This window comes from Gracilimonas amylolytica (assembly GCF_002911695.1).
GTDB lineage: Bacteria > Bacteroidota > Rhodothermia > Balneolales > Balneolaceae > Gracilimonas > Gracilimonas amylolytica.
The window spans coordinates 57,672-171,665 of record NZ_PQBS01000007.1 but is presented as its reverse complement, the minus strand read 5'-3'; the positions used below and the strand labels follow the sequence as shown (position 1 = coordinate 171,665).

Sequence of the window (113,994 nt, the reverse complement as noted above, 5' to 3'; positions counted from 1 at the left end):
GGGTCTTATGAAGTATAGCATGTTATAAAATCTTGTAACATATTGCTATACAATGAATAACAAGTATTATAAACGGTCACATATTTCAGAAGCTAAATTTCGGCATCTGATCAAGTGTTTTTCGTTAGATTTAACCGCAACGGAAACGGCTGAGTTAACCGGCATTTCATTGCGATCGGTTACCGTGATCTTTGACAAACTGCGCCATCACATCGCTCGATGGTCTGAGCAATCGGCTCGGATCCAAGGCATCATTGAGGTTGACGAGTCTTATTTTGGTCCACGACGAATTCCTGGTAAACGAGGACGAGGAGCTTCGGGTAAAACCATTGTCTTTGGCATTTTCAAACGTAAGGGCAAAGTCTATACCGAAATTGTCCCTGATGCAAGAAAAAAGACACTCCAGTGTATTATACGTGGAAAAGTGGCCCCGGCCAGTGTGATTCACAGTGATGGTTGGCGAGGCTATAATGGCCTAGTGGATGTGGGCTATGACAAACATTATCGTGTTCAACATGGCCAGGATGAATTCGCCAATTCCTCGAGTCACATTAATGGCATTGAATCTTTTTGGAGTTATGCCAAACGCCGGTTGGCTCAATTTAATGGGGTATCGAAATCTCATTTTTATGTGTATTTAAAAGAAACTGAATATCGCTTTAATCATCGAAATCAAAACTTATACAAGATCTTACTGAAGAAGCTTAGAGAAGAACCTCTTTGAGCTCTAAACTTCATAAGACCCTTATTTTTTGTAACAGGACGGAAAGCAAACCCTCTTGTGTTCGGAAACAAATTCTAAAACACTAAATAATTTCTAATTTTCTTTGTTGCGTTAAATCTTAACATTTGCAGCAGACGGAAATTGAAAAGTTTAACAACACAAATAAACAAACAATACACTTAGGAGATCATCATGGGTCAACAACAATTATTACTCGTAATACTCGTAACAATCATCGTAGGTATCGCAACCGTGGTAGCTATTAACACCTTCGGCTCTGCCGCAGATTCAGCTAACCTGGATGCAGTAAGACAGGATGTTGCTACTATTGCTTCCTCGGCACAAGGCTATTTTATGAAACCTGAGATGCTTGGTGGGGGAGGTCAGGATTTTGGTGGTTTAACTTTTAATAGCATGGCTTTTGCTGCTGATTCAATTTCATCTGATGGATTAACTGCAATTAATGCAAATGGTAGATATGTTATGTCAGGAGCAACTGGTACTGCTACTTCTTTTACTGTTACAGCTCATCCAGCAAGTAGAATTGATGGTGCAGTTACTCTAACATCTGATGCTGACAATACTTTGGCAGCAACTATATCTGACAGTAATGTAGAATGGACTGACAACAATTAATAATATCGAACTTTTCTTATAAAAAGCCTCTGGTAATACCAGTGGCTTTTTTTATTGGTCCCAGCCGAAAGTTAAAACACCTGTACTTTCAATGCATGGTGGTTTAGTTATATCTGTTAAAAAAGTATAATTCTGAAGACCCATTAATTGTTATATAATATTCAAAACAATTAAAACTTATTGAATCATGGGGCAGCAACAGTTACTTTTAATTATACTAGTCACCATTTTGGTTGGTATCGCAACAATAGTTGCAATTAATACCATGCAAGAGACCCGTGCTAATGCTAATTATGATGCGATTCGACAAACCATGTTAGATGCTTCTGTAAGGGCACAAGGTTTTTATATGAAGAATGAATCAATGGGTGGTGGAGGAAAATCCTTTCAAAATATTACTATGGAAAACATTGAAATTGAACCTGATAATGAACATGGTACCTTTAGTATTTCAGATGCAGGAGATGATTCCTTTACTATTACTGTTATACCCGCGGCCGGGGGAGAAAATATTGTTGGAATAGTTTATGCAGATAGAATCGAATTTGTAGATCCTGAGGAATAAGATTCATCATTCATTCCAAATTTAATGTTTTCACTGTTGAGTTTTTATCACCTAAATCCGTGTAACTTATCATCAACCTATCCTCATTTAGTGTGATCTGAGGAAATCCACTGCTTCTATCCTTAGATAATCCCGGAACTGAATATTCTTCCACCATTTTTCCATTCAGATTATATTTCCTTATCACCAGTTCAGCATCTTCATCATTTGGCCTTAGCCAGCTTACCCAAAGAGATTCATCGCTCATATTCAGATCTACACGACCAAGGGGAGCTTGATCATCTAAGAGAATGGGTACTCCATAGGTTTGGCCGTGGTCTTGTGAGAGTGCCATTTTAACCAGAGCCTCATCATTGGCTCCGGTAAACCAGGCAACGGCTACGGTATTGCCATGAGCATCTATGGCCGGACCATTGACCGGGCAGGCCGCGATCTGCCAGTTATCATTATAGATAGCTGTTGGTTCTGACCACTTATCATTGATCAGGGTTGTTGTATAAATATCCCGAATTTCATCGGATGTTCTGTTTCTGTAAGCAGCCGCGTAACCTATTACGGTTTTAACAATAGCCGTTTGGCAGCAATCGCACACGGTTTCATCAAGCCGGTAATCTTCCAGAATATCACCGGTGTTAGAAATATGAGCCGCTCTGAGGGTCATGGCTTTATTCATGTTGGCATAATCATCTACTGCACGATCCAAGGTTTGTCGGCCATCAAGCCACAGGGCCATGTAGGTAGAATCCGTTGCTGGGGTCATGCTGACGAACCCGTGTTCAGTGGGGGTGTTGTCGGTGTGGGGGGTGAAGGCATCCGTCCAACCTTCGTTGTAAGCCTTCATCCTTATGTGATAGGCATAGGTACCACCCTCAACCTTATCGAGCCAGTGCGCCGCCATGGGTTTGCCATTACGGGCAATGATGGCGGGGTAGTCGGCCCAGTTTACAAACCAGGTGGAGTCTGAGGCAATTTCAACCGGTTCACCCCAGGTTTCATTTGTGAATGTCGCGTACTTTAGTTTGGTGACGGAGTTTTCATCCTGTTCCATCCAGCTCATAATCACAGTTCCGGTGTTATCGGTAAAGAGCCGAGGATAGAAGCTGTTATCACTTGCGGGAGAGGGGTTTTCCTTTATGCGGGATTCAGGGGTTGAAGAACAGGCTGCAAATAGTAAAGAGGTTGTCAGGCAGATGAGGCCGAAATATTTCATGTAGTTTATTTGGTTTTGATCATTGCGATGAATGTACAAGATATTGAGCAAACGCACATCCCCCTGTAAATGATCAGGAGATCATTTACGGTCCCTCTTCAAAGAGGGATTTTTCTTGTTTAATAAAACAGTATAAAACTTTAGGAACTCTGTTGTTTAAAATATGAATTGAATAATCCATCATTCCGTCCGATGTGATTCTACTTAAAACGCAAATAATGTGAGGACGGGGTGATGGATGGTTTTATATCAGCATGTATGTAGTGTTAATTTTGGCACCCTTGGCTCAATCCATCACCCGGCTCTTTTTGAATCTTACAATCAATCTCTTGGCTACTGAGCCGAATGATGGATTTGTTTTTAGCTCTAATTCTCGTTCCGCAGCGGAGTGGTGGAACGAGAAGGAAAAAATTGATCAGTAGAGATTCCCTCTTTGAAGAGGGACCGGCATTGAGCTTCAGCTCAATGACAGGGGGATGTGAGTCAGGCCACGGATTCCTGCTTAGTGTACACCAGATATGCCAGATAAATCCCTGTCAAATGAAGCGTGATCACTGTTATAAAATAAAAAATCGGTTCAGTTTGATAGGAATTAGCGATCTCAATACCACGCCAAATAATCAAAATGATCCCGAATAATATCGCATAACGCTTACTGTTCGTTTTTAGAACCGTAAGAACAAGCATGGTCGCCAGCCAGGTGCTTGTGAGTACAGATGCCAGGATCACATACATCCATACATCAGCCGGTAGGTGAGAAATTCCGTAAAAATTAAACTCAACCCGATGATAAAAGGTGATGATCAGTCGGGCAAACCCCTCAAAAAAAAGGATTCCAAAAAATCCGGAAATTAGGGTGATGATGGCTTTCATTGAACGTATTTTCGGTGTGATTTGTAGTATCTTGATATAACTCTATTAGTAGATGCATTCACTTACTTTTGGCTTGATCCGCCGGTTGTCGGACAGGCACCAAAAGTAACAAAAAGTCAAGGCTGTGAAAAAAGATCTAAAGCTGACTTCATTTCGCTAAAAGAAATCAATGCCTGCCTTGCCGGCAGGCAGGCTCCATCTCTGGGCTTGCATGAAAGTTAAACACCATGCAGTATGATTTCTTTCTTAACGCTGCATTTCGTCATCTTTTTAACGCTCATTTTTCAAAGGCCGGATTATTACCTGTTCTTTTTGTTATTGTTCTGCAATAAGCTATGTATCATAATGAACTTCATTTAAACTATTAACTATTAACCAATAACCATAGTAAAATATGCCAGAAGGACCGGAAATTTGGAGAGCAGCGGATAAGATCAGTCAGGCCGTAGCAGGAGAGGAGATCATTGATCTGTTTTTTGCATTCGATGAACTTAAACCATTTGAAGAATCCTTGAAGGGACAAAAGGTCTCATCGGTAACACCACGAGGAAAGGCCATCATCACAGCTTTTGATAACGACTTGAATCTCTACTCTCATAATCAGCTGTACGGAAAGTGGCTGATCAGTAAAACGCCGGAAGAACCGGATACCAACCGATCTTTGAGAGTGGCCATCAGAACTGCAAAAGGATCTGCATTTTTATACTCGGCCTCTGAGGTTGAAATGCTGAAAGATACCGAAGTCAGTGACCATCCCTACATCAAAAAACTGGGTCCGGATGTAGTACATCCTGAAACAACATACGAGCAAGTTTTGCAACGATACAAAGACGATAATTTCAAGAATCGAAAATTAGCTACGCTTCTGCTTGATCAGGGGTTTTTGAGTGGGGTTGGTAATTACCTGCGAAGTGAAATTATGTTTTGTGCCAAAGTGGATCCGGACTATCGGCCGAAGGATTGTACTGATGAACAAATCGAGGCGCTGGCTCACTATTCCGTGGAGCTTTCACGACGTTCTTATAAAACCGGTGGTATTACAACAGAACCCGAACTGGTTGAAGCCCTGAAGCGGGAGGGAAGCTCTCGTAAGGAATATCGACACTATGCGTATGGCCGGACCGGAAATCCCTGCTACAAATGCGGAAAGGATATTGTTGAAATGAAAACCGGGGGAAGAAAGATCTACTACTGTGAAAACAGACAGAAGTCCGGTTAATAATTCCAAAAATAAGAGGATATCGGATGAGATTTACCCAAACTTATTTGTATGTTTGGGCTCCCTCAAAATCAAACATGATATCCTATGAAAACGTTATTGATCGCTGTATGTACTCTTTTTATCTCAACCGGTGTTATGGCTCAGGATGCTGAAGTCATTCGTTTATCTGAACCGGTTCAACAAACAGATGCCTATGAAGTATTCGGGGCTGAAGTTGATACGTGGGATACCGCTATAGAACTCAGTGAACTGATCAATGCTCCCGAAGATTTCACAGATAAAGTGATCACGATAGAAACTGAGATCGCCGAAGTGTGCGAGAAGAAGGGGTGCTTTTTTGTGGCCAATGCCGGCAGTGAATCTGCTCGTATTACCTTTAAGGATTATGGGTTTTTTATTCCTACCGATTCTAAAGGAAAGACGGTAAAACTGATCGGTAATTTTGAGGTCAAGGAACTGACTGAAGAAGAAGCCAAACACTATGCTGAAGATGCCGGACAGGATCCTGATAAGATCACAGGACCGCAGAAGGAATATTCTATTGTGGCTACCTCCGTTCTTGTTCCGAAGTCATAGCTTAACTATCTGAAACCAAGAGAAACTTAATTTATAAAACGATAATCTATTCATGCCAGAGAACGATTTTTTAAACGCTGAACCGACCGTACATTCAACCAAACAACTCATGGAATCGCCCGAGGTGGAAGCCATTGCCAAGAAGGTGATCGAGAAACATAAGATGGAATTTGGTCCGGCTGAGATCGGGTATTTTCTTGTGTACCCGAACTTATCCAAGCAGCGGGCAGCTAAATGCATGAAAGCAAGTCGCGAAGTGAAGCATTATTCCGGTAATGATTATCTGATCGAGATCTCAGGGGAGCTTTGGGATATGCTGGATAATGATACCAAGGAAATGATGCTGTATCATGAGCTCTTGCACGTAGATCCGACGTTCAAATCCAAAACCCAGGAATGGAAGATGACGATCCGTAAGCCTGATTTTGCTGATTTCTACACCATCAACGACAAATACGGCAACGAATGGTACAAGACCATTCAGGCCACGGCTTCATCCCTCTACGATCTGGATCCAAAACAGGAAAGTAAGGTGAAATTATAGGTGTTAGGGAGTAGGTTTTAGGTGTTAGTTTATTTCCTAAGTAAAGTGTGGTTCATTTTTTGAACTTCATCGTTGCAATTTAGCGCACTTGAAAGATGAGTTGGATCAATGATTTGATCTTGTTTTAGTAGTAGCAGTTGAGTTTCGAGTTCAAAACTAGATCCGAGGCTAATTCTTAAGAATCGTTTAAAATCTTTTCTACTCTCACGACTACTTCCTTCAGCCAGGTTTGAAGATATTGAAATTGATGAACGGACAGTTTTATCTCTGTGGTAAATTTCTCTGAATCGGGCAGCTTATTTAACATGAGTTCGACATAAATCTATCTTTTGGTTGTGACCCTTTTAGATGTTAGGTAATTCGAGGGCAAAAATGTGTTCATCAGTCCTAAACTTCCAAAACAAAGGTACCCCAACCTCAAACGTTGTCATCCCGAGTGTCTAAAAATAATCAAAAGAATAGGTACTTGAACACGAGGGATCTCAAAGTCATATTTGGAATGTCATTCGGATTTTGAGATCCATCGCGTTCACCCTAACATACCTAGTAAAAATCTTGGGGCGCTCTGGATGACAACAATCGAGTGTATTCAGGAAAACCAATCCTTAGCAAGATCTTCCCATTTAGGGTTTAAGCTTTCTATAAGCTCGATTTTCTTTTTCCGACTCCATCCTTTAATCTGCTTTTCCCGTTGGATGGCATATCCCACATCATGCGTCCAATCGTAATAGACCAAATAGTGGAGATTATATTTTTTAGTAAATCCTTCAACCAATTTATTCTTATGCTCATAGATGCGTCTTTCAAGGTCTCCCGTCATCCCGGTATAGATCATTTTAGAGGTGTTGCTTAGCATGTATACATAAAATCGCTTTTTCATACTTGTTAGAGTGATGAGAATACAAGTCCTTACAAATATTCTTTAGGTGTCTTCGAATTAACTGGCATCTAAAACCCTGAGCCTATTCAATTAGGATTAGGTATAGGTTGCATTTCGCGAAGGGTCTCAAAGGTAAAACTACTCGGTTAAATTTTACGTTGAGATCCTTCGCGTTTAGCAAATACATTAAAAGTTGCTTTTTAAACGCTCAGCCTACCTACCGGTGAGGCAGGGATGACAACTTCAGAAGAATTATTTCAAACTCAGCTTATTTACAACATTTGTTGTTTCACCAGCCAATTCCATACTTCTTTGCCAAACAATGAGTTTTTTGAAATTTTTCATTTTCTCACAATTAATTCAATTTTGGTTTTGAAGTAAGAGCGTCGAAATTCAAATTCCTTACAAAAATAATTTCAGTAAAAAGGATGGTATCAATATAATAAGGGCTAACACCTATTCCCTAACACCTAACACCTCGAAACTAATACCTATCCAACCTCATATCCCTCTTTTTCCAGGATCTTTTTGATTCTTTCTACGTGGTCGCCCTGAATTTCGATGGTTTTTCCTTTGATGGTACCGCCGGTTCCGAGCTGAGATTTTAATTTCTTTTCAAGCTTCTCAATGACCTGAGGATTATGAGTGATCCCTCTGATCACCGAAACCTGCTTTCCTCTGCGTCCGGCCGTTTCCATTTTTACTGTTACTTTCATCTGAATTTATTTTGGTTAATGTATTAACACGATTTCAGTAGATAAGGTAAGGGTAGCAGAGTGTGAATTAAAGGCAGATAAAAAGAAAGTCTGCCAGGGTATCCCGGCAGACTTTCATATCATTTATGGTGAATATGTTTTCGAAAAGTTAGTTAGCAGTTTTTCTTCTGGTACCTGAGATCTGATCGTACACGGTTTCTTCACCGGAAGGAGAGGTGACGGTAATCTTTATGGTCAGATCAGCAGGATCATTGGATTCTTCATCCGTATCCCTGATCGAGAAATTGAATTCGGTAGACCCTGGACCAGGGAATAATCGGTTTCCTAATGTAAAGTCAGTTGCACCGGTCACTTCAATTCCTTCTCCACCTTCTACACTAATTTGTGTCCCGGCCGGCATAGGGTTTCCGTTAATATCTGTTACGGTATAGGTGAAGCTGGCACCCCCATTTGGTTGAAGATCAAAAGTAGTTGGATTAGCTGATACCAATGCTTCTGATGAGGTAAACAGAATGATCACATTTTTCTCGATCTCCTGACTGTCCCCGTTAATGGTTTTGGCTGTAACGGTTGCATATCCGGGGCGTCCGTCACTTCCGGCCACGTTATCTGTTGGTCTTGGATCACCTGATATCAGATCAACGGTTACCTCACCGTCATCGTTAGTATTTCCTTGACCTGATCCCTGAATGATACCTCCGGTTGTGGAGAAATATACAGCGGTACCCGGTTTAACAGGGTTACCAAATTGATCACCTAATATAACGGTCAAGCCATTTCGGTTTCCATTTACTGACCACCCTTCAAAATTATAGGCATCTGCGGCAATACTGAAATGATCCAGATCCGGAAAACCACCGTGAATGGTAATAGCAACCGGTTTTGAGCGAATGGTCAGCCCAATATCTTCTCTCACGATCTCTGCCTGAATTTGAACCACCCCAGCAAGGTTTCCGCTGAAGAGATTTGATGTCACGGTTCCGTTGGCATTTGTTGTGGCTGTTAATGGAGTAATTCCCTCGCCACCACCAGGGCCGGAAAGGATAGAGAATTCTACTTCCTCGGCATTATTGATATCAAGGGCACGGCCGGCAGAATCCTGTACCTGAAATGTAAAGCTTGTGTTGACGATACCACCGGTTTCGGCAATATTAATGGTTTCTTCAGTAATACCGTTTAAAATGATCGCAGCGGCTCCTGCAGAAGGACCCGAAACGCCACCACCATCAGAGGGTCCGCCGCCACCGGTATCTTCAGGAGTCAGTTCAAAGTTAAAATCAGTTTCGGTATCACCGCCTGCAACCTGTACAGTTCTGCTTTGTGAGTTATAATCAGTTGCTGAAGCCGTGATGGAAATAGAGGTAAGTTCACTCACTTCAATGTCAGCTAGTGAATAGGAGCCATTATCATCACTCCGCACAAAGGTATCAGAAAGTTCCTGTGGTGAAGTGATCTGTACCGTGGCGTTAGCAATGCCATCCCCGGTCTGAGAGTCAGAAACAACGCCTTGAATAAGTACCAGGTCATCATCATCCGTTGTACAAGCAGAAGAGAAGACTAAAAATAGTGCCGAAAAAAGTAGTAGTGATATTTTACGCATAGTTTTTTCTTTAATAGAGTTGATAGCCGATACTAAGTTACAATAATATCGATATCAAGTTAGAAAAAGATAAAACCGGTACTATTTGGTTCTCTGATAAAAGCAGACTCACTTTCACTGCTTCGTTTGCTTTAACTCAGGCTCCGGAACGTGCTTCCAGACGATGTAGGCCATTACCAGGATCATGATCGTACCGATGAAGGTGTTGCTGACGTAACCACTTTCCACATAAAAGGGGCCGGCTACGGAGCCACCAACGCCATAACCCACCTGACCTATGGCTACCAGTAAACTCATCAGAGAACCCCGGTTGTCAGATTTTATCAGTTGAGTTGACAGGGCCTGAAATGGACTGATCCTCATGGCAATGAGAACCATGGTTGCAAAGAAAATGATATAGGCGATCCAGAAATCGGTTATCACATAAGTTGTGATCAGCATGATAAACGATAAACCCAGGCAAGAGATGATGATGATGCTTTTCCTGCCGATTCGGTCCGATATCCTACCTGCAATGGGGCCGGTGATCACATTCGCAATGCCTCCTACAAAAAACAAGGAGGCAATGGCGGTCCCACTTACCCCAAAGGTTTCTTCCAGCCAGGTAGGGAGGTACACCACATAAACCGATACGCTTAAGAACATGACCACGTAGGCCAGGGCTACGGCACGGACATCACTTCGTTCAAGTAATTTAAGGTATTTGTTGAAAGCTCCTTTGAAAGTGATCTTATCTGTCGAGAGCTCAACGTTAGGTTGTGGGACTTTTAGGTAGGTCAATATAAAGGTCAGTCCCATGATACCTCCAAATAAAACAAATGGAATTCGAAATCCCGATACATCAGCGAGCAGGGTTCCGAGTGGAATACCAAGAATTTGTCCCATAGCGATCCCGCTCATGATCCACCCGTTGGCCCAGCCACGTTTTTCATAGGGAAAGTAATCGCCCACGTAGGCAACAGCGGCTCCACTCAACACGCCACCTGCCATACCGGCCAGGGCTCTCACAACCATCAATCCCCAAAATGTATCCACTAATCCATGCAGAAAAAGTGATATGGTGATTCCACCGGTTCCGATCAGTAAAATTTTACGCCGTCCGATCTTATCAGATAAAGGCCCCATAATGATGGCAAATACGCCAACCATGACTGCATAGACCGTAACCAGGTTTCCAAGTATCTCAAGTGGAGTACCCAATTGTTCACTGATGCGCGGCAAAATAGGAGAGATGACCATTACCTGACTACTGGCTGCAAAAACCAGTAACCACAGTGCAAAAATGATGATGTAAGGATTGCCGTCTTGTTTTTTGGCCATAGGATATTTTTTGTGAAGATATACCGCATACTTTTAAAAAGCAGTAAATATTTTAAACTTAACTGTAACCAATCGCTCACAGTTCTGTCTTTATTACGACCGGACATAAAATATCTGATTATTTCACAATTAAAATTTTGACGAATCCATTATGGTTCTTTATCAAAAAAATGTAGTTTAGTTTATTATCTACAGACAGATACAGCGTTTTTGTTTACATGAGGAATTAATAATTTGTTCACTGAGCAAATATTTTTTTATTTCAGGTAAACTATATCGGGTCACAAACAGGCAGAACCCACAAGCAGCAGAATAAGTTACTATGGCACAATTCAGGCTAAAAGCTATTTCTTCGAAAGGCAAGATCGTCCAAACTGAGTTTGAAGCGGAAAATAAAAAGGTAGCTCAAAATAAAGTTGACCGTTTGTCCAAAACTAATGGGCTCAAGATCCAGGCGCTTGATGAGAAGAAAGTCTATATGTATAAGGCTCAACGTTCCGGTAAAGCTGTCATATCCGGTGAGCAGGAAGCATACAGTAAGGAAGAGCTTGAAAAAGCCTTGGTCAAGCTTGGATACCAGGTTAAAAGTATCAATAAAAAGCTGTTCGATTTTAAAGGCAGCGTACCGAATCAGGAAGTTGTCACTTTTATCAGTTTATCTGCCGACCTACTCAAGCAGCAGCTTCCCTATGACGAGATCCTGAACCTATTATATGAGGATACTCAGAACAAACGCATGAAAGAGGTTATCAAAACCATTCAGAAAGATCTTAAAGATGGTAAGGAAGGGGCCGAGGTTTATGGGAAACACGAAGATGTGTTTGGGAAATTCGCTTCATATATGCTGAGTGTAGCCTCCACTTCAGGTAACATGGCCCTGGTATTTGAAAGTACAGCTAAGTTTCTCGAAAGGGATGCCGAGTTCAAAAAGAATATGCGCCGCGCGTTGATGATGCCGGCGGTTACCGTATTGGCGGTAATTGGGGTGATCTTATTTTATGTAGGCTACATTTTTCCGGCAACGGCTGAACTCTTCCTGGAGTTTGATATTAAGTTGCCGCCAATGACCGCAGCCACTCTTGAACTCAGTTATTGGCTGAGTGATAACTGGGTGCTCATTGTAGCGTCATTCCTGGTTCCTATTTCTGCCTTTATTTACTATATCAAGACGCCAAAAGGGGAGCTAATGAAAGATAAGTATATCATTCATATTCCGGTGGTGGGTGACCTGCTACACAAAACCAGTATTGAGATCTTTGCACGCGTATTTTTTACTCTCTATAGTGGGTCAGGCCAGAATATTGAGGTAATTAAGGTAGCAGCTGAGGCATGCCGTAATAAATACATGGAAAAACAGATCAAGGATGTGGCTATCAAACGCATGCTTAAGGATGGTGCCGGATTGATCGAGTCGATGGAGGCAACCGGAGTATTTACCAACACAGCCTTAAGTAGGTTCAGGTTGGGGGCAGAATCGGGTGCGTTGCGCGAAAATGCCAAACAGCTGGCAGAATATTATGAAATCCAGACGACTTACAAGATGCAGTCAGTCATTGATGTGATAAATCTGTTTATAAATTTATTTATTATGGTTGCATTGATCGCTATTACGATCGTATCCTCTGAATCTGCGATCATACAACCAAACACGGGTATGTAACACAAGGCGTTATAAATGGGTAAAATAAACATCCGAAGACATATAGGTGATATCCTTGTCAATAAAGGGGTTATTACGGATGAACAGCTTCAAAGGGGCTTGCAGATTTTATCTGAGGAGCCCAAGGAGAGCAATCGTCGGTTAGGGCAAATTCTCTCTCAGGATCTTGGCCTGAACCGCCACACGATCATGAAAGAGATCGCTAACATCTATGCCTTTCGGGAAGTGCTGAAAGATGTTGAGGATATCCCTGATGAGGTCTTAGATCACATCAAGGAAAATATTGAAGAGCTTTCCAAAGAGATCGTTGATGAGTTGGTTCACCATAAGGCCGTGCCTTATCAGAAAACGCAGGATTCCATCATAATTGCTGCAGCGGATCCTTCTGATCCAAATATTCAGAACATCATAAACAAGATCAATTTCAAACAGACTGAGCTTGTTTATTGTAAGTATGAATCGGTTGAGGAAATTCTGTCTAAGGTATATGAGCAGAAAAATGAGTTCCTCGATCTTCTGGAAGAAATTGATTACGAGGAACCGGATCTTGAAAAGGATCAAGAAGAAATTGATGAAGAAGAGATTGATGCAGAGATCAATCAAAGTATGCTTAACTCCCTGGTGGAGGGTATGTTAGTAGAGTCAGTTCGGCAGGGTGTGAGTGATATGCACATTGTCCCGAGTTCGCCGACCACTACAGACATTCGGTTTCGTATCGATGGTAAATTGCAGTTATGGTATCAGCAGAAGAACGTAAAACCTGAGGCCATTTCAGCGGTTATCAAGGATAAAACCAGAAACGTTGACCGGTTTGAACGGGATGCTTCTCAGGATGGATTTATTCAGCGTCAGATAGATGGCGTTGGTATCCGGTATCGTGTATCTATTATGCCTATTGTGGGTAAACAATTCGATCGAAAATTTGAGTCGATCGTAATTCGGGTGCTTGATGACCGTAATGTGATCCGTGACCTGGATAAGCTTGGCCTACAGAAAAACGCTAAGGAAAACTTTATTAAATCGATCAAAAAACCTTCGGGTATTGTGATCATTACAGGTCCGACAGGTAGTGGTAAGTCAACGACACTTGTTGCGGCTCTATATTACGTGATCGACCCTACCAAGAATGTTCTGACCGTTGAGGAACCGGTTGAATATATCATTGAAGGGGCGAGGCAGCTGAAGATCAGTAACCATATGACTTTCGATCAATCCATCAGGGGTATTTTGCGTCATGACCCTGATATTGTATTGGTGGGTGAGATGCGTGACCTTAAAACGGCTGAGATCGCTATTAAGCTTGCGAATACCGGTCACCTTACCTTCTCAACCCTTCACACCAACGATGCACCCAGTGCCATTTCTCGTTTGTTTAAGATGGGTGTGGAACCATTCCTGATCGCAAATGCGGTGAATCTTGTTGTGGCTCAGCGACTTATACGACGTTTATGTAACAATTGTAAGGAAGAATATCAGCCACATCCTGAGATGGCTAAAGGTATCGGATTTACTGAAGAAGAGATCGAAACAACGACCTTCTATAAACCGGTTGGGTGTGATAAATGTAATGATACCGGATATAAAGGTCGTGCAGGTATTCATGAAGCCTTATATTTTTCTAAGGAAGTGAAGCAGATGATCCTTGATGCAGGTGGAGATATTGATGAGGGGGCTATCAAAGACCTCGCAATGTCACAGGGAATGCTCACTCTGAGGGGATCAGGCCGTGAAAGGATCAAAGAAGGGATCTCGACGATCGAGGAAGTAATAGCAGCAACTATTGAAGATTAATAAGAGGCAAAATTTGAAAATTAATATTAACTTTACGAAAAGCGACAAATTTTTGTCAACGGCAATGATTATAGGGGTTTACTATGAGCAGTGAAAATTCAAATTCCAGTGACGAACTAATGACTGACTACATTAAGAAATTTCTGAAGGAGCCTCCTTTACTTCTTAAGAACTTCCATTATGAGGATGTCCTGGAGTTTTTACAGCTTGGAGTTGAAGAACGCTTTTTGAATGATGAGGTCATTTTAAACGAGTCAGAATACGTTAACTCTGCTTATCTGGTAGCTGAAGGTAAGGTCAGTATCTGGAAAGATAATATTCAGATGGCGACTTTAGGGGAAGGTAATTTTTTGGGTGAAGCATTTCTCTTTAGTAAAAACAACCGTATGGCTAAAGTAACGGCAGATGGGGACTGCGTGCTGCTTAGATACGAAAGATATGAAGCCCTGAATTTCTTTCGTAAAAAGCCGGAGAAGTTGTTCAACATCTTTACGAAGAACATCATTGAAATTCAGCAAAGGAAGATCAGTAACATGAATGTTCAGTTGTTGAACCTTAAAAAAAGGTTGTTAAACGATACCAATTGGTAATAGTTGAAATTAATTGAGTCTTACATTCAATTAATAGTTGTTATATTAAATTAAATTAATTTAGTTTGTAACAAATCATCTACAAGAATATCTATTACTGTGTCATCTTAAAATGTTATTGGCTAGTGTATGGAGACGGCTAAAATCTCTGGTAAAATTTCTGAACTTGTAAAGCCAGTTATCGATCAGGTTCCGCGTTCACTGCGTGGGGTGGATCGGCATATCGCTATAGGTAAGATTATTGATTCTCTGGATGATGACCATCGGTCCAAACTAACGGAAGTTGTTGATTCTCTGTTAGTCAGAATGCTTAAGAATGAAGCTTCAGATATAGATATGGGCGGACCCGGATGCGATGGAAAGATCTGGTATCGTATTTACGGTGATAAAAGTCCTGCAAAGAATCCAACCGGACTAACATACGATCAGACTAACGTACTGCTTCACAATATCATACTGCCAACACAGCGAAAAAAATTAATAGAGGAGAAGAACCTCGATTTTTCTTACAGCATACCCATTGATGAAAACTTGAATCAGCGTTTCCGTGCTGACATGTATTTCGACCTTGAGCACCTGGCTTTGAATATGCGTAAGATCGATAACACGATCCGCCCGTTTAAAAGCCTGGGGGTACACAGTGAAGTAGCCAAGGCTCTTAGTTTAAAATACTATAAGTATGGTTTGACTCTGATCACAGGTATTACCGGTTCAGGTAAGTCATCCACATTGGATACCATTATTGATGCCAATAACCGAACGGTTGACTCGCACATTGTGATCATCGCATCACCGGTTGAATTGATACATACCCCGGTTAAATCCGTGGTGAGGCACCGTGAGGTGGGTCGGGACGTTGAATCGTTTAAGGAAGGAGCGATACAATCGTTACGACAGGATCCGGACATTATCGTTATTGGAGAGTTGAGGGATCCTGAAACCATTATGACATCGCTTGAGATCACGGACTCCGGTCACAAAACGTTTGGAACCCTTCACACCTCATCAGCTATGGAAAGTATTGAACGTATATTGGGTGAGGTTCCGACTGAAGAACAAAATCGTGTCAGAACCCGCCTGGCAGATGTTTTGACCTGTGTGATCAGTCAGAAATTAGTGCCAAGTCTGGATGGGAAACGTGTATTGGCCAAGGAAGTACTCATTGTAAATTCATCGGTCAGAGCTGCCATTAGAAATAATAACATCAGTGAGATCTACCAGATGTTGATGGAAGGTGGTGATAAAGGGATGAATACTATGGAACAAGACCTGAAAAGGCTTTATACTCACGGTATTATTTCGAAGGAAACGGCTGTTAATCACGCTAATAACAAGACCAAGATATTGCAACTGCTCAGTGAAGTTAATTACTAACGGATAATTCATGTTCAAAAACAAGACATATACAGGTATTGTTGTAGAGGGTGATTCACTTAAAGTTGCCAGGCTAAAAGTTGAAGGAAAGAAATTAGAACTGATCAGTTTAGATAAAATAAGGCTGATCGAACCTTTAAAGACAAAGAGATCACAAATAAAAGAACAGGCTGAACCTGTTTTTGGTGATCTCGATATGGATCAGGACCTGGGGGATGATGAACTGATCTTTGGATTGGATACTGATGACGACGATGAGGGAGAGGAACTGGACCTTGGAAATCTGGATGATGACCTGAATGACCTTGATTTTGACAATCTTGAGGAAGAAGCTGACGAACAGATCATCGATACCGACATGGTGGATGAGGCCGACGCTCCGGCTTCAAATGAATTACTGCTGTATAACCTATTAAGTTCCACCAGCACCGATCGCGTTGATCTGGGTATCAGTATTCCTGCCGGGCAAACCATTTTTCAGATACTTAAGGACACCGATTTTTCTGATACCAAGAAAAAGGACCTTCAGGTTATCGTTGATGACCGACTTGAAGCCCTTCATGGAACTCCTAAAGGTGAAGAATTTTATTCCTATACAGTAAGAGATGACGGAGCCCTGCTGCTCACATCCATTGATGATGAGCCTCAATTATTAACCTTACTTAATAAGACACAGGACCTTTACAGAGGAAAGCTCTTTATTAACCAGATTCTGCCGGAAGAGATCCTCTTGCTTGGGTTGATACGAGCCAATTACGAGCTGGAAGAAAACAGTATATCGGGAGTCATACAGTTTGGTGAAGAATTTTGCAGGATCATATTTCTGCGTGGCAAACAACTTTGGATCGTATCGCCAATCATCACGGAGGGAGTCTCAAGCAAGAAATTTCTTAACACGGTATTCAGTAAGATCCTTTTTCAGCTGGATACCGGTGAGGTTCCAAATTTAGACAGATTGATCATCTGTAATAATTCATTGGGTGATTCAGCCATTGAATTCTTTGAGGAGAGATTTCAGGATGTGGATGTCTCGGAGTTTCAGTTTCAGGAAGATTTTATTGATACTGAAAATATAAATGAATCATCCATTTCGTCATTTACCACAGCCATTGGCGCTGCCTGGGCTGCTTCAGGGAACAAATCCGAAAATTTACCCAAACTATCATTCCTCCCTAAATATGTGGATGACCGGCAGAAGATCTTTAAACTGCAGTGGCACGGATTTTTACTGTTATTCCTGATCCTGATCACCCCGATCGTAGCAAACCATTTTTACACACAAAATGCTGCTGAGATAGACCGTCTTGAGGGTAATGTGAATTCACTTGAGGCACAGATACGCTCTTTGGAATCAACGGTTCAACGCTCCAACGAGATCACCAACGAGCTTAATCAGATCCAATCAAAGCTTGCCTTACTTAGTGAACTGAACCAAGGCACACTCAGGTGGTCTACTAACCTCGATCAGCTTAACAGTGGTGTTAGAGAGATCAATTCCCTGTGGATCACAGCTATGAGGCAAAATCAAAATAATTCCATTGAATTAGCCGGCATTGCGCGTCAAAGGGACCGAATACCGATGTTAGCCGATCTGTTTCATAATGCTACCTTATTGAATGTACGTTCTTCTGAAATCAGATCTGAGGAAGTATTTGAATTCAGATATGTTGTGGGAAGCTTTTTTGAGGATGAAAATATATATACTCCTGAGAATGTTCAGGGTATTCAACAAATAATAGGGGAATAGATTGTCGTACGGCGTTAGAAATACCATCATTCTATTAGTAGCCCTCCTGTTACTTGGAGGCAGTGCATTTGCCTACATTTATTTCTTTCAGGCTCCTAAACTGGAACAGCTTGAAACCACACTTCAGGAAAAACAGCAGGACTACAATAACAAAAAAGCGATAAGCGATGCCTTTCCTGAGCTAAATGCGAATTATCAGAATGCGGTTTCTATTATTGAAAATTATGATAAATCACTCTACAAGACCCCAAACCCGGATGATGTGTATGATTATCTCAATTATATCAGTAATAGTTCTGAGCAGCTGAGAGTATATTTCGATTTTAATTTTGTAGACTCAACCGCACAGGAACAATATGGTATCATACGCTCTAACCTGAATGGATATGGAAACTTTGTGAACGTTGTTAATTTTATAAACACGATCGAAAACAGTCAGTTGTTGAACAAAGTGACTGCCTTATCGATAGCTCCTCCCGGTGGTAATAATGAGGGAGAGGAGATATCTGATATCACATTTACTTTTACCCTTGAAAGTTATTACGAGCGGATCCCTATTCAGGAAAATGTATCCAGAACGAATGTTCTTACCAGAAATGAGCAAGTATCTGTGTTTAATCCTTTTTATCCGCTCATTCAGCCAACTGTTCCGCCAAACACGGATAATCTTGTTAATGTAGAGCAAAGCAGGATCATTGGTATGACGGCATCCAGAATTTTTATAGTTGATCAGGGAGGAAGTGTACAATCGCTCACAGTAGGAGATGATGTATATCTTGGCTCACTTCAATCTATTGACATCAATAATAAATCTGCTACTTTCAATTTAAATAAAGGTGGCATCACGGAATTAGTTACCTTGGAGATAGAACGATGAACACAATGAAAGCTACCCATTACACTTATTGTTTGTTATTCACATTCTTCACGGTTTTACTGTTGGGTTTAGTTCCACAGAAAGTTTCGGCTCAGATCGTTGATCCCCTGAGAGAGTACACGAATCCCGATGAAGTGGTTGCCTTCAATAAAAGCACCACATACAATGAAGCCATTGAGATCATTGATACCTTCGCTCAGGAATATGAGAATAAATTCATTGTTGACAATTCAGGTTACAGCGGTGCCATAGGTGTTAATTTACCTGCTATGCACTGGAAAGATGCCCTACAGTACATCATGCGGTTTCAGAACCTTGAGCTCAATGAATTTGAAGAATATTACGAGATCGTTGTACCGCAGCAAAAAACAACTACAACTACTACACAACAAGCAGGTGGTGCAACCAGAACCGGTCAGGGTGGAGGGGATATCATTTTACCGACTACCGAGACCCGGGAAGTTCGAATCAATGCTACTTTCTTTGAAGGTAACAAAAGAGCCCTGCAGGAAATCGGGGTTGACTGGTCTACATTGACCAGTGATGCACCTGAAGAATTGAATGATTATGTAGCAGGAGAAGGTAATGAGTCACTCCCGAATACTGAATTCACGGATCAATTTGTGGCTATTAATTCCTTTAATGCTCAGAATGTTTCGCAAAATGCATTCAATGCTATTTTTAATACGGGTGATCTTGGAACAGGTATTAGCGTTCAGGCTTTATTCAGCGCATTTGAAGCAGATAACCTGGGTAAAGTATTGGCTACTCCCTCTATTAAAGTGGTGGATGGGGAAGAAGGTAATATTCAGGTTGGGCAGGATTTCTCGATCAAACAGAGGGATATTGCCGGTAACGTAACGGATAACTTTGTGAGTACCGGTACTATTTTGACAGTTACACCTCAGATCATTACTCAGGAAGACACTTCATTTATTTATCTGAACCTGGAAGTTGAACGATCAACTGCACAGCCTGATGTGGTAAGTACGATCATTAATAAACAGGAGGCTACAACCTCGGCTATCCTTTTAAATGGAGAATCTACCTATGTAGCGGGATTATACAGAACTGAAGAAACTACGGTACGCCGTGGTATCCCTCTACTAAAAGATGTGCCGCTGCTGAAATATATCTTTGGGTTTAATTCCAAGGATTATCTAGAAAACGAGTTGATCATCATTGTTCAGGCAGAGCTTGTTGAACCGGTCAGAACCCGATTTGATAACATCAGGAAATCTAAACGGGATGTACTGAATAATACAAGAGATGATATGAGAGCAGATCTAGACCGTGTATTTTCAATGGAAGAGGATCGTTTTCTTCGTCCAGATCAGATGTCTGATGAAGGGACTTTAACTGAAGAAGTTGGTGAAGATGAATCTGCTGAGACTCCGGTAGAGGATACTGTTAAGGAAGAAGAATCAGCAGAAGATGAAACTCTGACTGAGGAGCAAAAAGAAGTTTATGAAGAACTAAGCATGCCGGTTCAGAAGCCGGAACTGATGGTAGTGGTTCCTAAAGCTTTTAGCCTCGAAGAATATCTGGAGTATAAAGCTAACGGTGGCAGGGAAGAGATCATTGAAAATAATTTGAATTCAGATATTAAATATTTCATTATCGGTGGGTCATTTCTTGTACCAGGAAATGCACAGCGATTCAAGGAACTTCTTGACGAACAAGGCTATAATACCCGCATCCTTTTTAATCCGGAAACAAGGTTCAACTATGTGGCCTATGAAGGATATGCTGACTTCGAAAAAGCAGTTGACCGTACTTATGAAGTAAGAGGTTCATTCAACAGTGAAGCCTGGCTATTCACTCTACAGGATAACACCGAGGAAGTCACGAGATAAGCAGCTACTGCTATTCAACTTCTCTTAATTACAAATCCAGACCCAACTCACTTAAAGTGGTCAGGAATGTGATTTCAGATATTCGATGGAAAGCCTGTTGAAAGCATTCGGTCTTTCAACATTACAAACGTGCCCACAATTATCTATGACCTGTAAGCTCGAGTTTTTGTGTTCCCTTACAATGGATCTAACCGGAGGGAGGAACATATGATCTTCACTGCCCATCACGTAAAGCATCGGTGACTTAACTTCTCTCTCTTTAAAGTATCGCAGGAGTGGATTGACTTCATTGGTCAGCTTAAACCATCTCAAAAATTCTTTTTGATACAGTTTTTTTGCTTCACGGATAAACAAGTTACGGGATTTAGCATGCCGCTTTTTGGGCATGATGATCCATGCAAAGAACTTGTACAACCACATGTATGGGATAAAACGTTTGAAGGTGTGCCCGAGAAAAACTAGGATACGTGAACGAACATTTAATCTGGTGATAGCTCCGCAGAGAACGGCTGATTTGACCCGTTCTGGAGCGATCTCACCAATGGTTCGGATAATGATAGTACCTAATGATACACCAATAAAATGAGCTTTTTCAATTTCAAGATGATCCAGAACATCCAACACATCTTTGCTGATAAACTCAAATGAATAATTTTCTTCATAATACTTCTGCAACAAATCCTTTGATTTACCATGCCCCCGAAGATCAACCAGCAACACGTTAAAATGCTTTTTAAAATCCCTGATTTGATTAAACCAAATGGATGAGCTGCCACCGGCACCATGAACGAAGATTACCCAGTCATGGTCATCAGAGTTTTTAAATTCTTTGTAGTATAGCATACAGTTAATTGGTTTACAATGCCTTATTTAAGCAACTTTAAAATACACGTAAAATTTGAAAAATTAAGGTTAAGTAAAGTTAAAGATTTTAGCATCGAACTATGTTCTTTGTAAAATCTATTTTAGATTAAAAATCATTCCATTTAAACAGGTTTTAAACTATTTAGTTTATGCATTCTTTTAAAGCAGTCACAAAATTATTTGTATTCCTGTTAGTCACCTTAGTGCTTTATAGTTTGATTATGCTCAGTTTAGCAGGTAAATTATTTGGGTTGAATTATGAAAAGAACCGTGGCTTTCTACTGAAAATATGGGGTAAAAGTTGCTGTAAAATATTAGGCCTTCAGGTTGAAACCATAAATTCACCTCCGCCCCCCCCGTTCCTCTTGGTTTCCAATCACCTGAGTTACCTTGATGTGTTTGTATTATTTTCGCAAACCCGCAGCTTATTTGTTGCCAAAAGTGATGTTAGAAGCTGGCCATTAATTGGATTTATTATCCGGACCTGTGGAATTTTGTTTATTGACAGAGACCGTAAAAGAGATATAAAACGCGTAAATAAACTCATCTCGGAAAACATCAACGAGAATCAGGGAATTATTGTTTTTCCCGAGGGCACAACCAGTCCGGGTATGGAAATATTGCCTTTCAAACCGTCATTATTGCAATATCCGGCCATGGAAAATTTCCCGGTATCAAGAGTCACAATTACCTACATAAACGAAGTGGGGGAAACCCCGGCTTACCAATCGGCTTGCTGGTGGGATAATACTCCCTTTTTCATTCATTTCTTTCGATTTTTAAAGCAGAGAAAAATAAGGGTATTGTTGCATTTTGGTGAGGATGATGTTCAGGAAAATGACCGCAAAGTTCTTGCAAAAAAACTTGAGAACAGAATGAGAAATGAATTTACTCCGGTTATTTCTGAATTAGCTTTTTTGGCACAACATGGAGACTTTAAACCTGCAATTCCTGTTTAATTCATAGCTAATGGCGTTAAAATTGAACTTTATAAAGTCCATTATCCCCATATACTTGATGTTTGTCATGGCAACTTATGGAAGTTATGCAAACGGTATTGGGGGTAAAACAAATACTTCCTGGGAAGAGTCATCATTTTTGTGGCAGGATTCACTTACTTCAGATTCTGCCTCTAATGCTGATAGTTTTGACAGAATGCTTCCGTATTTGAATGAGGTGAAATCGGAGGCAGATTCCCAGCAAGAACTTATTTTGATATATGCGTTAGTTATTCTGCTTTCCACATGGTTTAGTGAAGATTTTGCCTGTATTGGCGCAGGTTTACTGGTTGCAAACGGATTTATTCCATTTTGGCAGGCTGCATTCGCTGCCATTCTGGGAATTTACATTGGGGACTTTGCATTCTACCTGTCGGGCAGAATTCTTGGTACGCGAGTCTTTGAAATTGCTCCCTTCAAATGGTTAATCAGTAAAGAGGCAGTGGATAAATCGGTGAAATGGTTTAACCAAAAAGGTCCTGTTTTGTTGGTTGCAAGCCGGTTTATTCCCGGAAGCCGTATTCCAATTTACCTTAGTGCCGGCATTCTTAAAACCAGTTTCTGGAAATTTCTATTGTATTTTGGCGGAACCACACTTATCTGGACGCCCATCTTTGTCTGGATTTCCAGAACCGCCGGTGATGAAATCTATAAATTCTACGAAACCTACGACGACTACGCCATTTGGTTTGTACTTCCATCCATTCTGATTTTATGGGGATTGTATAAACTTATTACACCGCTATTCACCCAAAGAGGAAGAAGAATTCTGCTGAACCGCTGGAATCGGTTATTCAAGTCATGAAGATTTTTACTACCGCAGCAAATACTCCTTCAGCTTGTTAAAATCATTTTCAAATGGAATGGATTTGCTGTCCAGGTCTTCAAATGTTAAAACAGGAGTGAGGGAGGCCTCAATTTCCGGTTCTACGCTTTCTTTGAATTTGTACGGATGGGCTGTCTCCAGAAAAATTCCGGTTCCGGAATGATTTTGCAGATACTGTTTCAATCCCAGATAACCCACGGCTCCGTGCGGATCTAATACATAATTGTTATCCGAATATACTTTTTTTATAGTATCTCTTGTTTCTTCATCAGAGTAAGAATATCCGCTAATAGATTCAGACATTTTCTGATGGGAATTCCCGAATAAATCCAGCATGCGGACAAAATTACTGGGATCTCCAACATCCATAGCATTGGAGATGGTTTGAATGCTTGAACGGGCGTTATAATCAGCGGATTCGAGGTAATCCGGAACGGTACTGTTTACGTTAGAACAGGCCAGAAAATGGTGAATGGGAAGCCCCATTCGCTGGGCGATTAATCCTGCAGTAAGATTTCCGTAGTTTCCACTGGGAACAGAAATCGTCAGTTCTTCAACTGTTTCTGTTGCAAGCTGAGAAATTGCATGGAAATAATAAATACTTTGTGGCAACATCCGAGCGATGTTGATGGAATTAGCAGAGGTGAGTTTTGCTTTCTCACTTAATTCTGTATCCAGAAAGGCTTGTTTCACCAGGCGCTGACAATCATCAAAAGTGCCATCAATTTCCAGGGCAGTGATGTTCTTTCCAAGTGTGGTCATTTGTTGTTCCTGAAACCGGCTGATTTTTCCGGAAGGATATAAAATCACGACATCTATATTGGGGACATCGTAAAAACCCTGAGCCACGGCACTTCCCGTATCGCCGGAAGTTGCAACTAAAACGGTCAGTTTTTCATGCTGTTTTTGGCTGAAATAACTCAGGCTTCTTGCAAGAAAACGAGCTCCCACATCTTTAAAAGCAAATGTAGGTCCGTGAAAGAGTTCCAGGGCAAAAATATTATCAGAAACAGAAACCAGGGGAATCTTGAAGCTCAGTGTTTCTGACAGGATATTAAAAAGTGTTTCGTCCGGAATTTCATCCCCAATAAATGGTTTCATCACGTTTAAACCAATTTCCGGAAGTGAAAGGCTGGGCAGATTTTCAAAGAAAGAATCAGGAAGTTTTGGAATATATTCCGGCATGTAAAGTCCATTGTCATCAGGTAATCCTTTAAAAACGGCCTCTTTAAACGAGGTTATAGCAGCTTTTCCGTTTGTACTGTAATATTTCATCCTAAAATTTCTACTCCTTTTGTGTTTACCGGTGAGGTGTGTACATAACTTTCGAGGCCAATACCCTCGTATAATTTTTTGAAGGATTCTGCTACTTGATGTGCGGTTTCCAAACCCTGACAAAGCGAGAATATGGATGGGCCTGAGCCCGAGATACTACAACCAAGCGCTCCGTTTTCGGCTGCAGACTGTTTTGCTTCAGCGAAAGCTGGTATGAGTATGCCCCGGGTAGGTTCGGCCACTACATCCTGCAGAGAGCGGCCAATTAAGCCATAATCACTTTTAGCAAGACCACTTACCAATCCGCCGATATTTCCCCATTGGGTGATGGCATCTTTCAGGTCAATTTGTTCACGAAGGATTTTTTTGGCATCCGAAGTCTTGATTTCAATTTGCGGATGCACCACCGTTGCAAATAAATCGTCCGGATAATCCAGCTCAACAATATCGAGCGGGTCATAGCTACGGATTAAAATAAACCCACCAAGAAGGGAAGGGGCCACATTGTCGGCGTGTGGAATTCCTGATGCTAATTCCTCACCTGCCATAGCAAATTGTACTAATTCAGTTCTGCTGAAGGGCTTTCCAAGCAATTCATTCACTGCAAAAACAGCCGCGGCAGAACTTGATGCGCTGGAACCTAAACCACTTCCGGGTTTTACTTTTTTTGTGAGTTCAAACTCAAATCCAAAATCTGGTTTTTCTTCCAGATGATTTAACAGGGCTTGTGCTGCAACCGTAACAACATTTTTATCCGCGTCTTTGGATAAATGCCTGCTTCCATGAATGGCCGTTATTTTTAATCCGGATTCCGGTTTCTTCCGGATGATGAGTTCATCTCCCAATCCTTCGAGCGCAAAACCTAACACATCGAATCCGCAAGCCACATTGGCTACAGTCGCCGGAGCAAATACTTTTAGTAGATCCATGGTTTATGAATGTTGGATGTTAGTGATAAATCAAGCCGAGGCAATTTTCATTACATCTGCAAATATTCCGGATGCGGTAACTGCGGCACCGGCTCCAGCTCCTTTAACAACCAGAGGCTGTTCGTTGTACCTGTTGGTATAAAAGAGTACGATGTTATCTTTGCCGCCCAGGTTATAAAACGGATGCTCTGCCGAAAATGCTTCAAGTCCGGTGGTTGCCTTGCCGTTTTCGTAGGTTGCTACGTATTTGAGCCGTTTATTCTCAGCTGCTGCATTTTTATATAATTTCTGAAACACTTCTTCGTGTTCATCCAAGCTGGCGTAGAAATCTTCAAGGGAATCGGTTTTCATACATTTTTCAGGAACGAATCCATTGTTGGCAATTTCGTCCAGTTCCAGCTCAAAACCACTTTCGCGGGCCAGAATGAGGATTTTACGCATCACATCCACACCGCTTAAATCAATGCGTGGATCGGGTTCAGTAAAACCGGCGTCTTTGGCGTCCTGTACAACTTCACTGAAAAGTTTAGTGCCATCGTAATTATTGAAAATGAAATTTAGCGTACCGGACAGTACTGCCTGAATCTTGTGAATTTGGTCGCCACTTTTAATTAAGTCATTCAGGGTAGAGATGACAGGAAGTCCGGCTCCAACATTTGTTTCAAACAGAAACTTAGCTTTATACTTCAGGGCTGAGTCAGTGAGTTCTTTGTAGGTTTCAAAATCCGAAGAACAGGCAATTTTATTCGGTGTAACCACAGAAATACTGTTTTCCAGCATTTCCTTATATAACTCCGCAATTTCAGCGGAAGCGGTAGAATCGATAAACACTGTATTTCGAAGGTTCATCGACTTCATCTCATCCAGAAATCCCTGCCTGTCCATTTTTATTCCTTCATTTTCAAGATTATTCTGCCAGGTATCTAAATCAATGCCTTCCGGATTGAAATACATTTTTTTTGAATTTGCTAATCCTGCGATAAATACATCCAAATGGTGCTTTTCAGCGAGATATTCCTGCTGTGCTTTTACCTGCTCAATAAAGACTTTCCCTACATTACCAACTCCAATCATAAACAGATTAAGTTTCTTACGGTCGGAGAGGAAGAAGCTTTCATGAATACTGTTCAACGATTTTCTGAGATCCTTCTGAGCAATAACAACGGAAATATTAAGCTCTGTAGAACCCTGAGCAATGGCCCTTACATTTACACCATTATGGCTGAGCGTATCAAACAATTTTGCACTAACTCCAACCTGCTTTTTCATGCGGGAGCCAACCAGGGCAATAATAGATAAACCGGTTTCAACCTCAAGAGGATTAATTTTTCGGTTTTCCATTTCGTAAGCAAATTCATCAGAAATGGCTGCTTTGGCTTTTTCTACATCTTCCAGTGCAATTCCCACCGTTATGGAATGCTCAGAGGATGCCTGAGTTATCATAATTACGTTTACTTTCTGCCGGCTAAGCGAACCAAATAAGCGTGAGGAAATATTCGGAACCGCAATCATTCCACTGCCGGTTAGGGTACACAGGGCAATTTCCTCAATGCTTGAAGTTCCTTTAACCACTTGTCCGTTTTCGGCACCAGACTTTGAAATAATCGTTCCGTTTTCATCCGGGTTGAATGTGTTTTTGATGTGAACGGGGATATCGGCATCCAGTACCGGCTGAACGGTAGGCGGGTAAATTACTTTCGCTCCAAAATGGGAAAGTTCCATGGCTTCCTCATACGATAAATGCTCAATGGGATGTGCATTGGAAACCTGACGTGGATCGGAAGTCATCATTCCGCTTACATCTGTCCAAATTTGAAGTTCTTTGACATTTAGTGCCGCAGCTATAAGTGCAGCGGTGTAATCAGATCCGCCACGTCCTAATGTAGTTATCAGGTTTTCATTTTTTGATGTAGATATGAAACCCGGACAGACAGCAATTTGTGGAGCCTTCATAAATTTCTTTTTGATTTTGGAATAGGTAATCTCGTAATCAACTGCAGCTTTACCAAACCGGTCGTTTGTTTTGATGAACGTTCTGGAATCGAAGAGTTCTGTATTAAGCCCGGTTGATTTCAGATAGTCTGAGATAATTCGTGAGGAAAGCAGTTCTCCATAACTCAGAAGATGATCGAGCGAACGAGGAGAAAGTTCTCGCAATAAATACACCCCGCGGCAAATATCTTCCAGCTCGTTAAGCAAGAGTTTGGTTTGTGTTAAAGTCTCACTTCGGTTTTTAACCGAAAGCAGTTCATTACACATTTCAAGATGCCGCTTTTCGAGCTCAACTAAAATATCTTTGTAGCTTGAATCGCCTAAAGCTGCCCGGTCGGCACATTCCTGCAGTTTGTTTGTAACACCTCCCAATGCAGAAACAACTACAGCTAATTTTTGGTTTTTAGCCTGTTTTTCAATGATTTCCTGTACTTTTTTTAGATTTTCAGAAGTGGCAACAGAGGTACCACCAAATTTCAAAACAATCATAGTTTTATTAATTCGATAAAGTTAGTGACTTGAATGAGTGGAATGGCATAATACCTGCCGGCGATATGTAGATAAGTACCCCCTAAGGGGTTGTAATAATTGTAATGGCGGTAGTGGAAATCATATAAGGCATAGCGATAACCGTCCCGTTATTATTCCGGTATATTAAAGATTTTATGCTATGTGCACCAACAATTTTCATATAACTAAGTGTATTTTATTTAAGGATGAAAGTAAACACCGTGTTTAAAAATAACTGCAAGTATTTGATTCTTAGTTATAAGTAATAGATTGGTAGCGCTTTTATTATTAATCGTGGAAGAGTAATTATTTCCAAAATTCCAAAAATTGTGAGTAAGCCAAAGTTTAAGGAATTAGGGAAGGGGACTGGAATTTTGATGAATATAAAAAGCCCGATTCCAAATGAACCGGGCTTTAAATTTTTAATGAAATCAGATTACTTAAAATGAATCAATAATCTCATTCAAGGTTTTGCTTGGGCGCATTTTCTCATACACAATATCCTGGTCGGGCCAGTAGTAACCGTTGATTTCCTGCGGTGAGCCTTGGGCTTCAATCAATTCCTGATTGATCTGATCCTCATTGGATCTAAGTTTTTCTGCGATAGTTTTGAAGGTGTCTGCCAGCTCAGGATCTTTGGACTGATTAGACAGTGCCTCAGCCCAATACATCGCTAAGTAAAAGTGACTACCACGATTGTCATGCTCATTCACTTTTCGGGAAGGAGATTTATCATTTTGCAGATACAAAGTATTTGCTTCATCCAATGTTTCAGACAAAATAAGAGCGCGGTTATTATCAAACGTATTGCCTAAATGCTCAAGTGATACGGCCAGGGCAAGGAATTCACCCAGTGAATCCCAACGTAGGTGACCTTCATCGAGGAATTGCTGAATATGCTTAGGTGCGGAACCGCCGGCTCCGGTTTCAAAAAGTCCACCGCCATTCATGAGTGGTACAATGGAGAGCATCTTTGCACTGGTTCCCAATTCAAGGATAGGGAAGAGGTCAGTCAGATAATCACGCAATACATTACCGGTGACCGAAATAGTGTCTTTTCCATCCTTGGTTCTTTCCAGGGTATAGCGCATGGCTTTAACGGGCGACATGATCTGAATATCAAGTCCATCCGTGTCAAACTCAGGTAGATACTGATTTACTTTCTTGATGAGTTCTGCATCGTGTGCTCGTTCTTCATCCAGCCAAAAAATAGCAGGAACGCCGGTTTCACGAGCTCTTCGAACCGCAAGTCCCACCCAATCCTTGATCGGAGCGTCTTTGGTTTGGCACATTCTCCATATGTCACCTTCAGATACATCATGTTCAAGCAGCGTCTCGTTGTTTTTGTTTATCACACGAACTTTGCCATTTCCAGGAATCTCAAATGTCTTATCGTGAGAGCCGTATTCTTCTGCTTTCTTAGCCATTAAACCCACGTTAGGAACGCTCCCCATGGTGGTGGGATCAAAAGCTCCATGCTCTTTACAAAAATCGATCACTTCCTGATAAATTCCGGCATAACTGCTTTCCGGAATAACAGCCTTGGTATCCTGTGTTTCATCATTTTTATTCCACATTTGGCCCGAAGTTCTGATCATAGCCGGCATAGAGGCATCAATGATGACATCACTTGGTACATGAAGATTTGTGATTCCCTTGTGAGAATTCACCATGGCAAGGTCAGGTCCATTCTCATAGCATTTCTGAATATCTGCCTTGATCTCAGCCTGCTTATCATCGTCTAATTCCTGAATTTTGGCTTCCAGATCTCCAAATCCATTATTTGGGTCAACACCTAATTCTTTGAGCGTATCTCCGTGTTTGTCAAACACATCTTTAAAATATACTCTTACGGCGTGGCCAAAAATGATCGGGTCAGAGACTTTCATCATAGTAGCTTTCATATGCAGGGAAAAAAGAACGCCTTTATCTTTGGCATCCTGAACCTGTTCTTCCAAAAACCGGATCAACGCATCCTTACTAAGATTTGCTGCGTCAATGACCTCACCTGATAAAAGAGGGGTACTTTCCTTAAGTACCTGTGTGTTACCATCTGTATCTATGAACTCGATCTTTACATCATCTTCGCCGCTAAGGGTAATTGATCGTTCGGAGTGAGCAAAGTCATTATCACTCATAGTAGACACATGGGTTTTGGAGTCTGAACTCCATTCTCCCATAGAATGAGGATTCTTTTTTGCATATTCCTTAACCGGTTTAGGAGCTCTTCGGTCAGAGTTTCCTTCCCTAAGAACCGGGTTTACAGCACTTCCTTTGACAGCATTATATCTTTGCTGAATTTTTTTCTCTTTCTCGTTCGCAGGTTCCTCAGGATAATCGGGAATCTCAAATCCTTTATTTTGAAGCTCTTTGATGGCAGCTACTAACTGAGGAACAGAGGCACTGATATTTGGAAGTTTGATGATGTTAGCCTCAGGTTTTTTTGCCAGTTCACCAAGTTCAGCCAGATCATCCGATACTTTCTGATCTTCAGTTAGATAGTCGGGAAAATTAGCCAATATACGTCCTGCAAGAGAAATATCTTTAGTTTGAACGTTAACCCCGGCGGCTTTGGTAAAAGCTTCAACGATTGGCAGAAAAGAGTGAGTGGCTAAATAAGGAGCCTCATCAGTTATGGTATAAAATATCTTGGCTTTATCAGTGCTCATTTTTTATAAATAATTATAAGTTCAAAGTTTAACTAACTGACCTTCAGCAACAAATTGAAGGATTTAACAGGGCATTGAGTTTACAAAATTTCGCGGCAAAAGAACATTTTAAGGCATATTGAATATTGATCAACGGAATAATAAAATTCGAATTTATCTCTACCTATCCAGGAATGGAAAGAGTAATAAATAATCCCGCATCCGTATTCGATATTCACCCCTTTGATTTCCTATATTAAAACACGAAAGGCTAACTGATCAGTCAGCCATTCAAAGCCAATAAAAAACAGGTGTTGTTATGATCCGTCCTATGTTCGGCTTCCGTCCAAAGCCAAAGAAATTTGATTATCAGTACCGCTACTACGATCCCGAAAAGGATGAAAGAGAAAAGCGGAAAAAACGCATTAAGTTTGAAACTCATACCCGTCGAAGGCCTGCTCAATTTACCAGAGTTCTACTTTATGCGGCCTTACTAAGCATTGTAGTCTACCTAATATCATTATAAAATTAATATTATAACCCATTGAGCGACACGCAAATCAGCGAATCTATCATTCATCAGTTACCTCCCGAGATCAGTAATAAGATCGCAGCGGGAGAAGTTATACAACGCCCAGCTTCAGTTGTAAAAGAACTTTTAGATAATGCCATCGATGCAGGAGCCGATCAGTTAAAGATCCTTATACAAAATGCCGGACGAACCCTTATCCAGGTTACGGACAATGGGTGTGGCATGAGTAAAGAGGATCTGCCTCTGTGTTTTGAACGCCACGCCACCTCCAAGATCCACTCTGTGGATGATCTGTTTAAGATCCGTACTCTCGGTTTTCGAGGAGAAGCTATGGCTTCAATCGCTTCAGTATCTCAGGTAACCGTAAAAACCAAACGAGCCGAAGACGAAAATGGATGGGAATTTGAAGTTTGGGGTGGTGAGGAAAGGGAAATAAAACCAACAGCTACAGATAATGGGACTACCATTGCGGTTAGAAATTTATTCTTTAATGTACCGGCACGGCGGCAATTTCTTAAGACGGATGTCACAGAACTGCGACATATTCTCAGAACGGTTCAATATGCTGCCTTAGCAAATACGGATGTCGCTTTTTACGTGGAAGCAGACGGGGATATTATTTATGACCTGCCTATTCAGGATCTGAACCAAAGGGTTACACAGATCTTTGGAAGTTCTTACAAAGCGAGTCTCATTGAATTTGGTGAGGAAACGAGTTACGTAAAGATCCATGGTTTTGCTTCGGACCCCAAACTGGCTAAAAAAAGTCGCGGTGAGCAGTTTTTGTTTGTGAATGGCCGTCCTTTTCAGCATCGGTATCTCACGCATGTCATACTAAGTTTGTATGATGCTTGGACACGAAATAATGAGTATCCGTTTTATGCATTGTTTTTCGATATAGACCCTTCGAAAGTTGATGTGAATGTTCATCCTTCAAAAATGGAAGTCAAGTTTGAGGATGAGCGCAGCGTGATCCAGCTTGCCCGTTCTGTGGTAAACCGAGCATTGAATAAACATTTTCAGGTTCCGGATATCCAGGATGATGAAGATATTTTTCTGAGTGGGAGTCAGTCAAAAGGGTTTGATTCGGGTTTTAGTTTTAATCCACCCAAGACGAGCAGGGGTTCTGATGGCGGGCTGCAAATTTCCTCACGTATCAATACCGGAGACAGCTCAGTAAAAGGCAGGGGAGATGAGTTTGCGGGTCGACTTTACAGCCGTAAAGAAAATGATTCCTCGAACTTCAGCTTCGGTGATGAGAATTCTCAGAAGACCGAAAGAAGTGTTTCTAAAACGGTTACACAGGATAAGGGATTCTGGCAATTGCATAACACTTATATCCTGACTCAGACAAGAACAGGAATGACGGTTATTGATCAGCATTTGGCTCATAAACGGATCATTTTTGAGAAAGCTATCAATGCCACTGAGGAAGCTCTCCCAAGCACTCAGCAGCTTTTATTTGCCCAAACTCTTGAGTTATCAGCCTCTGATTATACACTGTTGAAAGAATTACACTCCATCATACAGCGGATGGGTTTTTCAGTTCAGCTATTGAGTGGAAATACGGCTATGATCAATGGTGTGCCGGCTGATATCGAGATCGGTAATGAAGAAGAAGTGTTGGTGTCTATGCTGCATCAGTATCAGGATCTGGGGCAAAAGATCAAACTTGAAGCCCGTGAGAAACTGGCTATTGCTTTTGCTTCCAAAGCCGCGATACCCAGAGGTAAGAAATTGTCTCAGGAGGAGATGGAGTCCCTGGTAGATCAATTATTCGCCTGTGAACAACCTTACCTGGATCCGTTAAAAAAACCAACCATCAGTTATATCCCTCTTGATGAATTACAGGCACGATTCAGATAATTGAAAGGCCTATTTTAAATGGATTTGAAACAAATTCTTTAATCTGCGTAAGTTGCGGAAATGTTATGATACTCACCTTAAAACCGATCTCATGAAATTTCTAATTGTATGCTTACTTACGGTTGTCTTCTCTGCAGAGGCACAAACTCAACATGTTGAAGATCCGATTTCGGATAATGAAACAGTTCTCATCTTTACGCGCCATGCTGAAAAGCTACAATCGGATGACAACGATCCCTCTTTAAATGAAGAAGGAAAGAAACGGGCGCTTAAGCTGGTAACCTTATTGAGAAACTATGATGTAGTTGATAAGATCTATTCCACTTCATATAAAAGAACCATGGAGACGGCTCAACCCACAGCAAATTTATATGAGCTTCCGATCAGGACGTATGACGCGAAAGATCTTGATGCCTTTGCAACCCGGCTTCTGGAAAATCATATGGGTGAGACGGTTTTGATCGTTGGTCACTCAAACACTACTCCTGAATTGATCAATCATGTAATGGGTAACAACGACCTTGAGAAGTTTGATGAGGATGATTACAGCAATATGTATATCATCAGAATTGAAGAAGGAAAGGAACCGACGATCAAGCACTATGTGTACTGATAGACCATTTTTACAGCTTAAATGGTCAAGAGATCAGGGTAAAGAATAGCGTTTTCTGATGAACCATTCGGTTCCAAGAAGTAGCGTCAGTAGAATGAACCAATAGATGGTTCTGACCGGGAATATGTAGTTTTCAATATCCACGATATCTTCCGAAAGAAGGTTGGCATTGGTCAGTTCTTCCCAGAAACCGTCCATATTATCATACGAAAAGTATGTACCGCCGGAGTTAGTAGCTATGGATTGTAAAATATTATCATTCCTGTTTACCTGACTGAGCTCATTACTCGTGTTGGAAACCAGAAATTCACCTTCCTGAGCTTCTATCATTCGACCTGCGGTTCTCGCACTTGCTGTAAAGGTATAGAGACCTTCTGATAATTGTGGCAGCTCAAGCCGATATCTGCCTTCCCCAAGGTTGTTCATATTGTAGATGCCCGAAGCTGAATTTTCCCCTTCAAGCTGAATCTCGATGACTGCATCACTTTCAGCTTCGCCACGTTCATTCCTTAAAAATCCATTCAGTATGGGGTTTGAATTCGTATTGACCATTTTATTTTCAGGAATAACCCTCAATAACCGATCATCCGGGCTATTTGAATGCCATGATACCATGTTAGTAAAAAGTACCCCATAAAATTCCCGAACCGGTTCGGAAGAACTTTGCGCCAGTTTATACCAGCCCCAGGGTAGCACATGACCTCTGCGTATATTTCCGACTTCCGTCACTAAAATAGCGGGAAATTCTGTGGATACTTGGTTATAAGTCAAGGTATAAAGGGTATTGGCTCGTGGTTCATCAGAAACACTTCTTCTTGGACTGAATAAGGAGGGCAGAGACGCCAGATCTATGTCCGGAATGTCTAAAATTGAGTGTTCATTTTCACTCATTGCCTGATTTATGTGAACGTTGAACACAGAGTTCAATTCTGTATTTATTAGATCAAGATCACTCCAGGAACTCGAGTTAATGTTTGAAGGAATTTCTCTACCCAACTCAAGGAATAGGGTAGGAATGTTTGAGAGATCGTTTATAAAGGGTAGGTTAGCAGAAGGATCAGGCCGACCATGAATAATAGCCAGATCTATTTCAGAAGATTCAAGATCGGGCATGACTTCAATAAAGCGCCCATTTCCTGTCCAGGTCAAAGGGTACAAATTGTTGTTTTGATCCGACTCTATCAGAGATCTCAGGGCTTTTACATCCGGATGAATTGAGAATGCTATATGAACAATATTTATCCGGCTGTCTATGACTTCTACTGATATGTTTGATGAGTTATTATCCTCTGACCACTCACCGGGTAAAATTTGAGTAAATATTTCATATTGTTTGAGTCCGGCCTCATCCAATTGTATCTCAAAGGTCACTGTCTTGGACTGATCATTGGTCTCGAAAGTGATCTCTTTTTCGTCTACTACCGTTTCTCCGCTGCGGATTTGCACACTGGTTGCAGACCCCACATAACCTGTTTGATTGATCTCAGCTTCAATAGTGTGCAAAGTATTCGTATAGCCGGTAGTATTGGTATTGATGTTAGACACGGCTACATCTCTAACATCAGACGTATCTCCAATGCCGATGGTATAGATTGGAATAGATGAATTGAAGGCATCCACGATCGGATTTTTACCATATGTGATAATTCCATCAGAGATCAAAATAGCAGCCTTAACGTTTTCGTCCATCTCGAGAATGGATTGCACAGGAGCTGATAAGTTTGATTGATCTCCATTACCATTTAAGGAGTCTGGTGTACCGGGGAAAACATCCTCATCAAATAAATGGAATTCAAATTCAACGTTCCGGAACCGGTCAAAATCCAGATTGTTAAGAAGTTCACGGTACGTGTCGAGTCCCTCGAAATCATTTTTAGAGATCGTGGTACTTTCAGAATTATCAAGGAAAACCGAGATCTGTGGGTTGACCTCTACCTGTTGTGATGAAAAAAAATAGGGATTCAGCAAAAGCAGCAATACCAGTAAAAAGGAGGCTGCCCGTAATGAGATCAGTAACCATCTGCCGCCTTTTGAAATGCTTTTCAATTTACTGTAGGAAAACCAGGATAGAGCGATCAAACCACCAGCCAATAGTATCGTGATAAAGACCGGGAGGGTATTTTGAAAACCATGAAATTCCATGTCAATTCCTCCTCAGCTAAGAACTACGCCTGATCTAAAAGCATTTCGATCAGTTTGACGGTGGTAAAACCTTCGGCTTCAGCAGCATAATTATTTACGATACGGTGTCTCAATACCGGAATGGCAAGCTCCCGAATATCATCTTCCGTTACGTGATAGCGTCCCTGAGAAAGTGCACGTGCTTTACCACCAAGGATCAGGTATTGAGAGGCTCTGGGACCGGCTCCCCAGCTCATGTATTTGTTAATAAATTCAGGCGCTATTTCGGTGCCCGGTCTGGTTTTGGCTACGAGCTCAACGGCAAAATCAAGTACATTTTCCGGAACAGGAACTTCACGGACCAAAGCCTGAAGCTGCTGGATCTTCTTTTTGGTGAGTAAAGGTTGGATCTGAATATTTTGATAGGCCGTGGTTTTACTGACGATCTCTTTTTCCTCGTCCAAAGAAGGATAATCCACCCAGATATTGAACATAAAACGATCGAGCTGTGCTTCGGGTAAAGGGTAGGTGCCTTCCTGCTCAATGGGGTTTTGCGTTGCCAATACAAAGAAAGGCTGATCCAGATCGTAGGTTTTACCACCGGTTGTTACATGATATTCCTGCATTCCTTCAAGTAAAGCGGCCTGCGTTTTTGGTGGGGTACGGTTGATCTCATCTGCCAGTACGATATTCGCAAAAACAGGCCCCTTGATAAAGGTAAATTCCTTACGACCTGAGTCCTTGTTTTCTTCGATCACTTCTGTTCCGGTAATATCCCCAGGCATGAGATCGGGCGTGAACTGAATACGATTAAACGTTAGATTCAGTGATTGAGCCAATGTTCTGATAAGCAGTGTTTTAGCGAGACCGGGAACGCCCACCAATACACAGTGACCTTTAGAAAACAGGCTGATCAAAAGCAGTTCAATGATCTTTTCCTGCCCGATTACAGCTTTGTGAATTTCAGCTTTGATCTCATGAAAAACCTGATGAAATTCATCAGCCAGTTCTACTGAATCATTTACCTGACCATCGCTCATAGAGTTGTCTCCAGGTCTGATGTATTATCAGGTCTATCGATCTTGTATTCTATATACACATCGTTCCTAAGATCTTCTATCCATTGCTGCATAACACGGTTTTGCTTTTGCTGAAGCGCAATATTCTTGATCCTTTCATAATCCTGATCAAGGTTGGCAATATGTTCCGGGATCTGCTCATCCAGTCTTACTATGCGATAAGCTTTCTTGTTTTGGCTTTGAAGCGTGAATGATCGGGGTTCAGAAATATATCCTTCCTCATCCATCAAGAGAACGATGCGATACATTGCAGGGTCCAGGCGATTCAAAGGAATGAGCCGCTCTCCGGATTGTGGATCAAAGATCTTTCCTCCATAAGGAGCTGAGTTAGGATCTTCACTTTCCTTACGGGCTATGGATGCAAATTCAACATCATCGTTATTCATAATGCTGTCTCTGAGAGTAGTAAGTTTTTCTACCGCAAAATCTTCATCAAGTTGTTCGTTATCTATTGAAATAAGAATGTGATTGGTTTCTATCTGATCACCAACTCTTCGGTTAAGTTTGATGATGTGAAAGCCAAACTGAGTTTCAACTACCTTTGAGATACCTCCGGGCTGAAGGGCAGAGGCTGCAGCGGAATACTCTGACACCAACTCGTTCAGCGACATTAACGGCAACGCACCGCCATTAGCAGCTGAACCACGGTCATCACTATGGCGACGTGCCAGTTCTTCAATGGATTTACCGTGTGTTACAATAGAATCTCGCAGTTGTTCTGCAAATTCATAAGCGGCCTGTTTGGCGTCATCTTTAGCCGGTGGAATGACTACAATTTGGGATAGTGCAACCTGTTCCGGAATGGTGGGAAGGGAATCGACAGGAATGGCATTAAAGAATTCTTCCACCTCAGGCCTTGTAATGCTGATAGATTGAATTTTCTGTTGCTGAACACGCTGTGCGATCATCTGCTCTCGGAAATCTTCCTTGAAATCAGCCCGAAGCTGAATAATGGACTTTCCAAAGGCTTGTTCAAGGGCCCGCTCACTGCCGGCCTGGGATACAAGCTGACGGATGCGCTGATCCATTTGAAGATTAACTTCATCATCTGAAACCGTAATAGAATCGATCTCAGCCTTCTCAAGCATTACATAGTTATTTATAGCTGATTCAAGAAAGTTAAACCAGAGATCTTCACTGAATTCGATGCTTTGTCCTGAAACACGAGCTTGACGCAGATAATCAGCGACACTTTGATCAATATCAGATTTTAAAATGATGTTGTCGTTAACGTGAGCTACAATGCGATCTGCTAAGACCGGTTTTTGTTGTGCATTAAGATCTGTAAGTGATAAAAAAGTGATCAGCAGAAGTGGAAGTACAAAAAGTGTTTTCTTCATCAGTTAGTTTAATTCAGTGATACGGTATCTGCGAAAGCACTGCTGCTTTCTTCAGATTGATTGTAAATTTTAATTTCGTTGTTTGCCTGTGCCTGAAGATAAAGATTCTTAACGTATGTGTTGAATGCTCTTTTACGTTTTTCGAGCGTCAACCATTCACGGATCTGTTCGATCAACCAATCCAGGTCCGGGTGGTCGCCTTCAGGTCGCTCTTCTATTAACTGTACAAAATGATATTCATTGCCCGAGCGGTAAATTGGTGAGATCTCGGAAGGACCATTAACTCTCAAATAACGGTTCAACATGTTTACATCACCGCCTGAGATCGAAATAGGCCAGAATTTCTGTGACTCCCTGATCTTGAGATCCGCATACTTGGAGTATCTTTTTGCCACGGTTTCCCAATCGGTTCCTCTCATTAGTTCACGCTTTGCGTTCTGAGCATCCGCCATGGTTTCTGTAACTACATGCCGGTATTGGACGTATTGCTCTTCGAGAGTAAATTTCTCTTTATTCTGTTGATAATAATTTCGTGCTTCAAGCTCGCTCACGCTCATATCGTCTTCAAACTCACTGATAATGTAATCCTGAACAGCCTGTAACATGAATTCATCCTGAACACGTTTCAGGCGCTCTCTCACATCTCTTCGGTTTGCAAAGTTCAGGCGATCCGCTTCCTGCAAAATGACCTGTTTCCGAACCCAGTCGTCGGTGTATTTTTTGAGAGCTAATGAGCTGTCAGCTTGCAGGGCATTTTTAGGGATGAATGATTCCGCTTCGGATTTTGTGAGTGCCATATTACCCACTTCGGCCAGGATCACGGTCTCAGAACTGCTGTTGGTCTGACAGGCCTGCGTCATTACCAGGGCAATAAGTAAGAGTGGTAAAATTTTAATTCTCATGACTAAAGGTATAGCTTTTGTAGGCTTGCTCTAAATTAGGATAATTCTCCGCTACATTATAACGGTCTCTTAAGTCATTAATAAACCTTTGTTCCTTCTGAGGCAGGTAACTATTGAATATCTGACCAAAGGCTTCATTATAGGTCATATGACGACTTTCAAGGTGTTTATCCAGCCAAACAGTTGTAAATCTATCATTAAGAGGGATGATATCAGTAAATGTTTCAGGTTCCTTCAATTTGAGATCAAATTCAGTAATATTCGCATATACAGTGCTTGAATCCATTGATACCTCAACTCCCTGGAATTCACTTTTTACAGAAGAAGGAGGGTTGTCACTCTGAACATATGTGATCACTTGTTCAATAAGACTCAAATCATTTGCTGAAAATTGATAGTATAAGGGTCTTTCTTCTATTCTATATAGATCTTTATTGGTTTGATATATGTCTTGAACAGCAAGTGAATCTTCTTTGTTGGCAGACCAGATATGATCTTCGTTTATTTTAAAGATAACCAATCCATTGAGGTAGGATCGTGCTATTTCCTTGAATTCCGGAAAGAGGCTAATGGTTACCTCTGCTACATTATGCTCAGTAAATGTTTGATCCGGATATCTCTTGTTTGCTTGTTCCAGAATGAAATTCTTATCCTCAAAATCGTAATTTATATTTTCAAACCTGCTTCTCAAAAATTCGTTTCTATCATCAAGATGATCGAATGTCCTGATGGAATCAATTTTAAAAATATGGTATCCAAATTGTGTTTCGATGGGTTCGGTATACGGGGTGGGAGCGGGCAGTGTCATTACTTTATTCAGAAATTCTTCCGGCAGGTTTATGGTGTAATCGATCCACCCAATGTTACCCTCCCTCGAGACAGAAGCCGGATCTTCTGAGTAATTCAGGACTACTTCATCCCAGCTACGGCCGGAATCTGCCAAAGCCCGGTAGGCCTTATTTATTTTTTCGACAAAACTAGAATCGGGTTTTCGCTGTGTGTAAACATGATTCACTAAACGGGCAGGATTCTTATCACGCTTATCCAGAACTACGGCAATATGAAAGCCAAATTGGGTTCTAAAAATCTCTGATACTTCACCCACTCTTAGATCAAATACTACATCCTCAAAGGCCTTTACCGTTGTGCCGGCTGTGATCCATGGCAGGGTGCCGCCGGTTTTACGTCCCCGCATAACGCTTGAGTATCTTTTATTGACCTCATCCAAAGGAATACCATTTAGAATATCCTCCCGGGCTTTATTTAGCCTGATATCGATCGTGCTCAATTCTGTAGAGTCATTTGGTGTGATAAGAACATGAAACACCTTTAATTCCCAATCATATCGTTCACTGAATTCATCAAACAGTTTTGGTTTTACTACCCGATCCTGTAAAAAGGAATAAGCAGCCTCTGTCACGTACTGATCATATTCTTGAAGTATGGATGGATCTTCATATAAGCCTGAATCTCTGCCAAGGGCTATTTTAGCCTTATAGTTTAAAAATAGGGGAAGGAAAGACTTTAGTTCCTGCAGTTCCGGGCTTTTATGTCCGGATTTGGCAAATTCATTTAATAGCTCATCAAAAAAAACCTGGGTGTCATTTACAGTCCCTACCGGTAAGGTGGATCGTGTATCTTGAGCAGATACGTTAAAAGATAGTGAGAGATATATCAGGGTTACCGTAATCAGTATATATCGAAGTCCTGTCATATCTAATTAGACTCGCTTCAATGCAGATTAAAATAACATTCCGGCAAAGGTAGCGGTCATAAGGTTTGCCAGGGTTCCGGCAAATACGGCTTTGACGCCAAACTTTGCAAGGTCTGATTTTCTGCCCGGTGCCAAGCCTCCTATACCACCGATCTGAATTGCAATGGAAGAAAAGTTAGCAAATCCACATAGTGCAAAGGTTGCCATAGCAATAGTTTTGGGAGATATATTTGCAGCACTGACTTCCTCTGCAAGTTGTAAATATGCCACAAATTCATTTAAAACGATCTTTGTACCAAGCATGGATCCCATATTAACCGCATCCGCCCACGGAACTCCGATCAGCCAGGCAATGGGGGCGAACACCCAGCCTAAGAGCATCTCAATGGTAAGGGTGTCACCTAACAGAGAGGTAATGCCTAACAGATCACTTCCCCAACCAAGAATGCCATTGAACATTGCAAGTAATGCAATGAATGCCAATAACATGGCGCCAACATTTAATGCTAACTTTAGTCCAACACCTGCACCGGTAGCAGCAGCATCGATACCGTTCGCATCTGTTTTTTCGACATGCATGGAAACTTCACCTTTTGTAACGGGTTCACCATCTTCGGGGTAAAGGATCTTGGCTATTACCAACGCAGCCGGTGCCGCCATCAAACTTGCTCCTAACAATCGTTCAGCAAAAAGTTGCTGTGCTACGGCTATCTCAAGGCCATTGGCTTCCGCAAAGGGAGTGCCAAGCATAGCCACATAAGCCGCCATGACACCTCCTGCAATAGTGGCCATACCACCGGTCATAACCACCATGAGTTCCGATTTCGTCATTTTCTCAATAAATGGCTTGATAACCAGTGGGGCTTCCGTCTGACCAACAAATATGTTGGAAACCACGGAAAGTGTTTCAGCTCCGGATGTGCCCAATAGCTTCTGAATACCTTTTGAAACCATTTTAACCACAAACTGAAGAATTCCATAGTGATATAATATTGCCGTCAATGAAGCAAAAAATACAATGGTCGGAAGTACCTGAAAGGCAAAGAAGACCCCTAAACTTTCGGGATGTTCAGGGCCCTGACCAAGCCGGCCAAAGATAAAAGAAGCTCCTTCAGTGGTATAATTTAAAACAACCACAAAAAAGCTGGCAACTTTTTGAAAGGCGATCATAGGCCAGCCAAGTGGGGCCCAGAAACCGGCCATTACATCGGCTTTCAGTATAAAAATGGCTAAAAGGAATTGAAAGCCAACACCGATACCAACCAGTTTCCAGTTTATGTTCTTTCTGTTATTGCTGAAAGCAAGAGCAAGTCCTAATAAGGCAACAATACCAATTATACCGCGAATGACGTCCATAGGAATTATTTAAATAAGTTCATTTTGTGTTTGTTCAGAAGATCTGTTCTTAGACTCCTCTGAGTTTGCATTACGAAATGGCTTGATCGGTTTACCCCGTCTTTTATCATAGGGTGGGCGGAAACAATGTCGCGCCCTGGGTTCATAAGAATCATATTCTCCAACCAACACCTGATCTTCTTTTTCAACGACACTTTGTGAATAATGAGCCATGGTTCCGCTTTCAGCACAAATTGCATGTAATTTAGTTACGTACTCTGCAATTGCCAATAAATAGGGCATAGGGCCAAATGGCTTTCCATCGGAGTCCATATCAAGTCCTGCTACTATAACCCGCTTTCCACCATTGGCCAATGTATTTGCCACTTCAACCACGCGGTCATCAAAAAACTGGGCTTCATCTATACACACTACTTTAGCGCTACTGGTTAACAATACGATCTGGTCGGCTGTATCCACTAAAATTGAAGGGAGGGCTGTCTCGTTGTGAGAGACCACTTCTTCATCGCTGTAACGTTTATCTAACGAAGGTTTGACTATAACTACATGCTGGCCGGCTATATGGGCTCGTTTGGCACGCCTGATGAGTTCCTCAGTTTTACCGGAAAACATGCCACCACAGACCACTTCGATCCATCCAACTTCTCTTGGAACCAATGAGGGTTCGTTGATCATTAAACTTGTTTATCTGATTTTGAACTTTGTGATTTTAAAGGATGGAATATATCAGGCGACAGGGAGAAAAGGAAAGTATAAAACAGGACTTTTATTTTGTGTGATTTCTTACTGAGACTTACAGAGATAGGTCGTTTAGCAATACATAATTTTTACATATAGCAGCAGATTGCTATCTTGGAGCATGAAGAAATTTGTTCTACAGAAAGATGAGCCTCTTAAACGACCGGAAGACTATTCTATAGCTTATCATGAGTTATTAAATGAGAGACAGCTGGAAGCAGTTTTCCATGGTAATGGGCCCGCACTGGTTGTCGCCGGTGCCGGAACCGGGAAGACCAGAACCCTGGTTCATAGAGTTGCCAGACTCGTAGAAAGTGGGGTCAAACCCTCGGAGATCTTGCTGCTTACTTTTACAAGGCGTGCGGCTAAGGAAATGCTAAATCGGGCCAGTAATATTCTGGATGAGCGGTGTAAGCAGGTTCAGGGAGGGACCTTTCATTTTTATTGCAGTATGCTTTTACACCGTTACGCTGATGCTATAGGGTATCCTACAAATTTTACGATCATCGATACTTCAGATTCCCTTGAAGTGATACAGTTTGTACGCACACAACTCAATCTGCACAAAAAAAAGAAACGGTTCCCTAATAAGAATACACTGCTGAAAATTATCAGTACCGGAAAGAATAAGAACCTCGATACCAGAATCGTTCTGCAGGAGGATTATCCTCAATTTCTGGAGCAGGAAGACAAGATCCTTGAAGTGGCAGATGCCTATGAAGCATACAAGGAGAAGAATTTTGTCATGGATTTTGATGATCTCCTTATCAACACCAGAGATCTGCTTAGGAAGAACGATGATATTCGCATTAAGGTAGCTTTAGGGAATAGGCATGTAATGGTAGATGAATTTCAGGATACGAATAAACTACAGGCGGATCTCACAGAATTATTCTCCAGTGTGCATGGAAACATTATGGCGGTTGGGGATGATGCACAAAGTATTTACTCATTCAGAGGGGCTGATCATCAAAACATACTTGAATTTCCTGAGCGATTTGAAGGTACAAAGCTCATTAAGCTGGAAGAGAATTATCGTTCCACACCTCAAATACTTGAAGTTGCCAATCAGTTACTGAAACAGGCTAATTTTAAATTTGAAAAACAACTGCATTCAAATAACGAAAGAGGGGACCTGCCGGCTCTGGTTCAATCTTCAAGTGAGCACGATCAGAGCCGTTTCATCACACAATTGGTACTGCAGTTACGAGAACAGGAAACAGACCTGAACGATATAGCCGTTCTTTTCAGAAATGGCAGGGATTCATTTGACCTGGAAGTAGAATTAAACCGGAAGAATATCCCATTTGTGAAGTATGGAGGGCAAAAATTCACTGAAGCGGCTCATATAAAAGATGTACTGGCTCATGTTCGGGTATTGGTGAATCCAATGGATACCATTGCCTGGAACCGGGTTCTGATGCTTCTTGATGGAATTGGTCCTAAGACAGCTCAGGATCTATTTGAATGGATACGGTTGGCTAAAAACCCATATCAACTGGATCTGTCTGATACCACAAGTCAATCTTATATCGATCAGCTTAAAGAATTGAGCAAGTTGTTGGTCAGTATAAAAGAAAATGATCATTCTGTACCCAAAGTGATCGAGTTGATCACTGATTATTATAAAGTATTCTGCAAAAAAAGATACGATGATTATCCTAAGCGCATCAAAGACTTGGAGGCATTTGTTAACGTATCAGAGAGCTTTAGTTCCCTGTCAAAGATGCTTGAGGAGCTGGCCCTTGACCCGATCACTGCCACGGCTGTAGATACCGAGCAAAAGACCAAGGAAGAGGCGCCGTTGATCCTCAGTACTATTCATTCCGCTAAGGGATTGGAATGGAAGCATGTGTTCATTATACAATGTCTGGATGGGATCATACCGTCTGCATATTCAGTGGAGGATGAAAAGCAGCTGGATGAAGAATTGAGGCTACTTTATGTTGCGGTAACAAGGGCCGAAAAGATGCTGTATTTCAGTTATCCGGTGTTGGCTCAATCGGCCTATGGAGATTATTTCACGCAGCCTTCTCGCTTTTTAAAGGACATGAATGAGGACTTAGTGGAAGAATGGAGGTTAGTGGAAGAAAATAACCCTCAAAACTTACCTGAGGGAAATCAAAAAGCGTTAGGCGAATAACCAAAAGTTATTGTTTAATCTTCCTTCATGTATTTCCTTTGCCGATACATATCATAAACCAACCATGCAACAGGGTAAACAGGGATAAAGATAGCGAGAGCAATTTGCCAGTTATGACCTTTTTTTTGTCCTCCATCATAGGGTAAAGTGATCCCTGCCATGCCGGCCATCCAGAATATGAAGAAAATGAAAAAAAACACGGCTAAGAATAATGCGCCTAAGAAACCGAAGTTTTCGTAAAAGCTTTGAAGCATAGTATATTGTGCTTAATAATGCGTACCTTTGTTGCTTGTTTTAATCTAAGAATCTAACACTTAAAATGCTTCCAGTAGTTTCAATTGTAGGACGCCCAAACGTTGGTAAATCCACCTTTTTTAACCGATTGATCGGAAAACGAAAAGCTATCGTTCATGATGAATATGGTGTAACCCGAGACAGACATTACGGAGAAACCTTTTGGAATGGCCGGGAATTCAGCGTGATCGATACCGGAGGTTACCTTCCGGATGATATGAATGTGATGTCGGTTGGTATCAGGGAACAGGTACATATTGCCCTGGAAGAATCGGATGTCATCTTGTTTGTGGTGGATGTGGAAACCGGGGTAAATACCCTTGACAAAGCTGTGGCCTCCTTACTTAGAGAAGAGGATAAGCCGGTGATCCTGGTTGTAAACAAAGCAGATAACGAGGAGAGAAGGTTAAACGCCACTGAATTTTATGAGTTAGGCTTTGAAGACCTGTATCCGATATCATCGATCAGTGGTATGGGAACCGGTGATCTGCTTGACAAAGTAGTAGAGCATCTTCCTGAAGCAGAGCCTGAACCTGAAGTTGAAACGCCAAAATTAGCCTTTATAGGTCGCCCTAATGTAGGAAAAAGCAGCCTGTTCAACGCTTTGCTTAATGACCAAAGAGCTATTGTAACGGATATCGCCGGAACCACACGCGATTCTTTGAACAGTCACCTTCATTATAACAACAAAGATTATATCCTGGTTGACACGGCCGGACTAAGAAGGCGAACCAAGGTCAAAGAAAATATAGAGTTTTATAGTACTGTAAGGACTGATAAAGCGATCAGAGAATGTGACGTAGCCATTCTTTTGGTTGATGCCATGCAGGGTTTTGATGCTCAGGATAAAAGAGTGTTAAAAGAAGCTGAAAAATTTAATAAGGGTTTGGTCATTGTCCTGAATAAATGGGACTTAGTACCTGAAAAGGATACCAATACCGTTAAAGAATTTGAGGAATACATCTATACCTCAGTTCCACAACTTTCTTACGTGCCAATTGTTACGATCTCAGCCTTAAATAAAAAGCGGGTTCATAAAGTATTGGATATGGCACAAATGGTGATTGAAGAGAGGAAAAAGGAGATACCGACCTCTGAATTCAACGAGTTTATCGAACAAATGTTAGGAGAACGTCCTTTGCCGATGAAAAGAGGACAGCAGCTTAAGATAACATATGGCACCCAGGTAAAAAGTAATCCACCGGTGTTCAAGTTTTTTATGAATAGTCCACATGAGTTGCCCCCAAATTATCGGAAGTTTATAGAAGGGAAGATCCGCCAGCGTTTTGGATTCAAGGGGGTTCCGATCACCATGGTCTTCAGGCAAAAATAATATCAAGGAACTTATGTTTACCTTTGAAGCTATGTGTTCAAAGAAGTAATTTCTCAACTTGTCAAAATGTAACTGTATTACAGTTATGCCAACAAATAACAGTTAATAACTAAAGAAAACAGGCGGATACAGAGGTTTCATTTCGAATGGAGATAAAACAAAGCCAAATTGATTCTTTAATTGATGATGTAGCATATCTTGAACATGAGGCTGAAGCCCTGAAGTATGTGATCGATACCGTTCCATACGACAAAGCTCCGAAAGGAGGTAGATCAGTTGCAGAGATCCTGCATTTTATTGATCACGCACAGCAACAGTATTACCGTAGAGTTATAGAGGATACATTCCGAAACAATCGGCCGATCAATCTTAACTCTTATACCAAGCCTGATGAGAGTTACGAAAGAGACGAAGAGCTTATAAAGGATATTCAAAAGCTGTTGTATAAGATCTCCAAGCACCGGGTAGCGTTTCTGAACCTCGTTAAGAATCTTCAGCTAATTGATTGGGAGAGAGAGATATCAGAAGGAAGACAAACTCTGACCTTATATGAATTTGCGAATAATATGGTTCAGGAAGAGCGCAAGACCCTAAAGAAGATAGCCGAACTTGTTACGAACTTAAGAGAAACCAGTAGCCCTGAAACTGAATCTGATAATTCAAAAACCAACGCCTAATGGAACCTTTTCAGTGGGTTGATCTTGTGGTATCCGTTTCATTGTTATTTTCGTTTTATAGCCTGCTTAGGCTTTATATGGACAAGAGATCACTGGTTGACCTGTATTTTGGTCTATCTGCACTGATTCTCTTGATAGGATATGTTGGGCACATGGTAGGTATTCGTTTTAACAACCTTATCATGAATTGGAGTAAACTGGTATCAGTGACTTTCTATATAAGTGGCTTATTGGTTTTGATCCGTGAATCAAAGCCTGTTTTTGCCCGCTTTCCGTTATATCTGACAGCCTTACCATTCGTTAGTATCCTGTTTTTTCCTCTTGTAATTGATTTTACGGTTATCAAAGACCTTGTGAACGGTATTTACCAGGGAGGTGCCTTGATCGTTTCTATTTTGGTCCTAACGGTTAATAATGTCAATGAAATTGGCAGGAGATACTATATCGCCGGCCTAACACTGATCTCAATATCATTCCTTACATACTGGGTCATTTTCAACAGAGATATGCCTGATAAGATCTGGATCAGTGAAATACTATTTGCTGCGGGAATTTTATTGGTCTTATTCAGATTCATTAAATCTAACTCAGTAAGAAAAACCACTTAAATTATTTATATACATTGAAAGCAAAAGATTTTACTCTAAAAGATACAGACAATAAGGAAGTAACTTTAAGCTCATTTGAGGGTCGAAAAAATGTAGTCATATTATTTTTCCCTCTGGCATTCAGCAGTGTTTGTACTACTGAATTATGCACAACACGAGATAATATGAAATTATATGATGCTCTTGATGCTGAAGTACTGGCAATAAGTGTAGACAGTACCTTTAGCTTGAAAGCATTTAAGGATGCCAATAATTTGAATTACACACTACTTAGTGACTTCAATAAGAATGTCAGCGAAGACTACAATGTACTTTATGAAGATTTCTTTGGAATGAAGGGAGTATCAAAACGAGCTGTTTTTGTAGTAAACAAGAAAGGGGACGTGGAATATCAGGAAGTGTTGGAAAATGCCGGTGACATGCCTGACCTAAATAAAGTACAAGATGTACTGGCTCAGCTAAATTAGATCTGAGAGATAGATTAGAGTGGAGAAAGAAAGAATAGATAAATAGAGAATGTGTTGAATAAGTACTACTTTACATAATATAAATTATAAGAACATTAATACATTTAAATAATAAGGTTGCCTAAATATTTCTTATTATCGTACCACAAATGAAAAAATAAGTATTAGTTAGACGGTCGGTTAACCTAAAAGTATTACAATGAAGATAATTGTTGTCGAAGATGATAAAGTCTTATCTCTTCTGTTATCTAAAATGATTGAGAGACTTGGACATGAGATCATATCTGTAGTCACCAAAGGATCTGAAGCCATAGATCAGATCATTGATCATAGTCCGGATCTCATTTTAATGGATATTATGCTCGAAGATAATATTGATGGGATCACGGTAATGGAAAAGATCCGGGAGAATAACTTATCACACCCGGTGATCTATATTACTGGTAATTCTGATTCGGTCAATTATGATCGTGCCAAAGCCACCGGTTTTGAAGAGTATCTTATCAAGCCTGTGAGCTTTGATGACCTAAAATCGAATATTAAGGCCGTAGAACAAAAAAAGCCCTGATAACTGGATCAGGGCTCAACGTTGTTTTATCAGACAAGATCAACTCACTGACTAACTGTTTTGATCCTGAAGTGTAAAATTGATCGGCATGCTGTAACGAACTAAGACCGGTTTACCCCGCTGCATTCCAGGTTTGAATGTTACTTTTTGAACCGCTTTGATGGCTTCTTCATCGCAACCCCCGCCAATGCCTCTTATAACTTTCGGGTCACGTACTTTACCATCCTTATCTATGATAAACTCAACAATAACACGACCTTCAATTTGCGCTCTTCTCGCCATTTCAGGATAGGTTATATGCTTGTTTAAGGCGGCTAAACCACCTATTAATTCAGGCATTTGCTCTACGACTACAAAGATCTCCTCTTCTTCCTCAACCACCTCATCATCCATTTGTGGCGGTGGTGGCGGTAATTCCATAAAGGATTCATCCAAGTCCAATTCAGCATCAAGGTCAATGAAATCATCCTGTATGATCTCATCATTCGGAACCTCTACGGGAACCATGGGTCTTGGTGGTGGTGGAGCTTTGATCTCTTGTTTTGTTTGTACGATCTCTTCAACATAAACTTCTTCCTGTCGATCGATCACTAATTCTTCCTTTTCTTGCTCAATATTCAGATCAAGCTTAAAGGCTGATATCATAATAAGAAGTGCTAATATAAAGCCTATCTCAAGGCGAATCAGATAGCCTCTTTTTAAATCATTTTTGCGATCTATTATTTTTACCGGACCTCGCATCATAACCTCCTGTTTGTTTTAGAAGTTATATAATAATACTACCTGTCAATGAAGATATTATGAAGCAGATAAACCCATTTTATGAACCCACTACAACTTTTATAGCCCCTTTATTCATTCTGAATTCAAACTGATCTAACTGACCTTTTTGTTCGCCGTCCAGGTGTGTATGAAGCTTTATCGAGTTTCTGAGCTCCATAGTATCCTGAAATGACAGAATTTCAACTATTTCTGGATCAAATGACCTTCCGAAGGATAACTTTATAAATTCCCGGATCAGGTGAAGTCTTGAAACTCCTTTTACGATGATCACATCGGCAATACCGTCACTGTTATCAGAATTCGGTGAGATCTTATATCTGCCACCTTCTGTTTTACCATTAGCAACAGCCACCATCCAGATATTCTGGTATACCTTGCTTCCATTTCCATCAATGTTATAGGTGATGTCAAATCGGCCGGCCTTCAATAAAGCGGTTAACCCGCCAAAAAAGTACTTTAGAAAGCCCCTCCGGAACAAACTTTTGGAAGCATAAAAGTTAGTAAGGCCATCCAAACCTGAACCACAGGTATTAAACATGTATTCCCCATTAACCTTTATGGCATCTATCTGTTTGATCCTGTTATTTTTAAGGATCTTAAGATCATGTTCAAAATTTAAATACAACCCAATATTTTGAGCAAAATCATTACCACTACCTAATGGCAATACCCCAAGAATTGTTTCAGTTTCTACTAAGGCGTTAGCGACACTATTAACCGTTCCATCTCCCCCACAAGCCACAAAGTGGCTGTATTTGTCTAAATGAGCTTCAACAAAGTCTTTTATAGAATCACCTGAACGGATGTATAAAAGGTATGAACCCGGAAATTCACTCTTTATAACAGACTCATATTTTTTAAAGGTAATTTCAGAAGCATGTGCATTTGACGCACAATTGATGATAAAGCAATATGAATCCTTACGACTCAAGTAATCCTAATCAAAGTGTTTAACGTCCAGTGAGTAGGATCCGTCCTTATTCGGCTTCAAAGTGATCTTATCAATAAGTGCATCTTTTGTCACTTCACCCATCACTTCCACATATTTAAGACCATCAACTTTCACATGTTTGATCGGTGCTTGTATTCTAAGCGGATCTAAGACGATCAGAAGTATTTCCTCACCGGAATAGGTTTTATTGAGTACATCTTGAGCCTGGTCTCCGGTAAAGGTTTTTAGACTTCCTTCGGCTAAGAATTCCGGAGAATAGATCGTCTCTTTTTGTGAGATCTCGCGCCAGTCCGATTTTTTAAGTGCTATAAAAAGTAAGTCGATATCCAATGTATTCCTATTTATTTGTTATATGCAAAGTGAATGAGAGCATCACCCTTATTAACTACAGGGCAATTATTTAAGCCAATTACCATTCCGTCTTGCGGAGCCAAAACTCTTGAGTTAAGCTCTCCGTAAGGATCCTTTATTTGACCTAAGACCTGTCGCTTATTTTGAATTTCACCAAGTTCAGTTTTTGAAATAAATAAACCGGCATTTTTGGTCCTGATCCAGGTTGATTGATTATATATCATGGTTTTATTTGCATCCGGAGCATTTTTCACCATACCGAGATATTTCATCAGACGGCGGGCACTGTCAATGCCTTCCTCTATACCGAATTCATCATAGCGAAGTGATTCTCCCACTTCAAAGACCAAAATTTCTTTTCCTTTCTTATGAGCCGCATTCCGAAATGATTTAGAGATCAAACCGGAGTGCATCATAACCGGAGAGCCCATAGCCCGGGCATATTCTGTTGCCTTATCTATTTTAAAGGAGCACCTCACCTGAGGGTAATTAGATCGCGAAGCGCCTCCGGTATGAAAATCTATGCCACAGTCTATGACCGGAATGATCTCCGTCATTAAGGTATGAGCAAGTAATTTTGCCAGTGACCCGCCTTTTGCACCCGGAAAACTTCGATTAATATCCTTTCCATCGGGCAATCCCCTGGAATTCTGGATAAATCCATAAATGTTTACAATAGGGATAGCTATCACGGTACCCTTTTCAGGAATCACCAGGTCTCTTTCGATCATACGGCGGATGATCTCTACTCCGTTGATCTCATCTCCGTGCAGGCCACCTGTCAGCAACATCACAGGGCCATCTACGGGCGCCCGATACACCAGAACCGGCAGATCGATACTTGTGTAGGTTGGTAGCCGGGCAATGTTCAGGTTCACGATTTTCTGTTCACCCGGGCTGATCTTCTCTTTATTGATCGTGATCTGTTTAGGCATGTTTCTTTGCCTTCTTTTTACGAGCCGGGTTTTTCTTACGCTCTTCTATCGCCTTCTCAATGTATTTGATGATAAAACCGGCAATATCTTTATTCGTTGTTTTTTCGATACCCTCAAGTCCGGGGGACGAGTTTACTTCAAGAATCAAAGGACCTCGTTCTGATTGCAACATATCCACACCGGCCACTTGTAGATCCATAGCCGATGCGGCTCTGAGAGCTGCAACACGCTCTGCTTTGGAGAGCTTTATCAATTCCCCGGTTCCGCCCTGATGCAGATTTGAGCGGAACTCCCCTTCTTTGCCCTGCCTTTTCATGGCACCAACCACTTTGCCATCTACCACAAAGGCTCTGATATCAGCTCCTTTTGATTCAGAGATAAACTCCTGAACGATCACCCTGGCTTTCATGGCATGAAAGGCCTCAATAATTGATTCTGAGGCTTTTTTGGTAGGTCCTAATACTACACCGTGCCCCTGAGTGCCCTCAAGTAATTTTACAATCAGCGGAGCTCCTCCTACCGATTCAATGATCTTTTTAACTTCCTTGGAATAATTGGTGAACACTGTTTTTGGAAGGCCAACCCCGGAACTGGCTAATAACTGAAGGCTGCGAAGCTTATCCCTTGATCGTACCAAAGCCTGTGAGTGCACCACACTGAATACATCCATCATCTCAAATTGCCTGACCACAGCTGCCCCGTAAAATGTAACAGACGCTCCAATTCTGGGGATGATAGCATCCAGATAGTCGATACGCTTACTTTTAAAATAGATCTTTGGATCGTCCTGCTCTATAACAATATCACACTTAAGATGATCGATGACTTCTACTTCATGTCCGTGCTCCCTTGCAGCTTCGATCAGTCGCTGAGTTGAGTATAAAGATGCATTTCTCGATAGGATACCAATATTCATTTACTAAGACTCCGGGGTGAATTATTTTTTACTGAGATTTTCTTTTGTAACATCTACCAGAAATGGACCTTTTTGTAGAAATTTTCTCCCAATTAACAAAGGGTACTTCATGGCAGATCTGTCGGTGAGAGATAATTCTATATCATATGAGCGGTCAAAAAAATTTATCTTCGTCCTGATAAAATATCGGAGCTCTGTTTCTCCATTGGACGATTTCACCTCACGCTGATCGTGAACCGGCATAGTGATCTCTTGTTCATTATATGATACATGATCAGGATCCAGTAAATAAAAACGGATCCAATCTTCACCCTCTTCACGATACGCTTCAATATCATGACAATGCATACTTGAGGTATAAGCACCGGTATCGATCTTTGCCTCAAGATCAATGAAATTCCATTCGGGAAGATCAACCAACTCTGTACGGCCAATAATTTTCTGTTCGGATGTGTTTTCCATAGCAACCAAAAATAAAGGTTTTAAACGGGGAATAACATTCTATTTAAAAATTAATTAGCTCTTAATATGATTTCATATCTTTAAGGCTAAATTTAAATACAACCCGTCCATTTTTATGAACCGATTCATTTATCTATTCGCCCTGATCTTTATTACTTCATGTGGATCCAGCCAATCTTTAACAGATAATGATGCCCCACTGCCTGAAGATCCGTCACTTCAGGCCACGCTTTGGGTACAGAATTCTGCAGAGTATAAAGCCCTGAATGTACAGGCTTATGAAACCGCTGAAAGAATGCTATCTCTACCTTTAGAAGATTCTTTCTGGACTGCATCAGTCAATCAAAAAGATGAGTCTGTTTACAGGAAGCTCCCTCCTGCTATTATTATGGATATAGACGAAACCGTTTTGGATAACTCTCCTTTTCAGGCGCGAATGATCCTTGAGAATAAATCTTACAACTCGGACGACTGGAATGCCTGGTGTTTGGAAGCTAATGCGGAAGCTGTACCCGGAGCTGTTGAGTTTGCTCAGTATGCTAACGAACAAGGTGTGACGATCTTTTATTTGAGTAACAGAAGTTATGAAGTTGAAGAAGCAACACGAAAGAATCTAAAAGAACTTGGTTTCCCGGTTTCAACAAGCATGGATAACATTCTAACAAATGGAGAACAGCCAAACTGGACCTCTTCCAAAGTTAACCGAAGGAAAATGGTTGAGGATAGTTACCGGGTCATTATGTTATTTGGTGATGATCTCAATGATTTCTTTCCTGCAAAGGAGATCAGTCAGGCCGAGCGTGATAACAAAATTCGGGAGTACTCAGCCAATTTTGGGAGAAAATGGTTTATTCTGCCAAACCCGATCTACGGATCCTGGGACTCTGTAATGAGATCAGAAATGGAAAATGAGAATTCAAATGCCGGACTCGATCCTGCAAAGAATTGATACATTAAGATCACTCAATTAAATCATCATGTTTCCAACGCTTTATATAGATACTGACATTGTAAGCCAGAACATCAAAAAAATGGCTGATAAATGCCGACGAAATGAAATGGAATTCAGGCCTCATTTCAAAACTCATCAATCGGCTGAGATCGGTGAGATATTCAGGGATTTTGGTATTCGTGGAATCACAGTTTCATCTCCAAAGATGGCACAGTATTTTGCAAACCACGGGTGGAAAGATATCACTATAGCATTCCCAGCCAATGTCTTAGCGAATTCAGTTTACGATGATTTATCTTCAAGAATCACACTTAAAACGTTAGTGATATCTGAAGAGGTCGTTAGGTTACTTGATCAAAAAGTGTCGAACTCAATGGGTTTATACATTGAACTGGATCCTGATTATGGCAGAAGTGGTATCCCGATCAATGATCTTCCAGCCATACGTAGCGTACTTGAAACAATTGAAGAGTCAGAGCACTTTTACCCTGCCGGTTTTTACTGCCATGCCGGATATACGTATAAGGCACGATCAGAAAATGACATACTGGAACTGATCACTCCTACTATCAAGAAACTTGAAGTGATCAAAAGCACCTTTCCTGATCTTCCGATCTGTTTTGGCGATACGCCCTCCTGTAGTGTTTTATCAGATTTTGGTCCGATCGATCAGCTGAGTCCCGGTAACTTTGTGTTTTATGACTGGATGCAGGTTCAAATTGGATCCTGTTCACCCAACGAGATCGCTGTTTATATGGAGTGTCCAGTCATTGAGAAATTTAAAAGCCGGAATGAAGTTCTAATTCATGGTGGGGCCGTACATTTCTCAAAAGAATTCATTGAGATCAATGGTGTCAAAAGTTTTGGTGAACCGCGCCTGAAGCATCTGTCAGAAGAAACTTACATCAAAAGTATCTCTCAGGAGCATGGTATCATTAAATGCAGTCAAAATGTATTTGAAGAGATCAGTGTGGGAGAAACCATTCAAATTTTCCCGATCCATTCCTGCTTAACAGCTGATCTTATGCAGGAATATAAAAGCACGGAAGATGGCAGAATGATCGAACATTTATCGGGTATCAATAAATGAATCGATTCAGACTTTCACAGTATGTTCTTTGAACCTGAAACTTAAATTATCCGCATTCATTTCAGCTTCTACCCCCACTGGAATGGTAAGGTTATTGTCTTCATGACTGATCATTGCCCCGTAAAAAGCCGGAATACCCAATGGCTCAATGTGATCCTTAAAAACCTCTTCTAACTCCAGGCTATTTGGCCCGGCACTGCATTCGGTACATTTACCAAATATAAACCCATTTAGTCCGTCCAGCAGACCGGCCATTTTAAGATGAGTCAGCATTCTGTCGATTCGATACACACTTTCTCCTATATCCTCAAGAAATAGAATGGCACCCTTCATATCCGGCAAATACTCCGTACCTATCAGGGTTGTCAGCACGGATAAATTTCCTCCCAGTAACCTTCCGGTTGCCTTTCCGGGATGGATCGCGAAAGCATGCTCAAGTTCTTGTTCCGGAATTAGCTGATCGGTCAGTTTGGGCTTCATTAGGGTATTTCGAAATGCCTCTGTCGTGAGATCATTCCAAACCGATTTTCCGACAGGCCCATGAAATGTGTAAAGTCCGGCATATTTTTGAATAGCCATGTGAAGGGACGTTATATCACTGAAACCGCAAAATACCTTAGGGTTATTCCTGATCAGATCATAATCAATATCGGACAGAATTCGGTTACTCCCCCATCCCCCACGAATACACATGATCCCATCCACTTCCTCATCACTGAACATCTCCATGAGGTCTTCCAATCGTTCTCTGTCGGTTCCCGCTAAATAACCACGTTGTTTCCTCACTGACTTACCCAGTTTGAGTTTAAACCCAAGATCCTTGAGGTTCACCATCATCTCCTCAAACACACTTTCTTCGTAGATCGGACTTGCAGGTGCCACAAGGCCTAAAGTATCTCCATTTTTTAATGCCTTTGGCTTGATCATTTGATGATCCAATTTATTTCTCTCATTTATTTGATTGAGAGAAAAGCCGGAGACAGTCATTCCAGCAGCCAACACTGAATTACGCAGGAAATCTTTTCTGGAAATAGGCATGAGATTACTAAAATCAGTTATTGATACAGTTTGTGTTCCTTAATGTAACTGTAAACCCTGTCAGGAAGCAATAATTGTGGGTCATTTCCAGAATTTAACAGCTCTCGTATCTCTGTGGAAGAAGCTTCTACAGGATCATGTGGTATGAATTGAACCTTCTCCATGATCTCACTTCCTACTTCACTGTGATCGGTATCAGGGCGTTCGGCCACAAGTAATTGGCAATGTTCTAATAATTTTCTGTAGTCTTTCCAGGTATGGAATTGTGCCATACTGTCTTCGCCTATACAAAGTGAAAATTCATCCTCAGGATATTTTTGAGCAAGGTGTGTAACGGTCTGAACCATATAGGAAGGTTTGGGCAATGTTTGTTCAATTGTACTGATACTGACATGTTCTACATCCTGAAAAGCCAAACGGAGCATTTCTTTACGATGGTCATAAGAAACATGCTCCTTATTCAGTTTATGAGGCGGTACAGGTGTTAAAAGGATCCACAATTTGTCTATGTATCCCGACTTCAAGAAAGACCTTACAATGGAAATATGCCCGTTATGAACCGGATCGAAAGTTCCTCCGAACAGTCCAATCCTCATAGACATCAGTTATTATTCGATTCGCTGATCATACTACTTTGTACATCCTCAAGTTTACTTTGAGCTTCGTCGTGGATGTTTTCAACTTCACTTCTGTAGGTACTTTCAGGAAATAGTTGAAGGAATTTATCGTACGTGTCTACCGCTTTAGAGTATCGCTCTTCCTGTCGTTCAGGAACACTGTTATCAGCATAGGTCACATACGTCTTGATAAGGTCAACCAATGCTTTTTCAGCCCATTCCGATTCAGGGTACTGATCAATAGTTTCCTCAAGGTAGATCGTAGCAGCCAGGTATTGATCGGTTCTTACATAGAATTGAGCCGATTCGTAGGACTTACGGGCAAGCTTATTTCTTAACTCATCGATCTTATCGGCAGATTCAGTTACCAGTTCTGAATCCGGATACCGGTTATTGAATAGCTGAAAGCGCTCGATGGCATTTCTTGTAGCTGACTGATCCAGTTTATAACGGGGACTTTGATGGTAGTACGACATAGCGGCTTTAAATTCAGCCTCCTGTCGGCGTTCCTCGTTTGGATACAAGCTTACAAAACGATCATATTCTGAAGCTGCCAACAGATACTGTCGGTTATTGTAATAGCTTTCAGCCAGGTAATATTGGGCTTCCTGTCCATAATCTGTTCCGCGACCTAATCGTGTAACGGTATCAAAAGCATTTGCAGCCTCTGTGAAATCTTCTTCCATATAAAACGCCATGGCTTTTTGATAGGCCACTTGTAAGGTATCTCCCCTTTTGATCAATTTATCATTTTGACAGGCAGACAGTAAGAATATCAACCCGAATACTGCTAACAGTTTATTTAACATCGAATTTTTCAGTTGGTTTTTAGTGATCACGGTTTTGTAAGAAGTTAAGAAGTTTTTCAAGCTCTGTTTTGTATTCTGAGGATTCAAATTTGTTAAGCAGATTAAAGGCTTTTTGGTAATGCTCATCGGTTTCTTTGGCAACATCATCAAGAACTCCTAATTGAGCCATAATATCCAGTACCTGTTTTACAGAATCATCTGAGGGGTTGACTTCATTCAGGGTTCGGCTAATGATCTCTTTTTGTGCGTCATTTGCTCGTTCTAACGCACGGATGGTCAGATATGTTTTCTTACCCTCATAAATATCTCCGCCCGGACGTTTACCAAATTTCTCCGGGTCGGCAGTGGCATCTAAAAGATCATCCTGAATTTGGAAGGCAATACCCATTTCATAACCAAGATCTGCTAATTCAGCCCTTTTATGATGGGATGAGTGAGCCGCTACAGCCCCCATTTCAAGGGCGCCGCTCAATAAAGCGGCTGTTTTTCCTCCTATCATTTGGAGGTATTCCTTATCAGAGACATCGGTTCGGTCAACAAATTCCATATCCAGCGCCTGTCCTTCACAAACGGTAATAATGGATCTTGAAAAAATATGATGCATGGCTGCAAACTCCTGTTTGGTAAATTTATCTGATTCACCATAATAATGAAGTTGCTTGTAGGCATCGGCAAACATCACATCACCGGTCAAAATAGCGATATTACTATCCCATTTCTTATACACACTGGGTTCTCCCCTGCGGGTTTCTGCACTATCCATGATATCGTCATGAACCAACGTGAAATTATGTAGTATTTCAACAGCAAGAGCCGCAGGAATAGCCTCATCAATATCACCGCCGCAGAGTCCGCAGGATAATAAGGTTAATATTGGGCGAATTCGCTTGCCTCCAACATTTATAGCATACCTATAGGGCTGATATAAAGATATAGGTGTCTCAGGAAGGTTCAACTTCCCAAGTTCCTTTTCTATTCGCTCCAGTAAATTTTGTTGTAAACCGTTTGTGCTCAATGCTCTTTTGATGTGATGAGGCTTCAAATATAAGGAATATCTGACAGCTTATTGGTTAAGCTTTTCGTTTAAGATCACTATGGTTCAATTCATTGGTGTTGGTATGGCCCAACAATGTCAAAATGGTTTTGAGATCATTTTTCCAGGTTGTGTAAAGCTGCTGTAAGCCTTCGTAACCATCTTCTTTAATGGCTTTTATGACAGGCTGTGCAGAGGCTGTGAAGTGAGCCCCCAGGCTTAATGCTTTTGCAATGTCGAACGCATTTCGTATTCCGCCTGATGCAACGATCTCAAAACTTCGCTCCCATTCAAGTCGGCTCAACTCTAAAATACATTCAACAGTTGGAATGCCCCATTCATCAAAGCTGTGGTTGGCAGTTTTATTTGAGGTTCTGTAATTCTCAACCTTAGCCCAGCTTGTTCCCCCGGCTCCGGCTACGTCAATCACCTGAGCTCCGGCATTCAATAACCTTCTTGCTGTATGTTCAGAAATACCGGCTCCGGTCTCCTTTACAATGACCGGTAATTTTGTATCAGAAACTAATTGCTCAATTCCGTTCAGTATTCCTTTAAAATTGCGATCCCCTTCCGGCTGCATCAATTCCTGAAGTGGGTTCAGGTGTACAATAACGGCATTGGCTTCGATGGATTCCGTCAATCTCTTTAGCAATTTTTTCTTTAAACCACCGATCAATTGTGCCCCACCTATGTTAGACGCAATGAATGCATTGGGGGCTTTACTGCGCACTATGGAAAAGGTGTCTGTAAGAGATTCATCCTCAAGCATGGCACGCTGACTCCCAACTCCAAATGGAAGGTTTTCGGTTTCACAGAATTCAGCAATAATAGCATTTACAGGACCGGCATCTGCATACCCTCCTGTCATAGAAGAAATAAAGAGTGGAAAATCAAATGTACGACCTAAGAATGTAGCTGATGTACTGACCTGACCATGGTCAACTTCAGGTAAAGCATTGTGATTAAAGTAAAACTGATCGAAACCTGTTGGGGTTTGATACTGAGTTCCGTCAGTAACAGTCAGTTCCACGTGATCTTTCTTTCTATCTCTGATATCTGTCATACACCTAAATTCTTAATTACTCAGGCTAAATGCTACTTTTTTAGAAAGGGTTCCTATTTTATGTCTAGATCAGATAGGAACCGGAATTCACATGAAACGTTTGGCCGGTTGCATGAGTCAATTTACCTTCCGCAAGCAAAGTTACAATGTTTGCGATCTGTTCGGGTGGAGCAATGGTATTCAAAGCCAGATCCTTGGTCAGGTAATCCGCTCCATACACTTCAATGGAACCCTGAGCCATATCCGTATCTACAAATCCGGGGGCAATGGTATAGGCTGTGATTCCATGTTTTCCAAAGCTTCGGGCAATGCTCTTGATAAAGGCTACCATACCTCCTTTGCTGGCAGCATAGCTTGCATATTCGCCCGTATCTCCGCGATATCCTGCCCGGGATGAGATATTGATGAGTCGACCTGCGATTCCCGCTTTGGTCCATGCATTCAAAGCCCACTTCGAGATCAGGGCTGCGAATCTCAAATTAACCTGGAGGGTCTTATCCCAGTTAGCGAGCCAGTCTTCGTCTGAGATATTAAACTGTGCTTCTTCAAACATACCGGCGTTGTTGATGAGGACTTCGGGTGTTTCGTCTCCCTCAAAAACCGATTTTAGTTTTTGTACCTCTTCAGGCTTCGCTAAATCACATTTGATATGAGTGTAGTTCTGGTTATTGGGAAATGGTGTATTGGTTGAACGGGATGTGCCAATAACTTCCTGCCCCTCATCAAGTAATGATCGTGCGATTGAAAGGCCTATTCCGCGAGAGGTGCCGGTGACTAATATCTTCATTTAAGTGGTCTATATCATTTTGATTAGTTGTAGATGGGTAAAGATAAACTAATCAAGCTAATCGATGAAATGATAAGACACTACTTTCTCCATACGGGTACGTTTGAGCAAGCCTCTCCATACATTATCTTTTTAGCTGTACTCATTAATTTATTGGTAGCCAACAAATAAATGGAATCAGGTACATGAATCTTACCACACCCTTTTAACAGTACAAACTTGTCTTCATATTGGGTCCAATCATGATCATCAAGCTTCTTCTGATATAATTGATGCAGATAGGATTCTTTATTACCGAGATAAATATCCTTGGCAAATTCAGACGCATAAGAAGTGATCAGCATCCAGGCCCAGGGAGCAATAATGGCATCAGTACTGCAGTTCACGCATAAATACTTTCCCTCGTACTGCGACCAATCATGGTCTTTCAGGTGCTGACGAAACTCTTTTTCTTTCAACAACAGTTCCTGAAATAAGAACTCCTTGATATCCAGTTCTTCAATTGGTGTCGGATCATGGAACTTCTGCAAGTCTATCGTCACCAACTTGGTGTTTTGTTGAACTTTATTTTCAATTGTTTCGGGCATGGTTATTGGTTGATTGGTTAATGGTTATTCGCAAATTTACTACTAACAAATAACCATTAAACCATTAACAATTAACTAAATAGAAAAAGACTCACCACAGGAACAGGTTCTGGTGGCATTTGGGTTTTTAAAATGAAATCCCTGACCATTCAAACCATCCGTGTAATCCAATTCAGTACCTGCCAGGTATAAAAAGCTTTTCATATCCACCAGTATTTTGATGCCATTTAGATCAAATACCTTATCATTTTCACCAACCTCAATGTCAGTATCAAAATCAAGATCATAGGTTAATCCGGAACAGCCACCGCTAACTACACCGACTTTTAACATCGCTGAATCAGGGATCTGTTTTTCATCACGGATTTCCCTGATCCGCTCAACAGCTCTGTCTGTTATAGATAGTTCCATGATTTAGTTTACCTGCAGCTTATGAGATCGATCAAACGGATACGACCTGAATTTCAGGGTCAATGCGCTTGACCATGCTTTCAATGGCATATAAGGTTCCGGTCGTGGCTGTTGGACACGTTCCACAGGCTCCCTGATAGTGCACCTTTAAACGGTTGTTTTCGAGGCCTAAAACCTTCAATCCACCACCATCAGCCAGCAAATAAGGACGAACCTGTTCATCCAGCATTCTGGTTATTTCCTGTAGGCGCGGATCGTCTGAGCCCTGAACTTCTTTGCTCAGGTGTACATCCGTGTCATCCTCTTCCTCGGTGATCGGTTTAGCTTCACGGATCGGAGGAGCCAGCTTGCGTAACAATTCAGACCAAACGGCTTTTCCATCCTGTGTCACCGTGATGTATTTATCCACGTAATACACGTTGATTACGTTATCCACAGCAAATAGTGCTGATGCCAGTTCGTCATCTTCCGCTTCCTGAGCATTCTCAAAAGAACGTGTTGTTCCACTTGTTAAGGGCTCAGCCAGCACAAAGCGCATGGCATCGGGATTTGGGGTGCGTTCTATTTCTTTAATTTTAGCCATCGTTATTCTCCTTTTATATCAAAAAAATTCTTGTACATATTTAATTCCATCTGCTAAGCGATCAATGTCTTCCTTAGTGTTATAAAATGAAATGGAAGCTCTTGCCGTGCCTGGGATCTCAAATCGATCCATGATCGGCTGCGTGCAATGGTGACCGGTTCTGACCGCTATTCCTTTTTGATCCAGAATGGTACCTGCATCGGTTGGATGAATATCCTTAAGTAAAAATGAGATCACCGAGGCTTTGTTTTCTGACGTTCCCACGATCCGGAGCCCGTCTATAGCATTTAATTTACCGGTGGCATATTCCAATAATTCCTGCTCACGAGCGGCAATATTTTCCATTCCAATATCTTTAAGGAAAGAAATGGTCTCGGCAAAACCAACCCCGGCTGAGATCGGTGGCGTGCCGGCTTCAAATTTGTGGGGAAGATCATTCCAGGTGGTTTTCTCGAAAGTCACCTTATCTATCATATCCCCTCCTCCTCTGTATGGAGGCATATCATTCAGTAATTCCCTCTTTCCAAAAAGAATTCCAAAACCGGTTGGTCCACACATTTTATGAGCTGAAAATGCATAGAAATCTGCATCCAGCCTTTGCATATCCACTTTCATATGGGGAACCGCTTGTGCACCATCTACTAATACAGGTATTCCCCTGGAGTGAGCTGCTGCAATGATCTCTTCAACCGGATTGATGGTGCCTAAGGTATTTGAGACATGAACAACTGCAACCATCTTCGTTTTCTCAGAAAGAAGGCCGTGGTATTTGTCCATCAGTAATTCCCCATCATCATTCATTGGAATGACTTTAAGGATGGCTCCGGTTTGTTCTGCGATCAGTTGCCACGGCACAATGTTAGCGTGGTGCTCCATGGCAGATATCAGGATCTCATCATTCTCTTTAAAGTGCTTACGCCCATAGCTTTGAGCGACCAAGTTAATGGAGTCTGTAGTTCCTGTTGTATAAATGATCTCTTCTTCATGCCGGGCATTGATGAATGCCTGTACTCGTTTTCTCGTCAATTCAAAAGCATCGGTTGCTTTTTGACTCAACGTATGGATTCCACGATGCACATTGGCATGCTCATTTAAGTGATAAGCGTTTATCCTATCGATCACTCTTTGTGGAATCTGTGAAGAAGCCCCATTATCCAGATAAACCAATGGTTGCCCATTTACTTCTTGCCGAAGCACAGGAAACTGACTGCGGATATTGTCCCAGTCGATGTTGGTTTTGGTATCTGTTTTCAGGGTTTCTTGCATGAACTAATCTTGTTTAACAGCTACAATCGTTCCCACGCAGAGCGTAGGAACGAGGGCTACCATTTTTACCTAGCTACGATCGCTTTGTGCGTCGTAGCGTATGGTGAATTACTTCCCTACCGCAACAAATTCCTCGTCGCGAGAGGTATATTTAACTACTTCGTCCAGTAATAATTTATGAACGGATTCAACTTCCATTGTCTCGATGCTTTCAAGAGTGAAAGCGTATACCAATAACTCACGAGCTTTTTTCTTGGTCAAGCCGCGACTGTGAAGGTAAAATACCTCATCCTCATTCAGGTGACCAATAGTGGCACCGTGAGAGCACAATACATCGTCTGAGAAGATCTCAAGCTGTGGCTTGGTGTGAACCGTTCCATCCACAGAAAGCAGTAAGTTCCTGTTTTCCTGGAATGAATCGATCTTTTGAGAGTCTTCACGAACAAAGATCTTACCGTTGAAGATGGAATGCGCTTCATCATTCACCACAACTTTGTGCAGTTGGTGACTTTTCGCATGCCAGTGTCGGTGGTCGATGGCAGAGTGTGTATCCGCGATCTGATCTCCGTCTATCAATACCAGCCCATCAATAGTGAAATCTACTTCTTCGTCGTTTTGAACCACTCGTGGGTCGTTTCGGAATAATTTCGCTCCCAGACAAATGGTGTATGAATGGTATTCAGCATATTTATCAAGATGCGCGATCGGGCGTGAAATATGATTCGCCTTCTTACTGTCGCGCTGAATACGTGCATGGTGAACGTGCGCTCCTTCAAAGAGCTTGAACTCATTGACGGTCACGTTGAGGTATTCATTTTGAGTCAGAGCTACATGTTCTTCCACGATAGTCGCTTTTGAATATGCTTCCCCAACAAAAAGTACACGAGGCGTGGTATAAAAAGCTTTCTCGGCATCCGTGAATACATTAAGAACATGAATCGGCGCTTCTACTTTCGTCTCTTTAGGAACGTAGATAAACGTACCATCCTTAAAGTTGGCGTCATTCAATGCAGCAAATACATCCCGGTCATCATCGTAATTGGTGTACTTACCCAGATGCGTTTCCAGGATCTCGTGATCACTATAAGCGGCCATATTTCCAACAACCACATTCTTAGGAATGTCTGATGTTGAAGAAAGTTCAGGGTTAAATTCACCATTCACAAACACCAATCGACTATTTGTCGCTTCAGGCAGGTAATATTCACTGATATCACCTACAGGATTTGCTCCGGCCTCTGAAACAGGGACAAAGTGATTACGGCTTATGGATCTCAGGTCCGTGAATCTCCAGTCTTCGTCTTTCTTGGTTGGAAACGGAAATTCTGAAATATTTCCGGCTCCTTTCTCATTCAATCCGGCAATTGCGGGAATGTTTGAAACCGTCCCAAAATCGCCGTCCAAAAAGTTTAATATGGTTTCTTTTTCTTGTACTGCTGTACTCATTACTGAGCCTCTCCGTTTACAGAAAATTCTTTTTCCAATTGTTCGTAACCTTGATCCTCAAGTTCAAGAGCCAGTTCTTTCCCGGCAGACTTAACGATCCTACCATTCATCATCACATGCACATGATCAGGTGTGATGTAATTAAGCAGACGCTGATAGTGGGTGATAAGAACGATCGCATTCTCAGGTCCGGCAATTTTATTGATACCGTCAGAAACCACTTTAAGTGCATCAATATCAAGTCCGGAATCAGTCTCATCCATAAAGGCAAGTTTTGGATTCAATACCGCCATTTGGAACACCTCATTCTTCTTCTTCTCACCGCCTGAAAAACCGGTGTTGATACTACGCTCAAGGAATTCATCCTTCATGTCGATCACTTCCAGACGTTCTTTCAGGTAGTCATCAAATTCGAGTGGATCCAGTTCTTCGCGTCCATTCTCACGAGCGATCGTATTGTAGGATTCCCGAAGCAGGGTGCGGTTGGTAATGCCTGGAACTTCAATGGGATATTGGAATGCAAGGAATAAACCAAGATGCGCTCTTTCATCGGCATCCAATTCTGTGATGTCTTCACCTTCAAAGATGATCTCTCCCTCGGTAATCTCATATTCCGGGTGACCTGATACCACTTTGGCAAGCGTACTTTTACCGCTACCGTTTGGTCCCATGATGGCATGGATCTCACCCTTGTTGATGGTAAGATTCACACCTTTAAGAATCTGTTCGTCTTCGCCTTCTACACAGGCATGTAAGTTTTTGATCTCTAACACGTTTCTGTTCTTTTTGTCTTTTTTGTTTATTTAATTTCTTTTGTTTAGCCTCTACGCTTGTTTCATGCACTCTGGGCTGTCACCAAACGCTACGACGCTGAGCGTGCGTAGCGAGGCTAAAGATCCTTCGGCGGTAGCCTCAGGATGACTTGTTACCCAACACTACCTTCAAGCTTGACGTCAAGCAATGCATTTGCTTCCGTTGCGAATTCAAGTGGTAGCTCTTTCAGTACTTCCTTCACAAATCCGTTGATGATCATGGAAATGGCGTCTTGTTCGCTGATTCCACGCTGCATCAGGTAAAAGATCTGCTCTTCCCCTACTCGCGAAGTTGAAGCTTCATGCTCCACACTGGCCGTTGGGTTTTGAGAAGATATGTAAGGGAATGTGTGCGCTCCACACGTCTGACCGATCAACATCGAGTCACAGACGGAGTAGTTTCTGGCGCCATCAGCCCCTTTGTTAATTTTAACCTCTCCGCGATAGCTGTTATTTGAGTGCCCGGCAGAGATCCCTTTAGATATGATCGTACTCTTGGTGTTCTTACCAATGTGGATCATTTTGGTCCCTGTATCTGCTTGCTGACGCTTAGTGGTCACAGCCACAGAGTAGAATTCACCAATGGAATTATCACCTTGTAATATCACACTTGGATATTTAAGAGTAACGGCAGATCCGGTTTCAAGCTGAGTCCAGCTGATCTTGGAATTCTTACCGCGGCAGGCACCACGCTTCGTAACAAAGTTGTAAATACCGCCTTTACCTTCTTCATCACCGGAATACCAGTTCTGAATGGTTGAGTATTTGATCTCAGCATTATCAAGGGCCACCAATTCAACTACAGCTGCGTGCAACTGATGTTCGTCATACATTGGCGCCGTACACCCTTCCAGGTAACTCACGTGGGAGTTGTCCTCGGCAATAATGAGAGTTCTCTCAAACTGCCCGGAATTCATGTTGTTGATTCGGAAATAGGTGGATAGCTCCATCGGGCAGATCGTATCCTTCGGCACATAGCAAAAGGATCCGTCTGAAAACACTGCAGAATTGAGAGCTGCATAAAAATTATCGCGAACGGGAACCACAGATCCCATGTATTTCTTAACTAATTCAGGGTGATTCTTGATCGCTTCAGAAATTGAGCAAAAGATCACACCGGCTTCAGCCAGTTTCTCCTTGAACGAGGTAAAAACAGATACACTATCAAAAACTGCATCCACAGCAACACCGGCCAGGGCTTTTTGCTCTTCTAAAGGAATACCGAGTTTATCGTAGGTCTCTCTGATCTTGGGGTCAACATCATCCAGGCTATCCAGTTTTGGCTTGTTTTTAGGAGCCGAATAATACTGTAACGAATCAAATTTCGGTTTTTCGTATTCAGCATTGAACCAATCCGGTTCTTCCATTTCTGTCCATGCACGGTAGGCCTTTAAACGGAATTCAAGCATCCATTCTGGTTCCTCTTTGCGCGCAGAAAGTTCCCGGATTATATCTTCATTGATCCCTTTGGGAAAGTCTTCATATTCAACATCGGTACTGAAGCCATACTTATACTCCTCTCCGATCATTGACTCTAAGGCTTGCGTCTCGCTCATTAGCTAATTAATGGTTTAAAAGTTTGGTCTTTACGGCTCCCAAAAAAACATCCTTGTATTGCATTGCGTTCGATGTTTTTGGAGCCTATTTAGAACGAGTACAAATATACGAAAACTCCCTCTCTTAACTAAACCGAATTGATTGAGAATTTCTATGATATCAATCGGAACCAAACTATGCCCCTCAAAGCCTGTGTTAAGAAGTCAAAACTATCCTATTTTAGAGATCGATCTTCAAAATTATCACACAACATCTTTATTGACTTGAAGAAGCTTACGACCAAAGAAATACTTAAGGAAAATCTTTCCAGAACCGCTCCCGGGTACTTGAGTTCACTAAAGATCCTGATCCCAAATGTCCGAAGTTTGCATAATGTTGGATCCATTTTTCGTTCCGCTGATGCCTTTGGGATATCTGAGATCATTCTGACAGGCATTACCCCTACTCCACCCCGACCGGAGATCAACAAAACAGCAATTGGTGCAGAGGAATTTGTTGAATGGAGATATGAAGAGAATTCGTTAAAGGCCATAGATGATCTGAAAAAAGAAGGTTACTATCTGATTGGATTAGAGCAAACCAACGATAGTACCGAACTCCCAGATTTCGAAGCAGATAGGTATCCCAGGATGTGTATAGTACTGGGCAGTGAAGTGGCAGGGATCGATGAAGAATTACTCCCATATATTGATGAATTTGTTGCGATTCCGCAATTTGGAAAAAAGCATTCCTTGAATGTATCAGTAGCGGCCGGAGTTATATTATACGCCATGCTTGAAAAGTTGTGGAAATCGTAGGAATTACGATCCTTTTAGAATGAATAACTTGGTTAAAAAAATTACACGACTGTAAAAATTAAGAACATATGACCGACCCAAAAGAATTAATTGAGAAAGCAGAACGGTTCATTAAACAACAACAGGATCTGTACGGTAAATTTACTGTGTCTATCCCAGTTTCAGGTGAACCTGAGGCAGGTCAGGAAAAGAAATCTGAAATTAATACCAAGTCATCAGAACCTCAGAGTACAGATACTCAACATACAAAGACGGAAGATCAGGAAACGGTTCAAACCAAAACTGAAAAACCGTTAAGTACACAGGAGAAAATAGCTGCCTGCCAAACTTTGGATGAATTAAAAAGCCTCTGTGAACAAACTACGGATCTTCAAACCGATCTGGAAGGCACCAATCTGGTATTCGGGGTAGGAAATCCGGATGCTGACCTGATGATCGTTGGGGAGGCTCCAGGTTATAATGAGGACCAACAGGGAGAGCCTTTTGTGGGTGAAGCCGGTCAATTACTGGATAAGATCATGGATGCCATCAATTTTAAACGCAATGACATATACATTGCCAACATACTGAAACACAGACCTCCCAATAACAGGGATCCTAAACCTGAAGAACGAGAAAAAAGCTTGCCTTATTTATTGAGGCAAATTGAGCTGGTGGATCCCAAGATCATTTTATGCGTTGGCAGAATATCAGCAACCACCCTTTTAGGGGATGATACTTCACTCAGTAAATTGAGAGGCTCTACTCATCCATTCCATGGCAGAGAACTTATGGCCACCTATCACCCTGCGGCTCTGCTCAGAAATCCTAAATGGAAACGTCCTACCTGGGAAGATGTTCAAAAATTGAGAAAACGGTATGACGAGTTGGGTGGCAGGTAAAGGTTCATGATTGCTGATATAAGCCCGGTAAAAGGCTTAATAAATACCTTCAGGTTCAGGAACTTCGATTCACCAATTTTCCTTTAGACGGTAAAAAATCAGCACAACCCCGATCGAAGTGCCCAAATTACCCAAAGAATATGCATTTTTTGACCTCTCAGATTATGGCCGTATACCGGCTCGTATCATTGCTGAGTCTCTCAAATCCACCAATATCACTCCGATACACGTTACCATTTGGTTTATTATCTCCGGCTTGATCGCTATTTATTGCATGCTGATTGGGCATTATATATTTGCTGCATTATTCCTGATCCTTAAATCCATATTGGATGCTGCTGATGGTGAATTGGCTCGTGTTAAACACAAACCCTCTTATACCGGAAGATATTTCGATTCCATCTCTGATCTAATTTTGAACTTCCTCATCGTGGTAACCATATGGTTTATATCCGATACGAATATTTACGTTGCACTGATGGCATTTTTGGGGATACAGCTTCAGGGTACGCTTTACAACTACTACTATGTCATTCTCAGAACGAATGTTAAAGGAGATAATACGAGTCAGGTTTTTGAGGAAGAAGCTCCCGTTGCTTTAAAAGGAGAACAACAACGACACGTGGATATCCTGTTCAACATATACAAACTACTCTATGGCAGTTTCGATAGGATCGTTTACACCATCGACCGGGAAGCACCAAAGTCTTCAATATTTCCTAAGTGGTTTATGACCCCTTTGTCGGTTTTTGGGTTGGGGTTTCAGCTCTTGATGATCAGTATTTTTCTGGTTGCAGGACTAAAAGATATAATACTTCCCTTCTTTGCCATACTCACACTTCTGATCTTCGTTTTTGTAGGAATCAGAAAATATGCTATAACCTGATTGCTCAAGTTGTGGATAAACCTGTTTAAAATTTGTTCAAAAAGAATCCCCATTCGGTCTGATTTTATACCTATTTTTGAATCCTGAATTAGCACACGATCAACAGGTTTTCAGTAGTAAGCATGGCAAAAAAATCAGGGTCATACAATAACAAATATCAACAAAACGACACTCAGGAATTAGAGAAAGGTGGTCGCGTTCCGCCTCAGGCAGTTGAGGTTGAGGAAGCTGTTTTGGGGGCGATGCTGATCGAACATGGTGCAGCAACTATTGCCCTTCAAATGCTGAAACCAACTGATTTTTATAAAACGGCCAATCGTCACATTTTTGAGACTTTATCAAATCTGTATGAAAGGGATAATCCCCTGGATCTGCTGACGGTTGAAAATGAACTCAAGGATAATAACTTATTGGAAGTGTGCGGCGGCACAACTTATCTGTCTGACCTGACCCGATCCGTAAGTTCGTCAGCAAATATTGAGTACCATGCACAGATCATCATTGAAAAAGCCATCAAGAGGAATCTTATCCTTGCAAGTAATGATGTGATCAAGGAAGCTTATGATACTACTTCTGATGCCTACGATGTCCTGGATCACGCAGAACAAAGTATCTTTGATCTTTCCAATCAGAAAAGCCGCAGTTCAGCCGTACCGGTAGAAAAACTTTTAAAAGACACTCTTTCTTATCTTGAAGACCTGAGAGGAAAGGATTACGGTATTACCGGTGTTCCGTCCGGTTTGGCCATAGATGAAATGACAGCCGGCTGGCAAAAGGGTGATTTGGTGATCATTGCTGCCCGCCCATCGATGGGTAAAACAGCTTTTGTGCTTACGGCAGCCCGTAATGCAGCTATGCATCCTGATGAAAATCTCAGAACCCCTATTGCTCTTTTCAGTCTCGAGATGTCCAATCAGTCATTGGTTCAACGACTGTTAACCATGGAGGCAAGAGTGCGTGCGGATGAAGCCCGAAAGGGAACGTTAAAGGATGAAGATTTCAGGCGTCTGATTGATGCTGCAAGTCGCCTATTCAGTGCTGAAATTTACATTGATGACACCCCAGGAATCAGCCTTATGGAATTGCGGACCAAATGCCGTCGTCTAAAAAGTGAAAAGGATATAGGTTTGATCATCGTTGATTACCTGCAGCTGATGCAGGCCAACTCAAAGGATATTGGAAACCGAGAGCAGGAAATTGCAACCATTTCACGTGGACTGAAAGGACTCGCCAAAGAATTGGATGTTCCGGTCATTGCCCTGGCTCAGCTCTCGCGTGCAGTAGAACAACGTGGTGGAGATAAGCGCCCACAATTAAGTGACTTACGTGAATCCGGATCGATCGAACAGGATGCCGATATTGTGATGTTCCTGTACCGGGCTGAGTATTATGGTATTACCACTACCGAGGAAGGCCAATCAACCGCCGGACTTGCAGAGGTTATCATTGGAAAACAGAGAAATGGTCCGGTAGGTACCAAGACGCATATGTTCGTCAAAGAATATGCCCGGTTCGAAAACCTCACTTCTGCCAATAACAATGCCCTGGGTGCCGGAGGCAATAATGGCAGTTCAGGACCTGAATTGAGTAATGGAAGCGGTGGTCCCCCTCCTGCACCGCACAATCCGGCTCCGGATGAGGATGCTCCTTTTTAAAGCTCATGCCTGACTGATCAGATCAGTTACTTGACATTTCCTCAAAGAGCTTATCAAAATGTTTGATGCGTTTAGACCATTCCAAATGCTTATTGATGTTTTGGAGGGAGGATTTGGGTAGAGGTTTGGTCTTTTTGGTAAGCAGATCCTTTAGGTGATGAAATAACTCATCTTCATCATTATAGAGTACGGGCGCATGCAATAAAGGGTTATGAAGGCTTTTAGGAATGAGCTCAGGATAATGCAGGGTATTTGGCACCATAGGATGACAACCGCAATAAATGGCTTCCATAATGGCTACACAGAAAAATTCATAACTGGCTGTTGAAACGACAATGTCCCCCGAATGTAACAGTTTGCTGTAATTTTCCTTGTCATCCACATATCCAAAGTGAGTGATCTGTTGACCGTATCTCTGCCATGCTTTTTCAAACTCCTCCGGTTTTTCATGTTTTGTATCCCCTGCCAGTATCAGGTCGAATTTCAGATCAATATCATTCAATCGATTCAAAACCCTGAAAAACATGGCCGGATTTCGGTCGAATTGCCAGCGTTGATTCCAGACGATCACGGGGTTCTCATTTTCGGATCGGGTATCCGGCTGTGAATCAAAACTTTTAAGATCAAGGCCCGGATACATGACAACGCTCTTCTCCCGGATCTTATCAATGGTATTGTACTGTTTCCCATCCGGAAAATTATCGAGGAAAGCCGGTAGTGCTCCCAATAGATCATCAAGGTGAAACTGTGATGAGAATACAAGTTTATCGGCCACCAACATGCTTAAATAATTGATATAACAGTATGTCAGATCACGTTTTTCTCCTTCCGGAATGGGTCGGGTAAACTGATTTTCATGCATATACATGATCACCGGCGTATGTGAAAACCGGGGATTGGTAAGTGCCATAAATGCCGGCAGGTTGGTCATACTACTGGTGAGTAACAAGTCGATTTCATCTTCTACTTGGTTGGTCATTTCAGTAAGTGTGACAGAATCCCCATGCATTTTCCATTTCCAGCCTTTATAGTTCAACTTTATGGGAATAATGTTGTGGCTTGAATGTTTTTCCAGGCCTTTCAGAAATGCTTTATGCGAACCGCTGTAAAATGGCTCCACTGCAAGGATATTCATACCGGAATTTCTTATCGCTTTTTAATTGAGGCTAAGTATATGAAAATTTACGATAGGCACATATAAAATTTGGGTATCGGAACGCAAAACGAAGAACGACGATTATTCAAACACTGCAAAAATCATAAACATAAAAAAAGCCGAACATTAACTGTCCGGCTTCGGGGGTATCATGGGGATTTATACTTAATCTTTTCTGGCGAGTACAATGATCAACCCTACAATTGTGATAAAACTTAACCCAAGCAGAATTGGAATCACTAACGACACCGGTTCGGTCTCATCTCTCCAGTTGATGAGTTCGGCATCTATAGTGGAGATCTGGCTCATAGTCAGGATCTCACCTTCCTGAACATAATTACCCCACTCCTCCTTAACTTTCGAGTTCCAGAACTCATAGAATGAATTAAATTCCTCTCTGTCTGCTTCAGCTATGATCTTGTCTTCACTGTTCTCAATGGAGTTATTGATGAAATTCTCAATAGCCGAATAAAAACTCTGATTATTATCAAAAGCACCAAGGTCTACGTTGTTTTGCGCCAAGGTCTGATTGATTGAATCCCAGGTATTCTTGGAAGTACTGGCTTTCCAGTCCTTAAGCTGATCATCAATTTTATTTCTCCATTGATTGGCTTCATTACCACCATAAACCTGACTCAGGTCACTTCCTACTCTATCCCAGGTTTCAGCAAAACGCTTTTGGATAGTATGCATTTTCAGAAGATCTTGCGTACTTAGTTCAGATGATCCTGCTTTCAGTACCTGAATATTCTCCTCAATAGTTGCCTCAATGAATTCAAGAGGATTATCTCCCTGTTGTATAGCAATGGCACTTGATGTGATTTCTTTGCTTGTGCCGGCATCCAGGTCAAGTTCTCGGTACGCTACGAAAAGAGAATCCATCATATTAAGTACGAATTCATCCCTTTCTTCAACACGCTGCCTGTATTGCTTAACCAGACGGGATAAATTCTGTTCACTTTCCTCAGATTTTGCAATGAGGGTTTTAAGTGAATCCGTCTCATTATTCAGAAGCGAAATTTCCTTTTGATAGGCCTCTAATTGTTTGTTTAATGAGGTCAGCATATCACCTTGATTATCAATGATCATCAGGATCTCCTCTGTTTCATTGGCTTCAGCAAGCAAGTCTTGCATTGAATCATCAAACGTATTAGGATACAGTGCATGATCAAGCAGTGACTTATGCTCAGCAAATGATTCTCTGAGTTTAATGACCTCATTATTAAGGCTGTCTGCTTCTTCCACTGATGTTGCGTTGTCAATGGAAGCTTTTAATTCGCCGTAAGAAGTTTCAAATTCCTTCGTGATCTCGTAATCAGACGACTGAGCAAATATCGCTGTGGTCGTACAGATAATGAGTAAAATGGTGCCGGTTATTTTTAATGCTTTTTTCATGATTGTTCCTCCTCTTCAGTCTCTTCAATTCCATTTTCATTCAATTCTAACACCTCGTTCGAATCGGTCATAACGAGTTGCACTCCGGAAGACCTCAGGTTAAATGCCGGTTCATTCAGTGGTGATTCCGACACCTTGATCTTTTTCTTCATTTTTAAAGATCCTTTACCCGGTTCCATCACATACACGTTTGTGAATTGATTTGCTGTGATGAAGTAAAATCCATCCGCATTACGTATCAGGCGAATTTCCCGGATCTGTTTGGTTGAGTCTGATTCACCAAACTCTTGTTGTTTGAATGAATTAACGTTAAAAGAAATGCCATGCCTGACGTCGGTAACGTTTCCATTTTCATCAGGGACCAATACTGATTCTAATTGCTGTGAGTAGTCGACATTCTCCACTACAAAAGAATTGCAGGCAGATGCCATCGCAATTATCAGCAAGCCCAGTAAAGCGTGAGTTATTCTGTTGATTCTCATTTTGTAAAACTGTTACTGAAATTTTCTGTTCAGTAACTTGTAGTATGCAAAATGAGATATGTTCCGTTATTCGATAATTATACTTTCGACCGGTACATCTTTTTTCAGATTTTTCCTCCCCTTTAGGAATCCAAGTTCAATGATAAAAGAATAACCAACTACCTCTCCCCCTAATCGATGTATCAAATTGGTAGCGGCGGCAGCACTTCCTCCGGTTGCAATAAGATCATCATGTATCAGTACTTTAGCCCCCTCAAATATTGCGTCTTCATGGATCTCAACTTTATCTTCCCCATACTCCAGCGCATAGGTTTCTGAAATACTGTGAGAGGGTAATTTTCCAGGTTTACGAACTGGAACAAATCCGGCATTAAGATCCTGAGCCAGGTTGGTGCCAAACAAAAAGCCCCTTGATTCAAGGCCTACTACAAAATCTACATCCATGTGCCTGTATGGTTGTAAGAGCATAAAAGATGTCAATTCAAGGGCTCGTTCGTCCTGAAGCAGTGTGGTTATATCCTTAAACTGTACCCCTTTTTCCGGAAAATCAGGTATGGTACGAATGGTTTCTGAAATATATTCTTTTATACTTTCTTCTACTTTTTTCATCAATATTAGATTAAGTTCGCGCCAAGGTAATTAAAAGAAATACTGACAGACAAATTTAATGAGTTATTCTGATCTCCCTTTGATGGAAAAACACCACAGATATATGGCGCGGGCTTTTATGCTTGCAGAACAGGCCTACGAAAACGATGAAATTCCGGTTGGAGCCGTAGTGGTTTATAACGATCAGATCATTGGTAAGGGCTACAACCAGGTTGAAATGCTCAGTGATCCGACCGCTCATGCTGAAATGTTAGCTATTTCAGCAGCTTGTGAAACGATTTCAGAAAAATACTTGAGTGAATGTACCCTGTATGTTACACTCGAACCTTGCCCGATGTGTGCCGGAGCAGCTGTGTGGAGTAAACTTGGTACCCTGGTTTTTGGAGCACAAGATGCCAGATCAGGAGGTTGCGGGAGCGTGTTTAATATTGCTTCCAATGAAAAGCTTAACCATCAGATCCAGGTTATACAGGGGATCATGGAATCTGAATCTGAGTATCTTTTAAAGGAATTCTTCAAGCAAAAAAGAAAGTAGCGTTATTCAAAGTCTCTTTTAGCTGCTACGTATACGATATGCCACTTCATATTCAGGTTACCTTTATTGTCCCAATGCTCTAAAAGCAGCTTAAATTGTTTATAGTTAAGGGATTTACCCAACACTGAATAGGACTCCCCTGTTTTCTTAAGATGACGGAAAAACTCTAGCGAACTCTCAAACTCATGAAACAGATCATTCTCGTAATAATCTATTTGCAAAGGCCCCATGGATAATTTAACTACCACCTCTTCTACATCGGGCAAGGGATTGGCTGTATGAGGAAGTCCAAGTTCCAGGCAGTTTTCATACCAGGCCGGGAATGTATGATTTCCCGGAAAAGAACAAAGCAGCATCCCACCGGGTGTTAAGGCTTCTGATAAATTTTGCAGGGCCAGTGACGGATCTTTAAACCAATGCGGAGCAAAACCACTGATGACCAAACCAATATCTTTGTTTTCTGCTTTAAAGGTATCCGCATTGATGATTTTGAATGTTACCCTTGAAAGATCTTTACCGGATTCTATCAAATTATTACGGCAAGTTTCGAGCATCTTTTCGGAAATATCCGATATGATGATCTCACTTTCCGGAAATTGGTCGATCAATTGTTCCGAGACAAAGCCGGTTCCACAACCTACCTCAAGAATAGTGCCTTCTGGAACGGCTTCTTTCCAGGGAATCAGCGAGGCGATCAAACCATCGGCAACTTTTCGTTGAATATTTGCGTGCTCTCCATAGGTATCTGCTGCAGTATCAAACGCAGAGATCATTTCCTCGTGGTAACTCAATGTGATAATCTCTCTAATTCTTACTGATTAAGCTTAGCTGGTTAGGTCAACTTTTTCCGGTGTCCAGGAAGAATCGGACTCAAAGGTTCTTCCCATTGCTCTAAACTGACGTACGAACGGTAATTTCTTTCGTACACCGGGTGCAAACTGATTGTAATCGACCATAAACAAGCGGTTGGTATCAGGATCATAATAGGTGAAATTCACAAATGGGCCACCCATCAGGCCGTTAACCATATGCCAGGTCCCTCTGGTTTCATACGCCAGCAGTCTTCCCTTCTGAAATGATTCTGATTCTACCGGGCGGTTAAGGTCCGGACGGTTAAAGGTCTGCACATACATAGAATCCCTGGCTCCCTTAATGTAGATCTGTTGCAGAGAGTCACGAGTTGAAAGGATCCAGCCCTCATCAAGAAATGAAATATCATTTACATCATCCTTATACCAGATCCACATCCAGCGGTCATTTTGAGGTAATGGCCGGCGATAACTGATAAAATTCAGGGTATCTATGTTTTTAATGTAATCATGCTGGAATCGGACTTTAAAGCCACGATTTTGCCATAGTGAGTCAGAATATTCAGTAACCTCTTTTTTCTCATACACAAAATACTCCCAGCGGCGGAGTTCCTTATCCAGCATATTAGATAGAAGTGAATTTTCTGTATTTCGGACCTTTTGCGCAAGAGCTGAATCTGAAGTTGAGGTCAGGATCAACACATACTGATCTCTGTACCACTGATCTTCAACCGGAAACGCAAAGCTTTCCCCTTCACGTACACGCTGCTCAATATTGTCATCAAGTAGGCCACGAACTTGTCGCCCAACATTAGTATCCTCTTCAATAGGTGCTGCAAAAATCAGGTTCTTTTGCTTTTTCAGACGATCTAACTGATCCTGAGAAATGATCTGAGTGAATTGTAGATCATAATACGGCTCTCCATTTGGAACGGTCAACACCCATTGGCCAAATACATCCCGGATGGCCTCTGCAGTTTCACTTTCCCATTTTGTGGAATCCATCACTACAACCACTTCACGGGTATTTCCTTCTGCCAATGGACGGTAGTCAGCATCACAGGAAACAATCGTGATCCCCAAAATTACCATTATACTAGTCAATAAAAATCGATTCATGTCTAAAGATTATTTTCCAAATTTCAGTGAATGAACGAAAGACATAAGCTCTGATTGCCAGTTCTCTTTCGGGTAATGTTGTTTGATGGTATCAATTAAGGCACTTCCAACAATAAATCCATCGGCATTTAATGCGATGTTTTGTGCATCCTGATGACTTCGGATCCCAAATCCAACCATAACCGGATTCAATGTGATATTGGCACGAACCCGTTCAATAAAACGGTCCACAGACTTCGAAACTTCGTCACCATCTCGCGCTCCGGTAACTCCGGTCACGGATACGCAATATACAAATCCCTGAGAGTTTTCATCAGCCAGTTTCATGCGCTCATCGGAGGTGTTTGGTGCCACTAAATGAATGATATCCAGACCGTTCTCTTCAGCTTGTTTCTTAATAATGCCATCTTCTTCTATAGGAATATCCGGAATTATGAGCCCGTCTACTCCAACTTCAGCTGCTTTTCGGGTGAATCTATTCACCCCATACCGCAATACCGGATTCATATACCCCATCAGAATGATCGGGATCTCGGAGCTTTCACGAACCTTCTCCACCATCTCAAAGATCTTATTCATAGTGATCCCATTCTTGATGGCTACATCACTGGAATATTGAATAGTCGGACCATCAGCCAAGGGATCGCTGAATGGCATGCCTAATTCAATGATGTCTGCGCCATTTTTTTCAAATCCCAGGATGAGATCTACCGTCGATTCCAGATCAGGATATCCGGCCGTGATGAATAAGCTCATTAGCTTTTCATCGGGTTTTTTGTTGTCAAATACGTGTTGAATTCGGTTCATGTAACTTAATTAAATATCGTTATGGAACGCGGAAGACACAGATCTTGCGAATTTTCACGGATTTAATTTAATCAGTGATCATCCGTGTATTCTGCGTCATCCGGATTCTCATTCAATTGTTTTCTTCGCGAATGTATTCTGAGATCGTGCCCATATCCTTATCTCCTCTTCCTGAAAGATTGATCATCACGATCTCGTCTTCTGAAGTTTCGGGCATAAGCTTTTCCAACCACGCAAAGGCATGGGCGGTTTCCAAAGCAGGAATGATGCCTTCTGTTTCGGAAAGTAGCTTCACTGCATTCATTGCCTCTTCATCTGTAACAGCATGATATTTCACTCTGCCCAGATCTTTTAAATGGGCGTGTTCCGGTCCCACTCCCGGGTAATCAAGTCCGGCACTGATAGAATGAGCCAGTTCGATCTGCCCCTCATCGCTTTGCAGTAAATAACTTAGCGATCCATGTAAAATTCCGGGTGTTCCTTTGGTCATGGTAGCGGCTGTTTTGCCGGAATCTACACCAAATCCGGCCGCTTCAATTCCGATGATATCCACCGACTCATCATCTATAAATGGATAGAAGAAACCTATGGCATTGGAGCCTCCTCCAACACAGGCCAGCAAATAATCAGGATTGCGACTTTCTACTTTGTGAATCTGTTGTTTAGCCTCATTCCCGATCACTTCATGAAAATGCCGCACCATCATGGGATATGGATGCGGTCCAACCACAGACCCTATGATATAAAATGTGGTATCTACATTGGTTACCCAATCGCGAATAGCTTCGTTGGTAGCATCTTTCAGTGTACGAGAACCGCTGGTTACACTTCTAACCTCTGCCCCCATCAAACGCATGCGATCAACATTAAGCTTCTGACGAACCATATCTTCTTCGCCCATGTACACAATACAATCAAGGCCAAATTTAGCACAGGCCGTAGCCGTAGCAACACCATGCTGACCAGCTCCGGTTTCGGCAATGATTCGCTTCTTGCCCATCCGTCGTGCCAGCAAAACCTGTCCGATCGCATTATTGATCTTATGCGCTCCGGTGTGACACAGATCTTCCCGTTTTAGATAGATCTTCGCTTTTCCATAGTGTTCTGTGAGTCGATTGGCATAAGTGAGTTTAGTTGGTCGGCCTACATACTCATCCAATAAGCCGGCTAATTCTTCATTGAAAACCGGATCATTCTTGGCTTTATTGAATTCAGCTTCCAGTTCCTGAATGGCAGGAATCAAAATTTCAGGGACGAATTTACCACCAAACTGGCCGTAATAGCCTCTATCATCTGGATAATTATAGGTTTTAGTCTTGGTTTGTGTGCTCATAATATTATTTATCATGGAACGAGGATGACACGGATCATGCGAATGATCACAGATTAAAAATGGTCCGTGACTATCCATTCAATCCGCGTTTTTCGTGTTCTATTCGTTTGTTTCCAATGCTCTAATTTCATCCATAAAGGCTTCGATCTTACCAAAGTCTTTTAGGCCGGGTTTTTGTTCTAAACTGCTTGAAACATCTATGGCATAGGGTTGAACTGTTTCGATGGCATCTTTGATATTTTCCGCATTCAATCCACCTGATAAGAAATAAGGGACAGTTATATCAAGTTCCTGTATAATCGCCCAATCAAAACTTTTCCCGGTTCCGCCCCAAATTTCATCTATTTTAGTGTCGAACAGCAGGAAATCGGCGACTTCGGCATACTGCTCGATCTGATGCTTTAATAAATATTCTACCGTTTCTTCTTCAATGTGTATGACTTTTATGATAGGTTTCTCCACCAATTCACAATATTCAACGGATTCATCGCCATGGAGCTGAACATAATCCAGTCCCGTTTGCCTGGCGATCTGATTCACATCATCCAGTGGTTGATTGACGAAAACACCCACTTTCTCAGGACCTTCCAGCCAGTTGATAATGGCACCTGCTTCACCCGGTTCTATATAGCGTGGTGATTTTTCATAGAAGATAAAGCCCAGGTAATCCACCAATGCTCCGGCTGCAAAACGTGCATCCTCGAGGTTCGTAATGCCACAAATTTTGATCTTTGTTCTTTGTGTATTCTCAGTCATAAATTTATATTACATCTGAATGGAACGCGGATGAGGCGGATTTCGCGAATAATCGCTGATTTAAAATACTTATAAAAATATTCCGTGACTATCCGCTACATCAGCGTCATCCGTGTTCTACTCCTTCTCTAATAAACGTTCAAATTCTTCTTCAGTTTGTTCCAGCAAGTCTTTTACAGCCTGACCCGGATCTTCCTGCCGCATAAAATGCTCTCCGATCAATGCGGAATGAATGCCTTCTAATTTCAAAAGAGCCAAGTCTTTTCCGGTCGATAATCCGCTTTCTGAAACTAAAATGGTTTCTTCAGGCGCTTGCTGCAAAATAGAGATACCTCGGTGGACATCCATTTCAAAGTTCTTCAGATCGCGATTATTGACGCCCAGAATATCAGTTAAGCCAAAGTCGAGTCGGTCAAAATCTTCCTGATCGTAGCACTCAACAAGGGAGTCCAATCCAAATTCTTTGGCCGCATGTTGTAATTCTGTGAGTTGATTGCCCTCTGTGATCGCAACAATGATCAACACTGCATCGGCCCCATAGGCCCGGGCTTCTTTGATCTGATAGGGATCGATAATGAAATCCTTCCTTAACAGAGGCAGTTGAACCCGTTTTGAGATAGCTTCCAGATACTCCAGAGCTCCCTTAAAAAATGGTTCATCGGTTAACACGGAGATAGCTGACGCTCCTCCCTCCTCGTATCTCAAGGCAATATCCACCGGATCAAAATCGGGACGAATAATCCCCTTCGAAGGCGAAGCTTTTTTGACTTCTGAGATGATCGAAACCCCTAAATTTCCGGCCAAAGCCTCTTTAAAGGAGATCCTTTTCTTCTCATAACCTTCAAAAGAATTGAGATCAGCCAAGGAAACCTTTCGCTTGCGTTTCGCGAGGTCTTCCGCTGTTTTTGCTGTTATTTTTTCTAAGATGTTTTTCATCAATACTTACAAATACCTAAAAATGATTCAAGAGGACGCTTGTGTTAGTAAAGGTTTTCATTCTTCAAAATTTAAAGGTGCCCATAGCATCGTTGGTAGCGTCCACAAAGTCGTTAAATAACTTCCGGGCCTTTCCGGATCTCAGTGATTCTTCAGCCACATTTTTACCTTCTTCCAACGTGTCAACTTTACCGGAAGCCTGTATGGCAAAAGCAGCATTTAATAATGCAATGTTTTGTTTAGCCTCATCGGCTTTGTTAGCCATGATATTGATCAGGATCTCAGCATTTTCTTCTTTTCCGCCCCCCATTATATCCTTCATATCTACCTTCTGAAACCCAATGGACTGAGGATCAAAGATAATAGATGTTGAGACGACTTTGTCCTTAAGCTCAAAGATCTCTGACTGAGAAGTTAAACTCACTTCATCAAGACCGTCATGGGCATTGAATGTATAGGCAAAATCAGTTTCCAGATTGGCTAATATGTGTACCATTTTTTCAGCCACGTCTTTGTTGAAGGCTCCGATCACGTAACGCTGAACTCCGGCCGGATTAACCATCGGCCCCAGTATGTTGAAGAAAGTTCTGAAACCTATCTCACGTCTGGCAGGCATTACATATTTCATGGCCGGATGGAACATCGGTGCGAACATGAAAGCCATACCCACTTCATCAAATACCTGCTCCACCTGCTGCTTGCCTAACTCTATAGATGCACCTAAGTGCTCCAATACATCCGCACTTCCACATTGACTGGATGCACTTCGATTTCCGTGTTTTATAACCGGCACACCTGCAGCAGCTGTTATAAATGAGGCCGCAGTAGATATATTGAAGGTTCCTGACTGATCACCACCGGTTCCAACCAGATCGATAGCTCCTGTAACATCCACATCCACTTTAACGGCTTTATTGCGCATAACCTTCACAAAGGCCGTCAATTCTTCCACTGTTTCACCTTTAAGTCGCATCGCGGTTAAAAATGATGCGATCTTTGGTTCAGATATCTCTCCTGACATTATCAGATTCATCGCCAGCTCGGCTTCATCACGGGAAAGATCTTCAGAAAATGAGAGTTTATTGAGAATACTTTTAAAATCCATTATTGGTTGATCCAGTTTGAAATAATTTTTGGTCCTTCGGTTGTTAAAATACTTTCGGGATGAAATTGAATGCCCTGAATCGGAAATTCCTTGTGGCGAACGCCCTGTATCACACCGTCATCAGAATGGGCCGTTATATGCAGAACATCAGGAATGGAATCCGGGTCTAATACCAGGGAATGATATCGGGTGGCTGTAAAGTTTTCGTTAACGTCTTTAAATATAAATTCATTGTCATGTGATACTTGTGAAACTTTGCCATGCATGAGTTTAGGCGCATGAACCACTTTTGCACCGAACACTTCACCAATTGCCTGATGACCTAAACATACACCCAGAATGGGTGTCCTTTTTCCAAGTTCCCTGATAATTTCTTCAGTGATTCCGGCATCATGTGGCCTGCCGGGACCGGGTGAAATTAGGATCTTATCAGGATTCAATTCACGCACCTCATCAAGCGTCATTGCATCGTTGCGGATCACCTTATAATTATCCGTTTCAGCTGCCACCAAATGCACGAGATTGTAGGTGAATGAATCGTAGTTGTCAATTATAAGGATCAAATTGTTAATAGAATAAGGGTTATTGGTATAATGTTCTTCTGTATTGGAGTATTAGAAAATCGTTACGGTAAACGATTAACCAATAACTTTTAACCAAACTAAAAATGCCTCACAATCCCGGTTACATCACGGATGGGTTCCATGACTTCCTCGGCTCTTTTACGGGCTTTCTTACTGCCTTCGCGAAGTACATCATGCACATAATCAAGATCCGTCTCGAGTTCCTTACGGCGCTCACGGGCCTCACCAAAATAATCCTCTATCATACCTAAAAGTTCCTTTTTGGCATGGCCGTAACCATATCCACCGGCCCGATACTTCTCAGCGATCTGATCCTGTGTTTCCTTATCCGCAAACAGTTTGATGAGGGCAAACACATTGTCTGATTCAGGATCTTTTGGGTCTTCAAGTGCGGTTGAATCCGTTTGAATGGACATTACGCGTTTTTTGAGGGCCTTTCCTTCGGCAAATATATTAATGGTATTGTCGTAGCTCTTACTCATTTTTCGTCCATCAATTCCGGGGACCACAGCCACTGATTTGACAATGTGCTCTTCCGGGATCTTGAGATATTCGCCATCGTAGGTATAATTGAATTTACCGGCCAGATCACGGGTGATCTCAATATTTTGCTTTTGATCTTCCCCTACAGGTACCACATCAGAATGGTAAATAAGGATATCTGCTGCCTGTAAGATCGGATAGGTAAATAGGCCGATATTCGGATTAAGTCCTGCAGCGATCTTGTCTTTGTAGGAAACTCCCTTTTCCATCATTGATACCGGAGTAAGGGTACCAAGGATCCAGGCCAGCTCAGTTACCTGAGGGACATCCGATTGGGCAAAAAATGTGGCTTTTTGGGGATCTAATCCAAGGGCCAAATAGTCGAGTGTGACATCAATAGTATTTTGACGAAGCTGCTCACCGTCATTCAGTGAGGTAAGGGAATGATAATTAGCGATGAAATAAAAAGCCTCTCCTTCCTCCTGCATGGCAATATGCTGGCGAATGGCACCAAAGTAATTCCCGATATGCAATTTACCGGAGGGTTGAATACCTGAAAGTATCGTTTTTGGTTTTTTCATTGATCAGTTTTATCAGTTCTTAAAATTAATTCAATTTCAAAATGAGCAAACTCGCAGCGCCTGCTAAGACCTGCGAGCTTTGCGGATAAAAGCTTTTTAAATCGAAATCCGAACGCTGCAAGGACCGTTGGACGCTCGCAAGTTCTGCAACATGTTCTTCTTCAAAACTCCGTGAAACTCTATGTGCTCCGTGGATTCCAATCATTGTATATCCAAAGCTACGCTAAGTGCCTGAATGAGTGCACCTGCCTTGTTTTGTGTTTCTTCAAATTCTTTGGATGGATCACTATCAGCCACGATTCCCGCTCCCGCCTGAATATAGGCTTTGTTATCGGTGACTACCATCGTGCGGATGGCAATACAAGTATCCATATTCCCGGAAAAATCAAAATAGCCAACGGCTCCGGCATAAACACCTCGTTTACTTGGTTCAAGCTCATCAATGATCTCCATAGCGCGAATTTTTGGAGCACCACTTACTGTACCGGCCGGGAAACACTGCATCAGCGCATCCACAGAGGTTTGATCATCCTGTAATTCACCAACCACATCACTCACAATATGCATCACATGAGAATATCGCTCGATCACCTGATTTCGTTCCATCTTTACGGAACCGGGTTTACAAACTCGAGAAAGATCATTTCGTCCAAGATCCACCAGCATGATGTGTTCAGCTACCTCTTTGGGATCATTCTTGAGGTCCTCTTCCAAAGCCAGATCTTCCTCATGTGTGCTACCCCGGGGACGGGTTCCGGCAATCGGCAGCACTCGCGTTTCCCCTTCCTGAACACGTACTAACACTTCAGGAGAAGAACCTACCAACTGAAAATCCTCAAAATCCAGATAGAACAGGTATGGAGAGGGATTGACCATACGCAGTGCCCGGTATAACATAAAAGGATCACCGCTCATATCCGCCTCAAATCGCTGCGATAGCACCACCTGAAAAATATCGCCCTCATAAATATAATCTTTTCCTTTTTGGACGATCTTCTCAAAATAATCCTGATTCATGTTGCTGCTCAGGGATTCCGTATCAATGCTAAACGGTCGGTTCTGATAATTAGAATCTAAGGCAGCCGATTCCATTGTATCTAAACTTTTCTGTGCTTTCTGGTACGCTTCAATGAGATCATCTTCTTCCTCTACAAAAACGGTCTTTATCAAAACCACCTGATGCTTAACATGATCGAAAGCAAAGATCTCATCATAAAATGCCCAAATAGCCTCAGGGAGGTTCAGGTCATCTTTGGGTATGTTAGGCAGGTGTTCTACCTGGCGAAATGTATCATATGCTGAAAACCCAACGGCTCCTCCCTTTAATCGGGGAAGTTCCGGAAGCGTAGGTTCAGTATAGGCCGTGGTAAGTTCTTTTAGTTTTTCGAAGTAAGGTGATTTTACGATTTCAGTTTCACCATGTCGGGAAAGCCTTGTTTCCTCACCATCAAAATGGAGATCCTGATAGGGATTTCGACCAATGAAGGAATAACGGGCAAGTTGCTCACCTCCTTCTACCGATTCAAGTAAAAACGGATGACTGGCTCCTTCACGAATGTTCATAAATAGAGACACGGGCGTAAGAACATCCGCCAATAACCTCCGGTACACCGGTATGGCCGTGTATTCTTCACTAAGTTCTAAAAATTGTTCTTTGTTCATTTACTAATTCGTTAAAGGTTATTAGTTAATTGTAATCACGAATAATCATTCTGCAATTAACCATTAACCAATCTCCACAAACAAAAAAACCCACCATTCAGAGAACAGTGGGTTTTTCTTTAATTTCTTTTTCAAATGCTCAATCACATAGCAATCCCACTGTTATTTTCTATAACAGGCCACCACCAATTGTGCATTTGAGTTAATTCGATTTTCATAACGCGACGAATATAACGGGCTGAGCAAGTACATGCAATATGAAATCCGGTTTTGTCGCAATAAATGATTAAGTGGACTTAGGTTTTTTCAATGCTTAACATTGATGTGAATCTCACTTACACATTAAATGAATCACTTACTTACGTTCATAGGCGGTCTTTGTCTCTGTTTAGTCCTTTTTGCGGGTTGTGAAACAGGAATTGAGGATAAAGTTCCGGATGCTACATCCTATATAAAACAGTTAAACGTCACACCAGGTGTGGTAGATTTTAGAGGACAAACGGATCAAGTGTTTGACACAACATTATCCCTCGAACTTTCCGCACAAATCGGAGAAATTACCGAAACAACCCACATCACATTCTCAGTGACAGATATCCAAGAACCGGACAAAAGTATTGAGGGGGCTATTCCCTTAAACCCCATCACAGGTGGTAACGGTACATTTATTGAGGAGATTCCATACACAATATCTACATCCACCACGACTAATATTCTGGTAGTGGTCACAGTTACAGACGAATCAGGAAATGGAAATTATGCTCAAAGTGTGACCCGTGTAAGCGGTATTTCAAATTCACAACCCGAAATTATCAATGCGGATAATCCAACCGAATATTCTATTCCACTATCAGGGACTGAAAACATCAGATTTATGGCAAAAGTAACTGATGAGGATGGTCAAAATAATATTGAGGGAGTCTTTTTAAGGTTGATCAGCCAAACTAATGGTGAAGCAGCAAATTCCCCATTTGAATTATTTGATGACGGACAATCTTTCGGAGATCAAACCGCCAATGATTCATTGTACACTCTCACTTTTCCCGTTAATTCTGAAAACCAACCGGATTCCTACAACATATTCTATTATGCCATTGATCGGTCGGGACTAGTGAGTGATACCGTAAAAACAACCTTTACACTGGTAGAATGAAAAAAGCTTTTACGCTCATAACATACCTTGTGTTGCTACCCTTACTGGCCAAAGCCCAGATATTTGGTCCTCAGGATTCAAACAATGATACTTTTAATAGTATCCGCCAAAACAGTGTAAGCACAATGGCTGCTTACGGAGATACCCTGTGGATCAGTCCGGCACTGAACCGAAATATTGCAAATGAACCGGATTGGTTCACCCCTCCCAATGCTGATAGCGTAAATAATGGGGTTGGCCGTGTCTTTTCACTTTCCCTGTCGCAGGACACCGTAGTGGCCGGTCTGGGTTTTTCATCGGAAACCATAAATGGATCAATCCCTTCCGGTTATGGGTTTTATATTAGTATTGATGGAGGTTCAACCTGGGACTTTAATTCCTTTCCTACAGACCCTGAACCTTCCGGTGATTGTGATACAGATTCAGATTCATATGACCCTGATTGTGATATTGCATTTAATTATGGTGGCGAAACGTATAACAGGATCAGAAATACCGTCAGGGAACAATCACCTCCATACTCTATCGATCATCAGGGAGATGTGATCTTAGCGGCTACCTGGGCTTCAGGATTACTCAGAAGCAGCGATCTTGGAGAAAGCTGGGAAAGGATCATTCTACCACCCTTCAATTCTGAAGAACTGGTGCCGGATAATATCTACCAGTGGAATTCCACGGTTTATGGGCAGGACGTGAACCGTTATGACCCACGCTTTGATAATAATCTTCTTGGATTTGGACTGCTGATCGATTCCCAGGACCGTGTTTGGTTTGGAAGTGCCGGAGGCGTGAACATATCAGATAATGCGCTTACAGCCCCAACTGACAGCATCAGATGGCGACACATCCGATTCAATAACGGTTCGGATGGTTTGCTGGGAAACTGGGTGATCAGAATTCGAGAAGATACCTCGACCGGGAGGATCTGGTTGACCAATTGGGTAGCAGATTCGCAGGAAACCCAAGGATTGGTTTACACTGATGATGGCGGTGATACATTCCGGCAAACACTGATCGGGGAACGGATCAACGATATCGGATTAAAAGATGGCTATGTGTTTGCTGCCGGCGATAACGGACTTTTTATTTCAAATAATGGTGGCGATACATGGATCCGTTCACCACAAATAATGAGCCCAAATGCTTTCATAAAAAGCAGTGCACAGTTCTATTCCGTAGCTTCAACCACTGATCGCGTTTGGATAGGTACCGAAGATGGTTTAGCCTCGACCAATGATCTAGGTCAGAATTGGGAGATCACCCGGGTAAATTTCCCATTACAAGGTGGAAATATCTATCAACCTGATGCAAAATCTGTTACATCTTACGCCTACCCCAATCCATTTTCACCAAGAATTCATGAAGTGGTGAGAATAAAATTTGAAATTACTGAAACACAGAATACCAAGATCCGGATCTTTGACCGATCCATGAATCTGGTGAAAGAAATTAAGGGTACTCAAATGAGTTCAGGAACCTATGAAGCCATCTGGGACGGTAAAGACACTCAGGGCAGATCGGTTCCAACCGGCCCGTATATTTATGTGATAGAATCGGGAAACAGACAAATATCAGGTAAAATTCTCCTAACAGGATGACTCTCACACATAAAACATATCATTTAGTTTATAGATGCTTCTTCTTGATGATGTTGTCCATTCCGGGAATTTTGCATGCTCAGGACGGAGGTTTTGCAGGAGGGGCTTTACATACGGGTTTCAGCGCCCGGGGATTAGCCATGGGCAATGCTATGTCTGCCGTAACCTCACAAGGTATTTATTCCTTTTATAATCCTGCTTTAGCCGCTTCTGAAGCTCAGCAAAAGCAAACAGATCTTTCCATAGCATCCATGGAATTTGACCGATACTTACAGACTGCCGGAGTTCACTTTCAACTGCCGCCCAGTGCCGGAATGTCGTTTATGATCATCCATACCGGTATCAGAGATATTGATGGAAGAAGCGTAAGTGGATACCCCACAGGGCAATTTGATGCAGCTGACCTCCAACTCAGAGGTGATTTTGGGATCCGGCTTAGTGAAAAATTCTACGGCGGCATTGGGTTGAAATTCAGCATGGCTGATTATCATCCTGAATTAGAAAAAGCCACAAGTTTTGGTATTGATGTTGGCGTACTCCTGAAAACAGAATCAGACTTTAATATTGCCTTGTCCATCAAAGATCTCTTTGCCGGTTATAACTGGAATTCTCAAAGTTTATATGGACTTGATCAGGCTCAAAACACCCTTGATGAATTCCCTACACGCCTGACAATCGGAACCGCCTATGAAGCATCCAAGTGGACTGTATCAGCAGATTATGAATATCTGATCAGCAAAACAGAGTTGACCTCACAACAGATCATCCTCATAGAAGGTATTCCGACTACACAAAAGATCAGTGAAGATGTGACCTCCACCCTTTCACAGTTGAGGTTCGGAAGCTCGGTTGATCTGCATGAACGATTCACCCTTCGTGGAGGCTGGGGTTTGCCTTCCCTTGAAAATTCAGATAGCTGGAATCTCAGTACCGGATTTTCAATACATTTACCCTTTGATCATTTAAAGCCATCCATTGATTATGCTTTTGTTAAAGAGCCATACAGATTATCAAATATGCATGTATTTTCACTTCGGTTGAACTTATGAAAACCTTAAGCCTGCTTTTTATCCTTTTATTTGCTTGTGTTCAAACCGGTATGGCTCAAAATGGTGGGTTGGATCTGCTTACTATCAGTCCATCAACGTATGCCTTATCTAAAGCTGAGGCTACAACTTCCATTCCCGATGGTTCGAATTCAATATTTAGCAACCCGGCTTTACTAGTTTTTAATGAGAACTCTTCCCTGGATCTGTCCTATACTTTTTGGATTGCAGATATTAAGAATGTGTTTGGGGGAATAAACGTACTCAAGAAAAACAGTGCTTTAGCTTTTGCTTTCTACAATAGCGGAGCCAATGATTATGAACAGTACAACCGGCCCGGCCAAAGTAATGGCAATTTCTCTGTTCAGTACCTTTCACTTGCTACAGCTTATGCTTATAAATTGAATCAGGTTTCCCTGGGAGTGTCTGCTCAATATCTTAGAGAGGAAGTTTTTACTTACACAGCCAACGGGTATGCTTTTAATTTTGGAGCGGCAGCTTCCATCTTGAATGACAGGGTTAATCTTGGGTTCTCTGCCAATAATTTAGGTGAAATGGAAAAACTAAATGCCGAGGCAACCGAAATCCCACGATTTATAAGGTTTGGTGCTTCCGGTAATGTCTTCACATTTAGCCCTCCTAAAAATGAATCCATGCCAATAACTGTTTCACTGGCAGCAGATTATGTGTACCCCATGGATAAAAACGAAGCTGACTCAGGATCAGCAACTCAATTAACTCAAGATTTCTTCAACTTAGCTTTATCATTAACTGTTTCTGATAGCATTGAGCTTAGCACCGGATACCGAACCGGAGATACGGAAAGACCACTTTCTTTTGGAGTTTCTCTTTTTACCGGAGATCTGAATTTCAACTACGCCTTACTGCCTTTTGAAACCGGATTTGGCACCGCGCATTCACTGGGAATTCAATATACGTTTTAGGTTATGAGTCACTCAGAAGCTTTAAAGAACCTTTATCACTCAATTAATCCGGATGCCAAAAAAGTATATGTGGTTCCGCTCATCCGGTTCACCCATAAAAAAACCGATTACCTATACCTTCTGTACAAAGACCTGATCGAAGGCAATGATCTTAAGATCAGATCAATTAGTATTTTTGACCATTTTAAATTGATCGCGGCTATTCTTTCAAACCGAAACTCGATTCTGCACTATCATTGGTTCGAATTCCAGGATGTTAAATCATTGCTGGGAATGCCATGGAAGTTATTTTGTATCTATGTGTTTCAGAAGCTGGGTGGAACCGTGATCTGGACCATTCACAACGAGTTTCCTCACGACCGTAAATATTTAGACCTTCATCTGTACCTCCATCGCAAAATGGCTAAATGGTCAAAGGCTCTGCATGTTCATTGTAACAAAGCTGTTGATATCATGTCTAACCGGCTGATGTGTGACAGGGATAAATTTCATGTAATACCCCATCCTTCTTATCCATTGGATCCTATGGATAAGTTTGAAGCCAGGGAACTTTTAAGAACCCGGTATGCAGTTGATATCAATGATGATGAAACTGTTTTACTCATGTTTGGCAATATTAGCCGCTACAAGAGAATGGATCTTGTAGCCACACTTATTATGGAATATGACCTGAAATGTAAGTTGATGATCGTTGGTCCGGTCAAAAAAGGAAATGAAAAATTATACAAGAAATTAAGTGTGTACGAAGAATCGGATGAACGGATCAGGGTTATCCCCCATTTCGTAGAAGAAGACCGGGTAAGCTGGTTCTACTCAGCATCTGACATTGCCGTATTCAATTATAGAGAGATCCTTTCATCGGGGAGTTATCACATGGCTCTTGCTTTTCAAAAAACGATCATAGCTCCAAATATTGGATGTTTGTCTGAGGAATCAGGTAAACCCAATGTTCATTTATTTAATGATCAAAATGAGTTGAAGGAATTTATCAGTTCTCACATTTCTCAAAATTTTACAGATGGCAAAGCTTAAGGAACATGCTTTGTGGATCATATCCGGTGATATACTTGGCCGGGGTATGTCTTTTCTTGCCTCAATTTATCTGGCAAGGGTTTTAGGGGCTGAATACTATGGTTTGATCCTGTTTGGGATATCATTACTTGGCTATGCAAACTGGTTTTCGGATATGGGATTGTATCAGATCGGTTCAAGGGAAAAAGCCAAGCCCCCGGAAAAACGAATCTACAGGATCATTGAGATATTTAACTTAAGGCTCATACTTGGTGTTGCTGTATTAATGGTATCGGCACTGTTATTGTATGTAATCGACTTTGATACGGAACAAAAACAGGTGTTACTTGGCTTCCTGATCTCACTGATCCCCTATATGTTTCTTATGGAGTGGTTCTATGCCGGTAAGCAGGATTTTGGCAAGATAACTCTCTCTAAAACAATTCAGGGAAGTGTGTACTTAGGTTTGATAGTTTTGATGGTACATTCTTCAAATGAGATACACCTGGCTCCCCTATTTTACACTTCCGGTATTATGTTAGCTACCATCATTCTTGGAGTATTTGCCATCAGCGACAAACCATTTTCGTTGCCATCAAGAGGAAGTCAGATCTATCCTGACCTTTTTAAAAGCAGTGCTGTCATAGGTTTGGGGCAGTTATCTTCTCAGGTCATTCAATTACTTCCACCGATACTCATAGGTTTATTTATGACCTTTGAGATGGCAGGTGTATACGGTGTAGCCTTTAAAGTGGTCATACTTGTCATGATCATTGATCGGGTGTTTGTACAACTACTTTTACCAAATCTGGCTTCAGCCTGGGTTAGTTCAAAAGGTGAAACTAATACCAAAATTCAAATGACCTACCGGATCGCTGTGTGTACGGGCTCCGTCGTTGCCCTTTTCACAGCACTCAGTTCCGAACAGCTCATAACCTGGCTGTTTGGGGATGCTTATATGGAATCCATTTACTTATTGAAGATCCTCTCTTTGTTTATTGGGTTTACCTTTATCAACAGTTTATTTTCATTCGGACTTATTGCCACTAATCATGACACAGAATACTTTAAAGCAACGGTTTTTGGAGGATCGATTTCTGCTGTTCTACTTATTTTAGCCTCTTATTTGGGGAATTTAACTACGGTAACCGTCACTGTTGTCATATCTGAGGTGATCATTACAGGTTTTACATACCAGCAATTTATGCAGGTGTTTAGAGGCCGTTATTTGAGACCGTTTAGTATAGTTGTAACACTAACAGTTACTCTTTATTTCATTTTTGAGATCATCCCCATTCCTGCATTGGTCTCGGGTGTAATCGCTTCAACCATACTGGTATTGGCACTTATCCGAATCAATGTGTTAACTACAGATGATATAAACTGGATAAAATCTAAGGTTCTGACTTGAAGCGTTCACTTTGCATAGGAATATTAAAACTGACTCCCACATGGAAAGCCTTACTAGATCAGATCGGGGTCTGTTATGATGAAGTAAAACCGGAACGGCTTAATATTCAAACCTATAGTGCGGTTATTGTAAATAGATCTGTCAACGGAGATCATTCTCCACAGATCCGGGAGTATTTGAAAAGCGGAGGTAACGTCGTACTCATCAATGATGATCATGGTTTTTTCCCCGATAAATCCTTCAGTAAGATCTTTTCAAAACGACTTCGATCTGATCTAAACCTGAATGGATTTCAGCATATACCCCATTTAGACCTCTTTACCACGATAAAAACAACCGGTAAAGCCACTCTTTCCGATGCTCTGAGGTTTAAAAAGGTAATGAAGGGTAATGTAGTGTTCATGGGTTTTGATCCTGCAGAACGCTTATTTGATCACAGATATATACGGAAATCATTCCCATCTCATTTCGGTCAAGATCCGGATGAGATCGTCAGCAGAGTTTCCAAAGGAAGGGTTTCAGATCTTTTTCTTCAGGTTTTAAAGGAAATTCATTTTAGCTCACACCTTCCGTTTATTCGTAAATGGACCTCTCCAAAGGAAAAGCCCGTATTCTGTTTCAGAATAGATTCCGATTATGGTGATCAAATCCAAATGGATAAAGTGTATCGGCTTTTGAGAAAACATCATCTTAAAGCCACCTGGTTTTTACATGTTCAGGCTCATGAAGACTGGCTTAGTCACTTTAGTGAATACAAAGATCAGGAGATCGCATTGCACGGATACAGGCACGGTACAGGGCGTTCAAAGAAAAAGGTTCAGGAGAACATCTCAAAAGGACTGAATAAGCTTAATGATTCCGGTTTTGAGGTGACCGGATTTTGCGCTCCCTACGGTATTTATAACGTGGCTTTGGAGGAATCACTAAAACAATTTGATTTCACCTATACATCTGAATTTACCTATGCTTATGATTCACTGCCCATGATTACCCCAATTGATAGCCTTCAAATTCCGATTCACCCTATTTGCACGGGGAGTCTGAATCGAAAAGGGTATTCAACTGATGAAATGAAAGCGTATTTTCTTGATATGATGGATCAAAAGTTACGCACTTACGAACCGGTGATCTTTTACCACCACCCTATGCAAGCCGGTTTAAAACTATTTGATACAGTATTCGGAGAAGCAAATAAAAGGTCTCTTACCAATCTGACATTCAGGGAATTCTCTGAATTCTGGAAGAAAAGAGACAAGACTACTTTTAGGGCATCCTTTGATGGTCAATCCGGCCAAATAGAAAAAATATCAGACACCTCAACCCTGTTTGAAGTTTCTTTCCGTCATGGAGATTCACAATTGATAAAAGGGGAAAATTCTGTTTTTGTTCCCACAAATAAACCTACGATCCAATATGAATATCCGGAACGGAATAACGCGATGATTTCATCAACAAGCTTTATCCAAAAGCTGAAATTACTTAAAACTTCCATACTGGATTTTAGAAACAGGGAGCGCTTATGAAAGTTGGATTTGTTGCCCCAATGAGTATTTCAGTCGTTCATGGTGGTGTCAGAACGCAGGCAGAGATGACCATTAAACATCTTAGCTCATTAGGTGTTGAACCGGTAATGATCGCTCCCTGGGAAAAACTGGATGTAAACGATCTGGATCTTATTCACGTATTTGGTGCCACTGCAGAAAATTCAGGAATCCTCCGACATCTATCAAATTCGGATGCTCCCGTGGTACTTTCCCCTATTCTCTACTCAAACCGTAGCACATCGGTAATAAACCTTTCAATTAAAGCTGAGAAACTGTTTTCGATCTTGGGAAGTGGTATCAGGTCTGAATTTGGCCTTAAAGCCGGGTTATGTGAAATGGCAGATCTGATACTTCCAAATACTTTTAATGAAGGACGTTTGATCGAACAGGGTTTTGGCATTCGATCCTCGAAAATAAAAATGGTCCCAAACGGAGTTGAAAAACGATTTTCAACCGCTGACAAAAGCTTATTTATTGAGACATATGGTTTACTGGATTTTGTGCTTTTTGCCGGTCAGGTCAGTGCAGAACGAAAGAATGTGATCGGATTAATAAAAGCCGCTGAAGAATTAAACGCCGAAGTTGTAATTATTGGCTCATTTGATAACAGTGCTTACAGCCAAAAGTGTTTACAATTGGCCGGACAAGCCGGGAATATTACCCTGATCAATACACTGGACCATGATTCTAAACTTTTATCATCTGCCTATGCAGCGGCAAAAGTATTTGTTCTGCCCTCTTACTTTGAGACCCCCGGAATTGCTGCGTTAGAAGCCGGTTTAGCCGGTGCCAACATTGCGATCACTAAACACGGAGGAACCCAAGAATATTTTGGTAACCATGCCAGTTTTATGGATCCCAAATCAACTGTATCTATTGTCAAAGCCATAAATAATGCTTTATCTGCCAAAACTAATTCCAAGCTTAAAGAACATATTCTGCAGAATTATACCTGGGAAACGGTAGCTCAGAAAACCTATAACCTGTATCGGGAGCTCCTGAAATGAAAAAGATATTGATCGTTTTTGGAACGCGTCCTGAGATCATAAAATTGGCTCCATTGATCCATGAACTAAAGGATGCCACAGACTTAACAACTCTACACACCGGTCAACATAAGGAGTTGGCCGAACCCTTATTCGAGCTTTTTAATTTTGTGCCAGATATAGACTTAAAGATCATGAAAGAGAGTCAGGATCTGTTTGATCTCACGACCAAACTTTTGCCACGGCTTAAAGCTGCCATGATCGATGTAAAACCTGATTATGTTATCGTTCAGGGTGATACAACCTCTTCTTATCTTGCGGCTCTTTCCGCATTTTATTTACAAATTCCTGTAATGCATGTGGAAGCAGGACTTAGAAGTCATTCCATTCATGAACCATTCCCTGAAGAATTTAATCGCAGACAGATCTCAGGTATTGCAAGTGTTCATTTTGCTGCCACACAGTTAAATAAACAAAATTTGATGCGTGAAGGGGTGAACGAAGATCGTATTCTTGTGACAGGTAATACCGTTGTTGATGCCCTGTATTCCATTCTAAATCTTTCGCAGCATAACGAGGAGGCTATTAATAAATTAATAGATCAAACCTCGAAAGGCAGAACGGCTTTGATCACAGTTCACAGAAGGGAAAATCATGGAAAACCCTTCAGGAATATCCTAAAAGCTGTCGAACAGTTACTTGAGTTATATACTGACCTAAATATCCTGATGCCGGTTCACCCAAACCCTAATGTTCAGAATACCATAAGTGAATACGGATTAAATAACTCCCGTTTTATAACCATCCCTCCTGTAAGATACGATCAGTTTATCAAGCTCATTCAGCATACCGGTTTTATCCTTACAGATTCAGGAGGCTTACAAGAGGAAAGTGCAGCTCTGGGGAAAAAAGTGTTTGTCTTAAGACACAAAACAGAAAGGCAGGAACTCTTAGAATCGGGTCTTGGTGAACTTACAGGAACTGATACAGAGCAGATCGTTAACAGAGTTACCAAATTTCTAAATTCAGATCGAAAAACTAAGAAGAATAGAATTTATGGGGATGGTACAGCCGCACAGAAGATCCGGGATTTTATATTAGATCAACTGTAATCCTGAAACTCATCCGTTCCTTCAGGACCATAGTCATCCGTAAAGAACTGGATGGCCCCAATGGTAATTCCTTTGAGTACAAATATCGTAAACACGATCATCAGTCCGTATTCTTTAAAAGCAAGGATCAGGATCAGGTATGTGATAAATAAAATAAAGGTTCCTCTTTGTTCACGGATCGTATATCGATCAAATCTCGGAATTTTATCAAATGGTAGCGTGCTCACCATTAAAAATGATATGACTACAATGATCGGGATGAGGGCTGAATTTACACCGTTCTCAAGAAATGAAAACAACTCTAACGAATCTTTGAACGTCAGAAAGAAGGCTCCTAAAATGATGGCTTGTGCAGGAATGGGTAAGCCTATAAAAAACCCCTGAGACGGTTGTAAGCGGGCATTTACATTAAAGCGCGCCAACCGTACAGCTCCGCATAACGGTGGCAATGCACTCACGATGATCCCAACAAAACCTAGTTCGTGTAAACTCCAGCTATAGATCAAAAACCCGGGGGCCACCCCAAAGGAGACCATATCACTGATAGAATCAAGTTCAATACCAAAATCACTGGTGGCGTTTGCCAGCCGCGCCATCAATCCGTCAAAAACATCAAATAGTCCGGCCAAAGCAATTAGCCATGCTCCCAGTACATAATCTTCATTGGAAATGGATATGATAGCCAGGAAGCCGCTGAAGAGATTCATCAGGGTAAAGAAACTCGGAACTGCAATACGTTTATTTACAGGAGGCTTTATTTCTTTACGTCGCTTTTGTCGCTGTTTGAATGAGTGATATTTCTTTTGGATCGGATATTTCATGATTCAATAATTCCGAGTACTGATTCTCCGGCAATGGTTTTGTCTCCTTCCCTAACCTGAACGGTTACGTTACCCGGAACTACGACATCCATTCGGGAACCAAATTTCATGATACCAAAACGATCGCCGGCAATAAGCTCATCACCTTCTTTAATATTATACACTATACGTCGTGCAAGAAAGCCGGTGATCTGCCTGAAAAAGATCCTGGTGTTTGATGGATGCAGAACTCCAAAATCAGCTCTTTCGTTAAGTTCAGAGGCATGTTCTGTCCACGCCATTAGATACTCGCCCGGATGATATTTTACGTATTCAAGATTACCGGAAACGGGATTTCTGTTAACATGAACATTTAACGGGGAAAGAAAAATACTGATCTGTGTCGCCTTTCCTCCAATATAAACGTCTTCTTCGATCTCTTTCACAAACACGATCTTACCATCAGCCGGTGAGATGATCAGGTTTTCTCCGGAAGGTGTTACCCGATCGGGATCCCGAAAGAAAAAGATGGTCAAGGCTGTCAGGCCAAAAAATAGGATATACAAGATGGTCGCTATCCATTGCGGTAAGTAATAGCCGGCAAAACCGCTAATTAATACCGAGACGAGTAAGACAAATCCAATAGTACCGTAACCTTCTTTAGAGATCATATTTTAGAGTCCGAAGTACCTGAATGCATCGTTAAACATAACAAAAATGAAGAGGCCAATCATAAGGAAAAAGCCGATCTGTTGTGCAACCATGCGTACTTTTTCAGACGGTTCTCTTCTGGTTATTCCTTCGTAAAGCAGAAAAACAAGATGACCTCCGTCCAAAGCAGGGATCGGTAAAATATTCAGAATGGCAAGGGTGATGCTCAATAAAGCTGTGATGTTCCAGAAACCGATCCAACCGGCCTGATCGGTAGCTTCCCGCGTAATGTTGGCAATGGCAATGGGACCACCCAGATTTTGGGTAACAGAAATATCTCCGGTCAACATTCTGGCAAAGCCCTGAAGAATTCCGGTGGTTTGTTCCATAGTTTGATTGTAACCCTCTCCTATAGATTCAAAGAACCCATACTCAATTCTTTCGAATCCCAATGATTGTGGGTTTGGTGAAGCGATCCCAATAGTCTTGCTTTCCTGATCGGGCATGATCGATGCATAAAACAAAGAGTCGCCCCTCATTACACCAAAATTAATGGTTGTATCTGCTTCCTGTATTATTTCTACCAGTTGTACCCAATAGTTTACGGATTCACCATCGGCAGATACAATCTTGTCACCTGCTTTGAGTCCGGCTTCAGCAGCTGGTCTTCCGGCAGGGACTGATGAGATCTCACTTGGCAGCATATAACTGATGTCCAGAAATCCACGGGTTTGAAGGCTGTCTAAATAATTTGGAGTAACCGGTACGTTAACATTCTGACCATCACGCTGTACCGTATAGTTAAGGTTGTCAGACGTCAACTCAGAGGCTGATACGAGATCACTGAAATAAGTAACTTTTTTACCATTTACCCCAATGATCTTATCTCCTGTCTCAAACCCAATTTCATTCAATATAGATGTTTCAGGCACATAAATTCCCTGAGATTCCTGTATTGGCAGTACGGCTTTACCATTAGAATAGGTCATCCCAAAATAAATAAAGAAAGCCAGAATCATGTTAAAGATCACACCGGCTGTAATAGTAATGATACGTTGCCATACGGGTTTGCTTCGGTATTCCCAATCTTCCGGTTCTTTTTCCAGATGATCAGTATCCATACTTTCATCGATCATGCCTGAGATCTTCACATAACCGCCTAATGGTGTGGCTCCAATACAATAATCGGTATCTCCTTTTTGAAAGCCCCAAACTCTGGGTGGAAAACCGATCGAGAAGCGCTCAACTCTCATGCCGAATAATTTAGCCGCTAAAAAATGGCCCAACTCATGTACAAAAACGAGGATCATAATAGCCCCGCCGAAAATGAGTAATGTATTTAGTAAACTTAAAAACCAGTCCATGTAATTTATTTAAATATTGATGCTGCGAATGCTCGCGTTTCTTTGTCTATATCTTTAATACTTTCAAGACTCAAACTATCATTCAAATCTATTTTCGCCAAACTTTGTTTCACGATTTTTGGGATTTGAATATAACCAATTTCTTCATTCAAAAATCTCTCAACCGCTACCTCATTGGCGGCATTCAATACGGCAGGAGCAAACCCTCCCATCTGGATACTTTCCATGGCTAATTGAACACAGGGGAATTTGTCAAAATCAACCGGTTCAAACCTAAGATCCTGAAATTCAGACCAATTCATCCTCGGAGTATCTAAAGGTAACCTATCCGGGTAGCCAAGGGCGTAAGTGATCGGCACTTTCATGTCTGGCAGTCCGAGCTGTGCTTTACTTGAACCGTCTTTGAACGTAATGATCGAGTGAATGATGCTTTGTGGGTGTATGACAGGCTCTATATCCTCAACAGGAACACTGAATAGCCAGTGCGCTTCAATGATCTCAAGTCCTTTATTCATCATGGTTGATGAATCTATGGTGATCTTGTCTCCCATCGACCAGTTTGGATGATCAAGAGCCTCCTTTAACGTTACATTTTGTAATTGATCAGAAGTATGTTCTCTAAATGGCCCACCACTCGCTGTGATGATGATCTTTTCAATGTCAGATACCTTTTCACCAGCCAAACATTGAAGCATGGCACTGTGTTCAGAATCAACAGGGATCAGTTCCCCCTTGGAATGTTTTAATGCCTCCATGATGATCTGCCCGCCAACTACCAAGGATTCCTTATTAGCTAAAGCAACTTTTTTATTGGCTTGAATTGCCTTCAATGTAGATTCAAAACCGGCGAAACCTACCAGGCTATTCAGTATAATATCTGCCTCACCAAGAGTGGCCAGTGCCGTCAAATGTTCAACACCGCTTATGATCTTAACGGAGGATGAAACGTGATTCCGAAGATCAGAATAATACTCAGGGTTGCAGATCAATGCATATTTGGGAGAAAATTCCTGAACTTGATGTGATAACAGTTTCCAGTTAGAATGAGCCGATAAAGCTACTATTTCAAACCGTTGTGGATGTTGCCGAACCACTTCAAGAGCCTGCGTACCAATAGATCCGGTAGAACCCAGAATAACTAATTTTTTCTTTTCCACTCTTAGAGATGAATATGATTCAGTTAAAATTATCTTTATGAACGGCGTTCAAGGTAATAAATGACAGCTCAAAACCCCATTTCTTTTGCGACTTCAAACATTTGTGCGTGTGCCGTAACTGTCTCATTCAATGTTGGGGCATAACCACCTGAAAGTAACAGAGTGATCGGTTTATTCCATTGTTTAACCGTTTCCAAGACTATACGATCTCTTTCCCGTAAACCGGACAATGTCAACGACAATCGGCCAAAGTGGTCTCTTTCAAGAGGATCGATCCCTCCAAGATAAAACACTAGGTCCGGTTCAAATTCGATCCTGATCCTATCCAAGGCATCTATTAATGCGGTTTGATAATCGCGATCTCCGGTTTTATCCGGGAGACCTATATCCAAATTAGAAGGTGGTTTCTTAAACGGATAATTATTTTGCCCGTGTATAGAAAATGTGTACACCGATTCATCATGTTCAAATATGTGAGCTGTTCCATTCCCCTGATGCACATCACAATCTATCACCAATACTTTATTCACCCACATGGATTGCTGCAATACACGAATAGCAACAGCCACATCATTGTAAACACAAAAGCCTTCTCCGTGGTCAGGCATGGAATGATGAGTGCCTCCTGCCAGGTTTCCCGATAAACCATCCTGTAATGCCATTAATCCGGCATTGATGGTCCCTTGGACAGCCAGTCTGGAACGTACGGCCAGGGATTTACTCCAGGGCAGTCCCATCCTTCTGATCTCCTTTCTGTCCAGTTCACCAGTCCAGACTGCGTTTGCATACCGATCGGAATGAACCGTGATCAAACTTGGAAATTCAACTAACGAAGGTGTTATTACGTCTTTCTCTTGTACTATGTTATGACTAGTCAGGTAGCTATGCAGGCCACTGAATTTTTTCATGGGAAACACATGGTCATCAGGTATATCCGCTACGTAATACGGGCTGTAACTTACTCTCAACTTAACTTTCCTGATCGAGTTTGATCAAAGCCATCATTCTTCCACTCTTCTCTTTCTGACGTCGATACGAATACAGATCTTCGTTATCTATCGTACACTTCTGGTGTACTTCAATATTCTCTACAGGAACGCCTTCGTTAATTAGCTGATCTTTTAAAAATAAACTCAGATCTACATGTGGCTTCTCATAAGACGAATAGTCCACATATTGTGATGGAAATTGTTGGGCAACTTCCGGGCCTACCTCAAAATTCTTGAGAGATATACATGGACTGATAAAAGCTTTTATATGTGTTGGGTCAGCGCCAAGGTCTTTCATTTTATCTAATACCTTGATACAAATGTTACCCGCAGCTCCTCTCCAACCGGCATGAGCCGCACCAATAACCCGGTTTTTACTGTCTCCCAAAAGAATGGCTGCACAATCTGCTACCTGAATTGCCAGAACCAGATTACCTTTATTAGTAACCATACCATCCGTATCAGGGTACTCACCCCCAACATTTACTTTTTCAATGTGAGTTTTATGAACCTGTTTGGCATAGGCTAACTGTTGGCTATCAATTCCCAGTTCTCTCATCAGTAGTTTTCGGTTTTGAGCCACAACTTCCTGCAATTCGTCAGTATTTAAACCAAGATTAAGCCCTGCGATTTTATGATCTGAGTTAATGTTCTCTTGGTTTCTTAGAGTAAACCAACTGGAAATACCCACTCCATTCAATTGATTGGGTCGAATAAATTCAATCTGGGTAGACTTCATCTAATTTCATTTTTACCAGACCGAGCGGGAATTCCTGTCCGGTCCATAGTTTAAATGACTTAGCGGCCTGATGGATCAACATATCCAGTCCGCCAACCGGGATACCATCTACTTTTTTTGCTTGTTTTAAAAATGTGGTTTCCTGAGGATTATAAACAACATCGTAACAAATTTTACCCGATAACATTTCAATTTGGTCACTCTTAACCGGAGATGCTTCTGTATTTGGAGTCATACCCAATGGTGTTGCGTTGATTATAATGGAGGCATCCTCAGCGTAAGCCGTCCAGTTATCATAATTACACATAGTCACAGAACCTGAAGGATCATATTGGCCCGGCCTTCTGGAAACCATAACTATTTCATCCACCCCCATGTCTTTAAGAGCATAACAAATAGCTTTAGTGGCTCCACCGGTTCCAAAGATCACCGCACGCTCTCCATAAAGTTCATCTGCATATTCCTCAATGGGAACCCGGAATCCGTATTCATCGGTATTCTCACCAATTATTTTACCATCCCGTTTTACGATCGTGTTGATCGCCTCGATCTGTGCGGCTTCCATACCCAAAGTATCCATGGCTTCAAACATGGTTTCCTTATAGGGTATGGTCACATTAGCGCCAAGGAACTCCAGTTTGTTAAAATGGGAAATAAGGCTTGGTATCTCACTTTGTCTGACCCCAACGGCATGATATTCGGCCTTAAGTCCATGATGCTGAAGGGCTGTATTATGCATCAAAGGTGACACACTGTGACTGATGGGACTTCCAATTAACAAATAATGCGGGTATTGGCTCGATTCAGAAGCCAGGAATTCACTGAAATTCATGATAATGATCTATTGACAAAAAAAATGCGCATCGGTTAGGATGCGCACTTAACAAATAATAGTAATTGAATCTGCTTACGCAGTAACTTCTTCTTTCTCTTCGTCTGACTCAATTGGAGTCTCTTTGAAAGTACCGCCTTCAGCCAATTCCTTAAATTTCTTAAGGTCTTTAGCTAATTGAGCCGGTGAATCTTCAATAAAAGAAGCTAGTTCTTCCTCAGGCTCCCCGAAAAATGTTCGGTAGTCTAATGAAAACTCAACACGAGTTCGCTCTCCATTATCAAGCGGAGTGAAGCGAATGGTTCCGGTTTGGTTCAGATTACCACTGATGGTGATCCATGCAAAACGGGTGTTGCGTAGATTGTCAATGAGGTTAGTGGTCCAATTGTACTCTTCGTCCCCAATCATTGTTTTGTACTCAAAAGTTTGCGAGTTAATTCGCTCAACTTTATCGATGCGTTCCAGAAACTTAGGAAAATCAACTGGGTTACTTAAGAGTTCGTAGACTTTGGCAAGAGGTAGATCAATTTCGATTCTTTCGTGCGCCATAATTTAATACTTGGTAGTTATGATCGTTAGAATTGTATTCTTTTGATGAACTGGTTGTCATGGAAAAAGGCAGGACTCATCCAGATTGTTCCAAATTTACGGATAATATGACTAAGCCTCAATTATCCAGAGGTATAAAAATCTATTTTCTTTAACTTTTTTATGATAAAATGTCTTTTCTTGGAAAGATTTTGCTTTTACCCTACTCACTTTTCCAACCTCTTCTCAAGAATACTTACGATATCCTCATGTATAGCCTGAATATCCTGACCGGCATCTATTGCTTTGAACCGTTCCTCCGTTTTTGACAAGTGTTCAAATCCTTCAAACACATTTTGGAAGAAGCTATCTCCGGAAAGCTCCATACGGTCCTTCTCAAATTGCCTGGTTCGTTCAGCTGCTTCTTTAAGACTCAGACGAAGGTAAAAGGTTAGATCCGGTACGAGCTGGTGAGTAGCCACTTTATTGATCTGCTTGATCTGTTCTATCGGAATACTCTTCCTGCCAAACCCCTGATAGGCTGTAGTGGAATCAAAGAACCTGTCAAGTATTACTATGACATCTTTTTTGAGTAATGGCAGTAATTTTTCGGCCACCAGTTGTGAACGGGCCGCTGAGAATAACAATAGTTCAGTTACGGGATCGATATCTATTTCCGGGTTAAGCAGCATACCTCTTATCATTTCAGATACATCCGTACCACCGGGTTCTCTGAAAACATTAACCTTGTAACCTTTATCATTTAAATATTTTTGCAGCAGATCGATCTGAGTAGATTTACCGCTTCCATCTATGCCTTCAAATGTTATTAACATGTTGTTATTTGATTGGGAGACATTCTCCCGGTTTTAAGTTTCTCAATTCATCAATGCACAAACACAGGCCGTATTTACAATATCTTCCCAGCTGCAACCTCTCGAAAGATCCATCATTGGTTTGGCAAGTCCCTGAATGACAGGACCGGTCGCCGTAGCACCTGCAAGTCGCTCAGTGATCTTATAACTGATATTACCGGCATCCAGGTTAGGAAAGATAAACACATTCGCTTGTCCTGCCACCTCAGATCCAGGAGCTTTTCGATTTCCAATTGCCGGAACCGTAGCGGCATCGAACTGAAGCTCTCCATCTATCGGGAAAGAAAGATCATGGGTCTTGACGAGCTCTAAAGCATTTCTAACCAAATCGATCCGTTCGTGTTCTGCACTACCCTTCGTTGAAAATGAAAGCATGGCAACTTTAGGTTCATTACCCGTTACCTTCTCATGGGTTTGAGCCGAATCAATAGCTATGGTAGCCAGCTGCTTTTCATTAGGGTATGGCACAACTGCACAATCACCGTACGTGTAAACCCTGCCATCTTCAAAGCTCATAATAAACACACTTGAGACAACATTAGACCCTTTTTTTAACCCTATGGTCTGAATAGCTGCCCGCAATACATCTCCGGTCGTGGACACTGACCCGGCCACGGCACCATCGGCATCACCATTTGCAAGCATGGAGGCTGCAAAGAATAATGGATCTTTAACGATCTCCATACTTTCAGCCTCGGTTATTCCTTTATGTTTTCTTCTTTCGTAAAACAAAGAGGCGTAGGTGCTCAATCTTTTATCAGAAACCGGATCAACTGCTTCGAGGTCTTTGGGAATGTCACCTTCCTCATTCCTTATCAGAATGGGGTGTGCCAGATTGTTATTTTTAAGAAATTCAGCCGCTTTGATCACACGCTCATCTGAAGAACGCGGTAATACGATTCTTTTTGGGGATCGAGACGCTCTTTCTCTTATGTCTTGTATAAAACTCATTATCCTATCAATAAAATGATTGAAATTACTGCAGCAGCTAATCCTGACCACTGCTTTACGGTTGGTTTATCTTTCCAGATCCATACACCGATCAATGTGCCTAAAATAACCAACGATACATTAACAATTGGAAATACCACTGAACCCGGCATCAATTTAAGGGCATATATCAGAAAAATAGAGGAATATAGATTTACAATTCCAGTAGCTATACCATACCCAATCTCTTTAAAGGTAAAATGAAGTTTACCCCTTTTTATCAAAATCCCCATACCGGTTAGGAAAGATATGATGAAAATACCGGACACAAAGAGTTCCTCTGAAAGTTGAGTTGAAAACAGCCTTTCATAGACCTTTAAACTTGAATCTGCAGCACCGGTCATCAAAAAGATCAGCACAGGCAGCCAGGCATCTGATATACCGGATATACTCTTAGTTTTGATCTTTGGCACCATTAAAAGCAAGGCGCCTAAAGCTATTACAATCCCCAGATACCGTACCGAGGCTAATTCCTCATTAAATACAAACAAACTCACCGCGATCGGGAATATAAGCGACATACGCATAGCAGCAATACTTACCCCCATGCCAACTCGGTCAATTGAACGACTGTAGGCCACCAGGTTACCTATGAAGATCAATCCGAGGATCACCATCATCCCTCCGATCACAAAACCGTGATCGGTTACATTAAGGCTAACGTTTTCAAATTCGGCAGAATTGAAGATGCTTATGAGTGAACCGGCCAGGTAATTTATAACAAGGATATTCATCACTCTCATCCTGTTGTTTTCAGCAACTTTGAGGATCTGAGCTATGGCAAGAGAACAGCTTACACTAAAAAAAATATACAGGAATCCCATCAATCAACTAACTGAAGGTCATTTTTCCCAATGAGTACCGGATCCTGAGGGCGATCATAAATACTTCGGGAGCGAAATGGCACGTTTCTCTGAAGGTGATCAAAGATCTGATCCAGACCAGTTTTCCGTTGCTTTAAGGCCTCGGCAAGATAATAGGTGAAAATACTATGCCGATTCTTTTCACCGGTTGATGAAGTAAAGATACCTGAACGCTGATCTGTTTGTGATGAAAAGATAACCGCAGACCTTGAGATCGTATTTACCAAACCTGAAACCACAGATTGATATCTCAAATTTGATTTATCGGATTCCACGATATCAAGATCAACTATTCCAATAACCTGCTCAACCTCTGATCCTGATATTTGATCAAAAAGAGATGTTAGGTTGATCAGGACATTATTTTCTTCGCTATGGTTCACACCTGCCAGATATAATTTTCCATCCTGAATAATACCGTACCCATTGATGTAGACCAGCACTTTATTCCGATTAGTGTCGACCAAATTAGTTAACCGGTTAGCCGCAGAATTGAGCTGTTCAGCTGAATCTATGTTAGAACTTTTGATAATATTATTTGATCGGATACCAAATCCCTGTTTGAAGTATTCTTCCATCAATTCACTGTCCCGATCACCATAGGTTCTTTCGCTTAAACTACCGGAATATTGATCATTTGAGATGATCAGTGCCGCAGTATTAGTTGATAGATCTCCTAATTCCGGTATATCCCTTTCAACATCTATTGAGCCAAAGGGTATATTCGGGATCGTTACAACGGTGAGATCAGAGGAAAATTCAGATGGTCTCCAGATGGTATAAACATCATTTGCTGAGATCCATGTTTCTGATATCCCATACATTACTTTAAACCAATCCCCTTCCCTCTCAACCATTTTAAGTTGACTACCCTCTGCCAGATCTGTTAGTACATTATCTGTATTCACTTCTGCGGCATTTCTGAGTGGAGTGATTTCAGAATTAACAACGACAAACTGCTCAAAAACAGATGAAACCGGAGTGGTTGTAACCGTTTTTAATGTATCATATTCAACTGTGATCCTGATCTCGTGTTCAGGTTCTTCTCCAAACAGATCCGCGTCAAGTTCATCCGCAAGATTGACCGATATATTATTGTCATTGAATGCATAAGTTTTGTTTTGTATCAAAAGGCTGTCACCATATGCAATGGTGACTTTGGGCAACTCATCAGTATATGGTAACGTCTCAATGGTGTCTGCAACCATAGTAGTACCGGTCTTACGTAAAAGCCTGGTCTCTCCCGTTTTGGTAGGTTCATCTACCGGTTTCATATTCAGAAAAGATAAACCTGAAAGCAGCGTACCGGCCCCTATCAAAGAATATCTCTGCAGATCAGAAGGTTGCTGTAGCAACTGATCAGAAAAGGCCGCATAGTAGGAAAGACCGGCACCGGCTAAGCCAAGCATGACGTATCCAACACGAGGCCGGTATCTTTGAATATACCTTTCTGTTTTGATCCGTTGTGCATACTCATACGTGTTGATAGCCATCAGGTCTGCATCAAATATGGGGGCCTGAGGGGTTATCACATCATTAGGATCCAAAAAGAACTCTGAGTCTATCAGTTCATAATCACTGATATCCATGGCATCTTCTTCAATAACTACCCAGCTGGTGCTCGAACACGAAACGAAAAAAATCGCTGCAGTTATCAAAAACAAAACAGACTTCACCCTGCTTCCAATAGGACTTTTATTAAAAGTCCGGGCAGTGTTTTTGATCCATTTTGTATAGTTTAGGCCCATGGAGTTTGTTTGGATGCTGTTGCAATTTTGGCCGCATCAATAGCGATAACCAATTCCTCATTGGTTGGAATAACGTGCACTTCTGTGTCTGAATCTTCAGTTGTGATCAGGGTTGATTCACCGCGATCCTTATTCTTGTTCAGATCCAGTTGAACACCTGCAAAGTCCATGTCTTCCATGATCTTTTCACGTATAGGGGCTGCGTTCTCTCCAATACCACCTGTAAAGATGATCGCATCCACCCCATTCAGAGCTGCAATGTACGAACCTATGTATTTGCGTACCCTGTAACAAAACACGTCAACGGCTTCAATGCACCTGCGGTCGCCATTTTCAGCCTCTTCAAGAAGGTCACGCATATCGGCAGCATATCCGCTCAACCCAAGCAGACCACTGTGTTTGTTCAACAGAGCGTGCACATTGGCCAGAGATAGCTCTTCTTTTTCGATCAGATAAAACAGGATAGATGGATCAATATCACCGCTTCGGGTTCCCATAACGAGACCTTCAAGTGGCGAAAATCCCATACTGGTGTCGTAGGATTGACCATCTTTGATAGCAGTGACAGAACACCCATTACCCAAATGACAGGTTATGATCTTTGAGCCTTCTTTTTTTCTTTGTGTCTCTTTGAAATACTTTCGGCTTACGTAATAGTGAGATGTTCCATGAAACCCATATTTCCTGATCTTATATCGTCTGTACAAACGATTTGGTATGCCGTATAAAAAGGCATGCTTAGGTATGGAATGATGAAAAGCGGTATCGAACACAGCCACATGGGGAACGTTCGGTAAATGTTTTTTGGCAGCCCTGATTCCATCCAGATTTGGTGGATTGTGTAAAGGGGCAATGTCAAATGCCTGTTGAATGGCTTCTTCCACATCTTCATCAATGAGTACAGAATCCTTGAATGTCTCACCTCCATGAACCACCCGGTGGCCCACGGCTTCAATTTCATCAAGGGACTGAAGGTGATCATTATCTGCCTCGACCAATAATTCCATAACGGTCTTTAGAGCGGAGGCATGATTTTCAATGACCATCGTCTTTTTGAATGGCTTCTCCCCTTTGAATTCTTGTTTGATGATTGACGTTACAGCTCCAATTCGTTCAACCAACCCCTTACAAAGACAATCCTGACTTTCGGTATTAATGAGCTGATATTTTATTGAAGAGCTACCACAATTAATGACTAAAATTTTCATGAGTGAGTTAAAATGATATTACGGCTCCGATTCCTATCAAATTGCGAAATTTAAAATGCTTTTCTGTACCCATTGGTTCAGATAACCACAATGGAATTTCATAACGGATGGCTACACCTCGGTCTTTACCGAGATAATCCGGGATGTTTATTGAAAATTGTAATCCAACCCCGGCATCAGCGATCCATATTGGGTTCTCGCCCATTGGTAGTGTGATGGTTTCTTCTTTATCAAATGTGCGGCCAACATCACCAAACAGGTATGATCTGAGTTCAATAAAATCCCCAACTATGGTTCCATCCAGTTTTTTATTTATGAAATTCGGAAACTCAAATTCAGTGTTGATCGAGGCAATTGAATTATACTGAGGGGTTCCACCGGCACTGAGGATCTCAAAGTCGTGCCGGGTATAGCCTCTCAGATTGGGACCACTGGCGAAACTGATCAACCCATCACTCAGCCAGGTTTCTTTTAAGGTACCCTTAGCACGAGAAATTCCACTATTCAACCATTCCATAGGTAGCCCAAAACTGTATCCAAACAAATATTCAGGAGCCCCATTGTCTGTTACATATCCCCCAAAACCACGCAGCCTGAGCTTAAATAGATCGTTAAAGAAAATCTGCTCAGTGACCTCCAAAGTCCCGACTGTGAAATAATTCGATGCCTCATTTACATTTTGGAGCAAGGTTAACTGCAGATCGAATTTTTGTTTTTCCCACTTTTCACTGATCCAAAGATCCAAATTGACCATTGATTTCCAATCATTCTGCCATAACTGAGGATACGGCCGGTAAACCAGGTCTATCATCCTTTCCTGACTGAAACCAAGGGATAACTCCTTGAATTTCAATTCATCGAATCCGGGTTGCCAGCGCTTATTAAATGAAATTTGGTGGTAACTGTATCCGGTTCTTACCGTTGAGATCAGTTGAACATTGCCTTCGTTTGCAAAAGATGTAATTGAAGGGATCGGTTCAGTGAATGAAAAATAATATGAAACAGGATCTTCAGGAAGTGCGGTTCCCAGCCAAACTCCGGCTTCCATTCTGTGAGGGCCACTTCTGAATTCCCCTTCCATGTTGCCCGCCATTCTGATCCCAAGTCTTACACCATCAACAGAGTTGTACCAGGCATCCGGTGCAAAATTTAATTCATAGGAATCTGATTGAGCTTTCAGCCCCATTGGTATTAACAGCAGAAGTATAAAAAATATCAGATTTCTATGATCCACTCTGGAAGAATTTCTTGGATGTCGTTGGTTAAGATCTCATCAACGAGTTTTATCAATCGTTGTTGCTCAGGCCATTTCAGATATTCAGCTGCATCATTGGCTGAAATCCATTTAAAATCGGTATGCTCATCGTCCAGGTCAATTTGGGCACTCTCGGGAATTTGAGCAGCAAACGCAGGGATTGCGTGGATCATATCAGTCTTATGTTCATAAAACTGATTTACTGAAGGTATGGTCCAGAATTTCGCTGGTTTCAGTCCGGTTTCTTCCCTGAGTTCTCTTAAACCGGCCTGCCAGCTGGTTTCTTCAGGTTTGATCTTCCCTCCGATCATCCGCCATTGCCCGGCATAGATCTTCCTGGATGACCGCATGAAGACAAGGAATTGAACCTTGCCCTCAACAAGCCTGTAAGGATAGACATCGATGAGTTTTTTCATCTTCTTGTGAGTTATCAGTCGATCTCAATTTTTAGTATTTCCAGTTCCAGCTTACCTGCGGGTACATCAACTTCAACTACTTCACCTTGTTCCCTGCCAAGCAGTGCCTTCCCAATCGGAGATTCAATGGAGATCTTTCCCGCGGCAAAATCAGCTTCATTCGGAGATACGATCGTGTACTTCATCTCTTTATTCATTTTTTTGTTGAGAATAGTAACCGTTGTAAGAACCCGAACCTTTGACAGATCCAGGTCTTTTTTATCTAAAACCCGTGCATTGGCAAGTGCATCCTCAAGTTTGGTAATTCTGTCCTCCAAATGACCCTGTGCTTCTTTGGCTGCATCATATTCGGCATTTTCACTAAGGTCACCTTTAGCTCGGGCTTCAGCGATCTCTTCAGCGATCTCCCTGCGACCTCTGGTTTTAAGGTCTTTTAACTCAGCATCAAGTTTATCATAGCCTTCTTGAGTCAAATATTGAACTTTACTCATAATCTCTTTTATTAATCGGTTTCTAAAAATAAAAAAAGCAACCTACCGGCGGCAGGTGGCTTTTACTTTCATTTGCATTATGCCTTAAAATAAGAGCTTAATTGATGGATTTCCATCTCTGTTTTTATAAACAGCTATTCCTGTAAATCATTTTCAAAATAAGCGTTTAGTTATGATATTTGGGACCAAGAATTTTATTAAATGAATCATTGATGTTTGGAGTAGCACCGGAAATCCTGTTTGTATATGGCCTCATCCTGCTGGCAGTAGTATTATTTGTTAACAAACGGATCTCATTTGATATCACTTCCCTGATCCTGTTAGCCATTCTGGTCGTATCAGGAATTCTTACCCCCAAAGAAGGCCTCTCAGGATTCAGCAACCCTGCTACCGTTACTATAGCCTGTATGTTCGTTTTGAGCGAGGGCCTCAGAAAAACGGGAGCACTCGATATCGTTGGGGATTTTTTTTACCGGCTCAGTAAACTCAACTTCCAGATCGCCATTCTGATCATCATGTTAGTGGTTGGAGTGATCTCAGCCTTCATAAACAACACGGCAGCCGTAGCCATTTTTATTCCTGTGATCATTGGGTTGTCAAAAGATCTTAACCAAAGTGCCTCCAGGCTTTTGATGCCGATGTCCTTTGCAGCTATGTTCGGTGGTGTATTTACATTGATAGGAACCTCAACAAACCTGTTGGTTGATTCAATTGCCAGAGATAATGATATGGCCGGTTTCTCTATATTCGAATTTGCACCGGTGGCCGCAATATTTTTTGTAACCGGTTTCATTTACCTGTTTACAGTAGGTATTAAATTAATTCCTGAGCGGCGAAAGGATCAGTCACTGACAGATACTTTTGACATGCAAAGCTACCTGACTGATGTGGTTCTTCAACCCAATTCTGAGTTTGTCGGTACTCCCTTAAAAAATACCGAACTCATCAAAGACCTGGATCTTGATATAGTTGAAGTTTTTGATGCAAAGATGCGATCTAAACCTGACAGGCAAACTATCACACTTGAAGCAAACGATGTGCTCAGGATCCGTGGAAGCGTAAAAGAATTGAACAAATTGCTGAACCGGGAAGATGTTTTGATAAAACCAACCAAAGGCTGGGCAGATCAGGATTTTGAACTTGGGAATGCTCAACTTGTAGAAGCTGTGGTAGCGCCTGAATCCTCTTATGAAGGCAAAAAACTAGATCAGCTTGGATTATATCATCAGTTTGAAGGCATTGTATTGGCAATTCGCCAAAAAGGTAAAGTTGAACAAGAGCATTTGTCAGATATTCGATTGCGAAGTGGTACTTCGTTGCTGATCTATGTTAAGAAAGAACGGGTAAACGATATAAAAACCTCGGAAGAGTTTGTATTGGCTACAGAGATCAACCTTCCGGATCACAACACCTCTAAGATTCCGATCGCTATTGCGATCATTGCCGGGGTTGTTGGATTTGCAGCATTTGGGGTGTTACCGATCGTTGCCACTGCTATATGTGGTGTGATCCTAATGATACTGACCGGTTGTTTAGCAAATGAAGAAGCCTACCAATCTATTAACTGGAAAGTGATTTTTCTGTTAGCAGGTGTCCTCCCCCTGGGGATCGCCATGCAAAAAACCGGAGCCGCACAATTAATGGTTGATGGTGTGGTCACTCATTTTGAATCTCTTGGCCCAACAGCAGTCCTCTCTGCCTTCTTCTTTTTATCTATGATGCTCACAAACTTGATCTCAAATCAGGCAACGGCTGCACTCCTTGCTCCGATTGCCATTGAGGCTGCATCAACTATTGGAGTAGATGCCACACCATTTTTAATAGCCGTCACTATGGCAGCCTCTTTAAGTTTCATGACCCCTATTGGCTACCAGACCAATACAATGATCTTTGGCCCGGGTCAATATAAATTCACTGATTTCGCGAAAGTTGGCACTCCACTCAACATTCTTTTCTGGATTATTGGTACCTTTGCGATCCCGTATTTCTGGCCATTTTAAAACGACAAATGCACAACTTTCTGTTTAAATATTTACCCATTCTGGAAGTACTCAGAAATTATGATCTGTCAAAATTTAAAGCTGATCTGATCTCAGGCTCAACGGTTG

The 113,994-nt window shown here is 41.6% G+C and carries 110 protein-coding genes (1 of these 110 cut by a window edge); 41 read left to right on the top strand and 69 right to left on the bottom strand.

What is annotated here, in order from left to right; all coding sequences use genetic code 11:
• Window positions 1-52 precede the first annotated feature (52 nt).
• The 3 genes from C3B73_RS01805 to C3B73_RS01795 all read left to right on the top strand — a co-directional run bounded on the left by C3B73_RS01805 (window position 53) and on the right by C3B73_RS01795 (window position 1,925).
• Complete coding sequence (locus C3B73_RS01805) at window positions 53-724, top strand: IS1595 family transposase (RefSeq protein WP_103663920.1); 672 nt, start codon at window positions 53-55, stop codon at window positions 722-724.
• Window positions 725-916: 192 nt separating this feature from the next.
• Complete coding sequence (locus C3B73_RS01800; protein WP_103663919.1) at window positions 917-1,360, top strand: hypothetical protein; 444 nt, start codon at window positions 917-919, stop codon at window positions 1,358-1,360.
• A gap of 187 nt (window positions 1,361-1,547) precedes the next feature.
• Window positions 1,548-1,925 carry a hypothetical protein gene (locus C3B73_RS01795; protein WP_103663918.1) on the top strand — a complete coding sequence of 126 codons (378 nt, stop codon included), beginning with the start codon at window positions 1,548-1,550 and terminating at the stop codon, window positions 1,923-1,925.
• A gap of 10 nt (window positions 1,926-1,935) precedes the next feature.
• Here C3B73_RS01795 and C3B73_RS01790 read toward each other — a convergent pair whose 3' ends face one another.
• The gene (locus tag C3B73_RS01790; RefSeq protein WP_103663917.1) at window positions 1,936-3,135 is read right to left on the bottom strand and encodes a hypothetical protein; all 1,200 of its coding nucleotides are present in this window, start codon (window positions 3,133-3,135) and stop codon (window positions 1,936-1,938) included.
• 483 nt (window positions 3,136-3,618) lie between these two features.
• Entirely contained in the window at window positions 3,619-4,008 is a 390-nt protein-coding gene (locus tag C3B73_RS01785; protein ID WP_103663916.1) for a hypothetical protein, read from the bottom strand.
• Window positions 4,009-4,402: 394 nt separating this feature from the next.
• Here C3B73_RS01785 and nei point away from each other — a divergent pair, with 394 nt between their 5' ends.
• The 3 genes from nei (at window position 4,403) to C3B73_RS01770 (ending at window position 6,350) form a co-directional block, all read left to right on the top strand.
• The gene (nei, locus tag C3B73_RS01780) at window positions 4,403-5,227 is read left to right on the top strand and encodes an endonuclease VIII (protein WP_103663915.1); all 825 of its coding nucleotides are present in this window, start codon (window positions 4,403-4,405) and stop codon (window positions 5,225-5,227) included.
• 87 nt (window positions 5,228-5,314) lie between these two features.
• A complete protein-coding gene (locus C3B73_RS01775; RefSeq protein ID WP_103663914.1) occupies window positions 5,315-5,806 on the top strand; it encodes a DUF4920 domain-containing protein in 492 nt (163 codons plus the stop codon).
• A gap of 52 nt (window positions 5,807-5,858) precedes the next feature.
• Window positions 5,859-6,350: a putative metallopeptidase gene (locus tag C3B73_RS01770; protein WP_103663913.1), complete on the top strand. Its 492-nt coding sequence runs from the start codon at window positions 5,859-5,861 to the stop codon at window positions 6,348-6,350.
• 29 nt (window positions 6,351-6,379) lie between these two features.
• On the opposite strand, the gene C3B73_RS14180 is transcribed toward C3B73_RS01770, so the two are convergent.
• The 5 genes from C3B73_RS14180 to C3B73_RS01740 all read right to left on the bottom strand — a co-directional run bounded on the left by C3B73_RS14180 (window position 6,380) and on the right by C3B73_RS01740 (window position 10,866).
• Complete coding sequence (locus tag C3B73_RS14180; RefSeq protein WP_408609848.1) at window positions 6,380-6,577, bottom strand: four helix bundle protein; 198 nt, start codon at window positions 6,575-6,577, stop codon at window positions 6,380-6,382.
• A gap of 362 nt (window positions 6,578-6,939) precedes the next feature.
• Window positions 6,940-7,230 carry a GIY-YIG nuclease family protein gene (locus C3B73_RS01760; protein ID WP_103663912.1) on the bottom strand — a complete coding sequence of 97 codons (291 nt, stop codon included), beginning with the start codon at window positions 7,228-7,230 and terminating at the stop codon, window positions 6,940-6,942.
• A 491-nt stretch (window positions 7,231-7,721) separates the two neighbouring features.
• Window positions 7,722-7,946: a translation initiation factor gene (locus tag C3B73_RS01750; protein ID WP_103663911.1), complete on the bottom strand. Its 225-nt coding sequence runs from the start codon at window positions 7,944-7,946 to the stop codon at window positions 7,722-7,724.
• 148 nt (window positions 7,947-8,094) lie between these two features.
• Window positions 8,095-9,546: a carboxypeptidase regulatory-like domain-containing protein gene (locus tag C3B73_RS01745; protein WP_103663910.1), complete on the bottom strand. Its 1,452-nt coding sequence runs from the start codon at window positions 9,544-9,546 to the stop codon at window positions 8,095-8,097.
• A 114-nt stretch (window positions 9,547-9,660) separates the two neighbouring features.
• Window positions 9,661-10,866: an MFS transporter gene (locus C3B73_RS01740; protein WP_103663909.1), complete on the bottom strand. Its 1,206-nt coding sequence runs from the start codon at window positions 10,864-10,866 to the stop codon at window positions 9,661-9,663.
• Window positions 10,867-11,188: 322 nt separating this feature from the next.
• On the opposite strand from C3B73_RS01740, the gene C3B73_RS01735 reads away from it, so the two are divergent.
• The 7 genes from C3B73_RS01735 to C3B73_RS01705 all read left to right on the top strand — a co-directional run bounded on the left by C3B73_RS01735 (window position 11,189) and on the right by C3B73_RS01705 (window position 20,761).
• On the top strand, window positions 11,189-12,526 hold the full coding sequence (locus tag C3B73_RS01735) for a type II secretion system F family protein (RefSeq protein WP_103663908.1): 1,338 nt from the start codon (window positions 11,189-11,191) through the stop codon (window positions 12,524-12,526).
• Window positions 12,527-12,541: 15 nt separating this feature from the next.
• Complete coding sequence (locus tag C3B73_RS01730; RefSeq protein WP_103663907.1) at window positions 12,542-14,317, top strand: GspE/PulE family protein; 1,776 nt, start codon at window positions 12,542-12,544, stop codon at window positions 14,315-14,317.
• A gap of 83 nt (window positions 14,318-14,400) precedes the next feature.
• On the top strand, window positions 14,401-14,907 hold the full coding sequence (locus tag C3B73_RS01725; protein ID WP_103663906.1) for a Crp/Fnr family transcriptional regulator: 507 nt from the start codon (window positions 14,401-14,403) through the stop codon (window positions 14,905-14,907).
• A 129-nt stretch (window positions 14,908-15,036) separates the two neighbouring features.
• Complete coding sequence (locus C3B73_RS01720; protein ID WP_103663905.1) at window positions 15,037-16,281, top strand: type IV pilus twitching motility protein PilT; 1,245 nt, start codon at window positions 15,037-15,039, stop codon at window positions 16,279-16,281.
• A 10-nt stretch (window positions 16,282-16,291) separates the two neighbouring features.
• On the top strand, window positions 16,292-18,028 hold the full coding sequence (locus C3B73_RS01715) for a PilN domain-containing protein (RefSeq protein WP_103663904.1): 1,737 nt from the start codon (window positions 16,292-16,294) through the stop codon (window positions 18,026-18,028).
• Window position 18,029: 1 nt separating this feature from the next.
• Window positions 18,030-18,905 (top strand): hypothetical protein, encoded by an 876-nt coding sequence (locus tag C3B73_RS01710; RefSeq protein WP_103663903.1) that lies wholly within the window; start codon window positions 18,030-18,032, stop codon window positions 18,903-18,905.
• Window positions 18,902-20,761 carry a type II secretion system protein GspD gene (locus C3B73_RS01705; RefSeq protein WP_103663902.1) on the top strand — a complete coding sequence of 620 codons (1,860 nt, stop codon included), beginning with the start codon at window positions 18,902-18,904 and terminating at the stop codon, window positions 20,759-20,761. The genes C3B73_RS01710 and C3B73_RS01705 overlap by 4 nt, the downstream gene beginning before the upstream one ends.
• 60 nt (window positions 20,762-20,821) lie before the next feature.
• Here C3B73_RS01705 and C3B73_RS01700 read toward each other — a convergent pair whose 3' ends face one another.
• The gene (locus C3B73_RS01700; protein WP_103663901.1) at window positions 20,822-21,604 is read right to left on the bottom strand and encodes an alpha/beta fold hydrolase; all 783 of its coding nucleotides are present in this window, start codon (window positions 21,602-21,604) and stop codon (window positions 20,822-20,824) included.
• A 170-nt stretch (window positions 21,605-21,774) separates the two neighbouring features.
• Between C3B73_RS01700 and C3B73_RS01695 the strand changes: the two genes are divergently transcribed.
• Window positions 21,775-22,584: a lysophospholipid acyltransferase family protein gene (locus C3B73_RS01695; protein ID WP_103663900.1), complete on the top strand. Its 810-nt coding sequence runs from the start codon at window positions 21,775-21,777 to the stop codon at window positions 22,582-22,584.
• A gap of 67 nt (window positions 22,585-22,651) precedes the next feature.
• Window positions 22,652-23,428: a DedA family protein gene (locus tag C3B73_RS01690; protein WP_157939390.1), complete on the top strand. Its 777-nt coding sequence runs from the start codon at window positions 22,652-22,654 to the stop codon at window positions 23,426-23,428.
• A gap of 9 nt (window positions 23,429-23,437) precedes the next feature.
• Here C3B73_RS01690 and thrC read toward each other — a convergent pair whose 3' ends face one another.
• The 4 genes from thrC to C3B73_RS01670 all read right to left on the bottom strand — a co-directional run bounded on the left by thrC (window position 23,438) and on the right by C3B73_RS01670 (window position 30,824).
• On the bottom strand, window positions 23,438-24,724 hold the full coding sequence (gene thrC / locus C3B73_RS01685) for a threonine synthase (RefSeq protein WP_103663898.1): 1,287 nt from the start codon (window positions 24,722-24,724) through the stop codon (window positions 23,438-23,440).
• Entirely contained in the window at window positions 24,721-25,653 is a 933-nt protein-coding gene (locus tag C3B73_RS01680) for a homoserine kinase (protein ID WP_103663897.1), read from the bottom strand. Before C3B73_RS01680 ends, thrC begins: the two co-directional genes overlap by 4 nt.
• Window positions 25,654-25,683: 30 nt before the next feature.
• A complete protein-coding gene (gene thrA / locus C3B73_RS01675) occupies window positions 25,684-28,134 on the bottom strand; it encodes a bifunctional aspartate kinase/homoserine dehydrogenase I (protein ID WP_103663896.1) in 2,451 nt (816 codons plus the stop codon).
• A 461-nt stretch (window positions 28,135-28,595) separates the two neighbouring features.
• Entirely contained in the window at window positions 28,596-30,824 is a 2,229-nt protein-coding gene (locus C3B73_RS01670; protein ID WP_103663895.1) for an NADP-dependent isocitrate dehydrogenase, read from the bottom strand.
• A gap of 523 nt (window positions 30,825-31,347) precedes the next feature.
• Between C3B73_RS01670 and mutL the strand changes: the two genes are divergently transcribed.
• Together mutL and C3B73_RS01655 are read left to right on the top strand one after the other, a co-directional pair.
• Entirely contained in the window at window positions 31,348-33,201 is a 1,854-nt protein-coding gene (gene mutL / locus C3B73_RS01660) for a DNA mismatch repair endonuclease MutL (RefSeq protein ID WP_103663893.1), read from the top strand.
• Between the two features lie 91 nt (window positions 33,202-33,292).
• Complete coding sequence (locus C3B73_RS01655; RefSeq protein ID WP_157939389.1) at window positions 33,293-33,814, top strand: SixA phosphatase family protein; 522 nt, start codon at window positions 33,293-33,295, stop codon at window positions 33,812-33,814.
• Window positions 33,815-33,847: 33 nt separating this feature from the next.
• Here the strand turns inward: C3B73_RS01655 and C3B73_RS01650 are convergent, their stop codons facing one another.
• Genes C3B73_RS01650 through C3B73_RS01620 form a run of 7 tightly spaced genes read right to left on the bottom strand, consistent with a single transcriptional unit; the run spans window position 33,848 to window position 43,001 of the window.
• Window positions 33,848-35,956, bottom strand: a complete 2,109-nt coding sequence (locus C3B73_RS01650) for a hypothetical protein (protein ID WP_103663891.1) — start codon at window positions 35,954-35,956, stop codon at window positions 33,848-33,850.
• Between the two features lie 23 nt (window positions 35,957-35,979).
• Entirely contained in the window at window positions 35,980-36,975 is a 996-nt protein-coding gene (locus C3B73_RS01645; RefSeq protein WP_103663890.1) for an AAA family ATPase, read from the bottom strand.
• Complete coding sequence (locus C3B73_RS01640; RefSeq protein ID WP_103663889.1) at window positions 36,972-38,354, bottom strand: peptidylprolyl isomerase; 1,383 nt, start codon at window positions 38,352-38,354, stop codon at window positions 36,972-36,974. The genes C3B73_RS01645 and C3B73_RS01640 overlap by 4 nt, the downstream gene beginning before the upstream one ends.
• 8 nt (window positions 38,355-38,362) lie before the next feature.
• On the bottom strand, window positions 38,363-39,256 hold the full coding sequence (locus C3B73_RS01635; protein ID WP_103663888.1) for a peptidyl-prolyl cis-trans isomerase: 894 nt from the start codon (window positions 39,254-39,256) through the stop codon (window positions 38,363-38,365).
• Entirely contained in the window at window positions 39,246-40,970 is a 1,725-nt protein-coding gene (locus tag C3B73_RS01630) for a peptidylprolyl isomerase (RefSeq protein WP_103663887.1), read from the bottom strand. The genes C3B73_RS01635 and C3B73_RS01630 overlap by 11 nt, the downstream gene beginning before the upstream one ends.
• Window positions 40,971-40,997: 27 nt before the next feature.
• Window positions 40,998-42,326, bottom strand: a complete 1,329-nt coding sequence (locus C3B73_RS01625; protein WP_103663886.1) for a NupC/NupG family nucleoside CNT transporter — start codon at window positions 42,324-42,326, stop codon at window positions 40,998-41,000.
• 9 nt (window positions 42,327-42,335) lie between these two features.
• Window positions 42,336-43,001 carry a thymidine kinase gene (locus C3B73_RS01620; protein WP_103663885.1) on the bottom strand — a complete coding sequence of 222 codons (666 nt, stop codon included), beginning with the start codon at window positions 42,999-43,001 and terminating at the stop codon, window positions 42,336-42,338.
• 184 nt (window positions 43,002-43,185) lie between these two features.
• Here C3B73_RS01620 and C3B73_RS01615 point away from each other — a divergent pair, with 184 nt between their 5' ends.
• On the top strand, window positions 43,186-45,207 hold the full coding sequence (locus tag C3B73_RS01615) for an ATP-dependent helicase (protein WP_103663884.1): 2,022 nt from the start codon (window positions 43,186-43,188) through the stop codon (window positions 45,205-45,207).
• A 14-nt stretch (window positions 45,208-45,221) separates the two neighbouring features.
• Here C3B73_RS01615 and C3B73_RS01610 read toward each other — a convergent pair whose 3' ends face one another.
• A complete protein-coding gene (locus tag C3B73_RS01610) occupies window positions 45,222-45,461 on the bottom strand; it encodes a hypothetical protein (RefSeq protein WP_103663883.1) in 240 nt (79 codons plus the stop codon).
• A 65-nt stretch (window positions 45,462-45,526) separates the two neighbouring features.
• Between C3B73_RS01610 and der the strand changes: the two genes are divergently transcribed.
• The 5 genes from der (at window position 45,527) to C3B73_RS01585 (ending at window position 49,154) form a co-directional block, all read left to right on the top strand.
• Window positions 45,527-46,834, top strand: coding sequence for a ribosome biogenesis GTPase Der (der, locus tag C3B73_RS01605; RefSeq protein ID WP_103663882.1), 1,308 nt, complete (start codon window positions 45,527-45,529; stop codon window positions 46,832-46,834).
• 146 nt (window positions 46,835-46,980) lie between these two features.
• Window positions 46,981-47,511 (top strand): hypothetical protein, encoded by a 531-nt coding sequence (locus tag C3B73_RS01600; RefSeq protein ID WP_198597250.1) that lies wholly within the window; start codon window positions 46,981-46,983, stop codon window positions 47,509-47,511.
• Complete coding sequence (locus tag C3B73_RS01595) at window positions 47,511-48,119, top strand: hypothetical protein (RefSeq protein WP_103663881.1); 609 nt, start codon at window positions 47,511-47,513, stop codon at window positions 48,117-48,119. Before C3B73_RS01600 ends, C3B73_RS01595 begins: the two co-directional genes overlap by 1 nt.
• 14 nt (window positions 48,120-48,133) lie before the next feature.
• A complete protein-coding gene (locus C3B73_RS01590; protein WP_103663880.1) occupies window positions 48,134-48,586 on the top strand; it encodes a redoxin domain-containing protein in 453 nt (150 codons plus the stop codon).
• A gap of 199 nt (window positions 48,587-48,785) precedes the next feature.
• On the top strand, window positions 48,786-49,154 hold the full coding sequence (locus C3B73_RS01585) for a response regulator (protein WP_103663879.1): 369 nt from the start codon (window positions 48,786-48,788) through the stop codon (window positions 49,152-49,154).
• Window positions 49,155-49,205: 51 nt separating this feature from the next.
• On the opposite strand, the gene C3B73_RS01580 is transcribed toward C3B73_RS01585, so the two are convergent.
• The 6 genes from C3B73_RS01580 to C3B73_RS01555 form a co-directional block, all read right to left on the bottom strand.
• Window positions 49,206-49,799, bottom strand: a complete 594-nt coding sequence (locus C3B73_RS01580) for an energy transducer TonB (protein WP_232802920.1) — start codon at window positions 49,797-49,799, stop codon at window positions 49,206-49,208.
• 175 nt (window positions 49,800-49,974) lie between these two features.
• Window positions 49,975-50,868, bottom strand: coding sequence for a diacylglycerol/lipid kinase family protein (locus tag C3B73_RS01575; RefSeq protein ID WP_103663877.1), 894 nt, complete (start codon window positions 50,866-50,868; stop codon window positions 49,975-49,977).
• A 6-nt stretch (window positions 50,869-50,874) separates the two neighbouring features.
• Window positions 50,875-51,219 carry a DUF952 domain-containing protein gene (locus C3B73_RS01570; RefSeq protein ID WP_103663876.1) on the bottom strand — a complete coding sequence of 115 codons (345 nt, stop codon included), beginning with the start codon at window positions 51,217-51,219 and terminating at the stop codon, window positions 50,875-50,877.
• A gap of 11 nt (window positions 51,220-51,230) precedes the next feature.
• On the bottom strand, window positions 51,231-52,175 hold the full coding sequence (locus C3B73_RS01565) for a succinylglutamate desuccinylase/aspartoacylase family protein (RefSeq protein WP_103663875.1): 945 nt from the start codon (window positions 52,173-52,175) through the stop codon (window positions 51,231-51,233).
• Complete coding sequence (gene rimK / locus C3B73_RS01560) at window positions 52,168-53,091, bottom strand: 30S ribosomal protein S6--L-glutamate ligase (protein ID WP_103663874.1); 924 nt, start codon at window positions 53,089-53,091, stop codon at window positions 52,168-52,170. The genes C3B73_RS01565 and rimK overlap by 8 nt, the downstream gene beginning before the upstream one ends.
• 21 nt (window positions 53,092-53,112) lie before the next feature.
• Window positions 53,113-53,553: an ATP-dependent zinc protease family protein gene (locus C3B73_RS01555; RefSeq protein ID WP_103663873.1), complete on the bottom strand. Its 441-nt coding sequence runs from the start codon at window positions 53,551-53,553 to the stop codon at window positions 53,113-53,115.
• A gap of 115 nt (window positions 53,554-53,668) precedes the next feature.
• On the opposite strand from C3B73_RS01555, the gene C3B73_RS01550 reads away from it, so the two are divergent.
• Together C3B73_RS01550 and C3B73_RS01545 are read left to right on the top strand one after the other, a co-directional pair.
• A complete protein-coding gene (locus C3B73_RS01550) occupies window positions 53,669-54,502 on the top strand; it encodes a 5'-nucleotidase, lipoprotein e(P4) family (protein WP_103663872.1) in 834 nt (277 codons plus the stop codon).
• Between the two features lie 28 nt (window positions 54,503-54,530).
• The gene (locus C3B73_RS01545) at window positions 54,531-55,595 is read left to right on the top strand and encodes an alanine racemase (RefSeq protein WP_103663871.1); all 1,065 of its coding nucleotides are present in this window, start codon (window positions 54,531-54,533) and stop codon (window positions 55,593-55,595) included.
• 6 nt (window positions 55,596-55,601) lie between these two features.
• Here C3B73_RS01545 and C3B73_RS01540 read toward each other — a convergent pair whose 3' ends face one another.
• From C3B73_RS01540 to sufB, 13 genes are all read right to left on the bottom strand, one after another.
• Window positions 55,602-56,522 carry a S66 peptidase family protein gene (locus C3B73_RS01540; protein ID WP_232802919.1) on the bottom strand — a complete coding sequence of 307 codons (921 nt, stop codon included), beginning with the start codon at window positions 56,520-56,522 and terminating at the stop codon, window positions 55,602-55,604.
• A 128-nt stretch (window positions 56,523-56,650) separates the two neighbouring features.
• Window positions 56,651-57,235 (bottom strand): nicotinate (nicotinamide) nucleotide adenylyltransferase, encoded by a 585-nt coding sequence (gene nadD / locus C3B73_RS01535; protein ID WP_103663869.1) that lies wholly within the window; start codon window positions 57,233-57,235, stop codon window positions 56,651-56,653.
• Window positions 57,235-58,059 carry an outer membrane protein assembly factor BamD gene (locus C3B73_RS01530; RefSeq protein ID WP_232802918.1) on the bottom strand — a complete coding sequence of 275 codons (825 nt, stop codon included), beginning with the start codon at window positions 58,057-58,059 and terminating at the stop codon, window positions 57,235-57,237. The genes nadD and C3B73_RS01530 overlap by 1 nt, the downstream gene beginning before the upstream one ends.
• Window positions 58,060-58,078: 19 nt before the next feature.
• Entirely contained in the window at window positions 58,079-59,074 is a 996-nt protein-coding gene (locus C3B73_RS01525) for a polyprenyl synthetase family protein (RefSeq protein WP_103663929.1), read from the bottom strand.
• Window positions 59,075-59,129: 55 nt separating this feature from the next.
• Window positions 59,130-60,155, bottom strand: coding sequence for a type 2 isopentenyl-diphosphate Delta-isomerase (fni, locus tag C3B73_RS01520; protein WP_103663867.1), 1,026 nt, complete (start codon window positions 60,153-60,155; stop codon window positions 59,130-59,132).
• 64 nt (window positions 60,156-60,219) lie between these two features.
• Complete coding sequence (locus C3B73_RS01515) at window positions 60,220-60,942, bottom strand: SDR family oxidoreductase (RefSeq protein WP_103663866.1); 723 nt, start codon at window positions 60,940-60,942, stop codon at window positions 60,220-60,222.
• An 80-nt stretch (window positions 60,943-61,022) separates the two neighbouring features.
• Window positions 61,023-61,529 carry a DUF2480 family protein gene (locus C3B73_RS01510; protein WP_103663865.1) on the bottom strand — a complete coding sequence of 169 codons (507 nt, stop codon included), beginning with the start codon at window positions 61,527-61,529 and terminating at the stop codon, window positions 61,023-61,025.
• 75 nt (window positions 61,530-61,604) lie between these two features.
• Window positions 61,605-61,940, bottom strand: coding sequence for a HesB/IscA family protein (locus C3B73_RS01505; protein WP_103663864.1), 336 nt, complete (start codon window positions 61,938-61,940; stop codon window positions 61,605-61,607).
• A gap of 31 nt (window positions 61,941-61,971) precedes the next feature.
• Window positions 61,972-62,523 (bottom strand): NifU family protein, encoded by a 552-nt coding sequence (locus C3B73_RS01500; protein WP_103663863.1) that lies wholly within the window; start codon window positions 62,521-62,523, stop codon window positions 61,972-61,974.
• An 18-nt stretch (window positions 62,524-62,541) separates the two neighbouring features.
• Window positions 62,542-63,789 (bottom strand): aminotransferase class V-fold PLP-dependent enzyme, encoded by a 1,248-nt coding sequence (locus tag C3B73_RS01495; protein ID WP_103663862.1) that lies wholly within the window; start codon window positions 63,787-63,789, stop codon window positions 62,542-62,544.
• Between the two features lie 108 nt (window positions 63,790-63,897).
• Window positions 63,898-65,235, bottom strand: coding sequence for a Fe-S cluster assembly protein SufD (gene sufD, locus C3B73_RS01490; protein ID WP_103663861.1), 1,338 nt, complete (start codon window positions 65,233-65,235; stop codon window positions 63,898-63,900).
• Entirely contained in the window at window positions 65,235-66,008 is a 774-nt protein-coding gene (sufC, locus tag C3B73_RS01485) for a Fe-S cluster assembly ATPase SufC (RefSeq protein ID WP_103663860.1), read from the bottom strand. The genes sufD and sufC overlap by 1 nt, the downstream gene beginning before the upstream one ends.
• Before the next feature lie 152 nt (window positions 66,009-66,160).
• Window positions 66,161-67,603 (bottom strand): Fe-S cluster assembly protein SufB, encoded by a 1,443-nt coding sequence (gene sufB / locus C3B73_RS01480; RefSeq protein WP_103663859.1) that lies wholly within the window; start codon window positions 67,601-67,603, stop codon window positions 66,161-66,163.
• A gap of 264 nt (window positions 67,604-67,867) precedes the next feature.
• Here sufB and C3B73_RS01475 point away from each other — a divergent pair, with 264 nt between their 5' ends.
• The 4 genes from C3B73_RS01475 (at window position 67,868) to dnaB (ending at window position 71,823) form a co-directional block, all read left to right on the top strand.
• Entirely contained in the window at window positions 67,868-68,401 is a 534-nt protein-coding gene (locus C3B73_RS01475) for an RNA methyltransferase (protein WP_103663928.1), read from the top strand.
• Between the two features lie 68 nt (window positions 68,402-68,469).
• Window positions 68,470-69,282, top strand: a complete 813-nt coding sequence (locus C3B73_RS01470; protein ID WP_103663858.1) for a uracil-DNA glycosylase — start codon at window positions 68,470-68,472, stop codon at window positions 69,280-69,282.
• A gap of 118 nt (window positions 69,283-69,400) precedes the next feature.
• Window positions 69,401-70,168 (top strand): CDP-alcohol phosphatidyltransferase family protein, encoded by a 768-nt coding sequence (locus tag C3B73_RS01465; protein WP_103663857.1) that lies wholly within the window; start codon window positions 69,401-69,403, stop codon window positions 70,166-70,168.
• Window positions 70,169-70,290: 122 nt separating this feature from the next.
• Complete coding sequence (dnaB, locus tag C3B73_RS01460; protein ID WP_103663856.1) at window positions 70,291-71,823, top strand: replicative DNA helicase; 1,533 nt, start codon at window positions 70,291-70,293, stop codon at window positions 71,821-71,823.
• A gap of 22 nt (window positions 71,824-71,845) precedes the next feature.
• On the opposite strand, the gene C3B73_RS01455 is transcribed toward dnaB, so the two are convergent.
• From C3B73_RS01455 to C3B73_RS01440, 4 genes are all read right to left on the bottom strand, one after another.
• Entirely contained in the window at window positions 71,846-72,958 is a 1,113-nt protein-coding gene (locus tag C3B73_RS01455; RefSeq protein ID WP_103663855.1) for a tRNA-queuosine alpha-mannosyltransferase domain-containing protein, read from the bottom strand.
• 186 nt (window positions 72,959-73,144) lie between these two features.
• Window positions 73,145-74,374, bottom strand: a complete 1,230-nt coding sequence (locus tag C3B73_RS01450; protein ID WP_103663854.1) for a hypothetical protein — start codon at window positions 74,372-74,374, stop codon at window positions 73,145-73,147.
• Entirely contained in the window at window positions 74,371-74,856 is a 486-nt protein-coding gene (locus tag C3B73_RS01445) for a hypothetical protein (RefSeq protein ID WP_103663853.1), read from the bottom strand. Before C3B73_RS01445 ends, C3B73_RS01450 begins: the two co-directional genes overlap by 4 nt.
• A gap of 66 nt (window positions 74,857-74,922) precedes the next feature.
• A complete protein-coding gene (locus C3B73_RS01440; RefSeq protein WP_103663852.1) occupies window positions 74,923-75,465 on the bottom strand; it encodes an adenine phosphoribosyltransferase in 543 nt (180 codons plus the stop codon).
• Window positions 75,466-75,523: 58 nt separating this feature from the next.
• Between C3B73_RS01440 and tadA the strand changes: the two genes are divergently transcribed.
• Window positions 75,524-76,000 (top strand): tRNA adenosine(34) deaminase TadA, encoded by a 477-nt coding sequence (gene tadA, locus C3B73_RS01435; protein WP_232802912.1) that lies wholly within the window; start codon window positions 75,524-75,526, stop codon window positions 75,998-76,000.
• Window positions 76,001-76,002: 2 nt separating this feature from the next.
• Here tadA and C3B73_RS01430 read toward each other — a convergent pair whose 3' ends face one another.
• The 10 genes from C3B73_RS01430 to trpE form a co-directional block, all read right to left on the bottom strand.
• Entirely contained in the window at window positions 76,003-76,791 is a 789-nt protein-coding gene (locus tag C3B73_RS01430) for a methyltransferase domain-containing protein (RefSeq protein WP_232802910.1), read from the bottom strand.
• Between the two features lie 33 nt (window positions 76,792-76,824).
• On the bottom strand, window positions 76,825-77,928 hold the full coding sequence (locus C3B73_RS01425) for a DUF4837 family protein (RefSeq protein ID WP_103663851.1): 1,104 nt from the start codon (window positions 77,926-77,928) through the stop codon (window positions 76,825-76,827).
• 9 nt (window positions 77,929-77,937) lie between these two features.
• Window positions 77,938-78,735, bottom strand: coding sequence for a tryptophan synthase subunit alpha (gene trpA / locus C3B73_RS01420; RefSeq protein WP_103663850.1), 798 nt, complete (start codon window positions 78,733-78,735; stop codon window positions 77,938-77,940).
• A gap of 112 nt (window positions 78,736-78,847) precedes the next feature.
• On the bottom strand, window positions 78,848-80,068 hold the full coding sequence (gene trpB, locus C3B73_RS01415; RefSeq protein WP_103663849.1) for a tryptophan synthase subunit beta: 1,221 nt from the start codon (window positions 80,066-80,068) through the stop codon (window positions 78,848-78,850).
• Between the two features lie 99 nt (window positions 80,069-80,167).
• Entirely contained in the window at window positions 80,168-80,824 is a 657-nt protein-coding gene (locus C3B73_RS01410; protein WP_103663848.1) for a phosphoribosylanthranilate isomerase, read from the bottom strand.
• Between the two features lie 117 nt (window positions 80,825-80,941).
• Entirely contained in the window at window positions 80,942-81,760 is an 819-nt protein-coding gene (gene trpC, locus C3B73_RS01405) for an indole-3-glycerol phosphate synthase TrpC (protein WP_103663847.1), read from the bottom strand.
• Window positions 81,761-81,824: 64 nt separating this feature from the next.
• The gene (trpD, locus tag C3B73_RS01400; RefSeq protein WP_103663846.1) at window positions 81,825-82,865 is read right to left on the bottom strand and encodes an anthranilate phosphoribosyltransferase; all 1,041 of its coding nucleotides are present in this window, start codon (window positions 82,863-82,865) and stop codon (window positions 81,825-81,827) included.
• The gene (locus tag C3B73_RS01395; RefSeq protein WP_103663845.1) at window positions 82,865-83,428 is read right to left on the bottom strand and encodes an anthranilate synthase component II; all 564 of its coding nucleotides are present in this window, start codon (window positions 83,426-83,428) and stop codon (window positions 82,865-82,867) included. Before C3B73_RS01395 ends, trpD begins: the two co-directional genes overlap by 1 nt.
• Window positions 83,429-83,526: 98 nt before the next feature.
• A complete protein-coding gene (gene trpS / locus C3B73_RS01390; RefSeq protein ID WP_103663844.1) occupies window positions 83,527-84,513 on the bottom strand; it encodes a tryptophan--tRNA ligase in 987 nt (328 codons plus the stop codon).
• 201 nt (window positions 84,514-84,714) lie between these two features.
• Window positions 84,715-86,175 carry an anthranilate synthase component I gene (gene trpE, locus C3B73_RS01385; RefSeq protein WP_103663843.1) on the bottom strand — a complete coding sequence of 487 codons (1,461 nt, stop codon included), beginning with the start codon at window positions 86,173-86,175 and terminating at the stop codon, window positions 84,715-84,717.
• A 586-nt stretch (window positions 86,176-86,761) separates the two neighbouring features.
• Between trpE and C3B73_RS01380 the strand changes: the two genes are divergently transcribed.
• The 9 genes from C3B73_RS01380 to wecB are packed head-to-tail and all read left to right on the top strand — an operon-like array spanning window position 86,762 to window position 96,980.
• Window positions 86,762-87,328 carry a hypothetical protein gene (locus C3B73_RS01380; protein WP_232802909.1) on the top strand — a complete coding sequence of 189 codons (567 nt, stop codon included), beginning with the start codon at window positions 86,762-86,764 and terminating at the stop codon, window positions 87,326-87,328.
• Window positions 87,325-88,926: a FlgD immunoglobulin-like domain containing protein gene (locus C3B73_RS01375; RefSeq protein ID WP_103663841.1), complete on the top strand. Its 1,602-nt coding sequence runs from the start codon at window positions 87,325-87,327 to the stop codon at window positions 88,924-88,926. The genes C3B73_RS01380 and C3B73_RS01375 overlap by 4 nt, the downstream gene beginning before the upstream one ends.
• Before the next feature lie 47 nt (window positions 88,927-88,973).
• Window positions 88,974-89,975, top strand: coding sequence for a PorV/PorQ family protein (locus C3B73_RS01370; protein ID WP_157939386.1), 1,002 nt, complete (start codon window positions 88,974-88,976; stop codon window positions 89,973-89,975).
• Window positions 89,972-90,916, top strand: coding sequence for a PorV/PorQ family protein (locus tag C3B73_RS01365; RefSeq protein ID WP_103663839.1), 945 nt, complete (start codon window positions 89,972-89,974; stop codon window positions 90,914-90,916). Before C3B73_RS01370 ends, C3B73_RS01365 begins: the two co-directional genes overlap by 4 nt.
• Window positions 90,917-90,919: 3 nt before the next feature.
• Window positions 90,920-91,948 carry a glycosyltransferase family protein gene (locus tag C3B73_RS01360; protein ID WP_103663838.1) on the top strand — a complete coding sequence of 343 codons (1,029 nt, stop codon included), beginning with the start codon at window positions 90,920-90,922 and terminating at the stop codon, window positions 91,946-91,948.
• Window positions 91,935-93,338: an oligosaccharide flippase family protein gene (locus C3B73_RS01355; protein WP_103663837.1), complete on the top strand. Its 1,404-nt coding sequence runs from the start codon at window positions 91,935-91,937 to the stop codon at window positions 93,336-93,338. Before C3B73_RS01360 ends, C3B73_RS01355 begins: the two co-directional genes overlap by 14 nt.
• Window positions 93,335-94,861: a polysaccharide deacetylase family protein gene (locus tag C3B73_RS01350; protein WP_103663836.1), complete on the top strand. Its 1,527-nt coding sequence runs from the start codon at window positions 93,335-93,337 to the stop codon at window positions 94,859-94,861. The genes C3B73_RS01355 and C3B73_RS01350 overlap by 4 nt, the downstream gene beginning before the upstream one ends.
• Window positions 94,858-95,889 (top strand): glycosyltransferase, encoded by a 1,032-nt coding sequence (locus C3B73_RS01345; protein WP_103663835.1) that lies wholly within the window; start codon window positions 94,858-94,860, stop codon window positions 95,887-95,889. Before C3B73_RS01350 ends, C3B73_RS01345 begins: the two co-directional genes overlap by 4 nt.
• Entirely contained in the window at window positions 95,886-96,980 is a 1,095-nt protein-coding gene (wecB, locus tag C3B73_RS01340; protein ID WP_103663834.1) for a non-hydrolyzing UDP-N-acetylglucosamine 2-epimerase, read from the top strand. Before C3B73_RS01345 ends, wecB begins: the two co-directional genes overlap by 4 nt.
• On the opposite strand, the gene pssA is transcribed toward wecB, so the two are convergent.
• From pssA to greA, 16 genes are all read right to left on the bottom strand, one after another.
• Window positions 96,971-97,801: a CDP-diacylglycerol--serine O-phosphatidyltransferase gene (gene pssA, locus C3B73_RS01335; protein ID WP_103663833.1), complete on the bottom strand. Its 831-nt coding sequence runs from the start codon at window positions 97,799-97,801 to the stop codon at window positions 96,971-96,973. The two genes, wecB and pssA, sit on opposite strands and share 10 nt — an antisense overlap.
• Window positions 97,798-98,451 (bottom strand): phosphatidylserine decarboxylase family protein, encoded by a 654-nt coding sequence (locus C3B73_RS01330; RefSeq protein ID WP_103663832.1) that lies wholly within the window; start codon window positions 98,449-98,451, stop codon window positions 97,798-97,800. The genes pssA and C3B73_RS01330 overlap by 4 nt, the downstream gene beginning before the upstream one ends.
• A gap of 3 nt (window positions 98,452-98,454) precedes the next feature.
• Entirely contained in the window at window positions 98,455-99,795 is a 1,341-nt protein-coding gene (gene rseP, locus C3B73_RS01325) for an RIP metalloprotease RseP (RefSeq protein WP_103663831.1), read from the bottom strand.
• Between the two features lie 5 nt (window positions 99,796-99,800).
• On the bottom strand, window positions 99,801-100,952 hold the full coding sequence (locus C3B73_RS01320) for a 1-deoxy-D-xylulose-5-phosphate reductoisomerase (RefSeq protein ID WP_103663830.1): 1,152 nt from the start codon (window positions 100,950-100,952) through the stop codon (window positions 99,801-99,803).
• Window positions 100,953-101,020: 68 nt separating this feature from the next.
• Complete coding sequence (locus C3B73_RS01315; RefSeq protein ID WP_103663925.1) at window positions 101,021-101,860, bottom strand: histone deacetylase family protein; 840 nt, start codon at window positions 101,858-101,860, stop codon at window positions 101,021-101,023.
• 61 nt (window positions 101,861-101,921) lie between these two features.
• Window positions 101,922-102,680, bottom strand: coding sequence for a peptidoglycan editing factor PgeF (gene pgeF / locus C3B73_RS01310; protein ID WP_103663829.1), 759 nt, complete (start codon window positions 102,678-102,680; stop codon window positions 101,922-101,924).
• Entirely contained in the window at window positions 102,661-103,512 is an 852-nt protein-coding gene (gene aroE / locus C3B73_RS01305) for a shikimate dehydrogenase (protein WP_103663828.1), read from the bottom strand. Before aroE ends, pgeF begins: the two co-directional genes overlap by 20 nt.
• 75 nt (window positions 103,513-103,587) lie before the next feature.
• Window positions 103,588-104,061, bottom strand: a complete 474-nt coding sequence (locus C3B73_RS01300; protein WP_103663827.1) for an SRPBCC family protein — start codon at window positions 104,059-104,061, stop codon at window positions 103,588-103,590.
• 206 nt (window positions 104,062-104,267) lie between these two features.
• On the bottom strand, window positions 104,268-104,876 hold the full coding sequence (tmk, locus tag C3B73_RS01295; RefSeq protein ID WP_103663826.1) for a dTMP kinase: 609 nt from the start codon (window positions 104,874-104,876) through the stop codon (window positions 104,268-104,270).
• A 42-nt stretch (window positions 104,877-104,918) separates the two neighbouring features.
• Window positions 104,919-105,866 (bottom strand): phosphate acetyltransferase, encoded by a 948-nt coding sequence (gene pta, locus C3B73_RS01290; RefSeq protein WP_103663825.1) that lies wholly within the window; start codon window positions 105,864-105,866, stop codon window positions 104,919-104,921.
• Entirely contained in the window at window positions 105,866-106,639 is a 774-nt protein-coding gene (locus C3B73_RS01285) for an EamA family transporter (protein WP_157939385.1), read from the bottom strand. The genes pta and C3B73_RS01285 overlap by 1 nt, the downstream gene beginning before the upstream one ends.
• An 89-nt stretch (window positions 106,640-106,728) precedes the next feature.
• A complete protein-coding gene (locus tag C3B73_RS01280; RefSeq protein WP_103663823.1) occupies window positions 106,729-108,516 on the bottom strand; it encodes a caspase family protein in 1,788 nt (595 codons plus the stop codon).
• Window positions 108,507-109,724, bottom strand: a complete 1,218-nt coding sequence (locus tag C3B73_RS01275) for an acetate/propionate family kinase (RefSeq protein ID WP_103663822.1) — start codon at window positions 109,722-109,724, stop codon at window positions 108,507-108,509. The genes C3B73_RS01280 and C3B73_RS01275 overlap by 10 nt, the downstream gene beginning before the upstream one ends.
• Before the next feature lie 7 nt (window positions 109,725-109,731).
• On the bottom strand, window positions 109,732-110,958 hold the full coding sequence (locus C3B73_RS01270; protein WP_232802908.1) for a hypothetical protein: 1,227 nt from the start codon (window positions 110,956-110,958) through the stop codon (window positions 109,732-109,734).
• Window positions 110,940-111,395 (bottom strand): NUDIX hydrolase, encoded by a 456-nt coding sequence (locus C3B73_RS01265; RefSeq protein WP_103663820.1) that lies wholly within the window; start codon window positions 111,393-111,395, stop codon window positions 110,940-110,942. The genes C3B73_RS01270 and C3B73_RS01265 overlap by 19 nt, the downstream gene beginning before the upstream one ends.
• A 14-nt stretch (window positions 111,396-111,409) precedes the next feature.
• Entirely contained in the window at window positions 111,410-111,886 is a 477-nt protein-coding gene (gene greA / locus C3B73_RS01260; protein ID WP_103663819.1) for a transcription elongation factor GreA, read from the bottom strand.
• 212 nt (window positions 111,887-112,098) lie between these two features.
• Between greA and C3B73_RS01255 the strand changes: the two genes are divergently transcribed.
• Complete coding sequence (locus C3B73_RS01255) at window positions 112,099-113,886, top strand: SLC13 family permease (protein WP_103663818.1); 1,788 nt, start codon at window positions 112,099-112,101, stop codon at window positions 113,884-113,886.
• Window positions 113,887-113,894: 8 nt separating this feature from the next.
• Window positions 113,895-113,994 carry the 5' portion of a SulP family inorganic anion transporter gene (locus tag C3B73_RS01250; protein WP_103663817.1) on the top strand. 1,634 nt of this gene lie beyond the right edge of the window, so the window shows 100 of its 1,734 coding nt (coding positions 1-100); its start codon is at window positions 113,895-113,897; its stop codon lies off the right edge, out of view.

Coding starts and splice junctions, on each gene's coding strand:
- C3B73_RS01805 (WP_103663920.1), top strand. CDS start 53: ATGAATAACAAGTATTATAAACGGTCACATATTTCAGAAGCTAAATTT.
- C3B73_RS01800 (WP_103663919.1), top strand. CDS start 917: ATGGGTCAACAACAATTATTACTCGTAATACTCGTAACAATCATCGTA.
- C3B73_RS01795 (WP_103663918.1), top strand. CDS start 1,548: ATGGGGCAGCAACAGTTACTTTTAATTATACTAGTCACCATTTTGGTT.
- C3B73_RS01790 (WP_103663917.1), bottom strand. CDS start 3,135: ATGAAATATTTCGGCCTCATCTGCCTGACAACCTCTTTACTATTTGCA.
- C3B73_RS01785 (WP_103663916.1), bottom strand. CDS start 4,008: ATGAAAGCCATCATCACCCTAATTTCCGGATTTTTTGGAATCCTTTTT.
- nei (WP_103663915.1), top strand. CDS start 4,403: ATGCCAGAAGGACCGGAAATTTGGAGAGCAGCGGATAAGATCAGTCAG.
- C3B73_RS01775 (WP_103663914.1), top strand. CDS start 5,315: ATGAAAACGTTATTGATCGCTGTATGTACTCTTTTTATCTCAACCGGT.
- C3B73_RS01770 (WP_103663913.1), top strand. CDS start 5,859: ATGCCAGAGAACGATTTTTTAAACGCTGAACCGACCGTACATTCAACC.
- C3B73_RS01760 (WP_103663912.1), bottom strand. CDS start 7,230: ATGAAAAAGCGATTTTATGTATACATGCTAAGCAACACCTCTAAAATG.
- C3B73_RS01750 (WP_103663911.1), bottom strand. CDS start 7,946: ATGAAAGTAACAGTAAAAATGGAAACGGCCGGACGCAGAGGAAAGCAG.
- C3B73_RS01745 (WP_103663910.1), bottom strand. CDS start 9,546: ATGCGTAAAATATCACTACTACTTTTTTCGGCACTATTTTTAGTCTTC.
- C3B73_RS01740 (WP_103663909.1), bottom strand. CDS start 10,866: ATGGCCAAAAAACAAGACGGCAATCCTTACATCATCATTTTTGCACTG.
- C3B73_RS01735 (WP_103663908.1), top strand. CDS start 11,189: ATGGCACAATTCAGGCTAAAAGCTATTTCTTCGAAAGGCAAGATCGTC.
- C3B73_RS01730 (WP_103663907.1), top strand. CDS start 12,542: ATGGGTAAAATAAACATCCGAAGACATATAGGTGATATCCTTGTCAAT.
- C3B73_RS01725 (WP_103663906.1), top strand. CDS start 14,401: ATGAGCAGTGAAAATTCAAATTCCAGTGACGAACTAATGACTGACTAC.
- C3B73_RS01720 (WP_103663905.1), top strand. CDS start 15,037: ATGGAGACGGCTAAAATCTCTGGTAAAATTTCTGAACTTGTAAAGCCA.
- C3B73_RS01715 (WP_103663904.1), top strand. CDS start 16,292: ATGTTCAAAAACAAGACATATACAGGTATTGTTGTAGAGGGTGATTCA.
- C3B73_RS01705 (WP_103663902.1), top strand. CDS start 18,902: ATGAACACAATGAAAGCTACCCATTACACTTATTGTTTGTTATTCACA.
- C3B73_RS01700 (WP_103663901.1), bottom strand. CDS start 21,604: ATGCTATACTACAAAGAATTTAAAAACTCTGATGACCATGACTGGGTA.
- C3B73_RS01695 (WP_103663900.1), top strand. CDS start 21,775: ATGCATTCTTTTAAAGCAGTCACAAAATTATTTGTATTCCTGTTAGTC.
- C3B73_RS01690 (WP_157939390.1), top strand. CDS start 22,652: ATGGCAACTTATGGAAGTTATGCAAACGGTATTGGGGGTAAAACAAAT.
- thrC (WP_103663898.1), bottom strand. CDS start 24,724: ATGAAATATTACAGTACAAACGGAAAAGCTGCTATAACCTCGTTTAAA.
- C3B73_RS01680 (WP_103663897.1), bottom strand. CDS start 25,653: ATGGATCTACTAAAAGTATTTGCTCCGGCGACTGTAGCCAATGTGGCT.
- thrA (WP_103663896.1), bottom strand. CDS start 28,134: ATGATTGTTTTGAAATTTGGTGGTACCTCTGTTGCCACTTCTGAAAAT.
- C3B73_RS01670 (WP_103663895.1), bottom strand. CDS start 30,824: ATGAGCACTGATAAAGCCAAGATATTTTATACCATAACTGATGAGGCT.
- C3B73_RS01655 (WP_157939389.1), top strand. CDS start 33,293: ATGAAATTTCTAATTGTATGCTTACTTACGGTTGTCTTCTCTGCAGAG.
- C3B73_RS01650 (WP_103663891.1), bottom strand. CDS start 35,956: ATGGAATTTCATGGTTTTCAAAATACCCTCCCGGTCTTTATCACGATA.
- C3B73_RS01645 (WP_103663890.1), bottom strand. CDS start 36,975: ATGAGCGATGGTCAGGTAAATGATTCAGTAGAACTGGCTGATGAATTT.
- C3B73_RS01640 (WP_103663889.1), bottom strand. CDS start 38,354: ATGAAGAAAACACTTTTTGTACTTCCACTTCTGCTGATCACTTTTTTA.
- C3B73_RS01635 (WP_103663888.1), bottom strand. CDS start 39,256: ATGAGAATTAAAATTTTACCACTCTTACTTATTGCCCTGGTAATGACG.
- C3B73_RS01630 (WP_103663887.1), bottom strand. CDS start 40,970: ATGACAGGACTTCGATATATACTGATTACGGTAACCCTGATATATCTC.
- C3B73_RS01625 (WP_103663886.1), bottom strand. CDS start 42,326: ATGGACGTCATTCGCGGTATAATTGGTATTGTTGCCTTATTAGGACTT.
- C3B73_RS01620 (WP_103663885.1), bottom strand. CDS start 43,001: ATGATCAACGAACCCTCATTGGTTCCAAGAGAAGTTGGATGGATCGAA.
- C3B73_RS01615 (WP_103663884.1), top strand. CDS start 43,186: ATGAAGAAATTTGTTCTACAGAAAGATGAGCCTCTTAAACGACCGGAA.
- C3B73_RS01610 (WP_103663883.1), bottom strand. CDS start 45,461: ATGCTTCAAAGCTTTTACGAAAACTTCGGTTTCTTAGGCGCATTATTC.
- der (WP_103663882.1), top strand. CDS start 45,527: ATGCTTCCAGTAGTTTCAATTGTAGGACGCCCAAACGTTGGTAAATCC.
- C3B73_RS01600 (WP_198597250.1), top strand. CDS start 46,981: ATGGAGATAAAACAAAGCCAAATTGATTCTTTAATTGATGATGTAGCA.
- C3B73_RS01595 (WP_103663881.1), top strand. CDS start 47,511: ATGGAACCTTTTCAGTGGGTTGATCTTGTGGTATCCGTTTCATTGTTA.
- C3B73_RS01585 (WP_103663879.1), top strand. CDS start 48,786: ATGAAGATAATTGTTGTCGAAGATGATAAAGTCTTATCTCTTCTGTTA.
- C3B73_RS01580 (WP_232802920.1), bottom strand. CDS start 49,799: ATGATATCAGCCTTTAAGCTTGATCTGAATATTGAGCAAGAAAAGGAA.
- C3B73_RS01565 (WP_103663875.1), bottom strand. CDS start 52,175: ATGCCTAAACAGATCACGATCAATAAAGAGAAGATCAGCCCGGGTGAA.
- rimK (WP_103663874.1), bottom strand. CDS start 53,091: ATGAATATTGGTATCCTATCGAGAAATGCATCTTTATACTCAACTCAG.
- C3B73_RS01555 (WP_103663873.1), bottom strand. CDS start 53,553: ATGGAAAACACATCCGAACAGAAAATTATTGGCCGTACAGAGTTGGTT.
- C3B73_RS01550 (WP_103663872.1), top strand. CDS start 53,669: ATGAACCGATTCATTTATCTATTCGCCCTGATCTTTATTACTTCATGT.
- C3B73_RS01545 (WP_103663871.1), top strand. CDS start 54,531: ATGTTTCCAACGCTTTATATAGATACTGACATTGTAAGCCAGAACATC.
- C3B73_RS01540 (WP_232802919.1), bottom strand. CDS start 56,522: ATGATCAAGCCAAAGGCATTAAAAAATGGAGATACTTTAGGCCTTGTG.
- nadD (WP_103663869.1), bottom strand. CDS start 57,235: ATGTCTATGAGGATTGGACTGTTCGGAGGAACTTTCGATCCGGTTCAT.
- C3B73_RS01530 (WP_232802918.1), bottom strand. CDS start 58,059: ATGTTAAATAAACTGTTAGCAGTATTCGGGTTGATATTCTTACTGTCT.
- fni (WP_103663867.1), bottom strand. CDS start 60,155: ATGACAGATATCAGAGATAGAAAGAAAGATCACGTGGAACTGACTGTT.
- C3B73_RS01515 (WP_103663866.1), bottom strand. CDS start 60,942: ATGAAGATATTAGTCACCGGCACCTCTCGCGGAATAGGCCTTTCAATC.
- C3B73_RS01510 (WP_103663865.1), bottom strand. CDS start 61,529: ATGCCCGAAACAATTGAAAATAAAGTTCAACAAAACACCAAGTTGGTG.
- C3B73_RS01505 (WP_103663864.1), bottom strand. CDS start 61,940: ATGGAACTATCTATAACAGACAGAGCTGTTGAGCGGATCAGGGAAATC.
- C3B73_RS01500 (WP_103663863.1), bottom strand. CDS start 62,523: ATGGCTAAAATTAAAGAAATAGAACGCACCCCAAATCCCGATGCCATG.
- C3B73_RS01495 (WP_103663862.1), bottom strand. CDS start 63,789: ATGCAAGAAACCCTGAAAACAGATACCAAAACCAACATCGACTGGGAC.
- sufD (WP_103663861.1), bottom strand. CDS start 65,235: ATGAGTACAGCAGTACAAGAAAAAGAAACCATATTAAACTTTTTGGAC.
- sufB (WP_103663859.1), bottom strand. CDS start 67,603: ATGAGCGAGACGCAAGCCTTAGAGTCAATGATCGGAGAGGAGTATAAG.
- C3B73_RS01470 (WP_103663858.1), top strand. CDS start 68,470: ATGACCGACCCAAAAGAATTAATTGAGAAAGCAGAACGGTTCATTAAA.
- dnaB (WP_103663856.1), top strand. CDS start 70,291: ATGGCAAAAAAATCAGGGTCATACAATAACAAATATCAACAAAACGAC.
- C3B73_RS01455 (WP_103663855.1), bottom strand. CDS start 72,958: ATGAATATCCTTGCAGTGGAGCCATTTTACAGCGGTTCGCATAAAGCA.
- C3B73_RS01450 (WP_103663854.1), bottom strand. CDS start 74,374: ATGAAAAAAGCATTAAAAATAACCGGCACCATTTTACTCATTATCTGT.
- C3B73_RS01445 (WP_103663853.1), bottom strand. CDS start 74,856: ATGAGAATCAACAGAATAACTCACGCTTTACTGGGCTTGCTGATAATT.
- C3B73_RS01440 (WP_103663852.1), bottom strand. CDS start 75,465: ATGAAAAAAGTAGAAGAAAGTATAAAAGAATATATTTCAGAAACCATT.
- tadA (WP_232802912.1), top strand. CDS start 75,524: ATGAGTTATTCTGATCTCCCTTTGATGGAAAAACACCACAGATATATG.
- C3B73_RS01425 (WP_103663851.1), bottom strand. CDS start 77,928: ATGAATCGATTTTTATTGACTAGTATAATGGTAATTTTGGGGATCACG.
- trpA (WP_103663850.1), bottom strand. CDS start 78,735: ATGAACCGAATTCAACACGTATTTGACAACAAAAAACCCGATGAAAAG.
- trpB (WP_103663849.1), bottom strand. CDS start 80,068: ATGAGCACACAAACCAAGACTAAAACCTATAATTATCCAGATGATAGA.
- C3B73_RS01410 (WP_103663848.1), bottom strand. CDS start 80,824: ATGACTGAGAATACACAAAGAACAAAGATCAAAATTTGTGGCATTACG.
- trpC (WP_103663847.1), bottom strand. CDS start 81,760: ATGAAAAACATCTTAGAAAAAATAACAGCAAAAACAGCGGAAGACCTC.
- trpD (WP_103663846.1), bottom strand. CDS start 82,865: ATGGATTTTAAAAGTATTCTCAATAAACTCTCATTTTCTGAAGATCTT.
- trpS (WP_103663844.1), bottom strand. CDS start 84,513: ATGAAAAAACCAAAAACGATACTTTCAGGTATTCAACCCTCCGGTAAA.
- trpE (WP_103663843.1), bottom strand. CDS start 86,175: ATGAACAAAGAACAATTTTTAGAACTTAGTGAAGAATACACGGCCATA.
- C3B73_RS01375 (WP_103663841.1), top strand. CDS start 87,325: ATGAAAAAAGCTTTTACGCTCATAACATACCTTGTGTTGCTACCCTTA.
- C3B73_RS01370 (WP_157939386.1), top strand. CDS start 88,974: ATGATGTTGTCCATTCCGGGAATTTTGCATGCTCAGGACGGAGGTTTT.
- C3B73_RS01365 (WP_103663839.1), top strand. CDS start 89,972: ATGAAAACCTTAAGCCTGCTTTTTATCCTTTTATTTGCTTGTGTTCAA.
- C3B73_RS01360 (WP_103663838.1), top strand. CDS start 90,920: ATGAGTCACTCAGAAGCTTTAAAGAACCTTTATCACTCAATTAATCCG.
- C3B73_RS01355 (WP_103663837.1), top strand. CDS start 91,935: ATGGCAAAGCTTAAGGAACATGCTTTGTGGATCATATCCGGTGATATA.
- C3B73_RS01345 (WP_103663835.1), top strand. CDS start 94,858: ATGAAAGTTGGATTTGTTGCCCCAATGAGTATTTCAGTCGTTCATGGT.
- wecB (WP_103663834.1), top strand. CDS start 95,886: ATGAAAAAGATATTGATCGTTTTTGGAACGCGTCCTGAGATCATAAAA.
- pssA (WP_103663833.1), bottom strand. CDS start 97,801: ATGAAATATCCGATCCAAAAGAAATATCACTCATTCAAACAGCGACAA.
- C3B73_RS01330 (WP_103663832.1), bottom strand. CDS start 98,451: ATGATCTCTAAAGAAGGTTACGGTACTATTGGATTTGTCTTACTCGTC.
- rseP (WP_103663831.1), bottom strand. CDS start 99,795: ATGGACTGGTTTTTAAGTTTACTAAATACATTACTCATTTTCGGCGGG.
- C3B73_RS01315 (WP_103663925.1), bottom strand. CDS start 101,860: ATGAAAAAATTCAGTGGCCTGCATAGCTACCTGACTAGTCATAACATA.
- pgeF (WP_103663829.1), bottom strand. CDS start 102,680: ATGAAGTCTACCCAGATTGAATTTATTCGACCCAATCAATTGAATGGA.
- aroE (WP_103663828.1), bottom strand. CDS start 103,512: ATGAATTTCAGTGAATTCCTGGCTTCTGAATCGAGCCAATACCCGCAT.
- C3B73_RS01300 (WP_103663827.1), bottom strand. CDS start 104,061: ATGGCGCACGAAAGAATCGAAATTGATCTACCTCTTGCCAAAGTCTAC.
- tmk (WP_103663826.1), bottom strand. CDS start 104,876: ATGTTAATAACATTTGAAGGCATAGATGGAAGCGGTAAATCTACTCAG.
- pta (WP_103663825.1), bottom strand. CDS start 105,866: ATGAGTTTTATACAAGACATAAGAGAAAGAGCGTCTCGATCCCCAAAA.
- C3B73_RS01285 (WP_157939385.1), bottom strand. CDS start 106,639: ATGAATATCCTTGTTATAAATTACCTGGCCGGTTCACTCATAAGCATC.
- C3B73_RS01280 (WP_103663823.1), bottom strand. CDS start 108,516: ATGGGCCTAAACTATACAAAATGGATCAAAAACACTGCCCGGACTTTT.
- C3B73_RS01275 (WP_103663822.1), bottom strand. CDS start 109,724: ATGAAAATTTTAGTCATTAATTGTGGTAGCTCTTCAATAAAATATCAG.
- C3B73_RS01265 (WP_103663820.1), bottom strand. CDS start 111,395: ATGAAAAAACTCATCGATGTCTATCCTTACAGGCTTGTTGAGGGCAAG.
- greA (WP_103663819.1), bottom strand. CDS start 111,886: ATGAGTAAAGTTCAATATTTGACTCAAGAAGGCTATGATAAACTTGAT.
- C3B73_RS01255 (WP_103663818.1), top strand. CDS start 112,099: ATGTTTGGAGTAGCACCGGAAATCCTGTTTGTATATGGCCTCATCCTG.